Origin of the sequence: Klebsiella sp. 4_1_44FAA (assembly GCF_000238715.1) — a bacterium.
Lineage (GTDB): Bacteria > Pseudomonadota > Gammaproteobacteria > Enterobacterales > Enterobacteriaceae > Klebsiella > Klebsiella pneumoniae.
The window spans coordinates 853,826-963,391 of the sequence record NZ_JH414799.1; the positions used below are offsets into that span (position 1 = coordinate 853,826).

General features: G+C 55.2%; 118 protein-coding genes, 1 tRNA gene and 5 pseudogenes (1 of these 124 running past the window's edge). 72 read left to right on the plus strand and 52 right to left on the minus strand.

Features of this window, described 5'->3' with window-relative positions; translation table 11 throughout:
- Positions 1-624: pseudogene (pyrD, locus tag HMPREF1024_RS16505) on the plus strand (dihydroorotate dehydrogenase (quinone)); the annotation flags it as partial.
- A 169-nt stretch (positions 625-793) separates the two neighbouring features.
- The gene (zapC, locus tag HMPREF1024_RS16500) at positions 794-1,336 is read left to right on the plus strand and encodes a cell division protein ZapC (RefSeq protein WP_002898308.1); all 543 of its coding nucleotides are present in this window, start codon (positions 794-796) and stop codon (positions 1,334-1,336) included.
- Here zapC and HMPREF1024_RS16495 read toward each other — a convergent pair.
- Positions 1,333-2,442 carry a YcbX family protein gene (locus HMPREF1024_RS16495; protein WP_009308296.1) on the minus strand — a complete coding sequence of 370 codons (1,110 nt, stop codon included), beginning with the start codon at positions 2,440-2,442 and terminating at the stop codon, positions 1,333-1,335. The two genes, zapC and HMPREF1024_RS16495, sit on opposite strands and share 4 nt — an antisense overlap.
- A 99-nt stretch (positions 2,443-2,541) precedes the next feature.
- On the opposite strand from HMPREF1024_RS16495, the gene rlmKL reads away from it, so the two are divergent.
- The 6 genes and pseudogenes from rlmKL to rmf all read left to right on the plus strand — a co-directional run bounded on the left by rlmKL (position 2,542) and on the right by rmf (position 10,462).
- Positions 2,542-4,647, plus strand: a complete 2,106-nt coding sequence (rlmKL, locus tag HMPREF1024_RS16490) for a bifunctional 23S rRNA (guanine(2069)-N(7))-methyltransferase RlmK/23S rRNA (guanine(2445)-N(2))-methyltransferase RlmL (protein WP_004191110.1) — start codon at positions 2,542-2,544, stop codon at positions 4,645-4,647.
- A gap of 12 nt (positions 4,648-4,659) precedes the next feature.
- Positions 4,660-6,567, plus strand: a complete 1,908-nt coding sequence (locus tag HMPREF1024_RS16485; RefSeq protein WP_009308297.1) for an ABC transporter ATP-binding protein — start codon at positions 4,660-4,662, stop codon at positions 6,565-6,567.
- 14 nt (positions 6,568-6,581) lie between these two features.
- A pseudogene (gene pqiA / locus HMPREF1024_RS16480) lies at positions 6,582-7,851 on the plus strand (membrane integrity-associated transporter subunit PqiA).
- A complete protein-coding gene (gene pqiB / locus HMPREF1024_RS16475; protein WP_002898390.1) occupies positions 7,841-9,478 on the plus strand; it encodes an intermembrane transport protein PqiB in 1,638 nt (545 codons plus the stop codon). Before pqiA ends, pqiB begins: the two are co-directional and overlap by 11 nt.
- Positions 9,478-10,041 carry a membrane integrity-associated transporter subunit PqiC gene (gene pqiC / locus HMPREF1024_RS16470; protein ID WP_002898392.1) on the plus strand — a complete coding sequence of 188 codons (564 nt, stop codon included), beginning with the start codon at positions 9,478-9,480 and terminating at the stop codon, positions 10,039-10,041. The genes pqiB and pqiC overlap by 1 nt, the downstream gene beginning before the upstream one ends.
- A 253-nt stretch (positions 10,042-10,294) precedes the next feature.
- Positions 10,295-10,462 (plus strand): ribosome modulation factor, encoded by a 168-nt coding sequence (gene rmf / locus HMPREF1024_RS0126190; RefSeq protein WP_002898396.1) that lies wholly within the window; start codon positions 10,295-10,297, stop codon positions 10,460-10,462.
- Between the two features lie 68 nt (positions 10,463-10,530).
- Here rmf and fabA read toward each other — a convergent pair whose 3' ends face one another.
- A complete protein-coding gene (gene fabA, locus HMPREF1024_RS16465; protein ID WP_002898398.1) occupies positions 10,531-11,049 on the minus strand; it encodes a bifunctional 3-hydroxydecanoyl-ACP dehydratase/trans-2-decenoyl-ACP isomerase in 519 nt (172 codons plus the stop codon).
- A gap of 69 nt (positions 11,050-11,118) precedes the next feature.
- Entirely contained in the window at positions 11,119-12,876 is a 1,758-nt protein-coding gene (locus tag HMPREF1024_RS16460; protein ID WP_004147851.1) for a Lon protease family protein, read from the minus strand.
- 185 nt (positions 12,877-13,061) lie between these two features.
- Between HMPREF1024_RS16460 and matP the strand changes: the two genes are divergently transcribed.
- A complete protein-coding gene (matP, locus tag HMPREF1024_RS16455) occupies positions 13,062-13,514 on the plus strand; it encodes a macrodomain Ter protein MatP (protein WP_002898404.1) in 453 nt (150 codons plus the stop codon).
- Between the two features lie 131 nt (positions 13,515-13,645).
- Here the strand turns inward: matP and ompA are convergent, their stop codons facing one another.
- Positions 13,646-14,716 (minus strand): porin OmpA, encoded by a 1,071-nt coding sequence (gene ompA, locus HMPREF1024_RS16450; RefSeq protein ID WP_002898408.1) that lies wholly within the window; start codon positions 14,714-14,716, stop codon positions 13,646-13,648.
- Between the two features lie 352 nt (positions 14,717-15,068).
- Entirely contained in the window at positions 15,069-15,578 is a 510-nt protein-coding gene (gene sulA / locus HMPREF1024_RS16445; RefSeq protein WP_002898418.1) for an SOS-induced cell division inhibitor SulA, read from the minus strand.
- Positions 15,579-15,926: 348 nt separating this feature from the next.
- On the opposite strand from sulA, the gene HMPREF1024_RS16440 reads away from it, so the two are divergent.
- A complete protein-coding gene (locus HMPREF1024_RS16440) occupies positions 15,927-16,523 on the plus strand; it encodes a TfoX/Sxy family DNA transformation protein (RefSeq protein ID WP_004179217.1) in 597 nt (198 codons plus the stop codon).
- A gap of 13 nt (positions 16,524-16,536) precedes the next feature.
- Here HMPREF1024_RS16440 and yccS read toward each other — a convergent pair whose 3' ends face one another.
- Together yccS and HMPREF1024_RS16430 are read right to left on the minus strand one after the other, a co-directional pair.
- Entirely contained in the window at positions 16,537-18,672 is a 2,136-nt protein-coding gene (gene yccS, locus HMPREF1024_RS16435; protein ID WP_009308302.1) for a YccS family putative transporter, read from the minus strand.
- Between the two features lie 17 nt (positions 18,673-18,689).
- Positions 18,690-19,136, minus strand: coding sequence for a YccF domain-containing protein (locus HMPREF1024_RS16430; protein WP_002898425.1), 447 nt, complete (start codon positions 19,134-19,136; stop codon positions 18,690-18,692).
- A gap of 124 nt (positions 19,137-19,260) precedes the next feature.
- Here HMPREF1024_RS16430 and helD point away from each other — a divergent pair, with 124 nt between their 5' ends.
- Positions 19,261-21,315, plus strand: a complete 2,055-nt coding sequence (helD, locus tag HMPREF1024_RS16425) for a DNA helicase IV (protein ID WP_009308304.1) — start codon at positions 19,261-19,263, stop codon at positions 21,313-21,315.
- 11 nt (positions 21,316-21,326) lie between these two features.
- Here the strand turns inward: helD and mgsA are convergent, their stop codons facing one another.
- Positions 21,327-21,785, minus strand: coding sequence for a methylglyoxal synthase (mgsA, locus tag HMPREF1024_RS16420; protein WP_002898432.1), 459 nt, complete (start codon positions 21,783-21,785; stop codon positions 21,327-21,329).
- 154 nt (positions 21,786-21,939) lie between these two features.
- Between mgsA and HMPREF1024_RS16415 the strand changes: the two genes are divergently transcribed.
- On the plus strand, positions 21,940-22,353 hold the full coding sequence (locus tag HMPREF1024_RS16415; protein ID WP_009308306.1) for a CoA-binding protein: 414 nt from the start codon (positions 21,940-21,942) through the stop codon (positions 22,351-22,353).
- 30 nt (positions 22,354-22,383) lie between these two features.
- Here HMPREF1024_RS16415 and hspQ read toward each other — a convergent pair whose 3' ends face one another.
- Both hspQ and rlmI read right to left on the minus strand, forming a co-directional pair.
- Positions 22,384-22,701 (minus strand): heat shock protein HspQ, encoded by a 318-nt coding sequence (gene hspQ / locus HMPREF1024_RS16410; protein WP_002898441.1) that lies wholly within the window; start codon positions 22,699-22,701, stop codon positions 22,384-22,386.
- Between the two features lie 59 nt (positions 22,702-22,760).
- Complete coding sequence (gene rlmI / locus HMPREF1024_RS16405) at positions 22,761-23,963, minus strand: 23S rRNA (cytosine(1962)-C(5))-methyltransferase RlmI (protein WP_004141630.1); 1,203 nt, start codon at positions 23,961-23,963, stop codon at positions 22,761-22,763.
- A 190-nt stretch (positions 23,964-24,153) separates the two neighbouring features.
- Here rlmI and HMPREF1024_RS16400 point away from each other — a divergent pair, with 190 nt between their 5' ends.
- From HMPREF1024_RS16400 to yccX, 3 genes are read left to right on the plus strand one after another with little or no spacing between them, the layout of a single operon-like run.
- The gene (locus HMPREF1024_RS16400) at positions 24,154-24,708 is read left to right on the plus strand and encodes a YbhB/YbcL family Raf kinase inhibitor-like protein (protein ID WP_009308311.1); all 555 of its coding nucleotides are present in this window, start codon (positions 24,154-24,156) and stop codon (positions 24,706-24,708) included.
- 17 nt (positions 24,709-24,725) lie between these two features.
- Entirely contained in the window at positions 24,726-25,514 is a 789-nt protein-coding gene (locus tag HMPREF1024_RS16395; RefSeq protein WP_004176634.1) for an AraC family transcriptional regulator, read from the plus strand.
- Between the two features lie 48 nt (positions 25,515-25,562).
- On the plus strand, positions 25,563-25,844 hold the full coding sequence (gene yccX / locus HMPREF1024_RS16390) for an acylphosphatase (RefSeq protein WP_004150835.1): 282 nt from the start codon (positions 25,563-25,565) through the stop codon (positions 25,842-25,844).
- Here the strand turns inward: yccX and tusE are convergent.
- Entirely contained in the window at positions 25,841-26,170 is a 330-nt protein-coding gene (tusE, locus tag HMPREF1024_RS16385; protein WP_002898457.1) for a sulfurtransferase TusE, read from the minus strand. The two genes, yccX and tusE, sit on opposite strands and share 4 nt — an antisense overlap.
- An 88-nt stretch (positions 26,171-26,258) precedes the next feature.
- The gene (gene yccA / locus HMPREF1024_RS16380) at positions 26,259-26,918 is read right to left on the minus strand and encodes an FtsH protease modulator YccA (protein ID WP_002898458.1); all 660 of its coding nucleotides are present in this window, start codon (positions 26,916-26,918) and stop codon (positions 26,259-26,261) included.
- Between the two features lie 269 nt (positions 26,919-27,187).
- Here yccA and HMPREF1024_RS16375 point away from each other — a divergent pair, with 269 nt between their 5' ends.
- Both HMPREF1024_RS16375 and HMPREF1024_RS16370 read left to right on the plus strand, forming a co-directional pair.
- Positions 27,188-28,840, plus strand: a complete 1,653-nt coding sequence (locus HMPREF1024_RS16375) for an ABC transporter substrate-binding protein (RefSeq protein ID WP_004176629.1) — start codon at positions 27,188-27,190, stop codon at positions 28,838-28,840.
- Between the two features lie 119 nt (positions 28,841-28,959).
- Positions 28,960-29,047, plus strand: a tRNA-Ser gene (locus HMPREF1024_RS16370).
- 68 nt (positions 29,048-29,115) lie between these two features.
- Here the strand turns inward: HMPREF1024_RS16370 and HMPREF1024_RS0126195 are convergent.
- The 8 genes from HMPREF1024_RS0126195 to HMPREF1024_RS16340 all read right to left on the minus strand — a co-directional run bounded on the left by HMPREF1024_RS0126195 (position 29,116) and on the right by HMPREF1024_RS16340 (position 35,320).
- Positions 29,116-30,144, minus strand: coding sequence for a tyrosine-type recombinase/integrase (locus tag HMPREF1024_RS0126195; protein WP_032451346.1), 1,029 nt, complete (start codon positions 30,142-30,144; stop codon positions 29,116-29,118).
- A 3-nt stretch (positions 30,145-30,147) separates the two neighbouring features.
- A complete protein-coding gene (locus HMPREF1024_RS0126200) occupies positions 30,148-30,372 on the minus strand; it encodes a DUF4224 domain-containing protein (RefSeq protein WP_004199480.1) in 225 nt (74 codons plus the stop codon).
- A gap of 209 nt (positions 30,373-30,581) precedes the next feature.
- Positions 30,582-30,767 (minus strand): hypothetical protein, encoded by a 186-nt coding sequence (locus tag HMPREF1024_RS16365; protein WP_004141609.1) that lies wholly within the window; start codon positions 30,765-30,767, stop codon positions 30,582-30,584.
- Between the two features lies 1 nt (position 30,768).
- Positions 30,769-31,335 (minus strand): siphovirus Gp157 family protein, encoded by a 567-nt coding sequence (locus HMPREF1024_RS16360; RefSeq protein WP_009308318.1) that lies wholly within the window; start codon positions 31,333-31,335, stop codon positions 30,769-30,771.
- Entirely contained in the window at positions 31,335-33,464 is a 2,130-nt protein-coding gene (locus tag HMPREF1024_RS16355; protein ID WP_009308320.1) for a hypothetical protein, read from the minus strand. Before HMPREF1024_RS16355 ends, HMPREF1024_RS16360 begins: the two co-directional genes overlap by 1 nt.
- A gap of 29 nt (positions 33,465-33,493) precedes the next feature.
- Positions 33,494-33,739: a hypothetical protein gene (locus HMPREF1024_RS16350; RefSeq protein ID WP_009308322.1), complete on the minus strand. Its 246-nt coding sequence runs from the start codon at positions 33,737-33,739 to the stop codon at positions 33,494-33,496.
- A gap of 7 nt (positions 33,740-33,746) precedes the next feature.
- Entirely contained in the window at positions 33,747-34,070 is a 324-nt protein-coding gene (locus HMPREF1024_RS16345) for a hypothetical protein (protein ID WP_009308324.1), read from the minus strand.
- Positions 34,071-34,876: 806 nt separating this feature from the next.
- The gene (locus HMPREF1024_RS16340; RefSeq protein WP_009308325.1) at positions 34,877-35,320 is read right to left on the minus strand and encodes a helix-turn-helix domain-containing protein; all 444 of its coding nucleotides are present in this window, start codon (positions 35,318-35,320) and stop codon (positions 34,877-34,879) included.
- A gap of 79 nt (positions 35,321-35,399) precedes the next feature.
- Between HMPREF1024_RS16340 and HMPREF1024_RS0126205 the strand changes: the two genes are divergently transcribed.
- The 36 genes and pseudogenes from HMPREF1024_RS0126205 to HMPREF1024_RS16185 all read left to right on the plus strand — a co-directional run bounded on the left by HMPREF1024_RS0126205 (position 35,400) and on the right by HMPREF1024_RS16185 (position 63,691).
- Positions 35,400-35,594, plus strand: a complete 195-nt coding sequence (locus tag HMPREF1024_RS0126205) for a Cro/CI family transcriptional regulator (protein WP_024623103.1) — start codon at positions 35,400-35,402, stop codon at positions 35,592-35,594.
- A gap of 60 nt (positions 35,595-35,654) precedes the next feature.
- A complete protein-coding gene (locus HMPREF1024_RS16335) occupies positions 35,655-36,101 on the plus strand; it encodes a toxin YdaT family protein (protein WP_004199487.1) in 447 nt (148 codons plus the stop codon).
- A 20-nt stretch (positions 36,102-36,121) separates the two neighbouring features.
- Positions 36,122-36,343 (plus strand): hypothetical protein, encoded by a 222-nt coding sequence (locus HMPREF1024_RS16330; protein ID WP_004141593.1) that lies wholly within the window; start codon positions 36,122-36,124, stop codon positions 36,341-36,343.
- A gap of 2 nt (positions 36,344-36,345) precedes the next feature.
- Positions 36,346-37,329, plus strand: coding sequence for a helix-turn-helix domain-containing protein (locus tag HMPREF1024_RS16325; protein WP_032451347.1), 984 nt, complete (start codon positions 36,346-36,348; stop codon positions 37,327-37,329).
- Positions 37,326-38,714 (plus strand): replicative DNA helicase, encoded by a 1,389-nt coding sequence (locus HMPREF1024_RS16320; RefSeq protein WP_009308332.1) that lies wholly within the window; start codon positions 37,326-37,328, stop codon positions 38,712-38,714. The genes HMPREF1024_RS16325 and HMPREF1024_RS16320 overlap by 4 nt, the downstream gene beginning before the upstream one ends.
- Positions 38,715-38,752: 38 nt before the next feature.
- Entirely contained in the window at positions 38,753-39,403 is a 651-nt protein-coding gene (locus HMPREF1024_RS16315; protein ID WP_009308333.1) for a hypothetical protein, read from the plus strand.
- 3 nt (positions 39,404-39,406) lie between these two features.
- On the plus strand, positions 39,407-39,640 hold the full coding sequence (locus HMPREF1024_RS16310) for a hypothetical protein (protein WP_009308334.1): 234 nt from the start codon (positions 39,407-39,409) through the stop codon (positions 39,638-39,640).
- Positions 39,641-39,679: 39 nt separating this feature from the next.
- Complete coding sequence (locus HMPREF1024_RS16305) at positions 39,680-40,465, plus strand: ParB/RepB/Spo0J family partition protein (RefSeq protein WP_009308335.1); 786 nt, start codon at positions 39,680-39,682, stop codon at positions 40,463-40,465.
- The gene (locus HMPREF1024_RS31960) at positions 40,462-40,596 is read left to right on the plus strand and encodes a hypothetical protein (RefSeq protein ID WP_004199522.1); all 135 of its coding nucleotides are present in this window, start codon (positions 40,462-40,464) and stop codon (positions 40,594-40,596) included. The genes HMPREF1024_RS16305 and HMPREF1024_RS31960 overlap by 4 nt, the downstream gene beginning before the upstream one ends.
- A complete protein-coding gene (locus tag HMPREF1024_RS16300; RefSeq protein WP_009308336.1) occupies positions 40,593-41,183 on the plus strand; it encodes an MT-A70 family methyltransferase in 591 nt (196 codons plus the stop codon). Before HMPREF1024_RS31960 ends, HMPREF1024_RS16300 begins: the two co-directional genes overlap by 4 nt.
- 2 nt (positions 41,184-41,185) lie before the next feature.
- Positions 41,186-41,416 carry a hypothetical protein gene (locus HMPREF1024_RS16295; protein ID WP_009308338.1) on the plus strand — a complete coding sequence of 77 codons (231 nt, stop codon included), beginning with the start codon at positions 41,186-41,188 and terminating at the stop codon, positions 41,414-41,416.
- The gene (locus tag HMPREF1024_RS16290; RefSeq protein WP_009308339.1) at positions 41,413-42,030 is read left to right on the plus strand and encodes an HNH endonuclease; all 618 of its coding nucleotides are present in this window, start codon (positions 41,413-41,415) and stop codon (positions 42,028-42,030) included. The genes HMPREF1024_RS16295 and HMPREF1024_RS16290 overlap by 4 nt, the downstream gene beginning before the upstream one ends.
- A gap of 12 nt (positions 42,031-42,042) precedes the next feature.
- Positions 42,043-42,380: pseudogene (locus tag HMPREF1024_RS0126210) on the plus strand (hypothetical protein).
- 440 nt (positions 42,381-42,820) lie between these two features.
- Complete coding sequence (locus tag HMPREF1024_RS16285; RefSeq protein WP_009308341.1) at positions 42,821-43,414, plus strand: DUF1367 family protein; 594 nt, start codon at positions 42,821-42,823, stop codon at positions 43,412-43,414.
- Between the two features lie 10 nt (positions 43,415-43,424).
- A complete protein-coding gene (locus HMPREF1024_RS16280; protein ID WP_009308344.1) occupies positions 43,425-43,727 on the plus strand; it encodes a Ref family recombination enhancement nuclease in 303 nt (100 codons plus the stop codon).
- Positions 43,715-44,062 carry a helix-turn-helix domain-containing protein gene (locus HMPREF1024_RS16275; protein ID WP_004199527.1) on the plus strand — a complete coding sequence of 116 codons (348 nt, stop codon included), beginning with the start codon at positions 43,715-43,717 and terminating at the stop codon, positions 44,060-44,062. The genes HMPREF1024_RS16280 and HMPREF1024_RS16275 overlap by 13 nt, the downstream gene beginning before the upstream one ends.
- Positions 44,063-44,067: 5 nt before the next feature.
- Positions 44,068-44,367: pseudogene (locus tag HMPREF1024_RS16270) on the plus strand (Gp49 family protein); the annotation flags it as partial.
- Between the two features lie 181 nt (positions 44,368-44,548).
- On the plus strand, positions 44,549-45,073 hold the full coding sequence (locus HMPREF1024_RS16265) for a DUF2829 domain-containing protein (RefSeq protein ID WP_009308348.1): 525 nt from the start codon (positions 44,549-44,551) through the stop codon (positions 45,071-45,073).
- Between the two features lie 61 nt (positions 45,074-45,134).
- Positions 45,135-45,368, plus strand: coding sequence for a hypothetical protein (locus HMPREF1024_RS16260; protein ID WP_009308350.1), 234 nt, complete (start codon positions 45,135-45,137; stop codon positions 45,366-45,368).
- Complete coding sequence (locus HMPREF1024_RS16255; RefSeq protein ID WP_009308351.1) at positions 45,352-45,612, plus strand: hypothetical protein; 261 nt, start codon at positions 45,352-45,354, stop codon at positions 45,610-45,612. Before HMPREF1024_RS16260 ends, HMPREF1024_RS16255 begins: the two co-directional genes overlap by 17 nt.
- Positions 45,613-45,618: 6 nt before the next feature.
- Positions 45,619-46,071: a DNA-packaging protein gene (locus tag HMPREF1024_RS16250; protein WP_009308352.1), complete on the plus strand. Its 453-nt coding sequence runs from the start codon at positions 45,619-45,621 to the stop codon at positions 46,069-46,071.
- Positions 46,072-46,155: 84 nt separating this feature from the next.
- Positions 46,156-47,550: a hypothetical protein gene (locus HMPREF1024_RS16245; protein WP_009308353.1), complete on the plus strand. Its 1,395-nt coding sequence runs from the start codon at positions 46,156-46,158 to the stop codon at positions 47,548-47,550.
- Positions 47,550-49,214: a portal protein gene (locus tag HMPREF1024_RS16240; protein ID WP_009308354.1), complete on the plus strand. Its 1,665-nt coding sequence runs from the start codon at positions 47,550-47,552 to the stop codon at positions 49,212-49,214. The genes HMPREF1024_RS16245 and HMPREF1024_RS16240 overlap by 1 nt, the downstream gene beginning before the upstream one ends.
- 2 nt (positions 49,215-49,216) lie before the next feature.
- Positions 49,217-49,540 (plus strand): hypothetical protein, encoded by a 324-nt coding sequence (locus tag HMPREF1024_RS16235; RefSeq protein WP_029503969.1) that lies wholly within the window; start codon positions 49,217-49,219, stop codon positions 49,538-49,540.
- Positions 49,527-50,285, plus strand: coding sequence for a hypothetical protein (locus HMPREF1024_RS16230; RefSeq protein WP_009308355.1), 759 nt, complete (start codon positions 49,527-49,529; stop codon positions 50,283-50,285). The genes HMPREF1024_RS16235 and HMPREF1024_RS16230 overlap by 14 nt, the downstream gene beginning before the upstream one ends.
- 10 nt (positions 50,286-50,295) lie before the next feature.
- Positions 50,296-51,291, plus strand: a complete 996-nt coding sequence (locus HMPREF1024_RS16225) for a major capsid protein (RefSeq protein ID WP_004191051.1) — start codon at positions 50,296-50,298, stop codon at positions 51,289-51,291.
- Between the two features lie 38 nt (positions 51,292-51,329).
- Positions 51,330-51,803, plus strand: a complete 474-nt coding sequence (locus HMPREF1024_RS16220) for a Bbp16 family capsid cement protein (RefSeq protein WP_009308356.1) — start codon at positions 51,330-51,332, stop codon at positions 51,801-51,803.
- Positions 51,804-51,864: 61 nt separating this feature from the next.
- Positions 51,865-52,470 (plus strand): hypothetical protein, encoded by a 606-nt coding sequence (locus HMPREF1024_RS16215; RefSeq protein ID WP_009308357.1) that lies wholly within the window; start codon positions 51,865-51,867, stop codon positions 52,468-52,470.
- Positions 52,470-54,746 (plus strand): hypothetical protein, encoded by a 2,277-nt coding sequence (locus HMPREF1024_RS16210; RefSeq protein ID WP_009308358.1) that lies wholly within the window; start codon positions 52,470-52,472, stop codon positions 54,744-54,746. Before HMPREF1024_RS16215 ends, HMPREF1024_RS16210 begins: the two co-directional genes overlap by 1 nt.
- Positions 54,739-55,140, plus strand: a complete 402-nt coding sequence (locus HMPREF1024_RS16205) for a hypothetical protein (protein WP_009308359.1) — start codon at positions 54,739-54,741, stop codon at positions 55,138-55,140. The genes HMPREF1024_RS16210 and HMPREF1024_RS16205 overlap by 8 nt, the downstream gene beginning before the upstream one ends.
- Before the next feature lie 2 nt (positions 55,141-55,142).
- Positions 55,143-55,424: a hypothetical protein gene (locus HMPREF1024_RS0126220; RefSeq protein WP_016197572.1), complete on the plus strand. Its 282-nt coding sequence runs from the start codon at positions 55,143-55,145 to the stop codon at positions 55,422-55,424.
- Positions 55,424-55,855, plus strand: a complete 432-nt coding sequence (locus HMPREF1024_RS31755; protein ID WP_009308360.1) for a hypothetical protein — start codon at positions 55,424-55,426, stop codon at positions 55,853-55,855. Before HMPREF1024_RS0126220 ends, HMPREF1024_RS31755 begins: the two co-directional genes overlap by 1 nt.
- Before the next feature lie 3 nt (positions 55,856-55,858).
- On the plus strand, positions 55,859-56,353 hold the full coding sequence (locus HMPREF1024_RS16200; protein ID WP_004199489.1) for a hypothetical protein: 495 nt from the start codon (positions 55,859-55,861) through the stop codon (positions 56,351-56,353).
- A 9-nt stretch (positions 56,354-56,362) separates the two neighbouring features.
- Positions 56,363-59,077 carry a lytic transglycosylase domain-containing protein gene (locus tag HMPREF1024_RS16195; RefSeq protein WP_009308361.1) on the plus strand — a complete coding sequence of 905 codons (2,715 nt, stop codon included), beginning with the start codon at positions 56,363-56,365 and terminating at the stop codon, positions 59,075-59,077.
- Positions 59,061-60,767, plus strand: a complete 1,707-nt coding sequence (locus HMPREF1024_RS16190; protein WP_009308362.1) for a hypothetical protein — start codon at positions 59,061-59,063, stop codon at positions 60,765-60,767. Before HMPREF1024_RS16195 ends, HMPREF1024_RS16190 begins: the two co-directional genes overlap by 17 nt.
- Positions 60,767-63,691: a hypothetical protein gene (locus HMPREF1024_RS16185; protein ID WP_009308363.1), complete on the plus strand. Its 2,925-nt coding sequence runs from the start codon at positions 60,767-60,769 to the stop codon at positions 63,689-63,691. Before HMPREF1024_RS16190 ends, HMPREF1024_RS16185 begins: the two co-directional genes overlap by 1 nt.
- Here HMPREF1024_RS16185 and HMPREF1024_RS0126230 read toward each other — a convergent pair whose 3' ends face one another.
- From HMPREF1024_RS0126230 to HMPREF1024_RS31965, 4 genes are all read right to left on the minus strand, one after another.
- Positions 63,692-63,904, minus strand: coding sequence for a hypothetical protein (locus HMPREF1024_RS0126230; RefSeq protein ID WP_032451348.1), 213 nt, complete (start codon positions 63,902-63,904; stop codon positions 63,692-63,694).
- A 63-nt stretch (positions 63,905-63,967) separates the two neighbouring features.
- Positions 63,968-64,621: a hypothetical protein gene (locus HMPREF1024_RS28630; protein ID WP_009308364.1), complete on the minus strand. Its 654-nt coding sequence runs from the start codon at positions 64,619-64,621 to the stop codon at positions 63,968-63,970.
- 144 nt (positions 64,622-64,765) lie between these two features.
- On the minus strand, positions 64,766-64,918 hold the full coding sequence (locus tag HMPREF1024_RS32070; protein ID WP_071595838.1) for a transmembrane anchored protein: 153 nt from the start codon (positions 64,916-64,918) through the stop codon (positions 64,766-64,768).
- 33 nt (positions 64,919-64,951) lie between these two features.
- Positions 64,952-65,083, minus strand: coding sequence for a hypothetical protein (locus tag HMPREF1024_RS31965; protein WP_009308365.1), 132 nt, complete (start codon positions 65,081-65,083; stop codon positions 64,952-64,954).
- Positions 65,084-65,248: 165 nt separating this feature from the next.
- On the opposite strand from HMPREF1024_RS31965, the gene HMPREF1024_RS16180 reads away from it, so the two are divergent.
- From HMPREF1024_RS16180 to HMPREF1024_RS16160, 7 genes are all read left to right on the plus strand, one after another.
- On the plus strand, positions 65,249-65,464 hold the full coding sequence (locus tag HMPREF1024_RS16180; protein ID WP_004199490.1) for a phage holin: 216 nt from the start codon (positions 65,249-65,251) through the stop codon (positions 65,462-65,464).
- Position 65,465: 1 nt separating this feature from the next.
- Positions 65,466-66,005, plus strand: coding sequence for a lysozyme (locus HMPREF1024_RS16175; RefSeq protein ID WP_004199518.1), 540 nt, complete (start codon positions 65,466-65,468; stop codon positions 66,003-66,005).
- Complete coding sequence (locus tag HMPREF1024_RS16170; protein ID WP_009308366.1) at positions 66,002-66,532, plus strand: hypothetical protein; 531 nt, start codon at positions 66,002-66,004, stop codon at positions 66,530-66,532. Before HMPREF1024_RS16175 ends, HMPREF1024_RS16170 begins: the two co-directional genes overlap by 4 nt.
- Positions 66,529-66,681, plus strand: coding sequence for a DUF1378 family protein (locus HMPREF1024_RS28640; RefSeq protein ID WP_009308367.1), 153 nt, complete (start codon positions 66,529-66,531; stop codon positions 66,679-66,681). Before HMPREF1024_RS16170 ends, HMPREF1024_RS28640 begins: the two co-directional genes overlap by 4 nt.
- A gap of 88 nt (positions 66,682-66,769) precedes the next feature.
- Complete coding sequence (locus HMPREF1024_RS16165; RefSeq protein WP_148672054.1) at positions 66,770-67,711, plus strand: hypothetical protein; 942 nt, start codon at positions 66,770-66,772, stop codon at positions 67,709-67,711.
- Complete coding sequence (locus HMPREF1024_RS30555) at positions 67,663-69,327, plus strand: hypothetical protein (protein WP_009308369.1); 1,665 nt, start codon at positions 67,663-67,665, stop codon at positions 69,325-69,327. The genes HMPREF1024_RS16165 and HMPREF1024_RS30555 overlap by 49 nt, the downstream gene beginning before the upstream one ends.
- Before the next feature lies 1 nt (position 69,328).
- On the plus strand, positions 69,329-69,598 hold the full coding sequence (locus HMPREF1024_RS16160; protein ID WP_009308370.1) for a hypothetical protein: 270 nt from the start codon (positions 69,329-69,331) through the stop codon (positions 69,596-69,598).
- A gap of 301 nt (positions 69,599-69,899) precedes the next feature.
- Here HMPREF1024_RS16160 and HMPREF1024_RS16155 read toward each other — a convergent pair whose 3' ends face one another.
- The gene (locus tag HMPREF1024_RS16155) at positions 69,900-71,555 is read right to left on the minus strand and encodes a hypothetical protein (protein WP_148672055.1); all 1,656 of its coding nucleotides are present in this window, start codon (positions 71,553-71,555) and stop codon (positions 69,900-69,902) included.
- A 78-nt stretch (positions 71,556-71,633) separates the two neighbouring features.
- Here HMPREF1024_RS16155 and HMPREF1024_RS16150 point away from each other — a divergent pair, with 78 nt between their 5' ends.
- Positions 71,634-72,203 (plus strand): recombinase family protein, encoded by a 570-nt coding sequence (locus HMPREF1024_RS16150; RefSeq protein ID WP_009308373.1) that lies wholly within the window; start codon positions 71,634-71,636, stop codon positions 72,201-72,203.
- On the opposite strand, the gene HMPREF1024_RS28645 is transcribed toward HMPREF1024_RS16150, so the two are convergent.
- From HMPREF1024_RS28645 to HMPREF1024_RS31765, 3 genes are all read right to left on the minus strand, one after another.
- A complete protein-coding gene (locus HMPREF1024_RS28645) occupies positions 72,177-72,452 on the minus strand; it encodes a hypothetical protein (protein ID WP_004141496.1) in 276 nt (91 codons plus the stop codon). The two genes, HMPREF1024_RS16150 and HMPREF1024_RS28645, sit on opposite strands and share 27 nt — an antisense overlap.
- A 474-nt stretch (positions 72,453-72,926) precedes the next feature.
- The gene (locus HMPREF1024_RS31760) at positions 72,927-73,475 is read right to left on the minus strand and encodes an EAL domain-containing protein (RefSeq protein WP_009308374.1); all 549 of its coding nucleotides are present in this window, start codon (positions 73,473-73,475) and stop codon (positions 72,927-72,929) included.
- The gene (locus HMPREF1024_RS31765; RefSeq protein ID WP_004176625.1) at positions 73,454-73,741 is read right to left on the minus strand and encodes a hypothetical protein; all 288 of its coding nucleotides are present in this window, start codon (positions 73,739-73,741) and stop codon (positions 73,454-73,456) included. The genes HMPREF1024_RS31760 and HMPREF1024_RS31765 overlap by 22 nt, the downstream gene beginning before the upstream one ends.
- A 64-nt stretch (positions 73,742-73,805) precedes the next feature.
- Here HMPREF1024_RS31765 and HMPREF1024_RS16135 point away from each other — a divergent pair, with 64 nt between their 5' ends.
- Complete coding sequence (locus HMPREF1024_RS16135) at positions 73,806-73,994, plus strand: hypothetical protein (RefSeq protein ID WP_002898472.1); 189 nt, start codon at positions 73,806-73,808, stop codon at positions 73,992-73,994.
- A gap of 169 nt (positions 73,995-74,163) precedes the next feature.
- Here HMPREF1024_RS16135 and HMPREF1024_RS16130 read toward each other — a convergent pair whose 3' ends face one another.
- From HMPREF1024_RS16130 to HMPREF1024_RS16110, 5 genes and pseudogenes are all read right to left on the minus strand, one after another.
- Positions 74,164-75,129 carry a PDR/VanB family oxidoreductase gene (locus HMPREF1024_RS16130; RefSeq protein WP_004224047.1) on the minus strand — a complete coding sequence of 322 codons (966 nt, stop codon included), beginning with the start codon at positions 75,127-75,129 and terminating at the stop codon, positions 74,164-74,166.
- A gap of 57 nt (positions 75,130-75,186) precedes the next feature.
- The gene (locus HMPREF1024_RS16125) at positions 75,187-76,635 is read right to left on the minus strand and encodes an NAD-dependent succinate-semialdehyde dehydrogenase (RefSeq protein ID WP_009308375.1); all 1,449 of its coding nucleotides are present in this window, start codon (positions 76,633-76,635) and stop codon (positions 75,187-75,189) included.
- An 18-nt stretch (positions 76,636-76,653) separates the two neighbouring features.
- Positions 76,654-77,778 carry a carnitine monooxygenase, oxygenase subunit YeaW gene (gene yeaW / locus HMPREF1024_RS16120; RefSeq protein WP_002898571.1) on the minus strand — a complete coding sequence of 375 codons (1,125 nt, stop codon included), beginning with the start codon at positions 77,776-77,778 and terminating at the stop codon, positions 76,654-76,656.
- Between the two features lie 36 nt (positions 77,779-77,814).
- Entirely contained in the window at positions 77,815-79,422 is a 1,608-nt protein-coding gene (locus HMPREF1024_RS16115) for a BCCT family transporter (protein ID WP_009308376.1), read from the minus strand.
- Positions 79,423-79,877: 455 nt separating this feature from the next.
- Positions 79,878-80,962: pseudogene (locus HMPREF1024_RS16110) on the minus strand (tartrate dehydrogenase).
- Positions 80,963-81,044: 82 nt separating this feature from the next.
- On the opposite strand from HMPREF1024_RS16110, the gene HMPREF1024_RS16105 reads away from it, so the two are divergent.
- Positions 81,045-82,007: a LysR substrate-binding domain-containing protein gene (locus HMPREF1024_RS16105; protein WP_073972668.1), complete on the plus strand. Its 963-nt coding sequence runs from the start codon at positions 81,045-81,047 to the stop codon at positions 82,005-82,007.
- Here HMPREF1024_RS16105 and HMPREF1024_RS16100 read toward each other — a convergent pair.
- From HMPREF1024_RS16100 to puuD, 4 genes are all read right to left on the minus strand, one after another.
- Positions 82,004-83,284 carry an FAD-binding oxidoreductase gene (locus HMPREF1024_RS16100; RefSeq protein ID WP_002898585.1) on the minus strand — a complete coding sequence of 427 codons (1,281 nt, stop codon included), beginning with the start codon at positions 83,282-83,284 and terminating at the stop codon, positions 82,004-82,006. The genes HMPREF1024_RS16105 and HMPREF1024_RS16100 overlap by 4 nt on opposite strands.
- Before the next feature lie 2 nt (positions 83,285-83,286).
- Positions 83,287-84,774 (minus strand): aldehyde dehydrogenase PuuC, encoded by a 1,488-nt coding sequence (puuC, locus tag HMPREF1024_RS16095; protein ID WP_009308380.1) that lies wholly within the window; start codon positions 84,772-84,774, stop codon positions 83,287-83,289.
- 320 nt (positions 84,775-85,094) lie between these two features.
- Positions 85,095-85,652 carry an HTH-type transcriptional regulator PuuR gene (gene puuR / locus HMPREF1024_RS16090; RefSeq protein ID WP_002898590.1) on the minus strand — a complete coding sequence of 186 codons (558 nt, stop codon included), beginning with the start codon at positions 85,650-85,652 and terminating at the stop codon, positions 85,095-85,097.
- 25 nt (positions 85,653-85,677) lie between these two features.
- The gene (puuD, locus tag HMPREF1024_RS16085; RefSeq protein ID WP_074195906.1) at positions 85,678-86,430 is read right to left on the minus strand and encodes a gamma-glutamyl-gamma-aminobutyrate hydrolase; all 753 of its coding nucleotides are present in this window, start codon (positions 86,428-86,430) and stop codon (positions 85,678-85,680) included.
- Between the two features lie 225 nt (positions 86,431-86,655).
- On the opposite strand from puuD, the gene HMPREF1024_RS16080 reads away from it, so the two are divergent.
- Both HMPREF1024_RS16080 and HMPREF1024_RS16075 read left to right on the plus strand, forming a co-directional pair.
- On the plus strand, positions 86,656-88,077 hold the full coding sequence (locus HMPREF1024_RS16080; protein ID WP_002898595.1) for a glutamine synthetase family protein: 1,422 nt from the start codon (positions 86,656-86,658) through the stop codon (positions 88,075-88,077).
- A 353-nt stretch (positions 88,078-88,430) separates the two neighbouring features.
- Entirely contained in the window at positions 88,431-89,822 is a 1,392-nt protein-coding gene (locus HMPREF1024_RS16075; RefSeq protein ID WP_004141463.1) for an APC family permease, read from the plus strand.
- A gap of 118 nt (positions 89,823-89,940) precedes the next feature.
- Here the strand turns inward: HMPREF1024_RS16075 and HMPREF1024_RS30560 are convergent, their stop codons facing one another.
- Positions 89,941-90,063 (minus strand): small membrane protein, encoded by a 123-nt coding sequence (locus tag HMPREF1024_RS30560; RefSeq protein WP_002898600.1) that lies wholly within the window; start codon positions 90,061-90,063, stop codon positions 89,941-89,943.
- Between the two features lie 256 nt (positions 90,064-90,319).
- On the opposite strand from HMPREF1024_RS30560, the gene HMPREF1024_RS16065 reads away from it, so the two are divergent.
- On the plus strand, positions 90,320-90,541 hold the full coding sequence (locus HMPREF1024_RS16065) for a hypothetical protein (protein WP_002898602.1): 222 nt from the start codon (positions 90,320-90,322) through the stop codon (positions 90,539-90,541).
- Between the two features lie 20 nt (positions 90,542-90,561).
- Here HMPREF1024_RS16065 and HMPREF1024_RS16060 read toward each other — a convergent pair whose 3' ends face one another.
- Together HMPREF1024_RS16060 and HMPREF1024_RS16055 are read right to left on the minus strand one after the other, a co-directional pair.
- Complete coding sequence (locus HMPREF1024_RS16060; RefSeq protein WP_004150831.1) at positions 90,562-91,350, minus strand: SDR family oxidoreductase; 789 nt, start codon at positions 91,348-91,350, stop codon at positions 90,562-90,564.
- Between the two features lie 115 nt (positions 91,351-91,465).
- Entirely contained in the window at positions 91,466-91,915 is a 450-nt protein-coding gene (locus HMPREF1024_RS16055) for a helix-turn-helix domain-containing protein (protein WP_004183617.1), read from the minus strand.
- Positions 91,916-92,067: 152 nt separating this feature from the next.
- Here HMPREF1024_RS16055 and agp point away from each other — a divergent pair, with 152 nt between their 5' ends.
- Complete coding sequence (gene agp, locus HMPREF1024_RS16050; RefSeq protein ID WP_009308382.1) at positions 92,068-93,315, plus strand: bifunctional glucose-1-phosphatase/inositol phosphatase; 1,248 nt, start codon at positions 92,068-92,070, stop codon at positions 93,313-93,315.
- Between the two features lie 68 nt (positions 93,316-93,383).
- Here the strand turns inward: agp and HMPREF1024_RS16045 are convergent, their stop codons facing one another.
- The 3 genes from HMPREF1024_RS16045 to HMPREF1024_RS31245 all read right to left on the minus strand — a co-directional run bounded on the left by HMPREF1024_RS16045 (position 93,384) and on the right by HMPREF1024_RS31245 (position 94,576).
- Entirely contained in the window at positions 93,384-93,611 is a 228-nt protein-coding gene (locus tag HMPREF1024_RS16045; RefSeq protein ID WP_002898701.1) for a YccJ family protein, read from the minus strand.
- A 20-nt stretch (positions 93,612-93,631) separates the two neighbouring features.
- Complete coding sequence (wrbA, locus tag HMPREF1024_RS16040; RefSeq protein ID WP_002898704.1) at positions 93,632-94,228, minus strand: NAD(P)H:quinone oxidoreductase; 597 nt, start codon at positions 94,226-94,228, stop codon at positions 93,632-93,634.
- A 216-nt stretch (positions 94,229-94,444) separates the two neighbouring features.
- Positions 94,445-94,576 (minus strand): hypothetical protein, encoded by a 132-nt coding sequence (locus tag HMPREF1024_RS31245; protein WP_004224058.1) that lies wholly within the window; start codon positions 94,574-94,576, stop codon positions 94,445-94,447.
- An 87-nt stretch (positions 94,577-94,663) separates the two neighbouring features.
- Here HMPREF1024_RS31245 and HMPREF1024_RS0126240 point away from each other — a divergent pair, with 87 nt between their 5' ends.
- Together HMPREF1024_RS0126240 and HMPREF1024_RS16035 are read left to right on the plus strand one after the other, a co-directional pair.
- The gene (locus HMPREF1024_RS0126240) at positions 94,664-94,837 is read left to right on the plus strand and encodes a general stress protein (RefSeq protein ID WP_002898708.1); all 174 of its coding nucleotides are present in this window, start codon (positions 94,664-94,666) and stop codon (positions 94,835-94,837) included.
- Positions 94,838-95,000: 163 nt separating this feature from the next.
- Positions 95,001-95,939, plus strand: a complete 939-nt coding sequence (locus HMPREF1024_RS16035) for a DMT family transporter (protein WP_004183619.1) — start codon at positions 95,001-95,003, stop codon at positions 95,937-95,939.
- Positions 95,940-96,344: 405 nt separating this feature from the next.
- Here HMPREF1024_RS16035 and rutG read toward each other — a convergent pair whose 3' ends face one another.
- Genes rutG through rutA form a run of 7 tightly spaced genes read right to left on the minus strand, consistent with a single transcriptional unit; the run spans position 96,345 to position 101,767 of the window.
- Positions 96,345-97,667: a pyrimidine utilization transport protein G gene (gene rutG / locus HMPREF1024_RS16030; protein WP_004211313.1), complete on the minus strand. Its 1,323-nt coding sequence runs from the start codon at positions 97,665-97,667 to the stop codon at positions 96,345-96,347.
- A gap of 21 nt (positions 97,668-97,688) precedes the next feature.
- Entirely contained in the window at positions 97,689-98,183 is a 495-nt protein-coding gene (rutF, locus tag HMPREF1024_RS16025; protein ID WP_009308384.1) for an NADH-dependent FMN reductase RutF, read from the minus strand.
- 10 nt (positions 98,184-98,193) lie between these two features.
- Positions 98,194-98,784 carry a malonic semialdehyde reductase gene (locus HMPREF1024_RS16020; RefSeq protein WP_002898814.1) on the minus strand — a complete coding sequence of 197 codons (591 nt, stop codon included), beginning with the start codon at positions 98,782-98,784 and terminating at the stop codon, positions 98,194-98,196.
- Complete coding sequence (rutD, locus tag HMPREF1024_RS16015) at positions 98,781-99,584, minus strand: pyrimidine utilization protein D (protein ID WP_009308385.1); 804 nt, start codon at positions 99,582-99,584, stop codon at positions 98,781-98,783. The genes HMPREF1024_RS16020 and rutD overlap by 4 nt, the downstream gene beginning before the upstream one ends.
- A complete protein-coding gene (rutC, locus tag HMPREF1024_RS16010; RefSeq protein WP_002898877.1) occupies positions 99,581-99,973 on the minus strand; it encodes a pyrimidine utilization protein C in 393 nt (130 codons plus the stop codon). Before rutC ends, rutD begins: the two co-directional genes overlap by 4 nt.
- Positions 99,966-100,676 (minus strand): pyrimidine utilization protein B, encoded by a 711-nt coding sequence (gene rutB, locus HMPREF1024_RS16005; RefSeq protein WP_009308386.1) that lies wholly within the window; start codon positions 100,674-100,676, stop codon positions 99,966-99,968. Before rutB ends, rutC begins: the two co-directional genes overlap by 8 nt.
- Positions 100,676-101,767, minus strand: a complete 1,092-nt coding sequence (gene rutA / locus HMPREF1024_RS16000; protein ID WP_004179293.1) for a pyrimidine utilization protein A — start codon at positions 101,765-101,767, stop codon at positions 100,676-100,678. The genes rutB and rutA overlap by 1 nt, the downstream gene beginning before the upstream one ends.
- A 284-nt stretch (positions 101,768-102,051) precedes the next feature.
- On the opposite strand from rutA, the gene rutR reads away from it, so the two are divergent.
- The gene (gene rutR / locus HMPREF1024_RS15995) at positions 102,052-102,690 is read left to right on the plus strand and encodes an HTH-type transcriptional regulator RutR (protein WP_002898883.1); all 639 of its coding nucleotides are present in this window, start codon (positions 102,052-102,054) and stop codon (positions 102,688-102,690) included.
- Here rutR and HMPREF1024_RS15990 read toward each other — a convergent pair.
- Together HMPREF1024_RS15990 and putA are read right to left on the minus strand one after the other, a co-directional pair.
- Positions 102,687-103,082 carry a lysozyme inhibitor LprI family protein gene (locus HMPREF1024_RS15990; protein WP_002898886.1) on the minus strand — a complete coding sequence of 132 codons (396 nt, stop codon included), beginning with the start codon at positions 103,080-103,082 and terminating at the stop codon, positions 102,687-102,689. The genes rutR and HMPREF1024_RS15990 overlap by 4 nt on opposite strands.
- A gap of 185 nt (positions 103,083-103,267) precedes the next feature.
- Entirely contained in the window at positions 103,268-107,230 is a 3,963-nt protein-coding gene (putA, locus tag HMPREF1024_RS15985; protein ID WP_009308387.1) for a trifunctional transcriptional regulator/proline dehydrogenase/L-glutamate gamma-semialdehyde dehydrogenase, read from the minus strand.
- 421 nt (positions 107,231-107,651) lie between these two features.
- Here putA and putP point away from each other — a divergent pair, with 421 nt between their 5' ends.
- Both putP and HMPREF1024_RS15975 read left to right on the plus strand, forming a co-directional pair.
- Positions 107,652-109,160 carry a sodium/proline symporter PutP gene (gene putP, locus HMPREF1024_RS15980; RefSeq protein ID WP_004147889.1) on the plus strand — a complete coding sequence of 503 codons (1,509 nt, stop codon included), beginning with the start codon at positions 107,652-107,654 and terminating at the stop codon, positions 109,158-109,160.
- Between the two features lie 134 nt (positions 109,161-109,294).
- On the plus strand, positions 109,295-109,566 hold the 5' portion of the coding sequence (locus HMPREF1024_RS15975; RefSeq protein WP_009308388.1) for a DUF3574 domain-containing protein. Its footprint extends 163 nt past the window's final position; 272 of the gene's 435 nt are visible here — the first part of the coding sequence; it begins with the start codon at positions 109,295-109,297; its stop codon lies beyond the right edge, outside the window.

A 109,566-nucleotide genomic window follows, 5' to 3' on the forward strand; every position in this document is an offset into this window, starting at 1 on the left:
GCATTTTTGACGGCGTGCTGGGTATCAATATCGGCAAAAAATAAAGATACGCCGGTTGAGCACGGGAAAGATGATTACCTGATTTGTATGGAAAAAGTCTATCCGTACGCCGGGTATATCGCCATTAATATCTCCTCGCCGAATACCCCAGGGCTGCGCACGCTGCAATACGGCGAAGCGCTGGATGATTTACTCTCCGGTATTAAAAATAAGCAGCTCGAGCTGCAGCAGAAGCATCAAAAATATGTCCCGGTCGCCGTAAAGATCGCGCCGGATCTTTTGCCTGAGGAATTGATCCAGGTTGCCGATAGCCTCGTGCGTCATAATATTGATGGCGTGATTGCAACCAATACCACCCTCGATCGTTCCCTGGTTCAGGGAATGAAACATTGCGATGAGACCGGCGGGCTTAGCGGTCGTCCATTACAATTAAAAAGCACTGAAATTATCCGTATGCTCTCCGCTGAGCTGAATGGCCGTTTGCCTATCATCGGCGTGGGCGGCATTGATTCGGTGATTGCCGCGCGGGAAAAGATTGCCGCCGGGGCATCGCTGGTGCAGATCTATTCTGGATTTATTTTTAAAGGTCCGCCGCTGATTAAAGAAATTGTTACCCACATCTAATCTTTTCCTCCTCTGAATCCCTCCCAGGGCTTTATTTCCGGCCCTGGTTGTTTTATATTCCCTCACTGTTGCTTATTTAAACATTTTAGACTTTTCTTAATTTTAGAAAATATTCTGCGGTAAGTCGCAACAACTTTGCAGAGGCGTATGAAAGGGGACAGGGGGAAAAATGCGGATTAAACCTGACGATAACTGGCGTTGGTATTACGATGAAGAGCACGACCGCATGATGCTCGATCTGGCCAATGGCATGTTATTTCGCTCGCGCTTCGCCCGGCGCATGCTGACTCCGGATGCCTTTGCCCCTTCGGGATTTTGCGTTGATGACGCCGCGCTCTATTTCTCTTTTGAAGAAAAATGTCGCGATCTCGAGCTATCGAAAGAGCAGCGGGCGGAATTAGTCCTTAACGCGCTCACCGCCATCCGTTTTCTCAAACCGCAGATGCCGAAAAGCTGGCACTTTATCGCCCATACCCATCACTGGCAGCCGAGCGGCGGCGACGCCGCCTGCGTTTGGCTGAGCGATACCGGCGAGCAGGTGAATTTACTGGTGGTGGAGCCGGGCGATAACGCCGCGCTCTGTCTGTTGGCTCAGCCGGGTCTCACCCTTGCCGGCCGCGTCATGCAGCTGGGCGATGTCATTAAAATCATGAATGACAGACTGCAGCCGGCGCAGAGCGCGGTCAGCTACAGTCTGGGGCAGGCGGTTTAAGGCGCCAGGCGTAGCGCTGTTTTCGGTACACAGCTGCAGGCGAGAATAGTGCCATCCCCGGCAACCGCGTTTTTCTTTAACGGACTCACTTCTCCCTCTTCCAGCCGGATGCGGCAGCTGCCGCAGATCCCCGCCCGACACGAATAGGGTACGCGAATGCCCTGTTGTTCCAGTTGCTCCAGCAGCACCTGCTGGTTATTGCCGGTAAACTGTTGACCCTGCCATTCGATGGCAACCGTAGCCTGCTGCTGCGCCTCGGGAGCCGGGCTATCGTCGCTTTCACCTGCCCCGTAGGCTTTCGCCGGGCCGCGGGTAAGGATTTCCACTTCATCTCCCACCCGGATCACCCCGCTGTTGCGGGCAATCAGGTTCTGGCCAAAATCGACATCGCCATTGTCCAGCGCGGTACGAAAACGCTTTAAGGTTTCCAGCGGCTCCCCGGCGGGATGCTTCTGACCGCGCTCCGGGCTGACGGTGGTAAAAATGCAGCGGCTGCACGGCTTAGCGACGTCAAACACCACCTCGCCGATGCGGATCACTTTCCAGCTATCTTCATCCCAGGCCGCCGCGCCGGTGACCACAAGGTTAGGGCGAAACTGTTCTATGCTTACGCTGGCCGGGCAGCGCTGTTGCAGATCGCGCAGGGAGGCCTCGTTAGCCAGCAGGTAAGGGTAACCGTCGGCGAAGGAGAGCGGCACCGCATCATGGCGCTTTACCCGGCGGGTTAGCTGCGGCCCCAGCCAGCGCAGCTGGACATCGCGCTTGAAAAAGCCGCTGAGCCACTGGTTAACGGCGGCGGGCGCGATGAGGGCGGTAAAATGGTTGCCCCAGACTTCGGTCGGCTCGGCCTGCGTGGCGAAATCGCTAAAACGCACCACGGCGCTGCTGCCGTCCGGTGCGGTCAGGTGAAGGCCATCATGCAGCGGCGCCGGAATAAATTTCACCATTTGCGGAAACTGGCGAGCGGTAATAAAGGTCCCGTCGGTTTCGGTGACCATAAACAGGCGATCGAAGGCCAGGCCGCTGATATCAGCAAAGGCGTGGGTCAGGCCCATGCCGCGCATGGATTTAACAGGATGAATAAAAAGTCGCGATAGCGTTACCATACGCTGCCTCCGGGTTCCAAAAATAAGCCTATAACTTTATGACATAGGGCACATATTGGCTATAATGCGCACCAATTTTCTTTAAGTAAAAGTGACGATATGAATTCTCTGTTTGCCAGTACGGCTCGTGGGCTGGAAGAGCTGTTAAAAACTGAACTGGAAGGGCTTGGCGCGACGGACTGCCAGGTAGTCCAGGGCGGGGTCCATTTTCAGGGGGATACGCGCCTGCTGTATCAAAGCCTGATGTGGAGCCGGCTGGCTTCGCGCATCATGCTGCCGCTGGGCGAATGTCGCGTATACAGCGATCTGGATCTGTACCTCGGCGTACAGGCCATTCCGTGGACGGAGATGTTCAACCCTGGCGCCACCTTCGCGGTGCATTTTAGCGGCCTCAATGACGAGATCCGTAACAGCCAGTACGGCGCGCTGAAGGTTAAAGACGCCATTGTCGACAGCTTCACCCGTAAGAATCTACCGCGCCCGAACGTCGATCGTGAGTCGCCCGATCTGCGGATCAACGTCTGGCTGAACAAAGAGACGGCGCACATCTCGCTGGATCTGAGCGGCGAAGGCCTGCACCTGCGCGGCTATCGCGATGGTACCGGAATGGCGCCGATCAAAGAAAACCTCGCGGCGGCGATCGTCATGCGCTCTGGCTGGGTACCAGGTACGCCGCTGCTCGATCCGATGTGCGGCTCCGGTACCCTGCTGATTGAAGCGGCGATGCTGGCGACCGACCGCGCGCCGGGCCTGCACCGCGGCCACTGGGGCTTTGGCGGCTGGGCGCAGCACGATGACGGCATCTGGAAAGAGGTGAAGGCGGAAGCGCAAACCCGCGCTCGTCAGGGATTGGCAGCGTATGAGTCACGCTTCTACGGCTCAGACGTCGACGCGCGCGTAATCGAGCGCGCGCGCCGCAACGCCCGCCGCGCCGGCATTGGCGAGCTGATCGATTTTGACGTGAAAGACGTCGCCCAACTGAACAACCCGCTGCCGAAAGGCCCGTACGGGACGGTGATCAGTAACCCGCCGTACGGCGAACGTCTGGAAAGCGAGCCAGCGCTGATCGCTCTGCACAGCCTGCTTGGCCGGATAATGAAAAGTCAGTTTGGCGGCTGGAACCTGTCGGTATTCAGCGCTTCGCCGGAGCTGCTGAGTTGCCTGCAGCTGCGTGCCGACAAGCAGTTTAAAGCCAAGAACGGCCCGCTGGACTGCGTGCAGAAGAATTATCACCTGGCGGAGAGCGAAGGCGGCAAGCCGGCAATGCTGGCGGAGGATTTTGCTAACCGTCTGCGTAAAAACCTGAAGAAGTTTGAAAAATGGGCCCGCCAGGAAGGAATCGAATGCTATCGCCTGTACGATGCTGATCTACCGGAATACAACGTGGCCATTGACCGCTATGCCGACTGGGTGGTGGTCCAGGAGTATGCCCCGCCGAAAACCGTCGACGCGCATAAGGCGCGCCAGCGTCTGTTCGACATCATCGCTGCGACTATCGCCGTACTGGACATGGCGCCTAACAAGCTGGTGCTGAAAACCCGTGAACGGCAGAAGGGGAAAAACCAGTATCAGAAGATGGCGGAGAAGGGCGACTTTATTGAGGTACAGGAGTATAACGCCCGCCTGTGGGTCAACCTCACCGACTACCTGGATACCGGTCTGTTCCTCGACCACCGTATCGCCCGTCGCATGCTCGGCCAGATGAGTAAAGGTAAGGACTTCCTGAACCTGTTCTCCTATACCGGCAGCGCCAGCGTCCACGCAGGCCTCGGCGGTGCGCGATCCACCACCACGGTGGATATGTCACGCACCTACCTGGAGTGGGCGGAACGCAACCTGCGTCTCAATGGCCTGACCGGCCGCGCGCATCGCCTGATGCAGGCGGACGTGCTGGGTTGGCTGCGGGAGAGCACCGAGCAGTTCGATCTGATCTTTATCGATCCGCCGACCTTTTCCAACTCCAAACGAATGGAAGATGCGTTTGACGTCCAGCGCGATCACATTCGCCTGATGACCGATCTAAAACGTCTGCTGCGTAAAGGCGGCACCATTATGTTCTCGAATAACAAACGCGGTTTCCGTATGGATCATGACGGGCTGGCGGCGCTTGGCCTGAAGGCGCAAGAGATTTCGCAAAAAACGCTGTCGCAGGATTTTGCCCGCAACCGTCAGATCCACAACTGCTGGCTGATTACCGCAGCCTGAAAGGAATAAATAATGTCACTGATTAGTATGCACGGCGCCTGGCTTTCCTTCAGCGATGCGCCGCTGCTGGATAATGCCGAGCTGCATATTGAAGATAACGAACGCGTCTGCCTCGTCGGACGCAACGGCGCCGGTAAATCTACCCTGATGAAGATCCTCAACCGCGAACAGGGGCTGGATGACGGACGCATCATTTATGAACAGGACCTGATCGTGGCGCGTCTGCAGCAGGATCCGCCGCGTAACGTTGCTGGTACGGTATACGATTTTGTCGCCGAAGGGATCGCCGAGCAGGCGGCTTATCTGAAAGCCTACCATGACGTGTCGCATCAGGTGATGACCGATCCGAGCGACAAAAATTTAAATGAACTGGCGCGCTTGCAGGAGCAGCTCGATAACCTGGGACTATGGCAGCTGGACAGCCGCATTAACGAAGTGATTGAGCAGCTGGGCCTTGACGCCAATGTGCAGCTGGCGTCGCTGTCCGGTGGCTGGCTACGTAAAGCGGCGCTGGGCCGCGCCCTGGTCAGTGGGCCGCGCGTGCTGCTGCTGGATGAGCCCACTAACCACCTCGATATCGAAACCATCGACTGGCTGGAAGGTTTCCTGAAAACCTTTAAAGGCACGATTATCTTTATTTCGCATGACCGTTCCTTTATCCGCAATATGGCGACGCGCATTGTCGACCTCGATCGTGGCAAGCTGGTGACCTATCCGGGAAATTACGATCAGTATCTCCTCGATAAAGAAGAAGCCCTGCGGGTCGAAGAACTGCAGAATGCGGAATTTGACCGCAAGCTGGCCCAGGAAGAGGTGTGGATCCGTCAGGGTATCAAAGCGCGCCGGACCCGTAACGAAGGCCGAGTCCGCGCGCTGAAGGCGATGCGCCGCGAGCGCGGTGAGCGCCGGGAAGTGATGGGCAGCGCGAAGATGCAGGTTGAGGAGGCTTCCCGTTCCGGCAAAATCGTCTTTGAGATGGAAAACGTCAACTATCAGGTTGACGGCAAAGTGCTGGTGAAGGATTTCTCCGCACAGATCCAGCGCGGCGACAAGATCGCCCTGATCGGCCCCAACGGCTGCGGGAAAACCACGTTGCTGAAGCTGATGCTCGGCCAGCTGCAGGCCGACAGCGGGCGGATCCATGTTGGCACCAAGCTGGAGGTCGCCTACTTCGACCAGCACCGCGCGGAGTTGGATCCGGATAAAACGGTGATGGACAACCTGGCGGAAGGCAAACAGGAGGTAATGGTTAACGGTAAACCACGCCATGTGCTGGGTTATCTACAGGACTTCCTGTTCCATCCAAAACGAGCGATGACCCCGGTACGTGCGCTTTCCGGAGGGGAACGTAACCGCCTGCTGCTGGCCCGGCTGTTCCTGAAACCCAGCAATCTGCTGATCCTTGATGAACCGACTAACGACCTCGATGTTGAAACGCTGGAGCTGCTGGAAGAGCTGATCGATGGCTATCAGGGGACCGTGATGCTGGTGAGCCACGATCGTCAGTTTGTCGACAATACCGTGACCGAGTGCTGGATCTTCGAAGGCGGCGGTCGTATTGGCCAGTACGTCGGCGGCTATCACGACGCCCGCGGTCAGCAGGCCCAGTCTTTGGCGCAAAAGCAGACGGTCGTTAAAAAAACGACGGAAGTCGCTCAGCCAAAAGCAGAAACTGTCAAACGCGGCGGGAACAAACTAAGCTATAACCTGCAGCGCGAGCTGGAACAACTGCCGCAGAAGCTGGAGGCTCTCGAGGCCGAACTGCAGACGCTGCAGGATCAGGTTGCCGATCCCGATTTCTTCGGGCAACCGCACGATCGCACGCAGCAGGTGCTGGCGCAGCTGGCCGAAGCGGAGCAGGCGCTGGAAGCGGCCTTTGAACGCTGGGAATATCTCGAAGGATTAAAGAACGGCGCCTGAGCCGAGGAGTTGTCATGTGCGATCATCATCATGCTGCGCGACATATTCTATGTCCCCAATGTGATTTGCTGGTGGCTTTGCCGCAGCTTGAGCATCGCCAGAAAGCCGCCTGCCCGCGCTGCGGTACAACGTTAACCACCACGTGGGACGCGCCTCGCCAGCGTCCCACGGCGTATGCGCTGGTCGCGCTGTTTATGCTGCTGCTGGCCAACCTGTTCCCTTTTATCTATATGAAAGTGGGCGGCATCAGTAGCGAAATAGAGCTGCTGGAAATTCCCAACGTACTGTTTACCGAGGATTACGCCAGTCTCGGGACTTTCTTTTTACTCTTTGTTCAATTAGTGCCGGCGTTTTGCCTGGTCACCATTTTGCTGCTGGTTAATCGGGTCAGAATGCCTGCCGGCCTGAAGACGTTCCTTGCGCGAATTCTCTTTCAACTGAAAACCTGGGGCATGGCGGAGATCTTTCTTGCCGGCGTACTGGTGAGCTTCGTCAAGCTGATGGCCTACGGTGATATCGGCATCGGTCTGAGCTTTGTTCCCTGGTGTATGTTTTGCCTGCTGCAGTTACGTACTTTTCAGTGCGTCGACCGCCGCTGGCTATGGGATGATATTGCCCCCATGCCGGCCATTACCCAGCCGCTGAAGGTCGGGGTGACCGGTATCCGTCAGGGGCTGCGCTCCTGTGCCTGCTGTACGGCGGTGTTGCCGGTCGATCAGACCGTCTGCCCGCGCTGTAACAGTAAAGGAACGGCGCGGCGCAAAAATAGCCTGCAGTGGACGCTGGCGCTGCTGGTGACGTCATTTATCCTTTATCTCCCTGCCAACATTATGCCGATCATGATCACCGATCTGCTGGGCGATAAAATGCCATCGACCATTATGGCCGGGGTGATTTTACTGTGGAGCGAAGGTTCTTATCCGGTGGCGCTGGTGATCTTTATCGCCAGTATTATGGTGCCGACGCTGAAGATGATCGCTATCGCCTGGTTGTGCTGGAACGCCAACGGCAACGGCGCGCGAGATTCGGAGCGCATGCATCTGATCTATGAGGTGGTGGAATTTGTTGGCCGCTGGTCAATGATTGACGTTTTTGTTCATCGCCGTGCTCTCTGCGCTGGTCCGCATGGGAGGGTTAATGAATATCTATCCAGCCATTGGCGCGGTCATGTTTGCGCTGGTGGTGGTGATGACCATGTTTTCAGCCATGACATTTGATCCCCGTTTACTGTGGGATCGTGAGCCAGATTCAAGCCATGAGGAAATACAACAACATGGAAAATAAGAGCGGAGAAGCGAAAGTGCAGAAGGTGAAGAACTGGTCACCGGTGTGGATCTTCCCTATCGTCACTGCGCTGATCGGGGCATGGATCCTGTTTTATCATTACAGCCATCAGGGGCCTGAGGTCACGCTGATCACCACCAATGCGGAAGGGATTGAAGGGGGAAAAACCCGGATCAAGAGCCGCAGCGTAGACGTTGGGGTGGTGGAGAGCGCAACACTGACCGACGATCTCACCCACGTGGAAATCAAAGCCCGCCTCAATTCCGGGATGCAGAAGCTGCTGCACAACGATTCCGTCTTCTGGGTGGTAAAGCCGCAGGTTGGGCGCGAGGGGATCAGCGGTCTTGGGACATTGTTGTCCGGGGCCTATATTGAACTGCAGCCGGGAACGAAAGGTTCGGTGCCAGCGCAGTATCCGCTACTGGATTCTCCGCCGCTGGCCTCGCCGGATGCCAAGGGGATCCGTATTCTGCTGGAAAGCAGCAAGGCGGGCCAGCTGTCGCCGGGCGATCCGGTGTTGTTCCGCGGCTATCGCGTGGGGTCAGTGGAAACCAGCACCTTCGACACGCAGAAACGTCGTATAACTTACCAGCTGTTCATCAATGCGCCGAACGATCGCCTGGTGACCACCAACGTTCGTTTCTGGAAAGACAGCGGGATCGCTGTAGATTTGACCTCGGCGGGGATGCGCGTCGAGATGGGCTCGCTGTCGACGCTGTTTGGCGGCGGGGTGAGCTTCGATATTCCTGAAGGACTGGACCTCGGCGAGCCGGTGGCGAATAAAACGGAATACCATCTGTTTGACGATCAGAAGAGCATCCAGGATTCAGTCTTTACCGAGCATATCGATTACGTCATGTTCTTCAAAGACTCGGTTCGCGGCCTGCAGCCGGGCGCGCCAGTGGAGTTCCGCGGTATCCGTCTGGGCACCGTCGGCAAAGTGCCGTTCTTTATTCCGGGGCTGAAGCAGCGTTTGAACGATGACTATCGTATTCCAGTGGAAGTGCGGGTTGAACCGCAACGGCTGATTAATCAGCTTGGCGGCGATCCGAATATTCGCGCCCACATTGACGATCTGATCAACCGCGGACTGCGCGGCTCGCTGAAAACCGGTAACCTGGTGACCGGCGCGCTGTATATCGATCTCGACTTCTATCCGAAGGCGCCCCCGCGCGGGAAAATACAGGAGTTTAACGGCTATCCGATTATCCCGACCATCAGCGGTGGACTGGCACAGATCCAGCAGCGTCTGATGGATGCGCTGGATAAGATTAATAACCTGCCGATTAATCCGCTGCTGGAGCAGGCGACCAGCACCCTGGCGCAGAGCGAGAAGACGATGCAGCACGTGCAGACCACGCTGGATAATCTGAATAAGATCACCTCCAGCCAGTCAATGCAGCAGCTGCCCGCCGATATGCAGACGACGCTGCGTGAACTGAACCGTAGCATGCAGGGCTTCCAGCCGGGCTCTGCGGCCTACAATAAGATGGTGGCCGATATGCAGCGTTTGGATCAGGTGCTGCGTGAGCTGCAGCCGGTTCTGAAAACGCTAAATGATAAGAGCAATGCGCTGGTATTTGAGGCGAAGGATAAAAAAGATCCACAGCCGAAGGGAGCGAAATAATGAAAAAATGGTTACTGGCGGCAGCCGTATGCGTACTGACGGCGTGCAGTAGCGGCGGGGAAAGCAAGACATACTATCAGCTACCGGTTGTGCAGGGCGGCGCGCAGAGCGCCGCCAGTCAGGGGGCACGTCTGCTGTGGGTAGAGCAGGTCAGCATCCCGGATTATCTGGCGGGTAACGGGGTGGTCTATCAGACCACCGACGTGCAGTATGTGATCGCCAATAATAATCTGTGGGCCAGTCCGCTGGATCAGCAGCTGCGCACTACGCTGGTGGCAAATCTCAGCCAGCAGTTGCCCGGCTGGGTAGTGTCGTCCCAGCCGCTGGGGAGCGAGCAGGATACCCTCAACGTTGCGGTCAATGGCTTTCATGGTCGCTATGACGGGCGGGTTATCGTTAGCGGTGAGTGGCTGCTGAAGCATCAGGGACAGCTGATTAAGCGCCCGTTTAACATCGTCCTCAGGCAGGAACAGGATGGTTATGACGCGATGGTCAAGACCCTGGCGCAGGCGTGGAGCCAGGAGGCGGCTGCCATTGCCAGCGAGCTTAATCGTCTGCCATAAGTAAAATTCATCATAATGACCTGCCGCGCGGTTCACCTGGGCCGCGCGGCATTTTTTTTGCCAGGTCAGTTTGTTACCGGCGGCTACGCCGAGCGAACAAAAAATGAACTCTTATATAGGTCACAAATATGACACTGGCGTGAATTTTGCGCATTGACGTTGCCTTCTTTTCGCGGTATTCGTAACCCGTGGCTGCACAATTTGCGACCACTGTTTTCTTTTCCACCAGATCAAAGAATGAGGGAAACGAGGCATGAAGAGACAAAAACGAGATCGCCTGGAACGGGCACACCAACGCGGATATCAGGCGGGTATCGCGGGAAGATCGAAAGAAATGTGTCCATACCAGAGCCTGAATCAACGCTCATGGTGGCTGGGAGGCTGGCGAGAAGCCATGGAGGACAGGGTACTAACGGCCTGACACTGTCTCTTTAAAAAAGAAGCCTCCGCATAGCGGGGGCTTCGCCTTTTAATCGCTACTGAATGTTATCAGAAAGCGGAAGTATCCTGGAACAGACCCACTTTCAGATCGTTCGCGGTGTAGATCAGACGATCGTCAACCAGCACTTCACCATCCGCAAGTCCCATAATTAGACGACGGTTAACAATGCGCTTGAAGTGGATACGGTAGGTGACTTTTTTCGCGGTCGGCAGAACCTGACCGGTGAATTTCACTTCGCCAACGCCCAGCGCGCGGCCTTTGCCTTCGCCGCCCAGCCAGCCAAGATAGAACCCGACCAGCTGCCACATAGCATCCAGGCCCAGGCAGCCCGGCATCACCGGATCGCCGATAAAGTGGCAACCGAAGAACCACAGGTCAGGATTGATGTCGAGTTCTGCCTCAACATAACCTTTATCGTAGTTACCACCGGTTTCGGTCATTTTGATGACGCGGTCCATCATCAGCATGTTTGGTGCCGGTAACTGCGGGCCTTTCGCGCCGAACAGTTCACCACGACCAGAGGCAAGAAGATCTTCTTTTGTATAGGATTCGCGTTTATCTACCATGTTTTCAGTAAGCCTTATTTTAAGTTCGGGACGCAGGATAGCTAACACGTGTAAGCTGAACAAGTCCGATCAGTTAGAACTTGTCCCACCTAACCAGCGTAGCGGCCACGGAAAACGATGGCGAGTCTCTTGCTGGGTCGCCTGCGCTATCCGCTCCTGAATGGTTTGTCGCAGCGTCTGTCCTTCACCGTCCCACATCAGCTGGGTCAACATCGGCAGCGCTTCGGTAATATCGTCAATGGCCCAGATAGCAAACTGGTTGTCGGCAACGGCCTGACGTAGCTCGTGGCTCAGGCTGAGATGACGAACGTTGGCGGCAGGGATAATCACTCCCTGTTTGCCGGTTAAACCGCGCTGCTGACAGATAGTGAAGAAGCCTTCAATTTTCTCGTTCAGGCCGCCGACCGGCTGCACGCGACCAAACTGGTCGACGGAGCCGGTGATCGCGATGCTCTGATTTATCGGTACGTTGGCCAGGGCGCTGATTAAGGCGCAGAGTTCCGCCATGGAGGCGCTGTCGCCATCCACTTCACTGTAGGACTGCTCAAAGGTCAGCGAAGCAGTGAAGGGAAGCTGCTGCTCCAGCTCCAGCTCGGACATCAGAAAAGCCTGCATGATCATCATGCCTTTCGCATGAATGTTACCGCCCAGCTCGGCTTTACGTTCGACGTCGATAAATTCGCCATCGCCAATGTGCACGACGCAGCTGATGCGTGAAGGTTCACCGAACGCGCGTGGATGACCGGGGAATTCGATCACCGACAGGGCGTTGATCTGCCCGACGCATTCGCCTTCGGTTTCAATCAGGATCTGTTCCTGCAGGATTTCATCCTGCATACGCTCCGCCAGGTAGCCTTCACGCCATACCCGGCGCGCCAGCATGGTCTGCATCGCTTCGCCGGTAATCTCCTCGCCTTCGCAGAAGGCGGCAGCCTCCCGCAGCTGGCGGGTTATCCATAGCGGACTGAGCGGCAGGGTCTCCTGATCGCCGGTATAGCGCGTTCCCTCATCGATCAGCAGAGGCCAGGCATCGGCTGCCGGGCCCGGCAGCTCCAGCTGCTGCGCATTCTGCCATACCCACTGGCACCAGGCCTTTAGCGTGTCGGCGTCAGCAAACTGCAGAGTGTCTTCATACTCGCTATAGATCGCCTGCGCAGCCAGCTCCGGCTCCATTTCCTGGAAATCGGCCAGCGATTCGCGTTCGCCCACCAGGATGATTTTCAGACTCAGCGGCATAGAGGGAATGCTGACCGGCAGCGGACGCGATTCATCCATAGAAAGCCAGTCAAAGCGCTGACGAGTCACCATATTTTTCAGACGCACCCACAGCAGCGGTTGCGCCAGCAGTGTACGTAGCGAAAGCACAAGCACGCCGCCGTTGGCCTGATGGACCAGCCCAGGCTGGAGGGTGATTGCACCGTTAAACTGGCGTACGCAGCCAAACAGCTGTTCCGCTTCTACCCAATCGGCCATCACGACCGGGGCAGTGCTGGCGAAATTATCCTCAGCGCCCTGCGCCGGTGCGAGCGTCACCTGAGCGTCGGTTACCTCATAGCGGACGCCGTAAAGCGGTGCGGCAGGCTCGTGCAGAGTCCGGGTTTCAGCCGCCAGCCATTGCAGATATTCCGGCTCTTCAGGGGCTTTCACCAGCATGAAGGAGGAGACTGCCGGCGTGTACAGCAGCTGCTCAAGCCCATAGAACAAACGCGGCTGCAGATCGCCCGAGAGGGAGGGGGCCGGATGGGAAAGTTCAGCTTGAGCAAACAGCGCCTGGTAAGCTTCCAGATCAGGCGCAAGGTCGGTTCGGGTCAGTTTCGTAATGGTCAAAGTCGCTGTTTTTTAGTTAGATGTAAAGCGCGCAATTATACCTGATGCCGCGACCGAGCACACGGAGGATTATGGTTACCCTGATGATTACCCGGTCGCAGACTTCACGAATAATGATTTATATTCAGCACATCAGAAAAAAACTGATATCCTGAAATGAGTTACACGGTCACATTGAGATCGCAATGAAATATCAACAACTGGAAAATCTTGAAAGCGGCTGGAAATGGAAATATCTGGTAAAGAAGCACCGGGAAGGTGAGCTGATTACCCGCTACATTGAGGCCAGCGCTGCGCAAGCTGCGGTAGATGACTTGCTGACGCTCGAGAATGAACCTGTGCTGGTGCATGCCTGGATTGAGCAGCATATGAATCCGGCGCTGATGAACCGCATGAAGCAGACTATCCGCGCGCGACGGAAACGCCATTTTAACGCTGAGCATCAGCATACGCGTAAGAAGTCTATCGACCTTGAGTTTGTCGTTTGGCAGCGTCTTGCTGGCCTGGCGCAGCGGCGGGGCAAAACCTTGTCTGAAACCATCGTCCAGCTGATTGAAGATGCCGAGCACAAAGAGAAATATGCCAGCAAAATGTCGAGCCTGAAGCACGATCTGCAGGTACTGTTAGGGAAAGAATAGCCAGGTAGGATCGTCGACCCGCCTGCCGGTGGTTTCCCTGGCCGGGGGCTGCTTCACAGCTCTCAGCCGCTGAAGTGGGCGAGAGGGCATAAAAAAAACCCGCCGAAGCGGGTTTTTTTATCGGTTATAACTTAAGCCGCCGGCTGAGTTACAACTTCTTTGTAGCCTTTAACTTCGATCTCTACACGACGATCCGGAGCCAGGCAATCGATCAGGGCAGCGCGAGCTTTCACGTTGTCACAGGTGTTGCCAGTAACCGGGTTGGATTCACCCATGCCGCGAGCGGAGATTTTGCCAGCCGGGATGCCTTTAGCAACCAGGTAGTCAACAACGGACTGAGCACGTTTCTCAGACAGCTGCTGGTTGTAAGCTTCGGAACCGATGCGGTCGGTGTAGCCCAGAACAACAGCGGAACCGTCTTTCGGATCCATGTTGCTCAGCTGAGTGTACAGCTGATCCAGAGCCTGCTGACCTTCCGGTTTCAGGGTAGCTTTGTTGAAGTTGAACAGAACGTCAGACTTCAGGGTGAAGTGCTTGGTAGCCACTTCCGGAGCCGGAGCCGGAGCCGGAGCAACAACCGGTGCAGCATCTTCCTGACCGAAGCGGTAGGAAACGCCCAGGCTCAGCATGCCGTTATCAGGACGGGTACCCACAGTGCCCGCGTCGCCGATGTTGTTAACCCACTGATATTCCAGACGGGTAGCGATGTCACGAGTAACAGCCCACTCTACGCCGCCAGCAAATACTGGGGAAACGCCAGTGTCGTGTTCGCTACGGGAAACGCCGGTAGAAGCGTAGTTGCCTTTGGAGTCAGCGCGCCAAACCATGCCGCCCAGACGGGTGTAGATGTCCAGATCGTCAGTGATCGGGTAACCCAGTTTAGCGGTCAGCTGAACGCCCTGAGCTTTGAAAGCACCGTTGTCAACGCTGCCTTTATATGCCATACGGCCCAGCCAGTCATAACCCATTTCGAAACCGAGGTACGGGTTAACCTGGTAACCACCGAACGCACCAGCACCAAGCTGATCGTTACGGGTCGGACCGTTGTTGTTCTGGAAACCGTTACCGTAGAAACCGGTGTCGTGATACTGGGACCAACCCAGTTTACCACCTGCATACCAGGTGTTATCTTTCGGAGCGGCCTGCGCTACGGTAGCGAAGCCAGCCAGTGCCACTGCAATCGCGATAGCTGTCTTTTTCATTTTTTGCGCCTCATTATCATCCAAAATTCGCCATGAAGTTACAAAAGACCTCACGGTTAAATCCTTCACCGGGGGCGTGACTTGTTGTTAACTATGCTGATACATGCAGCGTAAGCCGATCACCCCTGGCGATGTAAAGTCTACAACTTAGTTCGAAACTTACAAGTGTGAACTCTGTCAGGCATATGAAAAAAAAGGGTTGTGTACACAATATTTAACAAATATGGTTGATTTTCGTACACGAAAAAAAGACAGAAATCCCCGTGTGGCAGGCATTCCGCGAAAAAGACCATAAAAAACGCTGTACCTTTCCCAGCGGTAAAAAAAATTCCAGGAATAATCCTAATTTCACTCAATGATACAAATTTGAGTGAATTTTTAACCCGCTGAGTTGTCTGCCGAGCGTGCCCTGATTTCGCACCGGGCGCATGATGAATCCCATCGCGGACCCTACCTGGGCAGCGTTAACGAGACGTTCGTGTTCGTCAGCGGTTAACTCCTCCGCCAGCCAGCAGATAACCACACTATAATTACCCGTGCGCAGGGCACGGATCATTGAGTCTATGGTATGGCTGGGAGAGAGCTGGCTAATTTGCATGACCTTGGACAGCGGCAGACCGGCGGACTGAACCCATTCGCGGCTGAGCTTTTGTTGCGGCGTGAGCCACAGCTGCCAGCGCGACTGTTGACCCAGCTGCTGTAATAAAGGTAGCAGCAATAACTGCGTCATCATGGGTTGATCTTCACGATAGACAATTTCACTGATCAGCCCATTGGTGTTCTGTTCGCCAGAACGATGAGCGTAGTGGCCTGCCGGAGCAGAAGCCTGTGCTGAACGGTTTGCGTGAGCTGAAGTAAACATAGTCTATCCCGCCTTTAGTTACTGTATGCATATACAGTATCTTCGCCAGGGGAAAAGATCAACCGCAATTTGCCATTTTGCTGCCGGGAATTTAATCGCTTCTCGTGGTTCCTTATCTGTCAAAAGAAGCCCCTGCATTATCCAATCCTTAACGCGCGCTAATGGTTTCATTTCTCCCTGTCGATTGCTGCAACGCTTGCGATTTTCTGAAAGCGTCTCGCAAAACCGCATTCTGGTGAAAAAGTCGGCGAAAATCATCTTGCTGCTGCCCGGGAAGTCCCTTATGTTTTCTCTTAGCGGATCCGTTAACAACTTAAGTTTAATTACATGATTAACAAAGGAATGATCATGAGAAAACTAGTTTGTCCGCGGCTCCCGCAATTTCAGGCCTGCGTCTCACCGCTGGGTCAACTGCATACTCGTCCGCTCTTTGGCGGCTACAGCCTGGCTATTGATGATACGGTGTTTGCGATGGTGGCCGAGGGAAACATTTATCTGAAGGCCTGCGAGCAGAGCGCTGCTTATCGGGTGGAACATCGTAATCCTCTGTTAACGCTGCGCCGACACGGCCGCATAGTGCCGCTGAAGTATTATCAAATTGACGACACTTTATGGCGCGATGAGCAGCAGCTTTTTCGGCTATCGTTACTGTCGTGGCAGAGTGCGCAGCGCGAAAAGAACTGCCGACGGGCGTCGGGCCGCCTGAAGGATTTACCCAATATCAGCTTTCATATGGAATTGCAGCTGATTCACGCGGGCATACCGGACGTTAGGACGTTGCGGGAAGTTGGTGCGCAGGAGGCATGGCTGAGGCTACGCGTAAATAATGCTTCTTTATCGCTGAGCGTATTGCTGGCGCTGGAGGGGGCGATTGCCGGGGTACATGCCGCCGCGCTCCCGACGCCACGGCGTCAGGAGCTTCTCGAATGGGCGGCTACCCGGTAGCGGAAAAGCCTTGTTATTCGGTTTGGGCGTGGACCCGTTGCTGCAGGCGGCAGATTTCAGGCAGCAGCGCCAGCAGCAGGCCAATCTGCTGTAAGACCAAGGGTTCCTTACTGTCCGCGCGCGGTTCCAGATGATGGATCCGGCTTTGCAGGCTGTTCAAAGCCTGTTGCACCCGCTGTTCATCCGCGGGGGTATGGTGCAAGGCGTCATCCACATAACAGACTGCATCATCCAGCAGGGCGAGGATTTCCGGCGTGGACAGTTTTTCCCGATGCGCGCCAAGAGCGGAGATATAGCTGGTGAACGTGTGGTTAAGGCATAGCAGACGAAAGGCGGTTTCTCGCTGGGTGGCATCCGCGCGTGGTTCAGTCGATAAGTTCGAGACGACGGAGGCCAGCTCAGCATCACGGTTGTAGGCGTCACGACGCGCGACACGGTAGGCCAGCCGGTTGTCGCGGCCCTGATGATACTGCTCCAGAATCGCGTCCAGATAGCGGCAGTTCGCGTTCATTGCCCGGTCCAGCACCCGCGGCAGGTTGCGGAATTTCCAGTCCGGCCAGATGAAGCTGACCGCTGCCCAGGCGATGGCGCAGCCGATCAGCGTATCAATGATACGCGGCAGCGCGACTTCAAAGCCCTCGCCAAGCAGGTTAAAGCACAGCAGCACCAGCAGCGTAATAAACATCGTGGCATGGGCGTACTGCACGTTACGGAAGGCAAAAAACAGCACGCCGGTCAGGACGATCAACAGCAGTTGCCCTTCAACAGAGGGAACCAGCAGCAGGACCGGCAGGCCGATCGCCACCCCAACCAGCGTGCCGATAATCCTTAGCGCCAGGCGATGGCGGGTGGCGTTATAGTTCGGCTGACAGACGAACAGGCTGGTTAGCAGGATCCAGTAGCCATGCTGGAGCCCGGTAAACTGGATAAAGGCATAGCCGGCGCAGAGCACCAACGACATACGTACTGCGTGGCGGAAAAGGGCCGACTCTGGCGACATATTGCGCTGCAGGCGCAGCCAGATATCGCTCAGACCGCCAAGTCTGTCGTCGGCCAGCAGCGTCTCGGTATTACTCCCGGCAGGCGCGGTGGTTTGCACTGATTCAATGGTGGCCAGCTGAGCATCGATAGCGCGCAGGTTATTCAGTAAATACCCGAGGGCGTTGAGCTGCTCGTCGGATGCGCCGCCGGCGCGCACGCGCTCAAGTGCCGCATCGAGATGCATGAACGCCCGTTCAAAATGGGCATCATGCTGATAGGGTTCGCGTAACAGAATCGCCCGCGCCAGCTTCTGGCAGGCCTGCGCCTGCATCGAAAGCATTCGCTGGAAACGGAACATCACATCGCTATAGCGAAATTGATCGCGTAGGGTTTGATACTGAATATGCGATGAGCTGGCGCGTTCATGAATATCCTGGGCCACAAAGTAGTACTGCAGGGTGCGGCGGGTTCCGCGCTGGCCCCGATCGCCTCGCAGTCGGGTTAGCAGCGAGACCTTGGTTTGGTTAAGCGTAGCTACCAGCTGGCCATTAGCGAGCGCCAGATCGTACAGCGGCGCCTGGCTCTCATCCTCAAGGTCAGGATCAAACAGCCGGGATTTGAGCTCAAGATAGCGGGCCAGCTGCTCATAGCTACGCGCCAGGTTGTCCTGCAATGGACGAATCGGAAAGATCAGGTGCCCGGACAGCGTCAGCAGGTTGTACCACACTGCCCCCGCCAGCAGGAACAACGGCTGCAGATACCAATGATCGTACAGCGTGACGCCGAGCATGGTGTAGATGGCGATAAGCAGGGCGCCGAAGGCAATGGTCGCATAGCGCTGACCGAGGCCGCCAAGCAAAATAAAGCCGATGGTAGACACGGTTAAACCAAGGGCAAACAGCGGCGGCCACGGAAACAGCAGCTCCACGGAGGCGGAGGCGATAAAAAAGCAAACCAGAGTAATGGCAAGATTACGCAGACGGCCAGCCAGACGGTCGTCAAGGTCGGTCAGAGCCGCAGCCACGACGCCGAGGGTGAGGGGGATGGTCAGTTTGACTTCGCCGATCCACCAGGGTAACAGCGTTGTGCCGCAGAGCGCGATAAAAATTCGTACGTTATAAAGCCAGGCGCTGTTCCAGGTGTAGCGGCGTAGCAGGGGGCTAATCATGTCCGTGTTCCGTTCGGTTACTGAAAGCGACGACGCGCATTGGCTTCACGCGCAGCACGCGCGGTTTCCACAGAAACGACCCGGCGACCCACCGGCCAGAGGGCGATGGCGGCGATTTTGAAATTCGCGATCCCCACCGGGATGCCTATGATAGTCAGGCACTGAGCTATACCGCTGAAAATGTGCATCAGGCAGAGCCACCAGCCGAAAAAAATGAACCACAGAATGTTCAGAACGGTACCGCCGGCGTTCAGTAGACCGTTTTTGCGCCCCGGCTCGAGCTCGTCAACATGAATCGCCTCGTTACCGTAGGGAAATAACGAAAGGCGAGTGATTTCCCAGCAGGAACGAGTCAGCGGCAGCGTGACAATCAGAATGATGCTGACCAGGGTGGCGAGTAGCCAGCCTAGAGTGGTGGCGAAACCGCCAAGGATAAAGTTCAAAATATTCAGAATGGTACGCATAAAGCCTCGGTTTTGCCCGGTGGATAATAAGACCTGATGATTGTAACGTTTTTTTGCGCTGGAGCACCTGGTCCGGGGCGGTTAAACTGAAAAACAATCCACCCTGATTGAAAATCGACATTATATGGAACTTAAAGCGACAACATTGGGCAAACGCATGGCTCAGCACCCTTATGATCGGGTGCAGCTACTGAACGCCGGGGTAAAAGTTTCCGGCGATCGTCATGAGTATCTTATCCCTTTCAATCAGTTATTGTCAGTGCATTGTAAGCGCGGTCTGGTCTGGGGCGAACTGGAGTTTGTGCTACCGGACGGGAAAGTCGTGCGTTTGCACGGTACCGAGTGGAGCGAAACGCAGCGCTTTTATCATCATTTACATACGCTCTGGCAGCAGTGGAGCACGGAGATGAGCGATATCGCCGCCGGCGTGCTGAAGCAGCAGCTGGCGACGATCGAGCACACTCGCGCAGAAGGCAAGTGGCTAACCCGTCAGCAGGTGGCGGATGTTCAGGATAATATACGCCATGCGTTGACTGGTTTGCCGATGCCCACCAGTCGGCTTGATGCCTTTGATAACTGCCGGGAGCTGTGGCGGGAGTGTCAGCGCTGGTTAGGCGATATTGAAGCGACGCGTCTGGCCCATAACCAGGCCTTTACCGAGGCGATGCTGGAGCAATATCGCGAATTTTTTGATAGCGTTGAGTCGTCCCCGCTCAATGCGTCACAAGCGCGTGCGGTAGTGAACGGCGAGCGCTCCCTGCTGGTGCTGGCGGGAGCGGGCAGCGGTAAAACCTCGGTGCTGGTGGCGCGAGCGGGCTGGCTGCTGGCGCGGGGAGAAGCCGCGGCAGATCAAATTTTGCTGCTGGCATTCGGCCGCCAGGCGGCGCAGGAAATGGATGAGCGGATCCGCGAGCGTCTGGCATCAGATGATATTACCGCGCGTACTTTCCATTCGCTGGCGTTGCATATTATTCAGCAGGGCAGCAAAAAAGTGCCCACTATCAGTAAGCTGGAAAGCGATACTGCGGCCCGCCACGCATTGCTGCTGAAAAGCTGGCAAAAGCAGTGCCAGGAGAAAAAAGCGCAGGCGAAAGGTTGGCGCCTGTGGCTGGAAGAAGAGATGGGCTGGCAACTGCCGGAGGGGGACTTCTGGCAGGACAAAAAGGTGCAGCGGCGGATGGCCAGCCGGCTTGACCGCTGGGTGAGCCTGATGCGCATGCACGGCGGCTCCCAGGCGGAGATGATTGCCGGGGCGCCGGAAGCGGTACGCGACCTGTTCAGTAAACGGGTGAAGCTGATGTCGCCTCTGATGAAAGACTGGAAAGCGGCGCTCAAGGCCGAGAATGCGGTCGATTTTTCCGGCCTGATCCATCAGGCGGTCAATATTCTCGATAAAGGCCGCTTCGTCAGCCCATGGAAACACATTCTAGTGGATGAATTTCAAGATATTTCGCCGCAGCGAGCCTCGCTGTTGGCCGCGTTACGCCGGCAGAATAGCCAAACCACGCTCTTTGCCGTCGGGGATGACTGGCAGGCGATCTACCGGTTCAGCGGGGCGCAGCTTTCTCTGACCACCGCATTCAACCACTACTTTGGCGAAGGGGATTGCTGTGCGCTGGATACCACCTATCGCTTTAACGGGCGTATCGGCGAAATAGCCAATGGCTTTATCCAGCAAAATCCGCATCAGTTAAGCAAACCGCTGAACAGCCTTATGGCAGGTGATAAAAAGGCCGTCACGCTGTTAGCCGACGACAAGCTGGACGATCTTCTGGATAAGCTGAGCGGTTACGTTAAGCCCGAGCAGCGCATCCTGCTGCTTGCCCGTTATCACCATCTGAAGCCTGAGGCGCTCAACAAAGCGGCGACGCGCTGGCCGCACCTGCAGCTTGATTTTATGACGATTCATGCCAGCAAAGGTCAGCAGGCTGACTTTGTCATTGTGTTGGGACTGCAGGAGGGGGAGGATGCGTTTCCGGCCCCGGCGCGCGAGTCGATTATGGAGCAGGCGCTCCTGCCGCAGCCGGAAGATTTTCCGGATGCGGAGGAGCGTAGACTGTTGTACGTGGCGCTCACCCGCGCTCGTCACCGGGTATGGCTGTTATTTAACAAGGCGCAACCTTCGCCGTTTGTCGAGATCCTGCAGGCGCTGGATGTGCCCGTGGCCAGGAAGCCGTAATCGCGGCTCGATTATTTCAGGCGCTCGGCAAGATAGCGTGGATAATCCGGGATCAGAATATCGAGCGGTTGACCGAAGTGCGGCGACTGGATAATAAAGTCAGCGGTGGAGACGTTAGTGGCGACCGGAATGTTCCAGACGGTGGCCAGGCGCAGCAACGCTTTGACATCCGGGTCGTGGGGAACGGCGTTCAGCGGATCCCAGAAGAAGATCAGCACGTCGATTTTGCCTTCTGAAATGAGGGCACCCACCTGCTGGTCGCCGCCCATCGGACCGCTCAGCATGGCATTAACCTCCAGGCCGGTAGCCCGGGAGACGAGATTACCGGTAGTGCCGGTAGCATACAAAATATGTTGCGCCAGCAGCGCCTGATGGCGAGCAACCCATTTCATCAGCATATCTTTGCAGTGATCGTGAGCCACCAGCGCGATATGTTTTTGCGCAGGCAGGGTACGTGTTGTCAGTTCCATATTTTCATTCCACATTTTGACCTGCAAACAGATTACTGAATGTGGCTGTCGCTGCAAGCATCGGGGATGAAAATTTTGCTGAATCTGTGGGTTAGGCTGGATGGCCCCCTGCTGCGGATTAGCATACACTTAAGTGAAATAGCAGGAGGAAACCATGAAAGAGAATGATATTGCTGGCATCCTGACCTCGACACGGACGATTGCGCTGGTCGGAGCCAGCGACAAGCCTGACCGTCCGAGCTACCGGGTCATGAAGTATCTGCTGGATCAGGGGTATCACGTTATCCCGGTTTCGCCGAAGGTGGCGGGCAAGACGCTGCTGGGACAACAGGGGTATGCGACGCTCGCCGACGTTCCGGAAAAGGTCGACATGGTTGATGTCTTCCGTAATTCAGAAGCGGCGTGGGGCGTAGCGCAGGAGGCGATAGCCATCGGCGCGAAAACGCTATGGCTGCAGCTGGGGGTGATCAATGAGCAGGCTGCGGTGCTGGCCAGGGAAGCCGGATTGAGCGTAGTGATGGATCGCTGCCCGGCCATTGAACTACCGCGACTAGGGTTGGCGAACTAAAATAAAACCCCGCGTTAGCGGGGTTTTATTTTAGTTGCGAAGGCGCGGAGCCTGCAGCTGCTGACGAATCGTTTTGGCCAGTTCGTCAAGGGACGGCTGTTCCGGGTGTTCGTCGCGGGTTTCGCTGCTCAGTTGCGCTTCTGCCAGATAGGTGTGAATCGGCTGGCCATCATCATCTTCCATCACCACATGGTACCAGGGCGCCGCGCGCAGTTCGTCATTGGCGGCAATTTCATCCTCTTCCGGCTCCGCGAGCGAATACTCGGGATCGACATCGACGATGACGCCCAGGTAGCCCAAGAGCGTATGGCGGACCTGTTGGCCGATACCGAATTTGCTGGCTATCATAGGCACCTCCTGGGAAACATGAATACTCCCTATATGAGGCTCATGTTTCGTTTTTCAAGTTACATGACGCGACAGGCAAACCCCTTCAGATACAGCCCTTCCGGGTAGGTTGCGATCACCGGGTGGTCGGCAGCCTGACGGAACTGTTCTATAAATTGTACATCACGCCCGGCATCAATTGCGGCATCGGCGATGATTTTCTGAAATAAATCGGTGGTCATCAGCCCGGAGCAGGAGAATGTCAGCAGCACGCCGCCGGGGTTCAGCAGCTGGATCGCCAGCATATTGATATCTTTATAGCCGCGGCAGGCGCCCATCAGCTGGCTTTTATTTTCCACGAACTTCGGCGGATCCATCACGATCACGTCGAATTTCTCTCCCTGATCGCGGTATTTACGCAGCAGTTTGAACACGTCGTCGCGCACAAACTCCGCTTTGGACAGATCCAGTCCGTTGATCTCCACGTTCTGGCGGGCAACGTCGAGCGCCTCCTGAGAGGTATCCACGCTGGTGACCTGGCGGCAGCCGCCCATCAGCGCCGACACCGCAAAGCCGCCGGTGTAGGAGAAGCAGTTCAGCACCCGTTTATCCGCGACATAGCGGCGGGTGGCCAGGCGGCTGTCGCGCTGGTCGAGGTAGTAGCCGGTCTTGTGCCCGCCCTGGATATCGACTAACAGCTTCATGCCGTGCTCGGTGATCGGCAGCAGCGCCGGGGGCAGTTCGCCCACCACTGGCCCCTGGGCCAGCTCCAGTCCCTCTTTTTTACGCACGGCGACATCGCTGCGATCGTAAATGGCGCAGTCCGGGAACAGGTTCTGCAGGGCGCTGATGATGGCGGCGCGCTGGTATTCGGCGCCTGCGCTGAGCAGTTGCAGCACGAAAAAGTTGCCAAAGCGGTCGATAGTGACGCCCGGCAGGCCATCGGACTCGCCGGCGATCAGGCGGTAGCTGTCGAGGCCATCGCGCTCGGCCAGCCAGGCACGCCAGGTTTGCGCCTGCTGCAGACGGCGTTCAAAGAAGGCGCTATCGATGGCTTCATTGCGGTCGAAGGTCCACACGCGGGCGCGGATCTGCGACGACGGCGAGTAAGCGCCGCGGGCCAGCCATTTTCCCTGATGGTCAACGATATCGATGGTTTCACCGCTGCGGGCTTTACCTTCCATGCGGGCGACGCCGCCGGAGAATATCCACGGATGGCGACGCAGCAGGGATTTCTCGCGTCCTTTGGCTAACACTAAGCGGGGGAATAGGGAATCTGTCATGGGGCTACCTTTAAGCAACGGGAATGTCGGCACCGAAAAATGGCGCGTAGATTAGCACACCTGGCGCACGCAAGCATCTTTCGCCCGGCAGGCACAGGTGAGCGTTTCGGCACAAAATGCAGGCGCTTCGGCACATTCAGCTGGTGCGGACTCTCATACCCTGTTTTCTCACCCCAACGAGGAGCAGACGATGAAAACAGGTATCCGCATGGCTGTGGCGATGGTAGCGGCTGTGAGCAGCGGCGCGATGGCCGCGCCGTTTAGCGTAAGCAGCAATGATATGCGTGACGGGCAGCCGCTGGCCCAGCAGCACTGGTTTGCCGGTTTCGGCTGTACCGGAGGCAATGTCTCTCCGCAGCTGGCATGGAAAAACGCCCCGGCGGGCACGCGCAGCTTTGCGGTCACCGTCCGGGATCCCGATGCGCCTACCGGCAGCGGCTGGTGGCACTGGACGGTGGTCAATATCGCCAGCAGCGTCTTTTCGCTGCCCGCTGGCGCGGGAGATAAAAACAGCGCTACACTGCCGGGCGGAGCGGTCCAGGGCCGCAACGATTTTGGCTTTGCCGGCTTCGGCGGCGCCTGTCCGCCGGCGGGAGATAAACCGCACCGCTATCGCTTTACGGTATGGGCGCTGGATGTCCCCACGCTGCCGGTGGATGCCGGGGCCAGCGGGGCGCTGGTCGGCTATCTGTTACATAGCCATGCTCTCGCCAGCGCACAGTTGTCGGCGATGGCCGGGCGTTAAAATAAAAGGTTGGTCTGATGGAGAGTATCCACTTTCAGCATAACGCCTTAACCGCGGCGGAGATCACCACCCGACGGCTATGCAGACTGCATCGCGTGCGGCTGTTCTCCCCGGCGCTCTGTCGGGTGAAACGCGGCAGCAAAGTGATTGTGCAAGGGGAGAGCCGGGTGCTGGCGACTCCGCAACAGCTGATTGTTTTGCCAGCTGATGTGGAACTGGAGGTGATTAACCAGCCGGAGAATGGCCTCTTTTGCTCCGATCTGCTATCGCTGACGCCCGAGCTGCTGACGAGGTTTAAGACTCGTTATCTCAGCGAATCACCGCCAGGACGCCTGACCTCGCTCTGCGCACCGGTGACGACAGAGCTGGCGTTTATGTGGCAAAGCGTTCTGCAGGCGGTGCGGGAGGGATTGTCCGTCGCGCTGCAGCAGCACCAGACCATGGGGCTGCTGCTGGCCCTGTATGAGGCTGGCTATGCGGGCCCGCTGCTCGTCGAGCGGCAGCAGGATCTGTCGGCGCAGGTGCGGCAGCTGATTATGCTGTCGCCGGCGCAGGCATGGAGCGTGTCGCGGGTGGCGAAAATGCTCTTTCTCGGCGAGTCCACGCTGCGCCGTCGGCTGCAGCAGGAATCGCAGAGTTTTCGCCAGATCGTCGAGGAGGTGCGGATGGCCCACGCCCTGGGGCAGCTGCAGACCACCTCGCGGCCAATAGGCGAAATTGCGCAGAACAGCGGATATCAGTCGGGATCGCGCTTTACCGCGCGCTTCCGTCAGCATTATGGTTTACTGCCGAAGCATGTACGCTGAGCGAATTTGCTATCCTCAGCGTATAGCGTGAGCGAAAAGGAGATGATTATGGCCAGTATCTGCACAATGGCATGGGTTTACGGTTCGGTTCAGGGCGTGGGATTTCGCTATTCCACGCAGCGGGAAGCGCTGCAGCTGGGGGTGACCGGTTATGCCCGTAATCTGGATGACGGCGGGGTGGAAGTGCTTGCCTGCGGCGAGGCGGAGCAGGTGGAAAAACTCATCGCCTGGCTTAAAGCCGGGGGGCCGCGCAGCGCGCGGGTTGACCGAGTGTTAACCGAGCCCCATCAACCCACCCGCAGCTGGGACAAATTCGCGATCCTCTATTAGATGCACTTCACCGGCTTCGGCAAGCCGGCGATTTTAGTCGCCTGTTTGGCGGGTCCTTTCGGGAACAGGCGATAGAGATAGCGGCTGTTGCCTTTCTCTTCGCCAAACTTGTTGGCCATCGCCTTGACCAGCATACGGATCGCCGGGGAGGTGTTAAATTCAAGGTAAAACTCGCGCACAAAGCGTACTACTTCCCAGTGTTCAACGGCGAGCGTTATCCCTTCCTGCGCGGCAATGACTTCCGCCATCGCCTCGCTCCACTGGGTGGTATCTTTCAGATAGCCTTCGCTATCCGTTTCAATTTCGTTGCCTTCAAAAATAAACATGATTTTTCACATACCGCCTGAAACTGGCCGCAGTGTAGCAAAAAAAAAGGCCCCGCATAAGCGAGGCCTCTGTTAAGCAGGGGAGCGGTTAGTCCCGGCTGGCGAAGCCCAGGATGCTCAGCAGGCTGACAAAAATGTTGTACAGCGAGACATACAGACTGACCGTCGCGCGGATATAGTTGGTTTCACCGCCGCGGATAATGTTGCTGGTCTCGAACAGGATGGCGCCCGAAGAGATCAGGATGAACACCGCGCTAATCGCCAGGTGCAGCGCCGGCAGCTGCAGGAACAGGTTAGCGACCATACCAATCAGGACGACCACCACGCCGGCCATCAGCATCCCGCCAAGGAATGACATGTCTTTACGCGTCGTCAGCACGTAGGCCGAGCAGCAGAAGAAGACCAGCGCCGTGCCGCCCAGCGCCAGGCCGATTAAATCGCCCATGCCGGCAGAAAGATACGCGTTCAGCATCGGCCCAAGGATATAGCCGAGGAACCCGGTGAAGGCGAAGGCGGAAATAATCCCGGTGGGTTTATTCGCCGTTTTGTAGGTCAGGAACATCAGACCGTACATCCCCACGAGGGTCAAAATGAGACCCGGCGAAGGGAGCATCAGCACTGTGCTGGCGGTGGCGGTGATAGCGGAAAACGCCAGCGTCAGGCTGAGCAGGAAGTAGGTGTTACGCAGAACCTTGTGCGTGCTGAGCAGCGAGGAACGGTCACGCGATGATGTAATTATGCGATCCATGAGTCACTCTCTTATGACAGATGTAATTAGGGATAAAGAATAAGAAAAACAAGCGTGAAGCCCTAATGCTTTTACCCATCTTTACTTAGTTTTTACCGCTTTTGCCTGGCATAAAATTCTATATAGATAGGGAAAAGCGATATATTTTCGCTTTTCGCGTCGCTGAGCCGATCGAAATCTTATAGGTCACTGAAAAATATTGCCTTATGGCAGTTCTGCGACTAAGTGTGGAAGAGGGGGATTACCCCGTACGTCAAAGGCAAAGGGAAATGACATTACACAAAAAAAATCACATCACCCGAACACTCCTGGCTGTCAGTATGCTGGCTATGAGCGGCGGGGCGCTGGCGGCGCAGGTGCCGCCGGGCACCCAGCTGGCGGAAAAGCAGGAGCTGGTCAGAAATAACGGCAGTGAACCGGCGTCACTCGATCCGCATAAAGTCGAGAGCGATGTTGAATTCAATATCATTAGCGATCTCTTTGAAGGGCTGGTTAACGTGTCGCCAGCGGGGGCGATCCAGCCGCGACTGGCGGAACGCTGGGAAAACAAAGACAACCTGTTATGGACCTTTCATTTACGCCCCGGTCTGACCTGGTCCGACGGCACTGCCATTACAGCGCAGGATATCGTCTGGAGCTGGCAACGGCTGGTCTCGCCGGCAACAGCCTCCCCCTACGCGAGCTACCCTGGCAATATGCATATCGCCAACGCCCGCGAGATTGCCCTCGGGCAAAAGGGACCCGAGACGTTGGGGGTGAAAGCGCTGAACGACACCACGCTGCAGGTCACTCTGACCCAGCCGAATGCCGCCTTCCTGGCGATGCTGGCGCACCCTTCGCTGGTACCGATCGACAAAGTGCTGGTGGAGCGGTATGCCGATAAATGGACCCGACCAGAGCATATCGTCACCAGCGGCCCGTATAAGCTGTCCCAATGGGTGGTGAATGAGCGGCTGGTGGCTGAACGTAATGCAAAGTACTGGGATAATGCGCATACCGTTATTAATAAAGTGACTTACCTGCCAATCTCTTCGGAGGCCGCCGATGTCAACCGCTACAAAGCAGGGGAGATTGATATTGTCTATACGGTGCCGATCAATCAGTTTGCGCAGTTGCAGAAAACCATGGGCGACCAGCTGGACGTTTCGCCGCAGCTGGCGACCTATTACTACGAATTCAATACTACCCGGCCGCCGTTTAACGACGCCCGTGTGCGTCGCGCGCTGAATATGGCGCTTGATAAAGATATCATTGCCGGAAAAGTGCTTGGCCAGGGCCAGCGCCCGGCCTGGCTGATCGGTCAGCCGGATATCGGCGGCGTGACGCTGCATAACCCGGACTACGCCAGCTGGCCGCGTGAGAAACGGATTGCCGAGGCGAAAAAACTGCTGGCGCAGGCGGGGTATGATGAAAGCCATCCGCTGGTCTTTACCCTGCTCTATAACACCTCTGAGTCGCACCAGCGTATCGCCATTGCCGCCAGCTCTATGTGGAAGAAAAACCTCGGCGTCGAGGCGAAGCTACAGAACCAGGAGTGGAAGACGATGCTGGATACCATGCATACGCATAACTTCGACGCCGTCCGCTACGCGTGGATTGCCGACTACGACGATGCCGCCACCTTCCTCAATACTTTCCGTACCGGTGATAGCGAGAACACCAGTCAGTACAGCAACCCTGCTTACGATGAGGCCCTGCGCAATGCGGCGAAAGCCTCCGACGTGGCGACCCGGGGCAAATACTATCAGCAGGCGGAAGATCTGCTGGCGCAGGATGTTCCCGCCATTCCGGTCTATCACTATGTACGTACTCATCTGGTGAAACCTTGGGTAGGGGGCTTCACGCCGGATAAGCTGGGGTATTACTACACCAAAGACATGTACATTAAAAAACACCCATCCGCCAGCGGCGATGGGCGTTGATTTTCTGTGCAAACTGCCTGAAATTCAGACGAATAACACAAAATTGTTTGTTTTTAAGGCAGTTGATCAAAATGATGCTTTACAGCATCCGCCGAGGTGTTTATAGTGCGCCTCACACCGGAAGTGTGGCCGAGCGGTTGAAGGCACCGGTCTTGAAAACCGGCGACCCGAAAGGGTTCCAGAGTTCGAATCTCTGCGCTTCCGCCATATAAAAGAAGGGGTTACCGAAAGGTAACCCCTTTTTGCTTTGGTGTCTTAGAATAGACTTAGAATATTCACTTAGAATTTTTAGTCTCAATTGGCGGCTTGTCGAGAGTGGGTGACACCTTCGTTTTACGATCATAAATGAGTACCTGGCTTTCTGTTTTATGTCCGCTGAACAGTTGTTTATCCCGGCTGCTTCCTTCGTAATCAGAGATACCTTTCGCCTTCAGATCGTGGAACGTACAGTCGAGAACGTACCCCAGTTTTATAGAAGCCTTATGCCTTGCCTCCTCCCATCGGTGGCTGAATCCTCTTTTACTGAACCCGCTACCATGTGAACCCATCAGGACGAATGCTCCTTGATTGCCGGAATTAGAGAATGTTTTTGCGAGTTCGAAAGCCTGTTTAAGCCGGTCTGTCCACTGCTTGATCTGGCTAACATTGTTTTTACCCTGCTGAATGAAGATGCCTTCCGGTGTTACCTGTCGCCACTGCATGCCGAGTACATCAGCCAGACGGGCAGCGCAAAGATAGGCAATTTCCATTGCTGTACGAACGACATCATCAGCCTCCTTATAGATGGCCTCATATTCCGCATCGGTAATGTACCTCCCGCGGGCGACAGCTTTAAATTTACTGACGCCCTGGCAAGGATTCCCTTTAACCATACCCCGTTCAAAGCCCCATCTGAAAACACGAGACATGCTACTCATTTCATGATTTGCCTGTGTTTTACTTTGCAAGCCTCTCCTATCCATAAACATCCTGATATCTTCAGTTTTAATTTTATCTGCCGTAATCTTCCCAAATACAGCAAGTAGCTTTTTCTGATGTTGCAGATAATCTTTCTGCGTCCTTGGCTTCAATTCAAGATAATATGCGCTCTTAAGAAATAACCCCCATAATTTACTGAATGTCATTACGTTGGCCTGTTCGTCAATTAATGCCTCATATCTTGCCCATAACTGAGACAAGGGCATTGATACGGGGCCAATTGTGATACATTCTTTTGAGGTCGGTTTGTAATAGTAACTGTACTTATTTGAATAAACGCGGGGAGGAAGTTTGTTATCCTCCTGGTTTTTTCTTTTTCTTCCCATAATTTAAATAGCATCAAAGTTTGGTTTTTCTTCTTCGTCAGCAACTATTTTGCGGTCGCCGAATAGTGCTGCATTTACGTGTGTCCATGTCACACGAGGCCTGCCATCGCGGCGTTTAACAAACGAAATACCGGATTTAGCTAAAGCCGAGCACTGCTTAGAAGGAAATCGGTATCCGGTCAATTCTATCAGTTCATCGTCGGTCAGGAGATCGTTTTCTCTGGTCATGGTCTTTCCTCATAAGCCGGGCTATTGCGTTGTCAGCTGTATCACAAGCGATATGGATATCGGACTGGGTCAGAGTCCTTTTTCTAACGCTGGCTGATAGCCTGCCAATTTTGATATCGAATTCAGAAAGTAAAACTACACCTGGTTGCCAACGTAGCATTGTGATCTCCGGTTTATTGGTAGACCACAATGCTAGCGGTAGTGATGGGCTATTTCTGATTATGCTTAATCAGGTTTTGTTTCGGTTGGAATGCACCATCCTCACGCGTTATCTTGATATTGCGGGGGAAGTGCATACCGAGTTCACACCGGGCCAGCGCTTCGATAATTGCGTTAGTCCCATCTGGTAACACGATATGAACCGCATCACCTTTTTTCAGAGATAGTCTCAGCATATCAGCGCACCTGCAGTGAACGTTCGCCAATCTCAAGGTGAGCGCCCGGCACTGGATTTAACAGTTCTCCCGGTATCTCTCCGCCATCAGCAGTAATCTGTGCAGCCGCCGCCTGCGAGGATTCGATAGCCTCTTTGATCGCCTTTTTGTCCGGCGTAACCACTGTCTCAACGGTTACCAAATCATCCGGAAGTAAATCGACATTATCGATCACCACGTTGATTGCACCTTTGCGGGCGGTAAAGGTGTTCTTTGCAGTTTTAACGGTATCCTGCCCCGCGGCCAGCAGGCACTGAAGCACATAATTCTTCAGGTTGGTGATCTTACCTTCGAATGACTTTTTACGGGCGGCCAGGCGTTTGGCTTCTTCGTCGCAGGTTTTCGCCAGACCTTCAAGGTTGCGAACATGGACGAATACCGCGTCGAGTTTGTCGCCGAGCTGCAGCTCGAGCCCCTCCATTGTATCGGCGATCATTTCAGCTGACAGACCAGAACCGTCTTCATTTTCCAGAAGCGCCTGGAGTTTAGACATATCAGCAGCAATAGCGATTGCAGTTGTGGAAGTCATTATGCTTTCTCCTCGGCTTTATTCAGTTCTTTGAGACGACCATCTTTAATGGCAATCAGGCGGCGCAGGCGGCCAGAAAGATAGCGTTCATGTTGCTTGTCGCCGTTGGCCTGTGCGGCCTTAATGTGAACATCAATTTCACGTGCGATAGGGGAGAATACACCGTTTATTTCGTTCACTGTTACGCCATGTGCCAGTGTATTGGCGACGCGGGTTAGTTTGTCATCGAACTCCTGACGCAACCGCGCTGCATCTTCGGCGGTTTCGCTGGCGTTCTTAAGATCAAATTCGGCCTTGTTCTTTTGGCGGTACTCCAGATTGTCGTAAAGCCCCATAAATATATCGCCGCTGAATCCGAGGCCGGATAATGCCTTTTTGGTGGCGTCAGTTAGTGATTTTTTAGTAGCTTCGCCGTCGCAGATAGGGCCGTATTTACTGCCGTAAATGTAAGGGGTACATCCGTAGGCGTATTCTTCACCACGAACACCGTTTACCAGGTACCACAGCCTAATTTTTATCACATGGTGTTTTTCAGTTAGGAAGCCACCATTACCATCAGGGATCAGTTCCCATGTATTATTACCGTCAGCTCCTTTTACTGTACGTGTAATTGGTGCGCCATCATCAAAGCGTTCTTCCAGAATATCGACGCCCCAGCCGCTCCCTTTCAAGCCAAACTCACGTGTTGCTACCATCGTTAGGTACGTGCCATTGATCGAGGTGCCGCCGCCGTTCTGCGTAAAGGCTTTAGTAAACCGTTCATCAGTTTTGAAAACTCGTTTCCATAGTTCCAGATTGTCACGTTCTGTTTCCTGCATTTCGTTAATGCTCTGGACGACTTCGGAAGCTTTCGGCAGGTTCTCTTCTCGGTTAATTCGTTCAACAAGCTGATCAACGTCCTGAACGATAGTTTTTACTTTTTCACTCAACTTCTCTTCTGGCTCTGCTCCTTCACCAGAGGCATATACGCCATAGCCCATATCGTTGAGCGTCTCACGCGCCTGTTTGTCCTGGGTATCGGTTACAATCGGCGGCGGCACTTCCTCTTTTTTGACCACGTTTGAGGCGGTATTTTGCTCCGATGTCGGTTGTCTTTGTGATGAGCCTTCGTCTTCTTCAAAGCGGCCGTTAGCTTCAAGCCATGAAGTAATATGGCGGCGCAGACTTTCCGGAAAATGGTAAGTATCTTTCGCCGGAACGTTCTGCACTACGCCGAAAATGCTGGCACGGTCATATTTGAGTATGTTCGGTGTGACATGCAGTGATGCAGACCAACGATTAAAATCCTCACGATCGTCTGCAATGATTTTCTCCGCGTCGCGAAGGTTGCCTGATAATACTGGCGCGTCGGGAGAGATAGGGAGCAGCGCAACAGCGATCTCCTGATCCAGTGTTGCATAGGTATGTTTATAACCACGCTTTGGCGCGATTTTAACGTTGTTATCAGTGCTGGGGGTATAATTTTGGCCTGGTACCATTTCTTCGCGTTTACCTGGATTTTCAAGCCAGCGTTTTACAAATTGAGAAATAGCCGCTTTACCCGGCATCTGGTTTTCAAAATGGGAGAAGATGCCATGGATCAGATTGTTCAGACCTTCCACGTGCATATGTTTCACTGGTTCGTTATTGTGCAGGGCGCAAAGCACATTGAAATTAAAACGGTCATCCTCTTCTAGGGATTCGTCGTGGTTATCCAGATCATCAAGATAATCTACAACCTGCGAATAGAGCTGGCCGTTTATCTCTAATTTGCTGAAGAGTAATACAGCAGCAAAACGCTCCCTGGGGGATACCGTCATCAGATCGATAACTTCATCGCCTGCCGGCAACTCGGTGGCGCCGTCATCCTCGCTGTTAGCCACCCATTTTTCACCGTCAAAGGTGTTTTTCTGGGCGAACTGCTCATCGAACTGGCCGACTGCCGGCACTGGCTGGCCTTCAATGTGTTCCCACAGCTTAGGTTTGAAATAGTTGTCTCCGTTCGCCGGGTAAGACTCCCAGAGTTTTCCGGTCATAATACTTTCAGCGACTTTCTTGTTAGGTGCTTCGACGGCGATCGCCAGCTGCACGGCGCCGCAGTCCTTAATAGCCGATTTTTTTGGCTCAAATAAGCCGTTGTATATGGTCATTGGTCTTTCCTCTTTGTTGCAGGCGCAGGTCAGGCGCCAGATTTAGCTAGACGGATAGCAACTTTAATCCCGGCTTTTTTCTGTCGAAATGTCGGGAATTTTCCCTTTTCAGCATTAGCGTAAACTGTACCGGTGGTTGGGTAGAACTCTACACGACGAACACCGCCGATAATGGTGATATGCATCGTCCCTGAACCAAAGTCGCTATTATTTTCGTGCTCAAATGCTGATAAGCCAGCATCGATTATTTTTTCGATGAATGGGTTATTTGTCATAAGAACCTCAAAAAGGTACGTCGCTTTCTTCAATCGGAGAGTGGTCGATGCACAGCAGTTGCTGGATCTGGTCTTCAATAACATTTAACTGCATATCGGCTTCAACTGAGATTTGTTCTTTCCTTGCGCGCAGGGCGTTAACCTGCATCCCGATGATGTCGATCGGTTCTAACGGTGGGATGGGGAGATCCAGCGTTTTGGTCGAAACGAGAACGTATATACCGGGAAACTTCTGTGACATGTCACAAGTCGATGCATGGTAAGAGGTTGGTAAAAAAGGATTAGTTGTTGCCAGAACGTAGATTGTTACTGGGATGGTAAGCGCTTCCATAGCGACTCCTTGTTGATGTATACTCAGAGCCGATCAGTGTTGATTCTGTCGGCATTGGTCTTTCCTCGCTACGGGGTTGGTCCCCTGTAGCATTCCGGGCGGTTTGGTCACTGTCCCGGGTAAAATAGCCCACTTCGGTGGGCTTTTTTACGCCTGCTGGTTGCCGGTCTTTCCTGGCAGTCAGGGCTGGTCAGGCCCGTTGGTCATTGGTCTTTCCCCCCGGTCTTTCCCGGCGTCAGAGCTGGTCATGCTCACTGGTCTTTCCTCGCCACTTCCCTCTCTTGGAGGGCTTCAGTTTTCACTGAAGGGTCACAAAACCGTGCTGTTAAAAAAATTGCCCGCCGCAAAGCGGGCAAAGACTACACACAGCAGTTTTCCTCTGGTACCACGCTGGCTACGTGATTCTTTACAACTGGGAGCGCACTCCGCCTTTTGATTTAACAACATCGCCATAACTGATAAAAATGAAGTGCGCTCTCATGTTGTATCCCGGACTCTTCCCGGGAGTCACACCGTACCGCCACGATGGTGAATCGCCTGTCGTGCCTGGACACCTGGCTTGCACATTCCGGCTACCCGCTGGGCCATGTACCAAGGAGCCCCCGGACCGCTTCGACGCATGTGCCATACGCCGGTTGCAGTCTTTCCCGCATGTCATCGTACTGTCGGCGACCCGAAGAATTCGCGCCCGTCTTTCCGGGCTGTCAGAACTGTTTCTGAACAACTGCCGCGTGGTTAGTGCGTCGTTGATGTGATGGAGCTTAACCAAAGGTAAGTTAATGGTCAATGGAATTTACTTAAAAAAGTTAAGAGTGGATTGGGTGGATTTTAACTAAATGAATTTTATGGTTATTTTTTTGTGATTTTTTTCTTGTAGCTAACAGCTCTTCAAATAGCTTGTTAAAGCCTTCGACGCGCGACTCCAGTTCAGTCAAATGTCTGTCTTTTTCAGATTCTGGAAGTGAATCAAAGAGATCCAGTAGCTTCAACTGACGAGCATCAAGCTCTTTCGGTAATTCTTCTGCGGGCAGTGGCGATTGATCTTCATCGCCGTATAAGAGCCAGGTGGGGGAGCACTTCAGAGCTTTACTCAGCTTGAACAGGTTTTGCCCTTTAGGTTCTGTCTCACCATTTTCCCATTTGAAAATGGTGACGTGCGAAACCTTCACAGCATCAGCCAGCTTCTGCTGTGACATATCGAGTTCTGTTCTTCTGCGACGAATACGGTCGTTTAGCTCTGTGTTTTTCATGGGGGTTAATGTAAATTAATTTGACTTAGCTTTTGTTAAGTTATAATTTCCAAACAAACGTTAACGAAGGAGGTGCCCAGTGCTAACCGAAGACGCAGTTAAATATTTTGGCAGCAAGGCCAAATTGGCGAAGGCACTCGATGTCTCGCAACCTGCTGTTTCTCGTTGGGGAGAGATGATCCCAGAGAAAAGAGCAGCCCGTTTGTCACTAATGACTGATGGTGTTCTTGTCTATGACCCAAAGGCATACCAACTGCCTGCCAAAACAGCTTAACAATCAGCGTGATCTAAATCTGATTACGCTTAATCAATTTTCAGCGACAGGAGACGCGAAGTGGAAAACATCGAGGAACTGAAGCGAGAGATATTCAGCTGGGCGGCAGAAAGTGGGCAGGAGCTGGTTGCCATCGAGATAAGCCGTATGTGGTTTCGTCTCGGTGGTAACACCGGCGTGCTGAAACTGCACCAGATTGAAGATGCAGATGGAAAAGCAGACTGGCGGGCCATCAACAATAACCGCCAGCAGATTTTTCGCTGGCTGCGTGGAGAAACTAAAGCGGCCATAACCAAAACCCAAGCGCTGGCCAAGGCAATGGAAGCGGCGCTGCCGGCGGAACGTTACGCACGCCTGGACATGTCTACCCAGTATTTGATCTGCGTCGCCATACGCGAATTTGCGGCGGCCATTATCGCGTTATTGCTCGAGGCCAGAGACGGCCCGCAGCAAGTTGCGAAGGCATTGCAAGCGATGAGAGAAACACAGCGCCTGACCAGCGTTTAACCTGTACCGAGGAAAGACCAATGAGAACACAAGACCGCATCACCTGGCGGAACGGGTTTCGCCGGAACGGGGTGCAAGTCCCGATGGAAGATATCGAATCGATTTTTGAGGAACGTCGCGCTGCTGCGTTGACGATCTGGGAACGCTACGAGCTGCGCAAGGCAGAACTGCAGGAATTAGGTCTGACCCAGAAAGAATATGAAATAGCCTGCCGCCAGTTGGCCGATACGCTGGGGATCTGACTATGAGTATGACACTTATGGCCAAAGCAATGGCCATCAAAACCGGTAACCCGATACGAAAACTAGTGCTGATCAAACTGGCGGATAACGCCAATGATTCCGGCGAATGCTGGCCGTCTTATAAGTATATTGCCGATCACTGCGAATGCAGCAAAAGCGCAGTTCGTGACCATATCGATGCATTAATTTCTATGGGTCTGCTGGTCAAAGAAAACCGCCCGGGGGTAAAAAACGGAAAGGGAAACGCATCGAATCTGTATTGTATGAATCTCGATAACCCTATGCCGCCAAAAAGCATAGCCCCTATGCCGCCAGAAAGCACAGGTATGCCGCCAAAAAGCATAGCCCCTATGCCGTGTGGCGGCACCAGAACCAGTCACTCTTTTGAACCAGTCATAGAACCTACTGATCCCCCTAACCCCCAAACGGGGGAAGGCGAGGAAAGAATTAATTCTAATGCTAAAAAAGCGCTGGAATTTTACAACGAGAAAACGGGCACCCGCTGCCGAGACTTGAAACCGTTTGTGATGATGCTGACTCCTACCACCACTCGGGAAGGGTACACCCTGGACGAACTGCAGTTGGTTATCCGCTGGGTGCTGGCCACATGGCGCCGCCGCGGCGATAGCCTGCCGAAGCCTGCGAACATCTGCCGGATAAACCGCTTTGATGGATATCTTGCCGACGCTGAGGCATGGGCTGTTTTGGAGGCGAATATCGACCCGGAAGCCGTCATGAACGGCTACAACGAAATTTTCGCTGACGTTCTGCCTACTGCTGAACTGGATGCCGACCGCCGCCGGATGATCACCCGCCTGGCTGCTCACATGAAAAATAAAACTACCGGTGCATTCCTGGGGTACTTCGAAAAATTCCGCGCTGATGCTCCTGATTTTTATTTCGGTACAGATGGCGGATGGCGAGCCAGCTTTGACTACCTGATGAAACCAGAAACGTTACGTAATACCCGGGAAGGTTCGTTATGACTCCGCAGGAACTGGAAGCTTGTGTGCTGGCTGGCCTGCTAAATGGCGGCGCCAGTCCGGACGCATTCGACGTGATCGCCTCTACGCCTGAAGAATCTTTCAGCATCGGGTTTCACCGTCGCGCGTTCTCCGAAATTAAAAAACAGGCGCTGGCGAACGGCCTGATCGACATGCTGTTTGTCAGTGAAGCGCTGGGCGGTAGTAGCCTGGCTGATTTATCAGAAATTACACGTATGCCTGCCACGGTACCGAACCTGAAGGGTTACGCCGGCAAAATGGTTAAGGCGTGGCGCAGCCGCCGTATGGCCGAATTACTGCAGCAGGGCGCTGATGGCATCCGGCAGGCAAACAACCAGGAACAGCGCGATCAGGTTGTTGAAACTGCCGTGGCGCAGCTGCTGGACATGACCGGAGACACTGGCGACGTGCAGCCGGTACACATGAGCGAATTATTGCCTGTGTACATGGAAACCATGCAGAAACGCATGGACGGCGAAGAGGGCACCCGAAACCTGAAAACGGGGATCGAGGAACTGGACGATGCGACCGGTGGAATCAACCTGCAAGATTTGATTGTCGTCGCCGGGCGTCCGGGCATGGGAAAAACAGAATTTGCGCTGAAACTTGTCGATGGCGTTACCGCTGCCGGCGGTGGTGCGCTGATATTCAGTATGGAAATGGCTGCTGCGCAAATTGTAGAACGCTCTCTGGCAGGCTCTGGAAACATGTCGGTGTCACGCCTGCGTAATCCTCTCGATATGCACGATGAGGACTGGGCGCGCTTTACAGCGGCCATGGAAACCATGAACGGGCGCGATATCTGGATCGTCGATGCTACCGATCTGACAATTGAGCAAATCCGGGCTGTTGCAGAGACGCATAAGCGCCGCTATCCGCATCTGGCGATGATCGTTGTTGATTACCTTGGCCTGATTAAAAAACCGAAGGCAGAGCGTAACGACCTGGCGATCGCCCATATTTCCCGAAACCTTAAAACTATGGCTATGCGCCTGCATACGCCAACGTTCGCGCTTAGCCAGCTTTCTCGCGCCGTGGATTCCCGTCCGGCGACCCAGCGTCGCCCGGTTATGTCAGACCTCCGCGACTCCGGTTCTATCGAGCAGGACGCCGACAGCATCATGTTCCTGTACCGCGATGAAGTCTACAACCCTGAAAGCCCGGCGGCGGGGATCGCCGAAATCATCCTGGGGAAAAGTCGATTCAGTGCTGCTGGTGCCGTTATCTATCAGGAGTTCAAAAACGGTCACTTCCTGCACGTTGATCAGCATGTCGGCAAAGAGAAAACACGCATTCAGCTGGAGGCAACAAAACCACGAAAACAACCGCGTAGATATTCAGAGAAGTACAACACCGATGCATTTTAACTGCGCCTGACCAGCGCAATAAAACCGAGGAAAGACCTATGACCACGAATTTAAATTACCCAAAACCTGTAAATCCAGATGATGGCTGTAACTGGATCCCCGTTATTCTGTGGCGCATGAACGCCGGCGCCCGTGCGCGTAGCCGTTCTGTATTCGTCGCTGCTCCGCGGCCAGAACCAGTTCCGGGGATCACCCCGAAAAAGCCGGTAAAACGTGAAACTGCTACGGCCGCGGTATCCGGCCGCCGTCGTAAAACACATGTCGGCACCGTGATTTATTACAAGGGTGAAAAAACTGTACGGCTCAGCGAGGGTGCTACCGTTTGGTCTGCTGGGCCTAATGAGCATTTTGATAAAAAAACTGGCCAGCGTGTCGGCAGCATTGGCCGGCATCGCCTGCTGCTGGAGAGTATTAAACCCCTGAATAGCACCATTGACGAAGTTTCTGCCCAGCAGTTGGTTGCGCTGATGAAGGGTAAAACACTGTCTTATCAGAACATTCTTTCAGCCATCAAAAAACATCATCCTGATGCTGAGATCACCTTGCGTGATCTGCAAAAACGTATCTCGACGATGCTCGCATCGAATCACGTCGGAATTATTCGGCATGACGACATGCCAGTGCCGCATTTCACACTGACCAGCGTGGATCCCCGCTATTACGCCAACTCTGAAAAAACGAGGGCATGAGGCATGGCCGGGCAATCAGATTATCTGCCGCCCGGCTTACCGCTCAATCGCGCCAAATGGCCGCAGGAGTGCCAGATCAAAGAGCACTACGACATGCGGGCTGCGGCACTCATACGTCAGCTGTTCGAGAAGAAAGTTACTCGTCAGTTCATCGTTGAGTCGATTGCAGCGACGCCGGAAAGCTACCGGGAATTTTTCAAAGCGAGATTAAATTTTTGGCGGGAGAAGAGAGCATGAAACAGTTTCTAAACATCGGTTTGATGGGAGTTAAAAAAAATGGCTAAAAACTCGATCGACGCGTATGGCGCCAGCGGCAAAACCAACGTTCTGATGTTCGAGCCGGAAAAGCTGCATCTGGTTACCGACAAAACCCATCTTCTCTACGATGAACGTATTAACCTGCCGATCGACGAAGGGATGGTTCTGAACATCAAGGAGCTGGGTGTACTGGAGCCGATTATCGTCTGGAAAGACCCTGAAACTGGGCTCACCTGCGTGGTTGTTGGCCGTCAGCGCGTTAAACATACTCTGGAGGCAAATAAGCTTCTTTTGAAAGAGGGCAAAGACCCACTGCTTGTTCCTGGAGTCGTTAAACGCGGTTCCGCAAATCAGATGGCTAAATACATGGTCAGCGAAAACGAAATTCGCCGACCTGATACACCGCTTGGCCGGGCAAAAAAAATGTCAGACGCGCTCGACCGCGGGCTCGATGAGGACGACATTGCTGTGTTGTTTGGCTGCAGCGTTCAGACCGTCCGCGCAACGCTCTCCCTCCTCGATGCTACTCAGGCCGTCAGGGACGCGGTGGAATCTGGCACAGTCACCGTTACCCAGGCACGTCAGCTGGCATCGCTTAAACCAGAAGAGCAGCGGGAGAAGGTTTCTGAAATCGAAGCGGCAACTGCTGGCACAACCGGCCATGAAAAAGCCCGGCGTCAGCGCGCTGTGCTTGGCGAAACTAAGCCACGTCTCAAATCACGCAAAGAAATCACAAAAGCCCTCGAAGGTGCCAGCGGTGAATACGCTGAAGCACTGCGCTGGGTGCTTGGGGAGGCTCAATGAACTTTGAACCTGAAAATTATAGCCGGCGCGCTCTGCTCTGGTTCGCAGCTGTGATCGACATTGCCGGTTGGGTCGCTGTTATCGTCGTGACCTGGGGGATCTGCAAACTGATTGAGTGGTGGACGGCATGAACGAAAAATACACCCTGATTTATGCAGATCCGCCCTGGACCTACCGCGACAAAGCCAAAGATGGAGAACGTGGCGCAGGGCATAAATACCAGACAATGACTGTGCTCGATATCTGCCGTCTCCCGGTCTGGGAGCTGGCCGCTGAAAACTGCCTGCTGGCTATGTGGTGGGTTCCGACTCAGCCGTTGGAGGCGTTGCGGGTAGTCGAGGCGTGGGGATTCCGCCTGATGACCATGAAAGGCTTTACGTGGAACAAATGCTACAGCCGGCAGACCAACAAAATGGCCCTGGGAATGGGCCATTTAACCAGGGCTAACAGCGAGGATTGTCTTTTCGCTGTGCAAGGGAAATTACCCGCCCGGTTGGATGCAGGGATCGTTCAGTCATTCACGGCCCCGCGTCTGGAGCATTCGCGCAAACCGGATATCGTGCGGGAAAAGCTGGTGCAGCTGCTGGGCGATGTACCGCGTATTGAGTTATTCGCCCGCCAGTCATCGCATGGTTTCGATGTGTGGGGCAATCAGTGTGAATCGCCAGCGGTGGCGCTGCTGCCGGGCATTGCAGAATATATCGGAGAGGTTGCTTAGCCATGAAAAACACAATTCAGGACTTAATGAATCACCAGTTCGCAATGCTGGAAACCGTCACCGATCCCAACATCAAAGGCGAACTGCTTCAGGAAGAGTTATCGAGGGCTAAAGCGGTAGTGGAAATCGTTGGGGTGATGGTGGGCACTTATCGCGTCGCCCTCGATGCTCAGAAGGCTATTTATGACGGCACAGCGGGGAATGTGCCTAAGATTATGGGGATCGAAAAATGATAGAAAAATACTCTCCAGCCCAAGAATTGTTTATAAAGCGGCATATTAAAAGTTCTACTGCGCGTGAATTAACTGAAATGTTTAACGCTCAATTTTGTACTAATAAGAGCGTTGGGGCTATCCGTATTTGGTGTAAATCGCATGGGCTAGGAAAGCAGTTTTTGATTGAGCCGCGCTATACCGATGAGCAGCTAACTTTCATTTATGCCAATAGGAATCTAACGAATGCTGAACTTACAGAACGGTTCAACAGACGATTTGGTACCGATAAAAAGCCTGACAATATCAAGGATGTAAAGATAGCTCGCGGATGGACTCGCGAGCCTAAAGGCCGGAAACGTATTCTTCCCCAGTACATCACTGTTAATAAAGAAAAAATCAGACTCGATGTATACGTATATGAATGCGTACATGGAAAGTTACCTCCCGGTTATTCGGTTATTCATCTGGATAATGATTTAAATAATAACAATATCGATAATCTGCGCGCGGCACCGAAAGAAATACGTAGACTGTTCTCTGGCGCAGGCTACTCGAAAATGCCACAGGTGCTTGCCCCAGCGTTGTATGCACAGGTAATGCTCCGCCATGCGATCAAACGATTGTCCAGCTAACTGGGGTGGTTAATGGCTAAATCATCCGCAGAACGTAAAGCCGCGCAGAGGGCGCGGCAATCTGCCGCCGGCAACCGGAAAATTGAGCTGGTTCTCGATGCGCAGGAACTGGACATGCTGGCGCGTAACTGCGCCGCCCGGCGACCTGGTCGTGATCCGTACGAAATGGCGGAGTACAAGCGCTACTGATCCGCCAGGATGATGCTCGGCTTAGTGGCCACATCAAATCGATCAGTAAACGCCTGTGTGGAAAGTGCGGTGAGTCGCTGCCGATCACCTCGTGCCCGTGCGTTGGTGATTCGCAATGCTGGGTAACGCGAGGTTGGCACGAAACCAAACTGTCAGCATAGCGAACAACCATACCAGATAAAACAGAACCGTCAGAAATGGCGGTTTTCTTTTTAATTCAATCGGATATTTTGAGGTTTATTGTTGATTTTTAACGATTAGTGCTCTTAAAAATTTGCGCACACTGTCAGTTGGTAGTATATATACTGTAATTTTATACAGTATTTGTTGAGGGAGAGGTAGTGGTTGATAAGAAAGACGCAGGAGACCTTCTCCCCGACGATGGCGATGTACTGATAACGTGTGAAAATGGGAAGATCAAGAAGACCAGAATAGTCCACTCTGATGAGCATGTGGCGACACTTAACGCGTTGTTTGAGTTAGCTAAATTGACTGGTTACACTATTATCAAACCAGACGGTACTATGCTATAATTACCCTGTTGGCCTGAACACCCAACACAATGTAATTCTGAACAATTGCTGCGCTAAAGGGGAACCCAATGGCGCAGTATTCATTTATCAAATCAGCAGGCGATGTATTAATCCCTGCATCTCCAGACGCCCGCGAGTTTGTGAAGAAAATTCGCCTGGGGGCAGTCCTTTACTCTGATTTTAAGCAGGCAAGAAACCCGGCATTTCACCGCAAATTTTTTGCCCTCCTGAATCTGGGATTTGATTACTGGCAACCTTCCGGCGGTGCAATATCGCCAGCCGATAAAAAACTGGTTCGTGGTTACGTGCAGCTGGTGGCCCACTATGCCGGGCACGGCGACACATTGCAGGAACTGGCGGATCAATATCTTCGCGATGAGGCGGAAAAACGCGCCGGGAATATCAGCGCTGTTAAATCATTCGAGGCGTTTCGTGCCTGGGTAACCATCGAAGCTGGTTTTTATAACGAATATCAGATGCCTGATGGCACCATCCGCAAAGAGCCAAAGTCCATATCGTTCGCCAAAATGGACGACCTTGAATTCTCCCAGCTTTATAAGTCAGTCCTCGACGTTCTCTGGAACTTCATTCTGTTCCGCGCCTTCCCAACGCAGCAGGCAGCAGAAAACGCAGCCTCTCAGCTTTTCAGTTATGCGGCCTGAGGTCACCACCATGACTAAAGATGATAAAGACTGGCTGTCAGACGTAGCCGAACTGGGTTGCATTGTCTGTCGCAATCTCGGTTTCGGTTCCACTCCGGCAGAAATTCACCACATCCGAACCGGGCAGGGCGCTGGCCAGCGCGCAAATCACAAAAGAACCTTGCCCCTTTGCCCTGCACATCACCGCACTGGCGGTTTTGGCGTGGCAATTCATGCCGGACAAAAGACATGGGAGGGCAAATACGGTACCGAACTGGAGTTGCTCGATCAGGTGACGACTGAAGTGAAGGTATTGCGCCTATGTCGGGTTTAACCAGAAAAAAAATTGCGGTGCTTGAGCTTATTCGCACCTGTTCGGAAGGGGTAACGTCTGCCGAAGTGATGTATTCGCTCGGTATGTCACGCAGCACTGTATTTTTTATTTTGGACAGTCTGCTTAAAGACAATCTTATATTCCGCGCCCACAACGAAACAGGACGAAATTCACGTCGCATTTATTTCCCAACGGCAGAGCTGGCGGAGAAGTTTTCCGGAAACAAAATCCCTATGAGCAAACGTGAAAGCTTTTTCGACTCCTGCCGGCGCCACAGCAAAAACTACATGATCACTCTGCTGCTGCGGAGTGCACGACAACCACCAAAAGAGTAAACACCATGAGCGACAAAGATATCGAGCAGCAAATCAAATCCAAAGGTTTAACCGCGGCCCGCGTTATGCTGGATGATTTTAAAGAAAACATCGTCAATACAGAGATCGTTAAACACGTTTCCGTATCAGGTCAGGTACTCCGTTGGGCCGTACTGACCACGAAAAATGGTTTTGCTGTGACTGGCAGACCCTCATGCTCAGCCTCTTCAGAAAACGATGACGCTGAAATTGGTGAGCAGATAGCCATCGAAAATGCAGAAAACGAGCTGTGGCCGCTTATGGGTTACGCCCTGAAACAGCGCCTGCATGACTCTGGCGGTCATACCGAAGAGGAAAACTTCGAACACTTCCTTTCCTATTCTGGATTCCACAGCGAAAGCGATGAAGTGATCGAGAAGCTGCGTAAAGCCTTTTCTGATGGCGGCTACGCACTGCAGTGGAAATAAGCAGTAAACACTCTCACACCCAACCAATGAGGAAAGACCAATGACTAAACATATTGGCGTCAAATTAATTAATGCGTTCCCTATGACCCGCCACGAGTATAACGCTTTCCGCGGCTGGCAGCTTCCTGCCGACGAGAACGGCGCGGATGAAGGCTATCTGGTTGAGTATCTGGATGGCGGAAAACCTAACACCGATCGCTTTGATGGCTACGTTAGCTGGAGTCCGAAAGATGTATTCGAAAAGGCTTACCGTCCGGTATCAGGGCTAAGTTTCGGCCTTGCCATTGAAGCGCTCAAGAAGGGTAAAAAAGTTGCCCGCGCTGGCTGGAACGGTAAGGGGATGTGGTTGGCATATGTTAAGCCGCACAGTGAAGCCGTTCACACTGGCAACACTCCTTGCTTTTGCAGTCGCGTCTTTGAGTTGCCGGAGGGGACGCAGGGAGACCCGAAACGCGCACCGGAACAACTGCCGTATATTGCCATGAAAACAGCGGACGATAAATTAGTGCCGTGGCTGGCTAGTCAGACTGATGTCCTAGCCGAAGACTGGAACATCGTTGAGTAATTTCCGCAAAGGCCATCTCCCCTGGTGGCCTTGACAGAAAACACCAGAAACGGAGTAACAAATGATCACCCTTAATGACGAAGAAGCCGAAAAACTGCTGGAGCTGATGAAAGCCCGCTTCCTTAAAGCGCACCTCAATACAGCCATGTACGGCGCAGCTGCGTACGCGAACGGCAATTCTGACCGTGTGATTTTACGCGCAGTAAAAAACGGCGACGCCCCTGAACTGAAAATTATGATGGCCGCTATGGCTCTCATCCCTGAAGAGGAAGACAACAGTGAAAAAACTGCATGAGTTAGACACCAGTATTCAGGTGGAGATCGTCAAAAGTGCTGGCGCTGTTCTGGCTAAAAATTTTGGCTGGCCCGGCGGTTCGGATGGAACGCAGGCAGCTAAAGACATTGTCACATCTGTCGTGGATGCATTCCTGTCGCTTTACCCGGAAGAAAAACCACACGATGAAAAAATTGAAGAGCCAAAAAGCGATCCCGAAGAAATTCAGCAGAAGCGGAAATACACCCGTCGTAACACGGAGTAATGAGATATGGCAGCGCCAAAGGGCAATAAATTCTGGCTGGCACGCAGCAAGCACGGGAGAAACCCAAAGTTCTCTGATCCTGAAAAGCTGTGGGATGCCTGCTGTGAATATTTCGACTGGGTGGAAAAACATCCTCTGTGGGAAACCAAAGCATTCAGTTTTCAGGGACAAATCACTAAAGCCAGACTCCCGAAAATGCGTGCTATGACGCTTAGCGGCTTGTTTCTGTTCCTCGATATAGACCGGAAGACGTGGGAAGCATACGCAAAGAATAAAGATTTACTCCCGATCACTACGCGAGTGGAAGACCTCATCTATGAGCAGAAATTTTCCGGAGCTGCCGCTGATCTGCTTAACGCCAACATCATTGCCCGCGAGCTTGGGCTGGTGGAGAAAAAATCTGTTGAGGGTGATCTGGAAATGACTGTCAAGGTAAAGCACTTCAACGAAAAAGAATAGCCAGGCGTTTCAATTGCCTGGTTAATCGATTGAATGAGAAAAAACACGGCATTTTATCCAGTAGAGTGAATAGGAAGTGAATAAATGGCAGAAATTATTCTCCCGGCGAACAACTGGACTCCACGCCCACATCAGCGAAGGGCATGGGCTGAAATTCAGGGTGGAAAAAAAAGAGCGGCGCTTTGCTGGCCTCGCCGTTACGGGAAAGACGATTTCAGCCTGCACATGACAGCATGTAAGGCATTCGAGCGTGTCGGGAACTATGCCCACTGCCTGCCGCAGGCGAACCAGGTAAGAAAGGCTATCTGGAAGGCAGTTAACCCGAGAACTGGGCGTCTGCGTATCGATGAGGCTTTTCCTCATGAACTGAGAAGAAAAACGCTCGATAACGAGATGATGATCGAATTCATCAACGGTTCCACCTGGCAGGCAGTCGGCAGCGACAACTATGGCGCGCTAATTGGTTCCGGTCATGTCGGGATTGTGTTCTCAGAATGGGCGCTAAGTAACCCCTCTGCGTGGGCATTTTTGCGACCGATACTGGCTGATAACGGCGGCTGGGCTTTTTTTGTCTCCACGCCACGCGGGAAAAACCACTTCTACAAAATGTTCCAGGGTGGGTTAAAGGATCCTGACAACTGGTTTTGTGATCATTTAAGCGCCGATATTACGCTGCACATCCCACCGGAAACACTCGCTCAGGAGTTGCGCGAGATGCAGGCAGAGCGCGGGGAGGAAGAGGGGCAAGCTCTGTTCAATCAGGAATACATGTGTGACTGGAACGCTGCAATACCCGGCGCCTATTACTCATCGATTTTGGTTGGTCTGGAGAAGGCCGGGCAAATAGGGAATGTGCCGTGGGATCCCCAGTATGAGGTTTACACGTCATGGGACCTGGGCATTGGCGACGCAACGGCTATCTGGTTTTATCAGTTTATCGGCAAAGAGGTACGCGTCATTGATTATTACGAATCGTCCGGCGTTGGCCTGGAGCACTACGTAAAAATATTGCGCGAGAAACCGTATACCTATGCTGAGCGTCATTTCTTCCCGCACGATGTCCGCGCCCGAGAACTGAGCACCGGAGCATCACGCGAAGAGACGCTGGGCAAGCTGGGGATACGCTGCAAGGTACTGCCGGCCACATCGGTTGATGATGGTATCAGCGAGGTGCGTATGATGCTGCGATCCTGTTGGTTCGACAAAACCAAATGCGAAAAAGGCCTGGAGGCTCTGGGACAGTATCAAAAAGAGTGGGACGACACTCGAAAAATGTATAAGCCAACCCCTCTGCATAACTGGACGTCTCACGGCGCAGACTCATTCCGTTATGGTGCAGTAGGCAGTAAGTCTTTGCGTAGCGGCAACCGCCACACAACCCAGCAATTTGCCCAGTCCAATTACGATCCTTATAACCCTCCTGGACATAGCCAGCAGTTTTACGCTGATTCCGACTGGGATCTGTATGGGGACAACTGATGTCAGACCAAAAAACACAAGAAAATGAATCAGAGCGTATCGGCCGGATACTGCGTGAGCAAAAAAGCATGGAAACCGATCGTTCCGTATTCGAGCAGCACTGGCAGGAAATAGCAGAGCGCATTCTACCACGCAGTGCCGAGTTCAAAGGGACCAGGCAGAAGGGCGGTAAACGTACCGAGAAAGCGATAGATGCTACCGGCGCGCTGGCGTTGCAAAAATTCGGAGCGGCCATCGAATCAGTTATCACCCCGAGAACACAGAAATGGCACACTCTCAGCAATGAGCGATTCGCTAATGATGAAGAGGTACAGCGTTATTTCCAGGAGGTTCGCGATATTCTCTTCCGCCTCCGTTATGCACCGTGGGCTAATTTCGCCTCGCAATCTCATGAGCATTATATTTCCTCGGGTGCATTTGGGACCGGCTGCACGTTCGTTGATAACGTGATCGGAAAAGGCCCGCGTTATTGCACTTATCACCTGCGAGAAATTTATTTCACTGAGAATTTCCAGGGGATGATCGATGTTGTCCACCGTAAATATTGCATGACCGCCCGTCAGGCTATTCAGCAATTTGGCGAAGAAAATCTCCCTCAACAGGTAAGAACGACCGCGAAGAGCGACCCGTCAAAGCAATTTAACTTCCTACACCGCGTCGAACCTAATGATAAACGTGACATGTCACGGCAGGACAAAGAGGGCATGCCATTCCGGTCTGTGCATATTTGCATGGAGGGAAGCAAGATTGTGCAGGAGGGCGGCTACTGGTCACAGCCCTATGCAATCAGCCGCTATTACACCGCGCCGGGTGAGGTATATGGACGCTCACCTGCAATGGTTGTTCTACCGGATATTAAGCTGCTGAACGAAATCAACCGCGCCATTATCGAGGGTGCGCAAATGGCCGTGCGCCCGCCGATGCTGTTACCGGAAGACGGCATTCTGCAACCGTTCAAAATGATGCCTGGCGCGCTGAACTTCGGCGGAATGAACCGGGACGGTAAACCACTTGCCTTACCTCTGAATACTGCTACTGATTTTAGCGTGGCGATGACGCTGGCAGAGCAGAAACGACAGACCATCAACGACGGTTTTTTTATCACGCTCTTCCAGATCCTCGTTGATAACCCGCAAATGACTGCAACAGAAGCGATGCTGCGTGCTCAGGAAAAAGGTCAGCTGCTGGCGCCGACTGCCGGGCGTATTCAGGCCGAGTTTCTGGGGACTCTTATCCTGCGGGAAATTGACATTGCTTATCAGAACGGACTGCTGCCCGAACCGCCCGAACAACTGAAAGAAATTGGTGGCGAATACGATATCGAATACACCAGCCCGCTGGTGCGCCTGCAGATGAGTGAAGAAGCGAGCGGGATTATGAACGTCGTTAATGCTGCCGGCACTATCGGACAATTTGATCAGAATATCGCCCGCACCCTGAATGGCGATGCCGCATTGCGCTTTATTGCTAAAGCCAGTGGTGCACCGCTGCAGGTGGTTAAAACCGAAGATGAAATGGCTGCGCAGGATGCTGCAGATCAGCAGCAGCTGCAACTACAGCAGTTGCTTGCCGCAGCGCCGGTGGCTGCAACCGCAGCTAAAGATTTCGCCCAGGCCAATCAGATTGCGCAGACACCTGCGCCGTCGCCAGCGTTACAGGGATAATGATGAACCGTATAAAAAGTCTGTGGCTCACGCTGAACCGTGCGCGGGCTTTCCAGTCAGTCTTTGGCACCCCGGGGAACATGACGCCGGAACAGAAAGTTGTTATCCGACTCTTGGCAAAACTTTGTCACGTCAATTCTTCCAGTGTCGCTATTTCCCCAACGACCCAGCAAACCGACCCATACGCCGTATTTGTTTCGGAGGGCCGCAGGGAAGTTTTCCTGCACATAAACCACTATCTCGGCCTGTCGCAATCTGATATTGCCGCAATGATCGCCGAAGAGATGAACGAACTTAACGAGGACGACAACAATGAATCTGTTTGAACGCTTAATCCTGCGCCGTCTGATGAATGCAACCATTGAAGGCGGGGAAGGTGGTGGCGCTGCCGCTGCCGCAGGTGTTGATTCTGCCGCCCAGCAGCAGAATAGCGATGCGGCCCAGCAACAAAACCTTTTAAATCCAGGCGCTCAGCAACAGCAGGGGGGAGAGGGACAGCAACAGCAGCAGCAAGCCGCCCAACAGCAGTCGCAGACCACCGCGCCGTTCCTCGAAAAACTCCCAGAAGATAGCGACGAAAAAGGCTGGCAGGAACTTTACGAGAAGTTGGGGCGCCCGGAAAAAGTTGAAGACTACGGTATTAAGCCACCGGAAGGCAGCGATGGGACATTTTTAAATACGGCCTTGAGCTGGATGCATGAAAGCGGGCTCAATAAAAAGCAGGCTGAAACCGTAATTACTAAATTCAACGAATATGCAGCCGAACAACAAAAAAGTGCCCAGGAAAATATTGCTAATCAAAATGCTGCTAACCGGGAAAAGGTTATCAAGTCCTGGGGAAGTGAAGTTGAGGCAAATACAGCGATCCTCCAGAACGCCGTGCAGCGATTTTTCCCCGATGCTGTGATTGAAAAATTCAACACTGCGGGATTACTCAATGACCCAGACCTTGTGAATGCAGTCCTGGCGATCGGTAAAGCGCTAGGTGAAGACAAAACAGTTACAGCCGCAGCGACGGGTAATGCAGCAGAAAAAGACATTGCCCACCGCATGTGGCCGAACATGCAATAAGGAGTTTTAAATGCCAACACTTACCGGCTTACCGACTCTCTGGGACGCAGCGAAATTGCTTGATCCTGATGGCACTTCTGCGAATGTCGCGGAGGTTCTGGATCAGGACAACGAAATGCTCTGGGATTGCCCGTTTTATGAAGGCAACCTGCCGACCGGAACGCGCATCACAACCCGTACTGGTTTACCTGCTGTGTACTGGCGCAAGCTGAACAAAGGTATTCCGGAAAGCAAGGCAACTACCGCGCAGGTAGATGAGACTACCGGTCTTCTTGAAGCCCGCTCTCAGGTTGATGTTCGGGTTGCTGCGCTGAATGGTAATACGGCAGGTTTTCGCTTCAACCAGTCTAAACCATTCATGGAAGCGATGAACCAGAAGGCTCAATTCCAGATGCTTAACGGTACGCTTGTTGGGCAACCGGAGGCATTCCTGGGCATTGCTCCACGCTTCAGCGATTTGTCTGCGCCTAATGCCGACAACATCATCGACGCCGGCGGTACTGGTGCGAATCTCACCTCGATTTATCTCATCGGATGGGCGCCTGACAAGGTCTACGGAATTTTCCCGAAAGGTTCAAAAGCCGGTCTGACTCATCGTGATTTGGGCGAGGGCGACGCCTTTGATGATGATGGCAACCGCTTCCGGGCGCTGATGGACCTCTATACCTGGGATCTCGGTATTGCGCTGCACGACTGGCGCTACGTCGTACGCATCGCCAACATTGATGTTACCGCTCTGCGTACTAACGCTAATGCGGGTGCAAACCTCATCAAACTGATGGCTATCGCGGAAGAGCGTATCCAGTCACTGGTTGGTGTAAGCCCGGCTTATTACATGAACCGCACACTGCGCGCGATGCTGCGTCTGCAGCTGGTTGATGCCGTGAAAAACTCAACCCTGACAATGGAAATGGCTGGCGGACGTCGTGTGATGTTCTTTGGCGAAGTTCCGGTGCGCCGGGTTGACCAGTTAAAAATCGGGGAAGCTCAGGTCGTCGCCTCTTAACGGGGCGATTTTCCGGTTTACTTTTTCAGGAGATAACCATGTTTGTTGATGCCCAGCTTGAATTTTCTGACTCTCAGGCGATCACCGCCTCAGCGGCCAGCACGAACATCATCGATTTTAACCCAGCATTCGATTACAACACTGTGATCGATGCTGGCGCTGGCGAGCCGACTTTTCTGGTTGTGACTCCGTCGGTGACATTCACGGCCGCAGGGGCGGCTACGCTTGCGATTGAGTTACGCGCTTATGCCAATGAGGACAAAAGCGATACACCAACCGTTATTTTTTCTACTCCAGCGAAAGCGCTGGGCAGTCTCGTCGCAGGTAAACCGGTTGTCGTGGTGGCGCTGCCTTCGGCCAATTATAAACGCTTTTTAAGCCTGCAATATACGGTCGCTACAGGCCCGTTCACCGCTGGCGCATTAGATGCCTTCATAACGAAAGATGCACAGACTTGGCGCTCTTACGCTAATAACGTTGAGTTCGCCGCGCTTAATCTCAGCATTGCTTAATTTGGGTGGAGTGAGTGCGTTTTCAGGGGCTGCGGCCCCTGCTTTTTTATGAGGTATTATGATGACCGGTCAGACAGATATCATGAATCTGGCGCTGGTTTCCTTCCTGGGATCCGACCATCTCATGGATCGTGATGAGCAGGATAAAAACACGCGCGTGATGAACCTGATTTACAACCCTCTCCTCGAAAAACTACAGCGCGAATATGCCTGGAATTTTTGCGCCCGCAGCGCCCAGCTTACCCCGTTAAACAAAACGCCTGTCATCGACTATCAATACGCTTACCAGCTGCCCGTTGATTTAATGGTACTGGTATCGGTGGGGGACAGATATTACGGGCGTGATTTCTCTGAATACGATCCCCGCCTGGTCACGGCTGAATATCGCATCGAGGGGCGGGAATTGCTGACGGATCTACAGCCACCGCTTAGCTTGCGCTATCGGGCCAGAGTAACCGATGCATCACAATTCGACTCCACCTTTGTTGATGCGCTGGCTTGTATGCTGGCAGTTCGCTCCTGTAAAGCGGTGACCGGCAAGGATACGCTGGTTGAATCGCTGTTGCAGCAGTTCCAGATGATCATCGCAGGAGCCATTCGCGTAAACGCAATAGAAAAGCCCAGTGAGAAATTCCCACCTTCAACCTGGATGGAGGCTCGTTTGTAATGGCAAAAATCCGCCCTATAAAGCGCAGCTTTAATGCTGGAATACTTTCGCCTGTGATGTATGGGCAAGTAGATTTTGATAAGTGGGCCAGCGCCGTCAAGTACATGAAAAATTTCATACCGCTACCGCAGGGGCCCGCGCGTCGCCGCGGCGGGACGCAATACGCCGGTTCAGTAAAAAACAGCAGCGACCGAGTCTGGTTAGCATCATTTCAGTTTAGTACGACGGAGGCTTTTATCCTGGAGTTTGGCCCTGGATACATCCGGTTCTGGTACAACCATGCGCAACTGCTGGATGGCGATAACAACATTCTTGAAATTGATACGCCATGGGGAGCTGATGATCTGACCCGTAACGGGAAATTTGGCCTGTCTCTGCAGCAGTCAGCAGACGTGATTTACATAACCTGCACAAATGGAAATTACCCTGTTTATAAGCTGACGCGCAACACTAATACCAACTGGAGCCTGGCAGAGGCCAGTTTTTCCGGTGGCCCATTCGCTGATATTAATTCTGACAAATCCAGCGTCGTTTATACCGACCAGTTCAGGATCTGGTCTGAGGATGGAAACGATTTGCCTGATGGCACCCCAACCACTACAAGCCTGTGTAACATCACTGCCAACACAGATATTTTTCAGACTGCGCATGTAGGGTGTCTTTTTTACATCGAAGCCAGCACTGATGCAGTGGATGATGATACCGGTCATAGCGGTTACATACCCGCCTGGGCTGCTGGCACATCAGAAACTTTCTCCGCCGGTGTTTTCTGCCGTTCAGATGGGAAATATTACGAAGACATGGACGGCACCAAGACCGGTAATACGCAGCCTACATGGACAGCTGGCTCCCACAGGGATGGAAGCGGTGGTGATGCGTCGCTCTGGCGATATTCAGGCGGTGGCTGGGGGATCATTGAGATAACAGCGGTCAATAGCGCCACATCCGCAACCGGTAAGATCGTCACTGAACTACCACCCAGCGTCAGAAACACAGTTGGGAAAACGTATAAATACGCTTTCGGTGACTGGTCTGATGTTCTCCGCTACCCCCAGTTTGCGGCATTTTTCCGGGGACGCCTGGTCTTCGCTGGCCGACAAAAAATATGGTCCAGTGTCGCTGGTGATCTGCAGAACTTCAGCCCAATGACAAATGGCTATGAGGCAGAAAGCGATGATTCGATTAATGATCGCATTGATGATACTCAGGACACCATGCAATGGCTGGTCGCCTCCGCAGGGAAAATATTTATCGGCACTGCCGGGTATGAATTCTCCTATGGCGAGCAAAGCCTGACTTCCGTTTTTGGCGCGGGTAATACAAAGGTTGAGCTGAACAGTACGATCGGTAGCAACGAAGTGCAGGCAGAGCGCCTTTTTGATCGAGTTGCGTTTGTGCAGCGTGCTGGGCGCAAGGTGATGATTGCCGCCTATGATTCGGGCAGTGACTCGTTTTCAGCAACCAATTCCTGCATTCTGGCCCCCCATCTTTTTACGTCTGAAATAATTGCTCTGGCGTATCAGCAGGAGCCCAACCGGATCCTTTGGGTGTTGCTGGAAGAAGGCAAACTGCTGGGACTGACCTATGACGCAGAGCAAAACATCACCGGCTGGCATGAGCATGCTACCGGCGGTGCGGTGGAAAGTATTAAGGTCATTCCGGATATCGATGGCGGACGCGATGAGCTGTGGATGGTTGTTAGACGAACCATAAACGGCGCAACGGTGCGCTATCTGGAATATATGCTGCAGGAATATGACAGCGCGTTTATCACCCAGGAATGGGCGCGAGTGCTGGATTGTATGGCGACATACAACGGTGTTGCGACAACGGTCATTTCCGGGCTGGGGTTTCTGGAAGGGCAGACGGTGGCAGTCGTGACCGACGGCGCCACGCACGCATCGCGAACGGTAAGCGGAGGCAGCATCACGCTGGACTGGCCATCATCTGTTGTTCACGTCGGAATCAATAATGCGGCTGAAATTATCACCTTGCCTCTGGAAGGGGGTATTAAACGCTTTGCCAAAGCACGACTGCGTTTTATCGATACGCTAGGCGGTAAGTTCGGCGATGAGGGTGGAAAATATCTGGATAAGCTTCGCGCGCGAGACTACTCAGACAATATGGATGAGGCGCCGCCTCTGTTTAATGGCGTAGTTACCGTTCCGTGGCCTGGCGAGTTTAATGAGAATGGAAGCATCCGTATCGTGCAGGACCTGCCGCAGCCCATGACCATCGTCAGCATCGATCCAGTAGGAGAAATGGAAGATGACTGAGCCTGTAATCGTCCATCTTGAGGAGTTCCACCTTAATGAAATATTCCCGGACTCATTACCGCCGGAGGCTGTTGCGTCGCTGGTATCTTTCCCATCGTTTGCGATGGAATACGGGGAAAAAACACTTGCCGCTGGTGGCGCCATTCAGTTAGCCCCGGGCAGGGTCAGACTCTGGTTACATACCGTACCAGGTGCAGAACAGTTCCCAGTTCATATTTTCCGTGCTGCACTGCGATTTACCGAAATAGCGTTATCCGAAAATTATCGAGTGGAATGTATCTGCGCCGATAACCTGTCTGCCCGCGTTGCAAAAATGCTTAGTTACCAGCAGGACGCTATTATCCGAAATTATAAGCCTGGCTGTGACGCCAGGTTATTTTCAATCGTGAGGTGATCATGCTGTTTAAACGCAAATTCACACTGGAAACTGACCCGGCATCATGGGCTGCTGGTGCCGCTGTTCTGTCGGCTGGTGCAGGAACTTATTCAGCTATCTCCAGCGCAAATAAAAAAGGAAGCGTCATAAAGCCATCGGCGCAGGTTACGCAGGATGCTTCAGTTGCTGAATCCGATGACCTGCTGCGCCGCCGGCAGCGGCAGGGGAATCAAAGCAACGTTACTGGAGCTTCGGGAACCGCCGCTAATACTTCAGGCCAGAAGACGTTGCTGGGTGGCTGATGGTCGTTCCGTTTGAGCCCTGGCACCTGGTAGCCATTACGCCGCAACCACATCAGGTCGGCAGTATCAGGACTGAACAGCACGCCGTGAACATCGCTAGTGTCGGCGCGTTTACCTGTCTGCACAATGACCAGCCTGTGGCTATAGGCGGCATCGTACCCGCGGAAAAGTACGGACTGGTATTTGACTCCGGCATAGGGTACGCCTGGATGATGATTTCGGCCGGGATTACTCACCTCTGGCCGGAGATATTCAGGGCAACGCGCCGGGAATTACACCGGGCGCTGGCGAACTATCACCGCATCGAGGCCAGCACCACATTCCCGGAAGGCGAAAGAATGCTGGCGATGCTGGGTATGCGATGTGAGGGGCATCTGAAGAAATTTAACCACAGGGGAGAGGATTCTTCCCTGTGGGCGATAACGAGGTGATCTATGGATTCTGTAAACTGGCAGACGGTCGGCGACAGTTTCAAAAATAATGCAGTACCAATAGCGCAAACCTCAAGCTCTGCGTTAAATGCATTCTCATCATTAAGTAGCACGCGTCAGCAATCCAGTAACCTGAACACCAACGCGCAGCTGCTCGACCAGCAAGCAAACCAGACTATTTTAAACACAGGCCAGCAGTCGGCGCTCATTCGCCGTCGTGGCGCCCAGTTCCAGGGAGAGCAGGATGCGCGTATTGCTGCGAGCGGTACCGGCTTTGGCGGCACTAATGCGCTGCTGCGCCGGCAGACCGCGCTTAACATCCAGGAGGATGCGAACGCGGTAGCTAACGAGGGCATTCTCCAGTCTGATGCACTGAAGAATGAGGCTGGTGCCATGCGTCAGCAGTCTAAAGCTGCTCGACCGGGTTTGCTGGGGTTCTTGGGCGCGGGCGCGCAGATTGGTAGCACGTTCCTTGGCGCAAAATACGGACAGAAATAGGACGCAAAAATGCCTAACTTACCTTTTTACGATCGTCAGGTGACGACACAAGGGATTGGCGCCGGGCCGGTAGACTTACCCAATAACACAACCGATCAGCAAATGCTGAATGCTGGTGCGGATGCCGCCGCCAGGGCAACAGCGTCTATTACGCGACAGGTTTCAGACACGGCTTTACAGGACGGCGCACTGAAACTGGACACCATCAAATACAACCTTTTTAACCAGGTTCGCCAGAAGCAAGGACAAAATGCTATTGGCTCTTCTGATGATGCCCTACAGCAATTTGATCAGGCCGCCGGCACACTGGGGCAGACCATACCAGAAGGCAGGAGAGATGACTGGAACAGGCAGGTAGCGGCAACACGCCTGCAGCTGCAGAGTTCTGCCGATTCGCATGAATATCAGCAATTTCAGGACTACAGCCGCGGGCAACTGGATGGACGTCTACAGATGGCTGTGAATGATGCCGAAACTTATCGCAGCGACCCGGGAAACTATGCCGTTACCAGAGCAAAGGCAATTGATGCTATCCGGACCTACGGTGCCGCAAACGGACAATCTGATGATGAAGTAAACGGCCGGATAGCCAGACTTGATCAGCAGATGTCTCAGAACGCCACGCAGGCATATATTGCAGACTGGCGGACAAAACAACTTACCTCTCCAACGACTTTTACCCCTGGCGACCTTTCATCTGACAAAGTTTTCTCAGCGATGATTCCAGCGGAATCTGGCGGCCGGCAGTTTAATGGCAATGGTCAGACGCTTACCTCGCCGGCTGGCGCCATGGGGATAGCGCAGGTCCTCCCAGCAACAGCTGAAGAAACGGCCAAAAAACATGGCATGCAGTGGGACCCACAACGCTTTATGTCTGACGCCAGTTACAACATGCAGATAGGTCAGCTATATCACCAGGATCTTACCAAAAAATACGGGGGTAACCAGGCACTCGCGGTAGCTGCATATAACGCCGGGCCTGGTGCGGTAGATGACTGGATTAACGGTACGAATAAAACCGGAAAAAATCCGGCACTCCTTCGTTTAGGGGATCCCAATAAAGGGGATATTTCCAGCGATCAGTTTATTGCCGGGATACCTTTTAGCGAAACCCGTAATTACACCATGAATGTTTTAAGCCGTGCTCAGTCTTTGCCGCCGGAAGCAGAGATATCGCAGATCCAGAAAATGCCCTGGTATCAGAATGCGAGTCCGGAGCAGAAGAGCCAGTTTTTAGGTCTGGTATCCGCGGAAGTAAACCGGCAGCGCGCATACGGCATGCAGAACCTGCAGGACACCATGCAAAATAATATGGCTCAGATGCAGAACGGGATCATGCCCACACGTGACGTCACTCGCCAGGAATATCTCTCATATCTGCCGCAGGGAGCAACAGCGCCGCAGCTTGAACAATACAACCGCCAGTATGATGAGTATGAAGCGACAAAAGCGCTGGTGCCGACATATAACACGATAATGACCCAACCCGTCGCGATGGCGCAGCAGAGCGTTCAGGCGCTTTACCCGCAACCTAACGACCCTGACTTTGATCGCAAGTTGTCTTTATACCAGAAAGCTACCGCCCAGTTGCAGCAGGTAACTCAACAGCGCAAAAGTGATCCCGGCGCATGGTTTATGAAAAACTCGCCACTTGTGCAGCAGGCATATAACTCATGGCAACAAAACCCCGCCGATCCTGCTATGGCACAGTCATTTATTGCTTCGGTGCAGTCAGAGAAAAGTCGATTCGGTATCAGCAGTCAGAAGGTGCTTCCTGACTCGATAGCGCAGGCTATGGCTGAAGGATTTAACAACAACAAAGAAACAACGGTTGAATCCATCAGGCAGCAGCTGAACGCGTTTGGGCCATATTCGCAGGCGGTCGGCCGACAGATTATGGGGCAAAATAAAAATGGTCCTCTGGTTGGTGCATTATCAGCTGGAAATCCGCGGGCAAGTGTACCGCTGTGGCAGGAAAGAAACACGCCAACATCAGCCCTGAAAGAGTCAGTCGTTGCAAAAAATGGAAAGGGGTCAGACACCTCCGTTATGCAAGAATGGGCCGATGCGTCTGCAGATTTCCGTCAGACGATGCTTGTGCAGCCCGGCGGTGCAGGAAGCTGGTCAACGCTTGACGAACAGGGGCAGCGGCTGACGATGATCAACGTATTACGTGGAATGGATGCAGGCGCTGCGGCAAAGCAGGCTGCTGCCGATATGTTCACCAGTCAATACACTGTCAACGATACATATCGCGTTCCAACTTATCTTGGCTATCAACCAGATTACATCGCCCGCGGTGCTAGCCTGTTTAAAGATAAGCTGACAACAGATCAGCTTCAGCCTCTTAATTTCGGGAGTAAAACGCCCGACGAATTCACCAAATCACAAACGCTTTATGAGGTGAAAAATAACGCCCACTGGGTAAATAACTCGGATGATACCGGTCTGGTGCTGTATCTGGGCAATAACGTACAGAATGACGCCAGTGGAAATCCGATTACCGTTAGCTTTGCGGATCTCGACAAAATGGCGAAAGCTGACCCATCCTGGTGGCAGAGCGTTAAAAAATTCGCATCCCGGGAGACGACGTATACTCCAGGGACTGAAAGAGATGCGCGAGCGCAGAATCTTCAGGGATTACGTGAAACGTACGGCGGCCAGTCGCAAAGCGGCCCATCCTTTACTGAAGGAATGAGGGACACCAATGCCAATATTCGTTGATGATGGTGACGCAGGTTCAGGCCTGCAGCAGCCAGGTAGTAACTTTGAAAGCGGATTTGGTCAGGCTTTGGGGGCTGCTTTTTCTGAAGGAATGCGCTCAGGACCAGCCAACGCTGGAAGTCGGTTTTTTGAATCCGAGGCCTATGCTAATGATCCTACATCTCCTTTAGTAGATCAGCAGACGGCTCAGCAAAAGTTTGACTCTCTGGGCATCAAAAATATCAAAGTACCCGAACAGGGTGTAACACAAGCGTATCTGGACCATGTAACCGAGACAAGCCGGGCGACACAGGAGCGGCGAGCAATATTGCAGTCCGCGCCTTCCGGCGTAGCAACACCTCTTATTTTTACCGCGGGGCTGGCTGGCGCAATGACGGACCCAGGTAACCTTGCTCTGGGGTTTGTTCCAGGTCTTGGGGAGGTGAGAGCGGCCAGCGTTGCAGGTCGATTTGCACAGCGATTTGTACAGGGTGCCAGCGCCGGTGCCGTCCAGTCTCTGGTTGCTGAACCTATTAATACCCTGGCATCAGCGTCTGAAGGTGATGATTACACCCTCGGCCAGGCAGTGGAAAATTTCTTCATGAACACGATAGCCGGCGGTGGATTGCATGCCTTTGGCGGTGCCATTCGTGATTCAATAGCCGCCAGGCGTCAGCAGCGTTTACAGCAGGATAACCCGCAGGCGGTTTCTGACGCTGCGCCAGCAGGGCAGGCGGATATCGTTAATGCCGCTGGGCTCACCCCGGACAACACCCCTGTATTGCGTGACAGTTTTGCCGACGCACAGACTGACCTGGCCCGAACCATTAACACTGGCCTTGATGATTATGCCTGGCAGCGTGCATGGAACGAAACTATTCAGCCCTATCGTGATTCTCTCTCCGGGCAGCTTGACGGACAGTCGCCCCGCATTGCCGACATCAACCGGCAGATTGCCGAAAATGAAGTCTCATTGCAGCAGTCAGATCAGCAATTCCGTGACCTGGCAAAACAGTATCAGGGCCAGCGCATGAGCCGAAAACAGGCGGAAGCCCGTGCGCGAAAAGATATTGAGCAAATCCGCCAGAACACTGAGGAATCGACATCACGGTTACGCGAAGAAATTTCTGCCAACCGGGACGCAGAAATCTCACGCGGCAAATTACGCCAGCTTGAGCGTGGGGAGATTCCGGATGATCTTGCAAGTCTGATTGAAGCTAGGGCCGGGCAAATCAAACAAGGGTTGCAGGTTTCTCCGCTGGCTGGCGGTGTAAGAACCGCGTCTGAGCGTTTCAGCGATGCGAATATCTTTGTTCGCCAGAATGCACTGAGGTCTGCGATTCGCCAGGCAGTAGACGGTTACAATCCTGATATTGAGGATTTTTTCCGTCTTGCAGATCCGGCAGAACGTAGCGCTGCACTGAATCGCCTGAAGATGCAGGCTGATAACCAGCGGCATTCTGATGCGGCCGCACGTGCAGCCAGCACAGATGCAGAACAAACCATCCAGCAGCGCGGAGACGACGAACTGCGGGCAGCGCAGGAAGACCTGCAGTCTGAAATGGAACTGGCCCAGGCGCATTTTAATGGGCTGGAAAATCAGGCAGAAATAAACGCCCACCTTGCCGAAATTCAGGCTGGGGCCGGGGATATGAGTTTTGCTCAGGCTGCACGCGCATTTGCTGCCTGTATGTTGAGGAGAGCCATCTAATGGCACAGGGTGAATTTCTGACAGCCTGCGAGCAGGCAGTAAACACGGCGGCCGGGCGCCAGCTCGGTGAGGATGAGATGCTGGATCTGGTTACCCGTATGGAATCTACTGTCGCGCGTATACGGGCAGAAAATCAGGGGTTATCCTTGGAGGAAGCCGCTCTCCGTGCTGCTGATGAAGTGGCGCGTGATGATGCGCTGGCGAAGCACATCGAAGCGCGAAACCGGGTTATCAATCTGCGCCTGATGCATGAGAACCTTCAGCGTATTGATGCCTTCGGTGGACGCCCTGATCTCGCCTTGTCCGCTATCATGGTGGGGCGCAATGAGGCTGTGGCCGGTTCCCGCGACAGCGCGTTTAATAACATGCGACAACTGCGCGATCACTACATTTCCGGTCTTGCCAATGATCTGGAAGCGCAGGGCGTTTTACCTGTTTTTGCTAATGGCTCACTGGATCAGAATATTGCTGATGCTATGTGGCGGTTGGGTAACAACCTTGATGTGGGGCATATCCCGGAAGACGCAATCAAAATTGCCCGCGTGCTGGAGAAGTGGCAGGAAAAAGCCCGCATCGATGCAAACCGTGCTGGCGCGTCGATAGGCAAATTGCCCGGCTATATTGCCCGCCAGTCTCACGATATCCATAAAATTCGAACCGCAGGCTTTGAGGCCTGGCGTGATGCTATCCTTCCGGAGCTTGACCCTCGGACTTTCGAAGGTCTGGACGTTAATGGTCAAAACGGCGTGACCGTTCGAAAAGCGACGGTGATGACGGAAGACCAGATTTACGGACGTGCCCGCCCGGCCAAACCACTGAAACCTGAAAACGTGGGAGCGCTGGCGCAGCGTGCTGATGGACGTTTTTATATCAAAGGTATTGTCAGCGAAAATGTCGATCTCATGCGCGGTAACGGGCAGGTGGTGCGGGCGAATTTCCGCAATGGTGATTTGCTGGCTAACGGGCAGGATATCGATCTCGGTGATATCGTTGGTTTCCGGAATGACGGCGGCGAGTGGGTGAGCGTCGCTGGGCGGATCCCGCGTTTTGATCCGGCGGCGCCGGGCGGACTGTCGCCATCACAGGCGGTCATCGACGATTTTTTGCATAACGTTTACGTGGGGCTGTCTTCCGGCGTCCATTTACGTACTGACCGCCCGGACTGGATGACGGGTTTTAAAGGCGGTAGCACCAACGTTGCGCGCCGGGCGAGCCAGGAACGCGTATTGCATTTCAAAGACGGTCTGTCGTGGTACCGCTACAACGATAAATTTGGCGTGGGTAACTTGCGTGAAGCCGTGGGGAGCGGTCTTATTCATTCAGCTGAAACTACCGGACTGATGCGGCGTATGGGTACCAATCCGGAAAACATGTTTAATGAGCTTGCCGACCGGATCGAACAGCGCTACAAAGCCGCGAAAGATGATAATGCGTTGAATAAATTCCGCCAGAAACGAAACACATCTTTGACCAGTCAGTTGAAGGAAATCACCGGGCAAACCAACATTCCCGGTAATGCCGCGCTCGCCAGGGTCGCAGCAACAACCCGCGCGATAGAAACCATGATGAAGCTCGGCGGCTCAATGATTTCATCATTCAATGATATCGCTACCCAAGCTATGGAGATGCGGTATCAGGGACGAAATATGTTGGGCTCTGTTTGGGAAGCTACGGCCAATAAAGTCCAGTTAACGCGCTGGAAAAATGCGGAGCGTCAGCAGGTGCTTAAATCGATCGGGTTACATGCTGATGCGATGAAAGATGAGCTAATCTATCGCTTCAGTGCTGACAATTCGATGCCCGGTAGAGTTAACAGAGCAATGCGAAATTATTTCCGGCTGAACCTGCAAAGCTGGTGGACTAACAGCAGCCGCTACAGTACAGGCATGATGGTTTCTGAGTGGATGGGGGCGCATGCCGGAAAATCTTTCCGTGATGTTCCGGAAGAACTGCGCCGGGTTCTATCGATGCATGGCATTGAAGAAAACGAATGGGCAGCGCTCAGCAAAATGAAACTGCACGCAGCGGACGGTAACGCCTACATGACTCCTGACGGAGTAGCAGATATACCTCGAACAGATATAGAGAATTACCTCACCAACCGCGGGATAAAAATCAATGATCGTTCAGTAGAATACGCTCGCGAGCTTCTCTCCGATAAGGTGCGCGGTTATATACTCGATCGCGTTGGCGTAGCTCTGAACGAACCGGATGCACGCACAATGTCGATCATGAAGCAGGGTATGCAGCGAGGCACTGCCTATGGCGAAATGCTGCGATTTGCATGGCAGTTTAAATCTTTTACAGCCAGCTTTATGCAGAACGCGATCGGTCGAGAGCTCTACGGGCGTGGTTATGATTTTGGTTCACTAAGCCAGAATAATACCTTTCGCAATAACGCTCTGATCCGGGCGATGCGTAATGGAAACGGTGAGCTGATGGGCATTGCTCAGCTTTTCCTGTGGGCGACGGCGTTCGGTTATCTCTCCATGCAGACGAAGCTGATGCTTAGGGGCCAGACCCCGCGCCCTGCCGACAATGTCAGTACATGGACAGCAGCCATGGCGCAGGGCGGTGGGCTGGGTATTCTGGGGGATTTCCTATTTGGGGAGTACAACCGGTTCGGAAATACCCCGGCGACGTCGCTGGCTGGTCCGTTTGCATCAGATGCAGCACAACTGGTTAATCTTTTTGGACTGACGAAACAGGGGGATGCGAAAGCCGCTGATTACTTCAACTTTGCGATAAACCACACGCCGTACATGAACCTGCATGTGGTGCGCCCGGTGATGGACTTCCTGATCCTGAACCAGATGCGGGAATGGATGTCACCTGGCTCTTTGCAACGCTACCAGCAGCGCGTGAAGGAAGAGCAGGGAAACGACTTTATTATCCCGCCTTCGCAGTTTATGTTGGGACGATAATCAGTAATCCCTGAACCCAAATTTTTGCAGGATTTTATTGATGCCGATAGTGGAATACCAAGCGATACATAATCCTGCAACAGTTCCGATTACTGCAAAAGGGCCACACAAAATGTTCAGCAGTGAAAACCCATCATTCAGAACGGTAACAAAGCTGATTGCTATAGCAATACCGATCGCGAGATATATTACCTGGCTGTACTCACGGTTCATTATTATTCACCATTACAGAAGTATCTTTTTAATATAACAGATAATCAGCCCACTTAGGTGGGCTTAACTTCTTCCTCGATAAGAATCCCAGCAACTTTTACACCATGACATCAATCCGTCCGCATTGTTAGCATTCTTATAGTAACTGGTTCGTTTGCGGCGGATCTCGCAAATTGGACACCATTTGGTGTGCCTAGTGTTTTTGGGGCCATCAAGACAATGGGCGCACCATGTGGTGTAACCATCATGATGGGACTTGCTCGACTTTCTGAACTTATCCATCGGTAGATTGCGACTGCATCTGGTACACACTTTTCTGTGTTCCACCGGCGCAGATTCGGTTTTAGGTGTGATTTGTTTCTGCTCAACTCTTGGCAATGGGTTGACTATCTTCTCCACAGGTCTGCTTGATGCAACAGGCTGTGTTTGGTTTTGCCTTAGAGACTCAATAGCTTTTTGCTTAGCTAGTTGTTTGTAGTAATCAGATATCACCGCGTTGTCATAATCCGGCTGTGCGACGTTCACTGTATTTGGTTTAGTGTATTGGGTTGATACACTGTCTATAACCTGTCGTTCACGAATGCTGATTTCGCCGTCATCCGTTTTTATCTTGCGATCTCTGGTTATCTCAGTTCTGTTTGTCACTCTGGTTTTGTTCTGGTTGATGAGGTACAAAATCACAACCACAACGCCCACCACAACCCAAAAAATTTCCATATGGTAATGCTCTTAAAAATTCGTGATAGGTAGAAACATAATCTGACATTTGACAAGAGAAAACCCTGATATTTAAACAGTGGTGAGCTGCGTGGTGAAATGTACTGCGGCATAAATAAGCCCACCGCATGGTGGGCTTTATCATTACTGCCCGCCCGGGCGAGAGTCAGCCGAACGACCACCACAACGTGAACCGTCAGCAGCGGTATCGTCAGGATGCTGGCAGTTTCCAGCATAGGCCTGCGTCACAGACCCCAGAGAGAGCAGAACAAATAACACCGTGAATAATTTTTTCATGCTTTTTGCCTTGTGTGTAGTTTTTAAATCCTATCAGGAACAGGTACCGCCTTTATGATGAGAACCAGTGCCGCCATGTGGGTGGGTGCCTTTCGGGCAAGCCATCGCCGACACTGACATCACACCAAATACTGCAACCAGTAACAGAGCGATTATTTTTTTCATTCGTCATTCCTTAATCATTGCCATAGGGATAATCCCAAAACCACTATAGCACCTGTTTCATTTCATGAATCCTGATAAATGATCAGCTTTTGCCCAGTGTGATAGGCCCTATCAAAATCTTCCTTGCCACTTAAATCAGCCATCCCGGCCGGGAGGTAAGGAACGATGAAAATGACACACAGAGTTTCCGAGGTCATCACCTACGGGACGTCAACAGTCAGCGCTACGTATTGGTTTTCGCAGCTGCTTGATTCATACACCCCCGGCCAGTGGGCAGCTATTGGCGTCATTGGCAGCTTGGTGTTCACCGCTTTGACCTTTCTCGTAAATATTTACTTCAAATGGCTCGCGTATCGCCGCGGCAAGTTCTCGGAAGAATAATATGGCTTCGACCAAAGCAAAGCTCAGTGCAGCCATGCTGGCGCTAATTGCCGCCGGTGCATCCGCGCCAACGCTCATGGATCAGTTCCTGAACGAGAAAGAGGGCAACAGTCTAACTGCATACCTTGACGGGTCTGGTGTCTGGACTATTTGTCGGGGGGCAACCCGCATTGACGGCAAGCCAGTAACGAAGGGGATGAAGTTGACGCAGGCCAAATGCGACCAGGTGAACGCTATTGAACGTAACAAGGCCCTGGCATGGGTTGACCAGAACATCAGAGTCCCGCTGACGGCACCACAGAAAGTTGGTATCGCCAGCTTCTGCCCGTACAACATCGGGCCGGGGAAATGTTTCCCCAGCACGTTCTACCGCAAGCTGAATGCGGGCGACCGTAAAGGGGCGTGCTCTGAAATTCGTCGTTGGATCTTTGATGGTGGCCGTGACTGCCGCCTCACCAAAGGCCAGAAGAAAGGTTGCTACGGTCAGGTTGAGCGACGTGACCAGGAAAGCGCCTTGACGTGTTGGGGGATCGATAAGTGAAACCAGAATCCATCGCCGCGGCAGTTATTATGCTTCTTCTTATCATCGGGCTCACAATCGCCGCAGGGCTGGGCTATCGATATAGCTCGGCATCCAGCAGAGCTGAAACGGCTGAAAGTCAGGTGACGCTGCAGGCAAGGGTTATCCAAATACAGGCGGATAATATCGCTGCTTTTCAAACTATAAGCGGCGATGTCCAGGAAAAAAACAGGGCAGTAGATGCCGGTACAGAGGAAAAAACCATTGAATATCGAACGATTCTCAAGCGCGAAAAAACGTGTGATATGCCTGTTCCTGCTGACGTTTCTGGTGGGTTGCTCGAATACACGAACAGTTTACGTTCCAGCGCAGTGCACGCCTATACCGACGGATCTGACAAGCCCAGTACTGGCACCATTACCGCCGGCGAACTGACATATTGCCAGGCTGTTTTATGGATAACCCCATTACTTGCTGCCATTGAAAAAGCAAATAACCAGCTGGCTGGTATTCGCCAGATTGAACAGAAAAGACAGGAGACAAAATGACGAACGTGCAAATGGGCTTACTTTACTTCAGCGTAGTGGTATCGGCTCTATATCTGGTAGCGGGCGGTTACAGGTCAATCCGGGCCTACTTCCAGAAAAAATTTGATGATGCTGTCGCAGCCAAAGCATCGGAAACCACCGAGAAATAACCCCTCAGGGCCGCATATTGCGGCCTTACTTTTGCCCAGCTTCAAAACGATTCTGACAATGCCACCATGTCGAACTGTTTTGGAGTAGATGATGGTCGAGAACGACACTTCATCGGTTGAGTATCAGCTATCAACCAGCACTGGCCCTTTTAGCATCCCTTTCTACTTCATTGAAAACGGGCATATTGTCGCGGAACTGTATACACAGAACGGTGACGACTTTAACAAAACTACGCTGACTATTGATGTTGATTATTATCTGAACGGCGCCGGCGATAAGAATGGCGGTCAGCTGACTTTGCTCTCCGCACACAGTGGCGCTACGCTACTGATTTATCGTGATCCCGATGCGACCCAGTTAACCAGTTATCTTGCGACCGGTAAGTTTCCTGCGACAAGCCATGAACGCGCGCTTGATAAGCTGACTATGCTTATCCAAAAATTCGGTTGGTGGTGGGACTCTTTGGCTCTGAAAAAGCCAAATATCTTCGCTAACTATTATGACGCGCTCAATAACCGTATTCGTAACCTGCGTGATCCTTCACTGGCGCAGGATGCCGCAACAAAAAGCTACGTCGATAGTAGTGATATCGATCTGCAGCAGCAGATAACCAGCAACTTTAATCGTTCACTGCGTGTCCCTGACTCCTATATAAGCCAGCTACCATCGGCCCAAGATCGCGCCTGGAAGGGGCTGGGTTTTGACGGTGCTGGTCAGCCTAAATTGCAGGACCCTGCAGGGACGGGGCTATGGGGATACGTTCCGGCCATAGGTTCGTTTGAGCAGGGATCGCTACTCACTCAACGTTTTGAGGTTCTTCTGTGGGAATCCACGGACGAATACTGGCGCTGGGATGGCGTAATGCCTAAGGTCGTTTTACCTGGTAGCACGCCGGCGACGGCTGGCGGTACAGGAAAGGGTAAGTGGATCGACGTTACCGATGCGACTCTTCGCTCAAACCTGGGTTCAGGCGAAGAGGGGTGGGGGATGCGTTACTTGCTGTCAAACAACCATACACAGGGGCTGTAGCCAGGACTCAGCACGACAAAAACTGGGACAGTATTAACCTTCTGGATTTTGTGTACGCCACGGACGTTGTAGATGGTTTTGTTGATTATGGTCTTGGGCTTAACCGCGCCATTGCCGCTATGAGTTCTTTAGGTTCAACCAGCGTAGAGCATATTCCCAGACGCAGAATCAATCTCCCCGCAGGTCTGCTGCACATCAAAACGAAAGTCGAACTTTCTTTTGGCCCCTTCGCAATGTGCGGCGAGGGGATATTCCAGACCATCTTTGCTATACATCCCAGCGCAGCTTCAGATGATGATTATCTGTTTGACTTCAGCTCCGCCGGCTGGGATGCAACCGGAAGGGTCAGGATATCCGAGCTTTATCTGAGTAACTTCTCAGTGCTTGGGGAAACTGCGAGCTGGATTCGTAAAAGAATCTTTAAATTCTACGGCGTCGGCTGGGATTTTGCGATAGAGAACGTGCAGGTCTGGTCGCCTCCACTTTCGTCATTCGATATGACGGATGTCATGGACGGGGTATTTAATCAGGTGAGGATAAACTCCGGAGGCCGGTTCCTCACTGCAGGTTCAGAAGTAACGCATCAGATTAACATGCTGAATCAGTATGATAACTGTAATGCAATAAGATACATGAGCTGCCATTTTGAAAACAACTATTCAGGCGTCTCTTATATTCGTGGTGGGTCAAACAACATTCTCTTTGGCGGAATGTGTAAATTTGAAAATAACAGCAGAAACAACCTTGTTCCTGTTAACCAGATTTACGGGTCCACCTCAGATAGTGTCAAATTTGAAAATATCTTCGTAAGCCACCCGGCCCATATCACAGTTTACTGGCTGGACAGCAATGGCCGACATGTGTCAATTCGCGGAGGTTCATTTATGAGCCCGTCGGAAGTGGGGGGGTATACCGGTCTGAGGTGGTTCCGCATCCACCGTACAAACTGGGCGAGTGCGACTGCGTGCGTTCAGCTGGTCGCTGATATTGACATGATGCATGTGGACGGGTACGGATATAACGGGGCGAATCAGCTCTCACCGTTTGATTTTGAGGGTGAGGTTGTTTTCCGTGCTAAGGCTATTCGCCTGGCGCGGCCAAATGCCTTCATGTACATCAACTGGAACTGCAAAATTGATATTGAAAACCTGACGTTATTAGGGGCGGTTACCAGCGATTATCAGACCTCACTGTTTAATGTTGCTGCCTCATCGGTAAAGGCAGACGTAAACGTTGATAAATATAACGGCAGCGTTGTTGGAACTGTTTATGTCAATCCAGCAATGACCACCGCATCGCGCCGGCAGTCAATAATCAATGTGAGAGGCAAATCACTTCAGTCTTCAGCACTGACGCTCTCTGAGGGTACAGACCCTCTTGGCTATGATGAGTCCTGGACGTGGAATGCCTCGGGAAATGTAGCCAACATCGGATACTGCCATACAGGGAAGCGAATGGTTGTCAGATGTGCAGACACATCAAATTGCCTGATTGCCGGCGGTAATATTTTCCTTCCGGGTGGTGCGGTAACGGCTGCATGTACGATAACCCTGATGGCGATGAACACATCGTTCCGTCAGGGCTGGGTCGAAGTTTCACGGGTAGCAGGAGTCTAAAATGTCATTTACCCTCACGCAAAATTTGAAGTCGTTTCGTACCATCCCATACCTTAATCTCGTTGAGCCGCTTAGTGCCGCGCCTGTAGCTGTGACATATACCGCAAAAGGGGTCGACAGTATCAACGGGACTACTGCAACGGTGCTGTTTGATACGCAGGCTGAGGGGCTGGAGGCTACAGGCCAGCTCTACTACTCTTTCGAATTTACTGACCTTGCAACAATTTTTGAGGATGCAGAAACGGCACTAAAAAAAGAGATTTCAGAGTAAAATTCACCGCCAGTGTTAAGCTGGCGGATTTTTAATGAACAATAACTCGCGTTGTGATATTTAAACACCATTAGCACTTATGTAATCTGAACGCCAGGAGAATCGAAGTAATCAAAACTACAATCCATGCTTCGGAAGCAAAAACCTGATGCATTACAGTGCCCCAACTAAATATTACGTATGGATAGATAAAATTACCCCACTTCCAGGTAACCATTTTTCGCCTCATGATTTTTTTCATAATTAATTCCTTATGTGTAGAGGAAAAATTCCGCGACATCTTAATATTTTAATAAATAGTTCAATCGATAGCTTCTATTTCAATGGATACAGGATACTCGTCATTAATAACGTTTGGTTGTGTGCCATCCAGATGAATATCGAATCCCTGCTTATTTGTTTTGCTAAATGTATTATCAGGAAGATTTCCAGCATTAGTAATAAATACTGGCTCGAAGTTTTTATTCTTCGCCGTTGAGTTTGATACACTTGTTGCGGTGGTGCCGCTTATTGTCGTGGCGGTGCTGGTAGTGACAGAAGGAACTGAATCCGTGCGGGTGGTGATGCCACCGTTAGCTCCATTTGGAATGTTAACAATATATTGCTGCTGAGCGGTACTCGACAATCCGCAGCGCGTAGTAACCTTGTATCGATGGAATGGAGGCAACCCAACAACAGATACTACAGAGTTCTGCCCCTTAAACAGGGTACCTTCCAGCTTACACTTCAATCCGACTGTAGAGATTATTGACTCACCAGGGAGAGTTGGATGCGGCGTAGCCACACCAGCAACTGCCTCTGCAAGCGCCAGCCACGGACGGATCGTTAATTGCGTAACTCCAGAAGTTAATCCAAGACCAGCCTGGTGCTTGTAATTTTTACAATTCAGCTTAATGTAGCCTGTCAGACCAGCCTTCCTCACAAGACGGCATGGTTGAGAGCTTGATGTAATTGGGCTTGCGGCAAAACCGTCGTATCGGAAGTTGGCAAAACCATCAACGCGCGCTTTATCAGCTGCATAAAGTGCCGTGCTGTTACCGCCGACCTCCCACCATCCCATCATGTCGATATCGCAGTTATACAAATTATCTGCGCGTGAGCCGTCACCGACATAGATGCCATATGACGCCGCAGTGATTCCGTGCTGGAAGCCAAAGTTGGAAATGCTGGCGCCATAAAACGAAAGCGTTTGATCGTCAGTAGATGCAGGGTTTGAGTGGAACCAGATCCCACGCTGTGACGTCCTGACGACGACATTATCTACCCTGATAACTTCAGTCCATCCTTTGTCGTTGTATACATCTATTGCTGTTCCAGTAGTGTAATCTCGAATTACGGAGTCAAATACTGAACCGCCATAAAAATCAGAAAACCTGACAAGAGCAGTAGCGAGAGCATTCCCAACTACTGTGAAATTCTTAAGAATGACCGCATTAAAAAGGCTCTGAGCCTGCGTAGTACGCTTAAACGTCAGGGCGACGTTTGCGCCGGTATGGGTAATTACTGGAATGTTGCCCTTCGTTCCCATGCCAGGGCCTTCAATGATAAGCCCGTTTGTTGAGTTAATGAACTCCAGCCCACCAACTAACGTATACCCGGCAGGCCCCAGTGACGGGGTTGAGAAGTAACCAATGGAGTTCTTAATGCAATAGTTAATTGCACTGGTCCAGATGTCGTCAAGAGCAGCACCATCATAAAGACCGAACTCTGTCGCGCAGACTTTGCCGGGGTTTTTTGGGATGCGTTGCCAGTAGTACTCGGATTGACCTGTCGGCACGCATATATAACCACCATCATCCTCAGCTGAGCCTCGCCTTGAAATAAATTCTCCGCCACCAACGGGACCGTGAGACATTGCGGCCCAACCGACAGGATGGGCGCGCAATAAAATACTTTGACCTTCATATGAAGGAACAACAGAGCGCAGAGCAGTAAATGATGATACCTGCCCCACCAAAGCAAAGCCTTCGCCTGAACCCAGGTTTACGCGAACAATATCGGCAATTTACAATCTGCCTTTTCAAAGGGTTGCATAATGTTGATTGGCTACGCGCGGGTGTCTACCGGCGATCAAAACCTCGATTTGCAGAAAAACGCGCTGGTTCGCGCAGAATGTGAGCAGATTTTCGAGGACACAGCGAGCGGGAAAAACGCCAGACGCCCTGGGCTTAGGCGTGCTATTCGTCGTTTAAAACCAGGTGATTCTCTCGTGGTCTGGAAGCTGGATCGCCTTGGGCGTAGTGTTCGTGACCTTATAAGTCTGGTCTCAGAGCTGCAGGATAAAGGTATTCACTTTCGCAGTCTTACTGACAGCATCGACACCTCGACGCCTGCGGGACGTTTCTTCTTCCACGTCATGAGCGCCCTGGCGGAAATGGAACGCGAGTTGATAGTGGAGCGTACCAGAGCCGGTTTAGCCGCAGCGAGGGAACAGGGAAGGGTCGGAGGCCGCCGCAGAGTTATGACCAGGGAGGTAGTGGAACGCTGCCGCCAGATGCTGGCGAACGGCGCCAGCCGGCAGCAGGTTTCTGCGGTGATTGGTGTCGATGTGAAAACCATCTATCGCTATTGCCCCGCATCAGAGGTCATCGTCGATAAGAAATAGTGAGGGCGAATCCATCCCGGCATCCAGATAATCGATCGCTCTCTGGAGTTGATGGAGCAAGGCTTCCGCTCTATCCCTGGAGATACAACAAAACAGGTCAGGAAACTCTTTCAGTGGCCAATGAGGTACTGACGCCATATTGTCAGTAAAAGTAGCATTGAGGAACACCTGACGGGTTAAAGCCGAATGGCTGACATTAAAGCCAGTCAGTTCTGGAATGCTCGATGCGTTGGATTCTCTGTTGATCATTTTTAGTTACCGGTACTGTTTTTATGTACAGTATTTTTACTCTTGAAACTGTGAGGGAGTCAAGGGAGATCCCTTAAAAGATGAAAGAATAAAGCTAATGCATTAACTGTAACTGATTGATTTATAGCTGTGTTAAAAAACGACTTTATTCTATGAATGATCAATAACATACTGATTATAAAGCCATTTGATTTGGTCTTGAAAACCGGCGACCCGAAAGGGTTCCAGAGTTCGAATCTCTGCGCTTCCGCCATATAAAAGAAGGGGTTACCGAAAGGTAACCCCTTCTTGCTTTGTCCGGTCGGTCGTGCATGACCCGGACAGCGACCGACGACGTTTTCATTCCCACAGCGCTGACGGATACATAGCCCGTCGCATGGCAGGACTTTTCACAACGCCCGCTTATTCTTCGACAATCCGCGCCTTCGGTTTGCTCAGCAGGAGCATGACCAGCGCGACGTAGGGCATCGGCTTTCAGAAATAGTAGCCCTGCAGCAGATGAATATTCTGGCGATTAAGATAATCCCGTTGGGCCTCGGTTTCGACGCCCTCGGCAATGATGCGCAGTGACAGCGTCCGCGCCATCTCTATCACGCAGTCCAGCAGCTTGATTGTCGGCGCCTCCCCGGTTACCCGGCCGACAAAACTCTGATCGATTTTGATATAGTCGAAAACCAGCTCGTGGCGACAGGAAAGCCCGGAATAGCCGGTGCCAAAGTTGTCCAGCGCGATGGAAAACCCGCGGGAGTGTAACGTATTGAGCTTGTCCACAACCGCCCCGTTGAGCAACAGCGGCTCCTGCTCCGTGATCTCCAGCATCAGCTTCACCGCTTTACCCTCAAAGCCGCGCTGATAGTGCAGGCAGTCATCGATAAACGTCGGCGCGTTAATATGTGACACGCTGATATTCAGGCCAATATGAAACCCATCCGGTAGTTTACTAAAGAGTGGTCTCATCTGCGCGTTGACCTGCGCCGTCAGGCTGCGGGTTAGGGGAATAATTAAGCCGGTACGTTCGGCCAACGGAATAAATTCCGCGGGCGAGCGCGCTGGCGTCGTGCTGTTTTGCCAGCGGGCGAGGTAAATACCTCCTGGTGTGGGTCCGCAGCCAGCGGCTTAACATCGCCATATCTGGCAATCATTTGGTTCTGCACCCAGAGTGCCAGCCCGTTGTCATCGGTATCGCTATATAGCGCATCGCGCAGATGGATGTCGCTGATCGTGACAATCACCCTGATCGGCGCTAAGCGCGTCTGATAGATCAGCACCGGCCGCTTATTGACCATCATTCTGGCCGGGAGCAGTAACAGAGGGTCATCAGGCAAAGACTCAGGGCTAAGTGTCAGGACCCGGTTGCCAGTTAATGACGAACACGCCAGCAAGAAATACCATCAGCGCCAGGGAAAAGGCAATCACTCGCAGCCGGTGGATGAAGAGACGGCGTTGTTTCTTGGCGATCGCACCGTCAGCCAGGCCGCGTGGCAGCCCGGCGCGATGGTGCGACTGACGGTCAGCGGCAAGGCGCGGGTATTTAGCGGCTAAACCCTGAGCAGGCGGCGCCGGCTATCGCCGGTGCCGCACAGAAAGCTAATCAGGCGGAGGATGAAGCCGATAGTATCCGCGCCACTGACCTCGTCGCCATGGAGTGGTAGTACGTTGGAACAATTCCGCGGGGTCAGTCCATCTCACCGCCGTTTTGCCGGTGTGCGCTTTACAAATCCAGCACTAACCGGCCGCCTTTAGCGCGCGAGCAGCAGATCAGCATACTCTGCTGGCTGGCTTTCTCTTCCTCGCTGTAATACTGATCGCGGTGGTCGGCTTCCCCCTCCAGAATCATCGTTTCGCAGGTGCCGCACACCCCTTCTCGGCACAGGCATTCGACCTTCGCCGCTTTGTTATTCTCGATCACCTGCAAAATGGTCATATCCTGCGGCACGGTAAATTCGCGTCCGGAACGCGCCAGCACCAGAGTAAATGCCTCTCCGCTTTTATCCTCAAGGATAAACTGCTCAAAGTGCAGCTGGCTGGCGGGCACCTGATGGCGTTCTGCGGCGGCTTTCACCGCCTCGTTAAGCGCCGCTGGGCCGCAGGTATACACGTGGGTTCCTGGCTCGAGGTCGGCGAACAGGCGCGGTAGGTCGAGACGGCTGCCGAGCGCTGATACATGAACATTGACCCGATCGCGCCATGGCGCAGCGCGTAGCGTATCGACGAAAGCATTACTGTCGGCGTCGTGAAAACAGTAATGCAGCTGCCAGTCGGCCTGCCGCTGTTCCAGTTCCGGAATATGCGATAAGAATGGCGTAATGCCGATGCCGCCGGCGATCAGCAGATGTTTTCGCGCCTGTGGTTCGATGGCGAACAGATTGTTGGGCGTGGACACCGTCAGGGTATCGCCCGGGCGCACCCGCTGGTGCATAAAACGCGAGCCGCCTTTGGAAGGCGACTCAAGACGCACCGCAATCTGCCAGCTGGTGGTATCCAGCGGCGAGCTCATCAGCGAATAGGCGTTACTGTAGCGCTGCTCGCCATCCTGCATCTGGACGATAATATGGCTGCCGCCGCTGAATGCCGGCAGCGGGGCGCCGGTCGGCGACACCAGCGTAAAACGCTTCACAAGAGGGGTGATCTGTTCAACATCGCGAACGACCGCCTCAAACATTTGATAATCAGACATCGCTGAACTCCATCAAAAAATCCCGGCGTGGCTAGCGCCATCGCCGGGAGAGCACATTTACAACCCCTGGCAGAGATACTTCATCTCCAGGTAATCTTCGATTCCGTGTTCCGACCCTTCGCGGCCAAGACCGGACTGCTTTACCCCGCCAAACGGTGCGACTTCGTTGGAAATTAGCCCGGTATTGATACCGACCATGCCGTATTCCAGCTGCTCGGAGACGCGCCAGATACGGGCGGCATCGTTACTGTAAAAATAGGAGGCGAGGCCGTAGATGGTGTTATTCGCCTGCTCGATGACCTGCTGCTCATCGTCAAATTTCACCAAAGCGGCCACCGGGCCGAAGATCTCTTCCTGCAGCAGCAGTGACCCCGGCTGTACGTCGCCGATCACCGTAGGGGTGAAGAAATTACCGCCCAGCGGATGCGCTTTACCGCCAGTTAACAGCGTGGCGCCGCGGCTCAGGGCGTCGTCGAGCAGGGACTGCACTTTGCGCCCGGCGTCGGCGTTGATCAGCGGGCCAATCTGTACATCGGACTCGCTGCCATCGCCCACTTTCAGGGCGGCGACGCGAGCGACGAATTTATCGCAGAATTGGTCGTAGATGGCGCGATGAATATAGAAGCGGTTGACGCAGACGCAGGTTTGCCCGGCGTTACGGAACTTGGCGATCAGCGCGCCCTCGACCGCTTTATCGATATCGGCGTCGTCAAAGACGATAAACGGCGCGTTACCGCCGAGCTCTAAAGAGAGCTTTTTGATGGATTCCGCGCACTGGCGCATCAGCACGCGGCCAACTTCGGTCGAACCGGTAAAGGAGAGCTTACGCACCCGCTCATCGCCGGTGAACACCGCGCCAATCTCTCGCGACTGGCCGGTAACGACGTTAATGACGCCCTGCGGGATCCCGGCCTGATTCGCCAGCTCAGCCATCGCCAGCGCGGTAAACGGCGTTTCGTTAGCCGGCTTAATCACCATCGTACAACCCGCGGCCAGCGCCGGGCCGGCCTTCCGGGTGATCATCGCCGCCGGGAAGTTCCACGGGGTGATCGCCGCGCAGACGCCTACCCCCTGGCGGATCACCATCAGGCGTTTATCGGCGCCGGGGGAGGGGATTATCTCGCCGTTGGCGCGTTTCCCTTGTTCGGCAAACCACTCGATAAACGAGGCGGCATAGGCGATTTCGCCTTCCGCTTCCGCCAGCGGCTTGCCCTGCTCGGCGGTCATGATCTGCGCCAGCGCGGTCTTGTTTTCGAGGATCAGGCGGTGCCAGTTTTTCAATAGCGCGGCGCGCTGGGCGGCGGTGAACGCGCGCCAGCCCGGCAGCGCGGCCGCGGCGGCATCCACTGCCTGTTGCGCTTCCGCACGCCCCATATTGGGGATCTGGCCGAGCGTCGCGCCGGTGGAAGGATTGCTGACGGCAAGCGTCGTGCCGTCGGCGGCGTCGCGCCAGCTTCCGGCAATCAGCGCCTGCTGGCGAAACAGATCTGAGTGAAACACAGACATAGCAAGCTCCTTCAACGATTACGGCTGGAACACCTGGGCGACCAGATTGTGGAAATGCGCGATCCCGTGCTCGGAGATACCGCTGCCGCTGTTATCCGCCATAATGCGCCCCTGGCCGCGATAGCCGCGGGACTTCAGCCCCTTCTGTACGCTTTCCACCAGGCGTAAATCTTCCGGGCGGAACACGTCGCGATACCACTCAATCAGCGCTTTCTGATCGTCAGTCAGCTCTTCGTTGGTGAAATAGATGTCGTAATTCTGCAGAGTGGTCTCTTCATCCACCGGGAATTCATAGATAACGGTCATCATGCCCTTGATCGGCGTGACGTTGAACATGGTGCACGGCCACAGCCAGAAACCGTGAAACGCGGCGTCGGTACCCTCTTCGAATTTAAACGACTGCTCGGACGGTTTGGCGAAGCCATACTGCAGCGTCCATTTGCCGTGCATGGTGTGCCAGTAGCGGTCAACCTGGACGGAATCCGAGAAGCCCGGGTGCGCCGGACCGCAGTGGTAACATTCCAGATAGTTATCGACGATATTTTTCCAGTTCGCCGGGGTGAGGGTGGTAAAGCGCGCCGCCAGTTTCAGATCATGCACGTCCGGACAGGCTTCCAGCACTTTGTCCTGCAGCCCCGGTAGCTGCGTTTCCACACTCTCCGCTTCCGGATTCATATTGATAAACACAAAGCCGGCATACTCTTCCAGGCGAACCGGCACCAGCGTTGCCTTTTCGCTATCGAAATTCGCCACGTTTTCGCAGTTGCGGGCGTGGGCGAGATTGCCGTCCAGCTTGAAGGCCCAGGCGTGATAGGGGCAGGTAATCACGTTTTTGGCTTTGCCCTCGCCGCTCAGTAGCTGGTGGCCGCGGTGCGGGCAGACGTTATAGAAGGCGCGCAGAATGTTGTCGCGGCCGCGGACGATAACGATATTTTCGCCGATGATCTCCCGGGTAATGTAATCGTTCGGCCGGGCGACCTCGCTGCCGTGGGCGACGCAAATCCAGCTATTGGCGAAGATGCGCTCTTTCTCGTGCTCAAACGCCTGGCTGTCGGTATAAAAACGGGCCGGAATGGTCCAGGCATCCTGCGGATTAGCGCAAAAGTTAATCGGCAGGGTGAAGTCAGGGCTCAAATTGCTCATGTAGGGTCTCCTTGTGATTATTGTCAGTAAGAGGTTTTACAGCGACTGGCCGTCGCCTTTGAGTACCGCGCCAACCGGCAGCGTCTCGGCTTTAATAATGGGCTCGGGGGTATGGGTTTCTATCTGATGGACCGGAACGTGGGCGTAGTCCTGTTTTAACCAGCGCACGAAGCCGCCGGTTTTAATCAGTAAAATGGCCAGGAACGGTAGGGCGGTCAGCACCACGGTGGTTTTCATGGTCTCAAGCGAAGCGCCGGTAAACAGAATCGACAGCGGGATGAGGGTGATCACCACGCACCAGAACAGGCGCATGCCGCGATCCGGATCCTCGCCTTCGCGCAGGTTGCGGGTACTGGTCGCCGCCATGGTGTAGGCCACCGCATCCATGTGCGAGGCGAGGAATACAATCATCACGAACAGATAGGCGGCGAGGAACAGCTTACCTGCCGGCAGCGACATCAGGACCTGCTGGACGGCGGTTTCGCCGCCGAGAGTCTGCATCACCTGTGGTACGTTAATCACGCCGTTAACGAACTGGTGCATGGCGTAGCTTTCCATCACCCCGAAGAAAAACCAGCAGCCGGCGGTGCTACCGAGGAGCAGTCCCCAGATCACCTCTTTGATTTTGCGCCCGCGGGAGACGCGGGTGACGAACATCGCCACGCCTGGGGTGTAGGAGATCCACCACAGCCAGTAGAAGACGGTCCAGTTGCGGGTAAAGGCGCCGTCGCCGAGCGGGTCGGTAAACAGGCTCATCTGCAGGAAGTTTTGGGTCGTCAGGCCGACGGCGTTAATGATGTTATTGGTGATGAATTCGGTCGGGCCAACCAGTAATACCACCAACGGCAGCAGAAACGCCCCCCAGCCGACCATTTTGCTCAGGCGCTGCAGGCCGTTGTTGATGCCAATCCACGAACTCATGCAGAAAATACCGCCGGAGAGCAGGATCACAAATGCCTGCATGGTGAAGTTATCCGGCAGTCCGGTCAGCGCTGACAGGCCGCGGGTGAAGGTGGCGGCGGTGACTACCAGCGAAATGGTTAACGCGCCGACGGTAGCGATCAGGAACATCAGATCGACCAGACGGCCCCAGAAACCTTGCGGATTAACGCCGGTGATCGCTGAAACGATCCCGGAGAGGCTGAGGCCTTTATTTTTCCGCACGTGGAAGTGATAGGCCATGATCAGCGAGGCGAGGGTATAGGTTGCCCAGGCGCTTACGCCCCAGTGGAAGAAAGAGTAAGGGATGCTGTATTCCAGCGCTTTCGGCGATTGCGGGGCAATGTTCAGGCCCGGGGTCTGGTAGTAATAAGCCCATTCGGCAACGCCCCAGTACAGCGTGGAGGAGCCGAGACCGGCGCAGATAAACATAAACAGCCATGAGAGGGTACTGTATTCGACTTTACCTTCGCCGAGACGGATATTGCCGTATTTGCTGGTGGCCAGATACAACACCAGTCCCAGCGCCAGCAGCACCAGTACCTGTACCGTGGAACCCAGCAGGCGGGTCACGCCGTTAAAAATCGAATCAGCCGCCTGCGCGGTTTGCTGGGGGAAGAGACTTAATGTAGCGGCGATGAAAACAATGGCCGCCAGGCTGATGGCAATCAGCGGCACATCTTTTTTCTTTACGTTGCTCAACATGAGTGATCTCCTGGGCATGATTGCCCGTCGGTGGCTTTAGCCTGTCGTTGTTATCACGCTGTAGGGTCAGGGTTCGTAGCAAGATGCTATTAACAATTGGATTATTTCTTCGTTACATGAATTAAACAATTGGCCGTTTCGTGAAGCAATAAAACACGAAACGGAAATAATAAAAGGTGAATTGGCGCAGGTTCTGTCCTTTCAGGAATTAATAAAGTTCACCGCTGTGATGCGGTTCACTTGTCAATCGTGGGGGATTCTGCATAGCGAAAAGAGAGGGGAGTTGGCGGACCAGGCGCGCGGGTTTTCCCGGGTAGCGGCTGCGCCTTACCCGGGCTACTTGCTGTGCCGTTTTTTTTGCCGGGTGGCGGCTGTGCCTTACCCGGCCTACACACTACATTATCGCGCGATTGTAGCCCCGGTAAGCGCAGCGCCACCGGGGAGCGGCGGAGTAATTACGCCAAAATGGCCTTGCAGATAGCCTCGCTAACCTGCTGCATTGAGGCACTGCCTTTCATGTCCGGAGTTTTCGGTCCGCAGGCGATCGTCTGCTCAATCGCCGCCAGAATGCCATCGTGAGCGGCGTGGTAGCGCTCATCGCCGTTGCCGAGGAAATCGAGCATCATCGCCCGGCCCAAACGGTGGCGATCGGGTTGGCGATATTTTTACCGTAAATATCCGGCGCCGACCCGTGAACCGGTTCGAACAGCGACGGGAAATTGCGCTCCGGATTGAGATTGGCCGACGGCGCAATGCCGATAGTGCCGGTACAGGCCGGGCCGAGATCGGAGAGAATATCGCCGAACAGGTTGGAGCCGACCACCACGTCGAAACGCTCCGGCTGCAGCACGAAACGGGCACACAGGATATCGATATGCTGCTTGTCCCAGCGAATTTCGGGATAGTTTTTGGCCATCTCTTCCACCCGCTCATCCCAATAGGGCATGCTGATGGCCAGGCCATTGGATTTGGTTGCGGAGGTCAGCGTTTTGCGTGGGCGGCTTTGCGCCAGTTCGAAGGCGTAGCGCAGGATCCGGTCCACGCCGCGGCGGGTGAAGACCGACTCCTGAATCACCACTTCATGCTCGGTGCCTTCATTGGCGCGGCCGCCCAGGGCGGAATATTCGCCTTCGGTATTTTCGCGCACCACGTAAAAATCGATATCGCCGGCCTTTTTACCCGCCAGCGGGCAGGGGACGCCGGGGAACAGGCGCACCGGGCGCAGGTTGACGTATTGGTCAAACTCGCGGCGGAACTTCAGCAGCGACCCCCACAGCGAAATGTGGTCGGGAACGGTATCCGGCCAGCCGACGGCGCCGAAGTAGATAGCATCGAAGCCCTGCAGCTGCTCGCGCCAGTCGTCCGGCATCATCTTGCCATGATGGGCGTAATATTCGCAGCTTGCCCACTCCATCTGCTCGAAGCTCAGCGACAGATCCCAACGCTGTGCGGCGGCTTGCAGCACGCGAATCCCTTCAGGCAGAACTTCTTTGCCAATTCCGTCACCCGGGATGGCGGCAATACGACAGGTTTTTTTCATTCCGGTTCTCACTTTTTAACGATGATGTTTGACCACCTGCCTATCCTATAATTGACTGGTTCATAATTAATCACGCTAACTGGTGAAACATAAAACACAGATCATGAATAATCTGCCGCTGCTAAATGATTTACGCGTCTTTATGCTGGTCGCTCGCCGGGCCGGGTTCGCCGCCGCCGCCGAGGAGCTTGGCGTATCGCCGGCGTTCGTCAGCAAGCGGGTTTCGCTGCTGGAGCAAACCCTGAATGTGATGTTACTGCACCGGACCACCCGCCGGGTCACCATTACCGAAGAGGGGGAGCGGATCTATGAATGGGCGCAGCGCATTTTGCAGGATGTCGATGAGATGATGGATGAGCTTTCCGACGTGCGCCAGGTACCGCAGGGAACGCTGCGTATTATCAGTAGCTTCGGCTTTGGCCGTCGGGTTGTCGCCCCGGCGCTGTCGGCGCTGGCTCTCCAGTACCCGCAGCTGGAGCTGCGTTTCGATGTCCAGGACCGGCTGGTGGATTTAGTCAATGAAGGGGTGGATCTCGATATTCGCGTCGGCGACGATATCGCGCCGAATCTGATCGCCCGCAAGCTGGCGACCAACCACCGTATTCTCTGCGCGTCGCCGCAGTTTCTTGCCCGCCATCCGCAGCCGAAGCAGCTAAGTGACCTGGCAGCCTTACCCTGCCTGGTGATTAAAGAGCGCGACCATCCGTTTGGCGTCTGGCAATTGCACAGCAAAGAGGGCCAGCACGCGATCAAGGTGACCGGGCCGCTCTCCTCCAACCATGGAGAGATTGTGCATCAGTGGTGTCTGGACGGGCAGGGGATTGCGCTCCGTTCGTGGTGGGACGTCCGGGAGAATATCGCCAGCGGACATCTGGTGCAGGTGCTGCCGGACTACTGGCAGCCGGCCAACGTCTGGGCGGTTTACGTCTCCCGGCTGGCGACGTCGGCCAAAATCCGCACCACCGTGGAGTTTCTGCGCCACTACTTTCAGCTGCACTATCCGCAGCATGAGCCGACGGCCAGCGCCGTCGGCAGAGGCGATTAAACCCCAAGGCGGTCGCGCAGGCTGTAGTAGGCGGCGCCCATGGCGGTAAAAGGAATGCGCAGGCTGCGGCCGCCCGGGAACGGGTAGTGCGGCAGTTTGGCGAAGGCGTCGAAACGCTCGGCGTCGCCGCGCAGCAGTTCTGAAATCAAGCGTCCGGCAAGGTGGGTACAGGTCACGCCGTGGCCGCTGTAGCCCTGCATGTAGTAAATATTGTTATCGAGACGCCCGAACTGCGGCATCCGCGACAGGGTTAGCAGGAAGTTGCCCGTCCAGCGGTAGTCAATCTTCACCCCCTGCAGCTGCGGGAAGGTTTTCAGCAGTTTCGGCATAATCAGCCGCTCCACGTCGTCCGGATCGCGCGCGCCGTAGACCACGCCGCCGCCGTACAGCAGACGGTTGTCGCCGGTCAGACGGTAGTAGTCCAGCAGGTAGTTACAGTCTTCCACACAGTAGTTTTTCGGGATCAGCGAGCGGGCGACCTCTTCCGACAGCGGAGCGGTAGTGACCACCTGGGTGCCGCACGGCATGCTGCGTTTCGCCAGCTCCGGCTCCAGTTTATCGCCGAGATAGGCGTTGCCGGCGACGATCACGTAGCGCGCGGTGACCTGGCCGCGCGCGGTGCTGACCACCGCCGGGCTGGTGTGCTGGATGCGGGTGACCGGCGACTGCTCATACACCCGGCCGCCGTTCAGGCGAATGGCATCCGCTTCGCCGATGGCAAGGTTCAGCGGGTGAATATGGCCGCCGCTGTGGTCGAGCAGGGCGCCGACGTAGCGGTCGCTGTCCACTTCGCGACGAATGGCCTCTCTGTCCAGCAGCTCCAGCTGGGTGTTGCCGTAGCGCTCCCAGTTGGCTTTCTGCTCTTCCAGGGTTTCCAGCTGTTTATGGTTCATCGCCACGAACAGGCCGCCCGGGCGGTAATCGCACTGGATCTGATACCGCTGGATGCGTTCGCGGATGATATCGCCGCCTTCGAACATCATGCTGCCGAGCATTTTTGCCGCATCCGGGCCGTAGTTCTTTTCAATGACGTCGATATCGCGGCTATAGGAGTTGACCAGCTGACCGCCGTTGCGGCCGCTGGCGCCGAAGCCGATGCGCGCCCCTTCCAGCACCACCACGTCGTAGCCCATTTCGGCCAGATGCAGGGCAGACGAGAGGCCGGTGTAGCCGCCGCCGACGACGCAGACGTCACAGTTGATGGATCCCTCCAGCGTCGGGAACGGTTCATACTTGTTGGCGCTGGCGGCATAGTAGCTAGTGGTATGTTCAGTCATGATCAAGACTCCAGGGCAATCCAGATGGTTTTCAGTTCGGTGAATTTTTCCAGTGCGTGCAGCGATTTATCGCGCCCGTTGCCGCTCTGCTTGTAGCCGCCGAACGGAACGGTCATATCACCATCGTTATAGTTGTTGACGAAGACCGAGCCGGCCTTCAGGCGGCGGCTCATGCGGTGGGCGCGGGAGAGATCGCGGGTCCACACCGCGGCGCCCAAGCCGTAGTCGCTGTCATTGGCGAGCTTTAGCGCCTCTTCTTCGCTTTTGAAGCGGGTCACCACCAGCACCGGGCCGAAGATCTCTTCCCGGCTGAGGGTTGATGCCGGGTCGACGTCAACGAAAATGGTCGGGCCAACGGCGGCAGGCCACGGGTTTTTCCGTCCGTCGAGGAACAGGGTGCTTTGGCTTTCGCCGCCGCGAATAAAACTATGCACGTTGTCGGCATGGGTATTGTCAATCAGCATGCCCATGGTGGTGTCCGGATCGAGCGGGTTGCCCGGCTGCCAGTGTTGCGCCTCAGCTTTCAGCCGCGCCAGGAACTCGTCAGCGATGCTCTCCTCGAGCAGCAGACGGGTCCCGGCGATGCACACCTGTCCCTGGTTGTAGAAGATGCCGCCGGCGGTGGCGCTGACCGCTTGTTGCAGATCCGGGCAATCGGCGAAGACAATGTTGGCGCTCTTGCCGCCCGCTTCCAGCCACACGCGCTTCATATTGCTGTCGCCGGCGTCTTTCAGCAGCTGCTTGCCGGTGCGGGTGGAGCCGGTGAAGGTGATGACTTCAACATCAGGATGCAGGGCCAGCGCCTGCCCGGCCTCGTGGCCAAAGCCGCTGACCACGTTCAACACGCCGTCCGGCAGGCCGGCCTCTTTCGCCAGCCCGGCCAGACGCAGGGCGGTGAGCGGCGATTTTTCCGAGGGTTTGAGGATTACGCTATTGCCCGCCGCCAGCGCCGGGCCGAGTTTCCAGCAGGCCAGCAGCAGCGGGAAGTTCCACGGCACCACCGCGGCGATCACGCCAATTGGTTCGCGAACGATCATCGCCAGCTCGTTGCTGCCGGTGGGGGCCACTTCGCCATAGACTTTATCCAGCGCTTCGGCATACCAGCGAATGGCGCGGGCGGCGCCGGGAATATCGTCGCGCAGGCTGTGGCGAATCGGTTTGCCGGTATCCAGCGTTTCCAGCAGCGCCAGCTCTTCACGATGGGCCTCCATCAGATCAGCAAAGTGAGTGAGAACCGCTTTACGCCGGGTCGGAGAGGCCTGCGACCAGTCGCCGTTATCAAAAGCCTGGCGCGCGGCCTTCACCGCCCGTTCGACGTCGGCTTTTTTACCGCGGGCGACCTGGGCTAATGTCTGCTGCGCGGCAGGGTCGATCGTTTCAAAGGTGGTATTATCGGCCGCGGCGCAATATTCGCCGTTAATAAATAAGCGTGTTTCAATGGCCAGGTTTTTCGCTTTTTCCTGCCAGTAAGCCAGGTGCTGAAAATTCATCATGACTCCTTAAAAACATTATCGGCAAAATAATCAGTGCGGCGTTTTCAGGCTGCACGGGGGCACTGCGCCGGGCGCAGGGCATAGCGTATCCCCGGAGTTGAATACCGTTTTATTCTCCTGAGTTTTGACAGGTTGTTTGCAACCCGAATTATTCAGGAGCGAGTCGCCATTCACTGGCGTTAATTATTTCAGGGCCAACAGGAAATAATATTCCGTACGGCGCAGACGTTATTACTACGAGTTCTTCGCCGCGACGAAAATAGATTTTCCGTCGCGACAGGCCTGAAGTAAGCCTGAACCTCGTTCAGGCGAAATAATCAGAATGTGGTGGGGGTGTGGGCACTGATGATGCGGCAGATGCCTGCCGAGGTGTTGCTGAAGCTGTGCGGAATGCCGGTATTAATGGCATAGCTCTGTCCAGCCACCAGGTGGTACGACTGACCGTTAATGGTCAGCACGATCTCACCTTCCAGTATGGTGCCTATCTCCTCACCCTGATGCTTAATCCTCTCCCCGGTCGTGGTTCCAGGCTGGTAAGTTTCAAAAATCATCGCCAGCGTACGGTTCGGATTTCCGTTATGAACCAGCTTCATGGAAACGCCCTGACTTCCCATCTCAATCAGGTCATCCTGATTAATGACCACCTGGGGTTCGTCCGGCTTTTCGGGTTCAGAAAAGAATTCCGAGAGCGACAGCCCATAGACTTTCAGCAGCTTTTGCAGCGTACTGATGGCAGGACTGACTTTATCCTGCTCTATGGTGCTGATGGCACTATGTGTTAACCCAGACAGTTCGGCGGCACGACGCTGTGAGAGACCCAGCTGCTGGCGGATCTCTGACAGACGTTTCCCTGGCGCCAGTCCGTCATCGCTCATATTTGCATTTCCTTAACGGTAGTGGTCAGCGCCGCCGCTTTTCAGCATGATGGCCCTGACAGGCGGTGATAAAACCATCAAACAACATACGCGACAGGGCGTATTCGCTACTGTTCCATTCTGGATGCCACTGTACGCCCAGCGCGAAAGGATGATCGTTCACGCTGACCGCTTCCACCAGTCCATCCGGCGCTCGCGCCTCCACGCGCAGCTGCGGACTGAGGGTTTTTGCCCCTTGCCCATGTAGCGAGTTTACCCAAAACGTGTTGCAGCCCGGTATCAATTGCGACAGCAATCCTCCTTCCTGAACCTCAACCTGATGGGACGGCGCATACTGCTGCTCGACGGGCAGTTCAGGATCTTCGCGATGTTCAAGGAGCTCAGGCAGCTCGAACAGACGACGATACAGAGTCCCGCCGGTGGCGACAACCAGTTCCTGCAGTCCACGACAGATGGCGAAAATGGGGATGCGCCTTTCGAGCGCGGCGTTAATCAGCGCCATGCTCAGAAGATCACGCCCGGGGTCGGCGTCAGGCTCATCGCCGTTTTCACCATAAAGGTGCGGCTGCACATTGCTGGGGCTGCCTGGCAGGTAGATCCCGTCCAGTTTATCAACGACCGCGTTCAGTAGCTCCGGCTCCGCCAGCGCATGCGGCAGGGCAATCGGCAGTCCGCCGGCGTTCACAATTGCATTCAGGTACTTTTCTTGCAAGGTCTGGGTCTGGTGACCCTTAAGCCTGTTTCTACACATCACGACGCCAATAACTGGCTTGTACATTATATTTTCCATGATCGCCCTCACAAAGTGGACTAAATTATGACCGCTATAGCGGGTTTAACGGCCATATCGTTCAATATTTTCTCAATCTAGCAGTGGAAATAGCCCTTTGCAAACTTAATTTAACATTTGACAAACAATTTATTTGCATACACAGTCGATGGGGTGGGCATTATATTTAACGGTCTGAGTGCAGGACCGAAACCCAACCAACGGCGGTGAATCATGGAAACCAATATCGTAGAAGTTGAGAATTTTGTTCAGCAAACGGAAGAGAGACGGGTTAGCGCGTTCGCGAAAGAAGTGAAGCGCTACCTCGAAACCTACCCTGATACCCAGTATGTCGATGTCCTCCTCACTGACCTGAACGGCTGCTTCCGCGGCAAGCGCATCCCGGTTGCCGGCCTGAGCAAACTGGAGAAAGGCTGTTATTTCCCGGCCTCGGTGTTTGCGATGGATATTCTCGGCAATGTGGTGGAAGAGGCCGGTCTGGGCCAGGAGATGGGCGAGCCGGATCGCAGCTGCATCCCGGTACCCGGCACCTTAACCCCTTCGGCGGCTGACCCACAATCGATAGCCCAGGTACAGCTAACCATGGTTGATGAAGATGGCGCTCCCTTTGACGTTGAGCCGCGGAACGTACTCAACCGCCTCTGGCAGCAGTTGCGCCAGCGCGGGCTGTTCCCCGTGGTAGCGGTAGAGCTGGAGTTCTATTTACTGGACCGCAAACGCGATGCCGAAGGCTACCTGCAGCCGCCGTGTGCGCCGGGCACTGACGATCGCAACACCCAAAGCCAGGTCTACTCGGTCGATAACCTTAACCACTTCGCCGACGTGCTCAACGACATCGACGAGCTGGCCAAACTGCAGCTGATCCCCGCCGATGGCGCGGTGGCGGAAGCCTCGCCGGGCCAGTTTGAAATCAACCTTCACCATACCGATAACGTGCTGGACGCCTGCGATGATGCGCTGGCGTTAAAACGTCTCGTGCGTTTGATGGCGGAGAAGCATAAGATGCACGCCACTTTTATGGCGAAGCCTTATGAAGAGCATGCCGGCAGTGGGATGCATATCCACATCAGCATGCTGAACAATAAAGGGGAAAACGTGCTGGTGGACGGCGATGGGGAAGACTCTGCGCTGCTCAAACGCGCGCTGGCCGGGATGATCGATCTGATGCCGGCCTCGATGGCGCTGCTGGCGCCGAACGTGAACTCGTATCGCCGCTTCCAGCCGGGGATGTACGTCCCGACGCAGGCTTCGTGGGGGCATAACAACCGCACCGTCGCGCTGCGTATTCCGTGCGGCGAGCGGCAGAACCACCGCGTGGAGTATCGCGTCGCGGGGGCGGACGCCAACCCGTATCTGGTGATGGCGGCGATTTTCGCCGGCATTCTGCACGGGCTGGATAACCCCCAGCTGCCTTTACAGGAAGAGGTGGAAGGTAACGGTCTGGAACAAGAGGGCCTGCCGTTCCCGATCCGCCAGAGCGATGCGCTGTGGGAGTTTATGCAGAACGATCATTTGCGTGAGCGCCTCGGCGAGCGTTTCTGCCATGTTTTCCATGCCTGTAAGCATGATGAATTACTGCAGTTTGAGCGTCTTATCACAGAAACCGAAATTGAGTGGATGTTGAAAAACGCCTGATGGTCGCCCCGCGAGGGGCCCATAAGTTTGGTAATCAGTAGCATCATACGGCCTGAGCGGAGCCTGGCCGACGTTTTTGCTGGGAGCCCAGCCATTTCCCGGATGTCGCGTTAAGGAGCGCAGGCGGCAACGGGGCTTCAGTTAACGACACAGTGTGTGACGAGGAAATGAGATGATGCAGATATTCAAATATCCGCAGGGAGAGGGAGGCCGCTCAGGCCGCATTGGATGCCAGCCAGCTACCGCTTACCGGTCCGTCTTACCCTTTTATCTATGCCTTACCCCTTTGCTAAGCAGGTTTGTCACGCGGACGTTGGGCCCGCAAACTGTTAACAGCAAGGGGGGTATGGGCGATGGCTATTAATCCTCCGGCGCATAACGCCGCTCAGGCGGGCAGACCGCGTCTGCGTAAATCCCTCAAACTCTGGCAAGTGGTGATGATGGGGCTGGCCTATCTGACGCCAATGACGGTGTTTGATACCTTCGGCATCGTCTCGGGCATCAGCAATGGCCACGTTCCGGCGTCTTATCTGCTGGCGCTGGCTGGCGTGCTGTTCACCGCCATCAGCTACGGCAAACTGGTGCGTCAGTTTCCGGAAGCCGGTTCCGCCTATACCTACGCGCAAAAATCCATCAGTCCGCACGTCGGCTTTATGGTTGGCTGGTCGTCGCTGCTGGATTATCTGTTTCTGCCGATGATCAACGTCCTGCTGGCGAAGATCTATCTCTCGGCCTTGTTCCCCGAAGTGCCGCCGTGGGTGTGGGTAGTGACCTTTGTCGCTATTCTGACCGCCGCGAACCTGAAAAGCGTTAACCTGGTGGCCAACTTCAATACCCTGTTCGTGCTGGTGCAGATTTCGATCATGGTGGTGTTTGTCATTCTGGTGGTGCAGGGGCTGCATAAAGGCGAGGGGGTGGGTACCGTCTGGTCGCTGCAGCCGTTTATCAGCCAGAATGCGCATCTGATCCCGATTATTACCGGCGCGACCATTGTCTGCTTCTCGTTTCTCGGCTTCGACGCGGTGACCACCCTGTCGGAAGAGACCCCTGACGCCGCGCGGGTGATCCCGAAGGCAATTTTTCTCACCGCGATGTACGGCGGCATTATCTTTATCGTCGCGTCGTTCTTTATGCAGCTGTTCTTCCCGGATATTCATCGCTTTAAAGACCCCGATGCCGCGCTGCCGGAGATTGCGCTGTACGTGGGCGGCAAGCTGTTCCAGTCGATTTTCCTGTGCACCACCTTTGTTAACACCCTGGCGTCCGGCCTGGCCTCCCATGCCAGCGTCTCCCGTCTGCTGTACGTGATGGGCCGCGACAACGTCTTCCCGGAGCGCATTTTTGGCTATGTGCATCCGAAATGGCGTACCCCGGCGCTGAACGTGATTATGGTGGGCATCGTTGCGCTGTCGGCGCTGTTCTTCGACCTGGTGACCGCCACCGCGTTGATTAATTTCGGCGCGCTGGTGGCCTTCACCTTCGTTAACCTGTCGGTGTTCAACCACTTCTGGCGGCGCAAGGGGTACAACAAAACCTGGAAGGATCGACTGCATTATCTGCTGCTGCCGATGGTCGGGGCGTTGACGGTCGGGGTATTGTGGATCAATCTCGAGGCCACCTCCCTGACGCTCGGCCTGGTGTGGGCGGCGCTTGGTCTGCTGTACCTGACTTATCTGACCCGACGCTTCCGCAAACCGCCGCCGCAGTTTGATGCCGCTAAAGCGGAGCAGGCCTGGGAGTCATAGGTTCTGAGGCATAAACTGAACGAAAGCAGGCCCGCAGGCCTGCCTTCGTTTTGGCTTCGGTAAGGGACAGTACAGGACGGTAAAGAAATCAGCAGAAAACGGTGGGGAACGGAAGGTATTATTTCTTCTTTTTATGGACAGGTAACTGACTGGCGCGCCGCTCTTTGAGGTACGACACCAGGCTGTAGATGGCGACGCCCAGCAGCGCCACCGCGACGATAAAGAGAATAAGACCCGACATAGACCAACCTAATATTCTGTTTGGAAAGGGAAAAAGATACAGGGCTCTGTGTGAAGATAACATCGGGATATGTCTGAAAGATGACGCCTCATCGCGAGAATATCCGGCGGCGGGGTTGTGATAAAATATTTCCCGCAGGGATGTGACCGCCTGGGTTTCACCTGAAATGGCGTAACACTCCGTTAAGTGATTTTACAGAAGTGCGGCCTACAGCGAGTTACGCTGACCGCGAATAAGAACGATCTGAGAGTCAGTCATGTATAAGAAAACCCTCAGCCTGCTGGGCGTAGCGTTGGCGCTGTCTGCCTTCGCCAGTCAGGCTGAAAGTGAACGTCAGGCGAGCCGCGAGCGGATCGTGGAGCAGGTCCTCAAGCCGTGTGAAGGCAAAAAGGCGGGCGATAAGGTGGTGATTACCGATCGCCGCGGCGGCGAGCACGAGGCGATCTGTACCCTGACGGCGGTTCCGCTACCGGAGTAGCGCCCGCCGCACGGTGCCGCTTATCGATACCGCGGCGCAGGCTGTCCGGTTCGCGCGCTGGTAAACAGCGCCAGTCTGGACTGCTCAAAAGTCTCCCACAGTCCCAGGTCATGAACCGGTGGTAAGGTGACCTGTTCACCCATCTCCAGCCCCCTGAGAGCGGCGTCAACCAGATCCTCGGTGGTCATTACCGTGCCGCTGGGCAGAGCGTCCAGCGCCACGCCGGAGGTCGGCCACAGATCGGTAGCGGTCGCCGCCGGCAATACCGCCTGAATACGCACGCCGCTGTCGGCAAACTCCTCCTGCAGGCCGCGGGTGAAGCTCAACACCCAGGCTTTGCTGGCGCTGTAGACTGCGCTGCCCGGCAGCGTATGCAGCGCGAGGATAGAGGCAATATTGATCAGCGTCCCCCGGCGTCGTGGGGTGAAAGCGGCCAGCGCGGCATAGCTCAGACGCAGCAGCGCGGTGGTGTTGAGCGTATGAATCGCCTGGTGCTCGCGTGGCGTACTGGCGAGAAAACCCGCCAATTTCGCGGTGCCGGCGTTGTTAATGAACAGGTCGATGGCGGGATCCTGCTGCAGACGCTGCTCTACGGCGGCAATCCCGTGCTCTTCGCTAAGATCGGCTTTGAGGATGCTTGCCTGGATGGCGTAGCGCGCCTGCAGCTGGTCGGCGAGCGCCTGCAGACGGTCTTCACGACGGGCGGCGAGGATCAGGTTGTAGCCGCGGGCGGCGAGTCGTTCGGCATAGATCGCGCCGATACCTGAGGACGCGCCGGTGATAAAAGCTGTGTGCGATGGTTGGGTCATGAGAAATGCCTCGTAAAAGGTTGCATTATTAAACCAAATTCAGCATGAGATATTAGGTTTAATAATGCAACCATTTTGCCAGGACTTTTTCATTTTTGCCTGTCGCGGGCAGCGTTTAGTCGTTCAGCGGGATAGCGATGGTGATGTCCGCCGGGGCCAGCTCACGGCCATCTGCCGCCTGCAGGACCAGCTTACGCAGGGGCTGGCGCTGCTGGCGGTCAATGAGCCGGGTCGCCGGTTCGTCAGGATCGAACAGATGGTCGTCTGCCCACTGGGAGAGGGCGACCAGCACCGTCTGCAGGGCACGGCCCTTATCGGTCAGGACATACTCCTGCCAGGCGCTGCCGTCGGAGGCCGGCTGCAGGCGCAGGATGCCTTCATCCACCAGCATTTTCAGCCGCCCGGCGAGCATGTTTTTGGCGATACCGAGGTTTTTCTGGAATTCGCTAAAACGGCGCACCCCGCGCAGAGCATCGCGGACGATCAGCAGCGACCACCAGTCGCCGATAACGTCGAGGGAGCGGGCGATAGGGCAACAGCTGTTTTCCAGACGGGTACGTTTCACGAAAGCCTCCAGGTTAATTGTTTCATTATAAAACTCTTTGCCCGGCAGGGGAAATTTTCGGCTACGGTCTAAGTTTGCGAGCGATTACCAGGAAAAATGTCATAAATCCGGCACAATTAACGCGATGATAATAAATGACTAAGGATGAAGGGATGAAAAAACGTCTACTTGCCGCCGCCGTTGCCGGCGCGGTGATGTTATCCGCTGGCGCTCAGGCGCAGGACACGGCCGCCCCGGAGGGGTATCAGCTGCAGCAGGTGCTGATCATGAGTCGTCACAACCTGCGTGCGCCGTTGGCCAATAACGGCAGCGTGCTGGAGCAGTCCACCGCCAAGGCCTGGCCGCAGTGGGATGTGCCGGGCGGCCAGCTGACCACCAAAGGCGGTGTGCTGGAGGTGTATATGGGCCACTATATGCGCGAATGGCTGGCGCAGCAGAAGCTGGTGACCAGCGGCGAGTGCCCGCCGGAAAACGCGGTTTATGCCTACGCTAACAGCCTGCAGCGCACCGTCGCCACCGCGCAGTTCTTTATCACCGGCGCGTTCCCGGGCTGCGGCATCCCGGTGCATCACCAGCCTCAGATGGGCACCATGGACCCGACCTTCAACCCGGTTATTACCGACGACTCCCCGGCGTTTCGCGAGAAAGCGCTGCAGGCGATGGAAAAAGAGCGCCAGGGAATGCAGTTGACCGAGAGCTACAAGCTGCTGGAGACGATGATCGATTACCGCAACTCACCCTCCTGCAAAGAGAAGAAGGTCTGTTCCCTGAGCGAGGGTAAAGATACCTTTAGCGCCGGTTATCAGCAGGAGCCGGGAGTGTCCGGACCGTTGAAGGTTGGCAACTCGCTGGTAGACGCCTTCACCCTGCAATATTATGAAGGCTTCCCGAAAGATCAGGTGGCGTGGGGGGAGATCGCCAGCGATAAGCAGTGGCAAGTGCTGTCGAAGCTGAAAAATGGCTATCAGGATAGTCTGTTTACCTCGGTGGCGGTGGCGCAAAACGTCGCCAAACCGCTGGTTAAATATATCGATAACGCGCTGGTGGGCGAGGGAGCCAGCAAGGCGAAAGTCACGCTGCTGGTGGGACACGACTCGAATATCGCTTCGCTGCTCACCGCCCTGGACTTTAAGCCCTATCAACTGCCCGGCCAGTATGAGCGCACTCCTATCGGCGGCAAACTGCTGTTTCAGCGCTGGCATGACAGCGCCGGTAATCGCGATCTGATGAAGATTGAGTATGTCTATCAAAGTACCGAGCAACTGCGTAACGCCGACGCGTTAACCCTGCAGACCCCGCCGCAGCGGGTCACTCTGGCGCTTAACGGCTGTCCGGTTGATGACCAGGGATTCTGCCCGCTGGAGACCTTTAAAAAGGTGATCAACGAGGCGGCGAAATAACGAAAAAAACCCGGAGCACTCCGGGTTTTTTTAGCAGGTTAGGGTGAGCCCAGGTGGGGATAAACCTCCTAGACGTTTTTACGCTCAATCGTCTGTTCGCCCCAGAACAGGCTGTCTTTATCGGTTTTGGCAAAGGCCAGCGCCAGCACTTCGTCGCTGCCTTCCTCCCAGATTTGCTCCGCCAGTTTCTCATCGTAGTGGGCGACTTCGAAAATCGCCTCGGCAATTTCCGGTGAGGTGTTACGTAAACTTGCCCATTCGCCGACGCGATGTGCTTTTGCTTCTTGAGTTGGCATAGTGCTCCTCCTGCAGAAGATTAGCCGTGCAGTTTAACGGCCAGTTTGGCGACATGTTCACCCTGATAGCGGGCGATGGCTAACTCTTCCTCGCTCGGCTGCCGCGAGCCGTCGCCGCCGGCGATGGTGGTTGCGCCATAAGGGGTACCGCCGCGTACCTGGGAGATATCGAATAGCTCCTGGGCGCCATAGCCGATCGGGACGATGATCATGCCGTGGTGGGCCAGCGTCGTCCAGGTCGAGGTAATGGTTTGTTCCTGGCCGCCGCCGGTACCGGTTGAGCTAAATACGCTGGCGATTTTGCCATACAGAGCGCCGGACGCCCACAGACCGCCGGTTTGATCGAGGAAAGTACGCATCTGACCGGACATGTTGCCGAAGCGCGTCGGGGTACCAAAGATGATGGCGTCATACTCTGCCAGCTCCTGCGGCGTGGCGACGGGCGCGTTTTGCGTTTTCCCGCCTGCTTTGGCGAATGCTTCAGCCTGCATGGTTTCCGGCACGCGCTTCACAACCACCTCAACGCCGTCCACCCGGTTCGCCCCATCGGCGACGGCGTGAGCCATGGTTTCAATGTGTCCATACATGGAATAATAAAGCACCAGAATTTTAGCCATTTCCATCACTCCTCGGTTGCATTATAAGCCAGCAAAATAGCTGGTACCTTTAAAGATAAAGCCTCCGCCGGAGAGTGCAAATCCAACGGGCATTTGTTTGATTTATAACAAAATGACAAAGCGTTATTTACTTTTCCTTGCACCGCGCGGCCTGAAAGGAAGTGAAGGAGGAAGCGTTGCGCCTGCTATTTTGGCCGCTGCGGCGAGGATGTAGCATCAGGATACATTTTTGCTGACTATTTTTTCTTCGCCAGCAGAGTCGGTTAGGAGCTGTTCGCGGCGCGAGGAAGCTTTTTTCGCCCGGCTTTGTTTCTGGATATTACATTCGCCGCCGTCAGCCGCAGTCATTCACTAACCTTATAGATACGCGGCAGGACAGCGGCGTCGCCGCTCCCGCGTAATGCACTATGATGTCTAACCTAATGGAGGTCAGTAATGGCAAACCATCGTGGCGGTTCCGGCAACTTTGCCGAAGACCGTGAAAGAGCATCAGAAGCAGGACGTAAAGGTGGCCAGCATAGCGGGGGGAATTTTAAAAATGACCCTCAGCGCGCCTCAGAGGCTGGCAAAAAAGGGGGTAAAAACAGTCATGGTAGTCGTGAAAGTTAACGCGCGACTCGCACTGTTCTCTTTGATGCGGTGTTAATCTCCCCCGACCCAACCGCATCGCCCTCGCCGCCGGCATCTGCCGGCGGTTTTTTTATCTGTCGGTGGTTGCGCTCCCGCCGGGCGGATTGCACACTGGTCGCCCGTTAATCGTCATGGCTGTCTTATGTCTTCGTTAAAATTCTCCGTTAGCCGCCAGGAAGCGCTCCTTATCATGATCACCATGTTCTGGGGAGGGACGTTCCTTGCCGTACAGTACGCGGTGAGCCTCAGCGGGCCGCTGTTTTTTGTCGGTTTGCGTTTTGCGACCGCCGCGCTGGCGGTGGGCCTGCTTTCGCTGCGCACTCTGCGCGGTCTGACGTGGCTGGAGGTGAAGGCCGGGGTAGCGATTGGCGTGGCGATTGCGCTGGGGTATGGCCTGCAGACCTGGGGACTACAGACCATCTCCAGCAGTAAATCTGCCTTTATCACCGCGATGTATGTGCCGCTGGTGCCGCTGCTGCAGTGGCTGTGCCTGGGACGTATGCCGGGGGTGATGTCCTGCGTGGGGATTGTGCTGGCCTTTATTGGTTTAATTCTGCTGGCCGGGCCGGAAAATAATCTGCTGGCGCTTGGCGTGGGGGAGATGATCACTCTGGCAAGCGCGGTGGCGATCGCGGCGGAGATTATCCTTATCAGCGCCTGGGCCGGGAAAGTCGATGTCCGCCGGGTGACGGTGGTGCAGCTGGCGACCGCGTCGCTGGTGGCTTTCGCCGCCATGAAGCCGGCGGGTGAATCGGTGCCGTCGTTGACGCCGGCCCTGCTCGGCGTCGCGCTGGGGCTGGGGATTTTCAGCGCGATCATTCAGGTGACCATGAACTGGGCGCAGCGCAGCGTCTCGCCGACGCGGGCCACCCTTATTTATACCGGTGAACCGGTATGGGCCGGTATTTTTGGCCGGCTGGCCGGTGAGCGTCTGCCGCTGCTGGCCCTGCTCGGCTGCGTTTTGATCCTCGCGGGGGTGCTGGTGAGCGAGCTGAAGTGGAAGCGCAAGTCGCCGCCGCAGGTTTCCACAAACGACGATGCGCAGCCGCTCACGGACCTGGCCGATCGCCGCGAGCCATAATGTTTTCCTTCTGACCCGACAGCGGCGCTTATCCTGGCTGGTATTCGTTCGGCTCTGATTGTCTCCAGGCCCGTGCCAGCGCAGCTCCGCCGGGCGATGACTGCGGGAACGGAGCCGCTTTTATGCCGGGTGGCGGCTGCGCCTTACCCGGCCTACGTTCGTACGACCTGCTGTTAATTTATTCACCATTGTTGCTGAAACTGCCGGTGCTGACGGCCTCAAAATCGCTGAGACATTCCCGGAAGGCCGTGGCAGTCTCCAGGCCCGGCAAGCGCAGCGCCGCCGGGCGGTCAGGTTCCGTGCCCGTGGTGGTGCCGGATGGCGGCATAAATCCCTTATCCGGCCTACAGGATCACACCACCCAGGCCCACACCGCTCCCTGCGCCAACGCCGCGCTAATGTGGCTTACACCGGCGTTACCCTGGCCTCCTTCGCCTCGCGCGTCCCGCGATGAAGCAGCGCGTGCAGCAGGATCGCCCCGAAGGTGGCCGTGCCAATCCCGCCCAGCGTAAAGCCGCCCAGCGACAGCGCGAAATCGCCGGCGCCCAGCACCAGGGTCACCGACACCATGATCAAATTGCTGTTTTGACTCAGATCCACCCGGTTTTGCACCCAGATCCGCGCCCCGGCGACGGCAATTAAGCCAAAGACCACGATCGAGGCGCCGCCGATTACCGGCCCGGGAATGGTGTGGATTAATGCGCCGAACTTCGGCGAGAAACCCAACAGCATGGCAATCAGCGCCGCGGCGACAAACACCAGCGTTGAGTAGACCTTGGTCACCGCCATGACGCCGATGTTCTCCGCATAGGTGGTGACCCCGCTGCCGCCCACCGAACCGGAGAGCATGGTCGCCAGCCCGTCGCCGACGAAGGCGCGCCCCATGTACGGGTCCATATTGCGCCCGGTCATCCCGGCGACGGCCTTCAGGTGCCCGAGGTTCTCGGCCACCAGGATCACCGCGACCGGCGCAATCAACATCATCGCCTGGCCGTTAAAGGATGGGGTGGTAAAGTGCGGCAGCCCGAACCACGCCGCCTGGGCGAGGGGGGAGAAGTCCAGCGGTTTGCCAAGGCCCAGGCCGTTAGCCAGCAGGGCGTACAGCGCGCAGGCGACGATCAGGCCGACCAGGATCAGCAGTCGCTGCAGCATCCCGCGGGTAAATACCGCCACTATGCCGATGCAGAGCACAGTTAACACCGCCATCCAGCTGTCGAAGGCGCTGGCGGAGACGCTGCGCACGGCAATCGGCGCCAGGTTCAGGCCGATAGCCATCACCACCGCGCCGGTCACCACCGGCGGCATCAGGCGCTCGATCCAGCGGGTGCCGATCTTCATCACCACCAGACCAATCAGGGTGTAGACCAGCCCGCAGGCGATGATCCCGCCAAGGGCGACGCTCAGATGAGGGTTCAGCCCCTGGCCGTTAAAGCCGGTAATGGCGATCACCACCCCGACAAAAGCGGCGCTGGAGCCGAGATAGCTCGGCACCCGTCCGCCGGTGACGACAAAGAACAGCAGGGTGCCGACGCCCGACATCAGAATAGACAGGTTCGGGTCGAGCCCCATCAACAACGGCATCAGCACCGTCGCGCCGAACATCGCAACGGCGTGCTGCACGCCCATCACCAGCGTTTGCCCGGCCGACAAGCGTTCATCGGGGGCGACAACGCCGGATTCGGCGGCGGGAGAGGTCAGCTTCCAGCGAGGAAAATCGAAGAGTGCCATGATGATATCCCGGGTTAAAGGTTAACAAGCGGGTCGCATAAGCGTGTGATAGCCGCGGTCAAACCACATCAGTCCCCGGGGCTCCGGGTGACGGGTAATGGCCACGACGTGACAAAACAGAATGTCGTGCGTCCCGACGCTGACGCGCTGGTCGATGCGGCAGTCAAAGCTGACCAGAGCCGCCACCAGCCGCGGACAGCCGGTGGCGCCGGTCTGCCAGTCGGCGGCGGCAAAACGCTCGTCCATTGCCGTTTTACCGCCAAACAGCGTCGACAGGGCCTCCTGTCCGGCCGCCAGGGTATTGACGCACAGCGTGTGGTGTTCGCTGAACACCGGCCACACCGAGGCCGAGCGGTTCAGGCAGACCAGCAGGGTCGGCGGCGTGTCGGTAACGCTGCAGACCGCGCTGGCGGTGAACCCCGCCCGGCCCGCCGGGCCATCGGTGGTAATAATGTTAACCGCGGCGCCGACGTGGGCCATGGCGTCACGGAAACTCGCTTTGTCCGTTAACTCCATCGTAAACTCCTTATGCCAGCAGGCAGGCTTCATCAAAGGACAGGCGCGGCAGGCGGCCGTACAGCTTGCCGGGGTCGCCATAGCCGATATTCACCAGTAGATTGCTTTTCCAGCCGTTGTCGGCAAAAAATGCCGCGTCGACTTTTTCCCGGTCAAAACCGGACATTGGCCCGGTGTCGAGGCCCAGCGCCCGGCAGGCAAAAATCAGATACGCCGCCTGCAGGGAGCTGTTGCGAAACGCGGTCTCTTCCGCCAGCTGCGGGCTGGAGGTAAACCAGCTGCGGGCGTCACCGTGGGGAAACAGGGTCGGCAGCCGGTCGTAGAAGGCGCTATCCCACGCCACGATGGCGGTCACCGGCGCCTGCATGGTTTTCTGCAGATTGCCGCTGGAGAGCGTCGGGCGAAGTTTCTCTTTGCCTTCCGCGCTGCGCACGAACACGATGCGCGCTGGCGAACAGTTGGCGGAAGTCGGCCCCATTTTCATCAGGTCCCAGACGGCCTGCAGCTGCGCATCGCTCACTGGCTTATCCAGCCAGCCGTTGTGGGTCCGGGCCTGGGTAAACAGCGTCTCGCAGGCCGTGTGGTTTATCGCGTCGTTCATCGGGTCTCCCTGGCGACCGGCAGCATAGCGGCCAGCCCGTCGCGTAAAATGGTATTAAAGGTATCGGCGTCGGTGACGTTACAGGCATGGCCGCCCCACGGCATTTCCACGAGCTGGCTGCCGGGGATCGCCGTCTGCAGCACGCGGGAGCAGGAGGCGGGGACCAGCAGGTCGTCAGCGGCGCTGATAATCAGCGTCGGGCAGGCGATGGCCGACGCACGGCGTGAAAAATCAGCCTGCTTCAGGGCCTGTAGCCGCTTCAGCAGATTCTCTTTGCCCTGAAAATGGCTGATGGCAAGCGCATCTTCCGCTTCGAGGCGCGGCAGGCGCGCGGCCATCCATTCCGCCGGGTAGAGAAATAGCGGCTGCGCTTCGACCCACGCCTGCGCGCCGCCGGCATGCAGCAGACGCTCGCGCACCTGGAAGCAGCGGCGGGTATGCGGCGACAGCGACAGCCAGCCGTTGACCAGCGCCAGGGCGCTCACCGCCTCGGGGCGATCGAGCGCCAGCTGCAGGCCAATCAGCGCCCCCAGGGCGTGGCCCACCAGCGCGAAGCGGGCGATCCCCGCCGCTTGCAGAGCGCTGAACAGCTCCCCGGCCATCGTCGCCAGGCTGTAGTCGGCGGGCAGCGGACCGGCGTTCTCCCCGGTCCCGTTATGGTCATAACTCACCAGCTGATACTGTTCCTCCAGCGCCGCGCGCTGCGCCAGCCAGTAGCCGCCGCCCCCGCCCAGACCGGCGCTGAGGACCACCACCGGCGCGCCGGGCCACGGAGCCGGAGCAATATTGAGCCTCATCATGTCGGGGTACCGATATGGGCGACGCTGGCGATTTCCACCAGCGCATCGGGCTTCACCAGTCCGCACTGAATGCAGAAGCGCGCCGGTTTATCGCCGGGGAAGAACTCGGCGTAGACCTCGTTAATCGCGGCGTAATTTGTCCAGTCGGTGATAAAGATGCTGTTGAAAGTCACATCCGCCATACTCCCGCCCGCCGTTTCGATAACGCTCCTGATGGTCTCCAGCACGTGGCGGGTTTGCGCCTTTGGGTCGCCGATGTGCACCACATTGTTTTGCTTATCAAACGGCAGGGTGCCCGAGACGTAGACCACCCCGTCGGCGAGCGTCCCCGGAACAAAGGGGGCAATCGGCGCGGTGGTGCCTGGCGGAATAATCACCTGTTTAGGCATAACGTTTCTCCTTGGCTAAAGCCAGCGGGGCGGCGGGGGACAGCGCGTGGCAGAAGCTCTCAACGTCGCTGACCCAGCCGAAAAAGGTTTCAATATTGAACAGCGCCGCCTGCTGGGCGAAGGCCGGGCCGGCCTGATGGGTGGCATCCTCCAGCACGATGCCGAAGTATTCGAGAAAGAAGCCATCGCGCAGCGTCGATTCGACGCAGACGTTGGTGGCGATCCCGGTGAACACCAGGTGGCGTATGCCGCGGCTGCGCAAAATGCTGTCGAGCGGGGTGTTAAAGAAGCCGCTGTAGCGCGGTTTCGGCAACACGATATCGCCTTCCTGCGGCGTCAGCTCGTCCACCAGCTGATAATCCCAGCCGCCTTTCGCCAGCAGCTTGCCCTGCAGCTCCGGACGCTGACGCATCGTTTTCAGCGCGTTGGATTTGTGATAGTTCGGCGAGCCCGGGCCGCCAGCTTCAACATACTGATCATCCCAGCCATTCTGGAACCAGATAATCAACATACCCGCGGCGCGAGCGGCGGCGACGGCGGTATTAATATTGTCGATAACCGGCCGGGTAGCGGAGACGTCAAAGCCGGCGAGATCCAGATAACCGCCCTGGCTGGCGTAGGCGTTCTGCATATCGACCACAATCAGCGCGCTCTGCTGCGGCGCGAAGGACAGGGATTCCGGGCGAGCGGGAAGGGTAATCATCAGGCCACCTCACGGGTAACAGAAGCAATGTGGTTCCGGCAGCGCATCAGCGGCTGAATGCGTTCGCCAAAGGCGTCAATGCCGGCAAGAAAATCATCAAAGGTCAGCAGCACGCCGTCGGTGCCGGGCACGCTCGCTACTTCATCAAGCATACGGGCGACGCTGGCATACGATCCGACCAGGGTGCCCATGTTAATGTTGACCGCCGAGGTGGGGTCGGCCATCTGGCGCACGTTGGTATCGCTGCCGGAGCGGGTATCTTTCTGACTCTGCTCGGTGAGCCACGCCAGCGCTTCTTCATCGGCGCCCGCTTTGTAATGTTCCCATTTGGCGCGCGCCGCCTCGTCGGTTTCGTCGGCGATCACCATGAACAGCACATAGGACCCCACGTCGCGGCCGGTTTTTTCCGCCGCCTGCATCATGCGTGCGGCGGTCGGGGCAAAGGCCGTTGGCGTGTTGACCCCTTTGCCAAAGCAAAAGTTGTAGTCCGCATGCTGGGCGGAGAAGGCCATCCCGGCATCGCTCTGCCCGGCGCAGATCACCTTCATCGGCTGCGACGGGCGCGGGCTGACCCGGCAGTCGTTCATGGTGAAGTAGTCACCTTTGAAATCGCTGCGCCCGGTGCCCCACAGGTCACGGAGCACCTGGACGTATTCGGTGAGATAGTCATAGCGGCTGGCGAAATAGTCATCTCCCGGCCACATGCCCATCTGGTCATATTCCGGTTTTTGCCAGCCGGTCACCAGATTGACGCCAAACCGGCCGCCGGAGATGGAGTCGATAGTGGAGGCCATCCGGGCGACAATCGCCGGCGGCAGCGTCAGGGTGGCGGCGGTGGCGTAGATCTGGATCTTCGAGGTCACCGCGGCCAGGCCGGCCATCAGGGTGAAGGACTCCAGGTTGTGATCCCAGAATTCAGTTTTCCCGCCGAAGCCGCGCAGTTTGATCATGGAGAGCGCGAAGTCGAAATGGTAGTGCTCGGCCTTCTGCACGATGGCCTTATTCAGTTCAAAGGTCGGCATATACTGCGGGGCATGGGTGGAGATCAGCCAGCCGTTGTTGCCAATGGGAACGAAAACACCAATTTTCATACCTACCTCTCTGCAGTCATGGAAGATGGGTTGCGATGGTGCGGCATCCTGCCTCTCCCTGGACCACCTCGCAGAAAAGGTAAAGCAAAGGCGATGCCAGTTTTATAAATGCTAATGTTATTAATGTGTTACTTTTGAGTTGCTAAAAAGGACGATAAAAAAGTGGACTGGATGGTCAAAATCAGTGCACGAAAAAACGGCAGTCATGCGCAATCAGGGTGCATGGGGTCGTGTCGGCGCAGGGCTTTTGCTATGCTGGTGGCGTCAACTGAAGGAGAGGATGTATGGCACAGGGCGCGGTGAAGAAAAGCGGCAAACGTTCACAAGCGGTCAGCGCCAAAAAGGAGGCCATCCTGGCCGCCGCGCTGGAGGCATTTTCGCAATTTGGTATTCACGGTACGCGGCTGGAGCAGGTGGCTGAGCGCGCCGGGGTATCGAAAACCAATCTGCTCTATTACTACCCTTCGAAAGAGGCGCTGTATGTGGCAGTCCTGCAGCAGATCCTCGCCATCTGGCTGGCGCCGCTGAAGGCCTTTCGTGAGGATATCAGCCCGCTAGTGGCGATCCGCGAATATATTCGCCTGAAGCTGGAGGTGTCCCGCGATCACCCCCAGGCCTCGAAGCTCTTCTGCCTCGAGATGCTGCAGGGGGCGCCGCTGCTGATGGGCGAACTGACCGGGGATCTGAAAGCGCTGGTCGACGAAAAATCGGCGATAGTCTCCGGCTGGATCGACCGCGGCAAGCTGGCGCCGGTCGATCCACAGCATTTAATCTTTATGATCTGGGCTACCACCCAGCATTACGCCGACTTCGCCACCCAGGTGGAGGCGGTCACCGGCGCCACGCTGCAGGATGCGGCCTTTTTTGAACAAACGGTCGATAATGTCCAGCGGATGATTATCGAAGGCATTCGCGTCCGTTAATTGGCGGGCGGCAGCGGGCAGCTTTGATCGCCATCCTCGCACTGTAGCAGCGAGGCGAGGAAAGACTCCCGCTCCACGCTCTTATCGGTCATGCACTGGCTGACCAGCATTGGCTGCATGCTGCCGCCTTCGGCGCCGGACGCGAGAAAGGCGCAGTCGGCGTCGCGTAAGGCGATCCATGCCTGCTGCGCCTGCTTCAGTAATGTTTGTTGTTTACCCACCGCCCGCTGCAGGGCCTGCTGCCAGGTGTCGTTCAGTTTTTTATCGGCCGCCTGATACTGCGCGGCCGCGCACTGATTCATTTCGGTCTGGGTGTTGGCGCTGCTGCACTCGTCCGCCAGCGCCGCGCCGCTGGCCAGCAGGGCCATCACGGCAAATAACGTGCGTTTCATTGTTCTGCTCCCATAAAAAAGGCTCCCGTCCGGGAGCCTTAATTAAACACAGCTGACGTCGGCTGTCATTAGCTGATCGCAGCGCAGACTGATTGCCCGGATGGCGGCGCACAGCGCCTTATCCGGGCTACCCTTTGGCGGTGGTAGGTAGCCCCGGTAAGCGCAGCGCCACCGGGGAGCCCGTTTTAGCCGATGGTCATCAGGCTGGCGTTACCGCCTGCCGCCGCGGTGTTAACGCTCAGCGAACGCTCGATATACAGCCGCTCCAGCAGCAGATTGGTTTCGCCGCGGGCGAAACCCTGCACGGAGACAATCGCCCCATCGCGCGCCGCCACCTGCTCGCACAGCTCGCGCAGCTGGTCGGAATCGCCGTGGTAGATAACCGCGTCGAAGGCCTGGCCAGGCAACTGCTCCGCTTTGGCAAAGCGAATGCGCTCACTGACCTCCCGCGGCAGTTTCTTCGCCAGATCGCGCTGCAGGGCGCTGTCCGGCCACAGTACTTCACAACCCACCGCCAGCACAGCCGCCAGCTGGATCAGCGTATCCTGTTCGTTATCCGCTACGCACAGCACGCGCTCGCGCGGCATCAGCGTCAGGGTGTTGCGCTCGCCGGTTGGCCCCGGCAGCAGGCGTTGAGTGCCGCTTTGCGCCTGCTCGCTGTACTGCTGGCACAGCGCCTGCAGCTCAGGACGGCCCGCGGCCCACTGCTGCAGCGCCTGCAGCGGTTTTTCCAGCAGCGTTTTCAGCTGGGCGTCCAGCGGACGCTCCGCATCCTGGCGGGCGAAGGTTACGCCAACCGCGTCCTGTGGACGGCTGGAGAGCAGACGGTACAGATACAGCGGACCGCCGGCTTTCGGACCGGTACCGGACAACCCTTCGCCGCCGAACGGCTGAACGCCGACCACCGCGCCAACCATATTGCGGTTGACGTACAGGTTGCCCACCTTCGCGCTGCCGGTGACCTGGGCGATGGTTTCGTCGATACGGGTATGCACGCCGAGGGTCAGGCCGTAGCCAGAGGCGTTAATCTGCTCGACCAGTTTGTCCAGCTCGTTACGGTTGTAGCGCACCACGTGCAGTACCGGGCCGAAGACCTCTTTTTTCAGCTCGTCGAAGCTGTCGAGTTCGATAAGCGTCGGCGGCACGAAGGTCCCGTGACGCCATTCGCGGGCGTCTTCGCTATTCTCGCGCACCGCCTGGTAGACGGTGCGGCCTTTGGCGCGCATCGCCTGAATATGGCGTTCGATATTCTCTTTCGCTTCCGCATCGATAACCGGACCGATATCGGTGGTCAGGCGCCCCGGATTGCCCATCCGGCACTCGCTCATGGCGCCGCGCAGCATGGTTAAGGTGTGATCGGCGACCTCTTCCTGCAGGCATAGCACGCGCAGGGCGGAGCAGCGCTGGCCGGCGCTGTCGAACGCGGAAGCCAGCACGTCGATCACTACCTGCTCGGTGAGCGCCGACGAATCGACGATCATCGCGTTCATCCCGCCGGTTTCGGCGATCAGCGGCGTCGGGCGGCCCTGGGGATCGAGGCGGCTGGCGATATTGCGCTGCAGCAGGGTGGCCACTTCGGTGGAGCCGGTGAACATCACGCCGCGTACGCGCTCATCGGAGGTTAGCGCGGCGCCCACGGTCTCCCCGCGACCCGGCAGCAGTTGAATAACGCCCGGCGGCACGCCGGCTTCCAGTAGAATCGCCACGCCCTGGGCGGCGATAAGCGGCGTCTGCTCGGCAGGTTTCGCCAGCACGCTGTTGCCGGCCGCCAGCGCGGCGGCAATCTGGCCGGTGAAGATCGCCAGCGGGAAGTTCCACGGGCTGATACAGACCACCGGACCCAGCGGGCGGTGAGTTTCATTATCGAAATCGTCGCGCACCTGGCCGGCGTAATAGTGTAGGAAGTCAACGGCTTCGCGCACTTCAGCGATGGCGTTGCTGAAGGTTTTACCCGCCTCGCGCACCAGGATCCCCATCAGGGTCGGCATTTGGCTTTCCATCAGCACCGCGGCGCGCTCAAGAATGGCAGCGCGCTCCTGCGGCGGAGTGGCGAACCAGATCGGCGCATTGTTGATAGCGCTGGTCAGCGCCTGCTGCACTTCAGCGTCGCTGGCTTCGCGGACGTAGCCGACGATATCTTTCGGCTCTGCCGGGTTAACCACCGGCTGCATTTCGCCTTCGGCCACCGGCTGCTCCAGCATCGGCAATGCCTGCCATTTATGCAGCGCGCTGTTGAGCAGGGAAGAGGAGAGGGAGGCCAGACGGTGCTCGTTCGCCAGATCGAGACCGGCGGAGTTGCTCCGGCCGCTGCCGTAGAGATCGCGCGGCAGCGGGATTTTCGGATGCGGCAGGCCGGCCTGGCCTTCCTGCTGCGCCAGTTTTTCTACCGCGCTGACCGGGTCGGCTACCAGCTCGTCCAGCGGCAGGGTATTGTCCGCGATACGGTTGACGAAAGAGGTATTGGCGCCGTTCTCCAGCAGACGACGCACCAGATACGCCAGCAGCGTCTCGTGGGTGCCCACCGGGGCGTAGATGCGGCACGGCCGATTCAGTTTGCCGTCGGCGACCTTGCCCACCACCTGCTCGTAAAGCGGTTCGCCCATGCCGTGCAGGCACTGGAACTCATACTGGCCCGGGTAGTAGTTCTGGCCTGCCAGCTGGTAGATAGCCGCCAGAGTATGGGCGTTATGGGTGGCAAACTGCGGGTAAATCAGGTTCGGCACCGCCAGCAGCTTCTTCGCGCAGGCGAGGTAGGAGACGTCGGTGTAAACCTTGCGGGTGTATACCGGATAGCCTTCGAGACCTTCCATCTGCGCGCGTTTAATTTCGCTATCCCAGTAGGCGCCTTTCACCAGACGGATCATCAGGCGACGGCGGCTGCGGGTGGCGAGGTCAATCAGGTAATCAATGACAAACGGACAGCGCTTCTGGTAGGCCTGAATCACGAAGCCAATCCCGTTCCAGCCGGCCAGTTCCGGCTCGAAGCACAGTTTTTCCAGCAGGTCGAGGGAGATCTCCAAACGGTCGGCCTCTTCGGCGTCAATATTGATGCCGATGTCATACTGGCGCGCCAGCAGGGTCAGCGATTTCAGCCGCGGGTAAAGCTCTTCCATCACCCGGTCATACTGCGCGCGGCTGTAGCGCGGGTGCAGCGCGGAGAGCTTAATGGAGATACCCGGACCTTCATAAATGCCGCGGCCGTTGGAGGCTTTGCCGATGGCATGAATCGCCTGCTGATAAGAAACCATATAGGCCTGGGCGTCAGCGGCGGTCAGGGCGGCTTCGCCGAGCATATCGTAGGAGTAGCGGAACCCTTTTTCTTCCAGCTTGCGGGCGTTGGCCAGCGCTTCGGCGATGGTTTCCCCGGTGACGAACTGCTCGCCCATCAGGCGCATCGCCATATCCACGCCTTTGCGGATCAGCGGTTCGCCGCTCTTGCCGATGATGCGGTTCAGGGAGCGGGAGAGGCTGGTCTCGTTATGGGTCGACACCAGTTTTCCGGTGAACAGCAGCCCCCAGGTGGCGGCGTTGACGAACAGCGACGGGCTGCGGCCGATGTGCGACTGCCAGTTGCCGTTGCTGATTTTGTCGCGGATCAGCGCATCGCGGGTGGCTTTATCCGGAATACGCAGCAGGGCTTCCGCCAGGCACATCAGCGCCACCCCTTCCTGTGAAGAGAGGGAGAACTCCTGCAGCAGGCTCTGCACCATGCCGGCGCGGCCGCTGGCGGTTTTCTGGTTGCGCAGTTTTTCCGCCAGCTGATACGCCAGCTTGTGCGCCTGTTCGCCCAGCGGCTGCGGCAGACGGGCCTGCTCCAGCAGCATCGGTACCGCGTCGGTTTCCGGACGTCGCCAGGCGGCGGTGATCGCCGCGCGGCTCACCGACTGCGGCAGGATCTGCTCGGCGAATTCGAGGAACGGCTGATAGGGCTCTTCCGTTGGTTCGCTGGCGTCATCGCTTTCGTTGGCGGCCCCGGAGAGCAGGGCCGGCAGCTCAGGCAGCGTCTCGTCGTTCTCCAGTTTTTCCAGATAATTAAAGATGGCCTGCTTAATCAGCCAGTGCGGCGTGCGGTCAATACGGCTCGCGGCGGATTTAATGCGCTCGCGGGTTGCGTCGTCAAGCTTAACACCCATGGTGGTGGTGCCCATGCTCAAAACTCCTGTCATTTATCGTTAGGCTTATGCGGTTGCATGGAAATATCCACTATGTTGCAACTTTGTGCAACCTTGTTAATTATGGCTTGTGACGGAAGCCGTGAAATGGCTAATTTGTTAAAAATAACCCCTAAAATAGCAGAAATTTAACCCCGGGCTCATAGGGTATTTGTATGCGTGAGTTAACACTTTTGTTTGGTGCAACCTTTAAAAACGTGAGAGAGTGCAACCTCTAACAAATTGACGTTTTGCGCCGTCGGTTTTTCGTGTAAATGCTGTGTTAAATCGTTTGTGAAAAACCGAAGCTTCCGTCAGGATACGGTCGCCCAATTAAACAATGCGCCATTACCCCGTTCCGGTAGTGGAAAAAAACGACGAAGTTGGACGCTGTCGATAAAAATTCTGGAGACTTTGCATGGCTATTAGCACACCGATGCTGGTGACATTTATTGTTTATATTTTTGGTATGGTATTGATAGGGTTTATTGCCTGGCGTTCGACCAAAAACTTCGATGATTATATTCTCGGGGGAAGGAGTCTGGGGCCATTTGTGACCGCGCTTTCCGCAGGGGCGTCGGATATGAGCGGCTGGCTGCTGATGGGCCTGCCAGGGGCGATTTTCCTCTCCGGGATTTCCGAAAGCTGGATCGCCATTGGCTTAACGCTGGGGGCGTGGATTAACTGGAAGCTGGTGGCCGGTCGCCTGCGCGTGCATACCGAGGTGAATAATAACGCCCTGACGCTGCCCGATTATTTTACCGGCCGTTTTGAAGATAAAAGCCGGGTGCTGAGAATTATTTCGGCGCTGGTTATTCTGCTGTTCTTTACCATCTATTGCGCTTCAGGAATTGTCGCGGGGGCGCGTCTGTTTGAAAGCACCTTCGGCATGAGTTATGAAACCGCACTGTGGGCCGGGGCGGCGGCGACGATTATCTATACCTTCGTCGGCGGCTTCCTCGCGGTTAGCTGGACCGATACCGTGCAGGCCAGCCTGATGATTTTCGCGCTGATCCTCACCCCGGTGATCGTGATTATTTCCGTCGGCGGCTTTGGCGATTCGCTGGAAGTGATTAAGCAGAAGAGCATCGAAAATATCGACATGCTGAAAGGGCTGAACTTCGTGGCGATTATCTCGCTGATGGGCTGGGGGCTGGGTTATTTCGGTCAGCCGCATATTCTGGCGCGCTTTATGGCGGCGGATTCGCACCACAGTATCGTTCACGCACGTCGCATTAGTATGACCTGGATGATCCTGTGCCTCGGCGGGGCGGTGGCCGTCGGCTTCTTTGGCATCGCCTACTTCAATAACAACCCGAGCCTGGCGGGCGCGGTTAACCAGAACGCCGAGCGCGTGTTTATCGAACTGGCGCAAATCCTGTTTAACCCGTGGATTGCCGGGATCCTGCTGTCGGCGATTCTGGCGGCGGTGATGTCCACTCTGAGCTGTCAGCTGCTGGTCTGCTCGAGCGCAATTACCGAAGACCTGTATAAAGCCTTCCTGCGGAAAAACGCCGGTCAGAAAGAGCTGGTGTGGGTGGGCCGTATGATGGTGCTGGTGGTTGCCCTGGTGGCCATTGCCCTGGCGGCCAATCCGGAAAACCGCGTGCTGGGTCTGGTGAGCTACGCCTGGGCTGGCTTCGGCGCCGCCTTTGGCCCGGTGGTCCTGTTCTCGGTAATGTGGTCGCGCATGACCCGTAACGGCGCGCTGGCCGGGATGGTGATTGGCGCCCTGACCGTGATCGTCTGGAAGCAGTTTGGCTGGCTGGGCCTGTATGAAATCATTCCGGGCTTTGTCTTCGGCAGCATCGGGATTGTGGTCTTTAGCCTGCTGGATAAAGCGCCCTCGGCCAGCATGCAGCAGCGCTTTGCCGAAGCGGATGCCCACTACCATACGCCGCCGCCGGTACGCGCCACGGCTGAGTAAGATCATCTAATGCTCACGAGCCCGCCGTTGGCGGGCTTTTTATTGCCTGGTGCCGTGCCGGAATATTATAACCCTTGCTAATTATCTGAAAATCCGCTGATATTTCCTGACTAATAACAATGAGGATAGCAAAGATGACGTTCAGACAGGGTGCAATGGCGCTGGTGCTGGCAGGGTTACTCAGCGGCTGCGTGGCGGGTGGAAGTTCATCGACCAGCGCGCCGAAGCCCGGCGTCTGCCCGGCGGATAAGTCCATGGTGCAAACCACGCTTTACTTCGGTCTGAGCCGCCCGGCGGGGAAAGACATCACCGCTGAAGAGTGGCAACAGTTTGTCGACCGTGACGTCACGCCGCGCTTTCGCGACGGGCTGACGGTGTTTGATGCCCACGGCCAGTGGCTTGGCCA

What these genes read in the sequence shown, in the direction of transcription:
- zapC (WP_002898308.1), top strand. Translation starts at nt 794, where the DNA reads ATGCGGATTAAACCTGACGATAACTGGCGTTGGTATTACGATGAAGAG.
- HMPREF1024_RS16495 (WP_009308296.1), bottom strand. Translation starts at nt 2,442, where the DNA reads ATGGTAACGCTATCGCGACTTTTTATTCATCCTGTTAAATCCATGCGC.
- rlmKL (WP_004191110.1), top strand. Translation starts at nt 2,542, where the DNA reads ATGAATTCTCTGTTTGCCAGTACGGCTCGTGGGCTGGAAGAGCTGTTA.
- HMPREF1024_RS16485 (WP_009308297.1), top strand. Translation starts at nt 4,660, where the DNA reads ATGTCACTGATTAGTATGCACGGCGCCTGGCTTTCCTTCAGCGATGCG.
- pqiB (WP_002898390.1), top strand. Translation starts at nt 7,841, where the DNA reads ATGGAAAATAAGAGCGGAGAAGCGAAAGTGCAGAAGGTGAAGAACTGG.
- pqiC (WP_002898392.1), top strand. Translation starts at nt 9,478, where the DNA reads ATGAAAAAATGGTTACTGGCGGCAGCCGTATGCGTACTGACGGCGTGC.
- rmf (WP_002898396.1), top strand. Translation starts at nt 10,295, where the DNA reads ATGAAGAGACAAAAACGAGATCGCCTGGAACGGGCACACCAACGCGGA.
- fabA (WP_002898398.1), bottom strand. Translation starts at nt 11,049, where the DNA reads ATGGTAGATAAACGCGAATCCTATACAAAAGAAGATCTTCTTGCCTCT.
- matP (WP_002898404.1), top strand. Translation starts at nt 13,062, where the DNA reads ATGAAATATCAACAACTGGAAAATCTTGAAAGCGGCTGGAAATGGAAA.
- ompA (WP_002898408.1), bottom strand. Translation starts at nt 14,716, where the DNA reads ATGAAAAAGACAGCTATCGCGATTGCAGTGGCACTGGCTGGCTTCGCT.
- sulA (WP_002898418.1), bottom strand. Translation starts at nt 15,578, where the DNA reads ATGTTTACTTCAGCTCACGCAAACCGTTCAGCACAGGCTTCTGCTCCG.
- HMPREF1024_RS16440 (WP_004179217.1), top strand. Translation starts at nt 15,927, where the DNA reads ATGAGAAAACTAGTTTGTCCGCGGCTCCCGCAATTTCAGGCCTGCGTC.
- yccS (WP_009308302.1), bottom strand. Translation starts at nt 18,672, where the DNA reads ATGATTAGCCCCCTGCTACGCCGCTACACCTGGAACAGCGCCTGGCTT.
- HMPREF1024_RS16430 (WP_002898425.1), bottom strand. Translation starts at nt 19,136, where the DNA reads ATGCGTACCATTCTGAATATTTTGAACTTTATCCTTGGCGGTTTCGCC.
- helD (WP_009308304.1), top strand. Translation starts at nt 19,261, where the DNA reads ATGGAACTTAAAGCGACAACATTGGGCAAACGCATGGCTCAGCACCCT.
- mgsA (WP_002898432.1), bottom strand. Translation starts at nt 21,785, where the DNA reads ATGGAACTGACAACACGTACCCTGCCTGCGCAAAAACATATCGCGCTG.
- HMPREF1024_RS16415 (WP_009308306.1), top strand. Translation starts at nt 21,940, where the DNA reads ATGAAAGAGAATGATATTGCTGGCATCCTGACCTCGACACGGACGATT.
- hspQ (WP_002898441.1), bottom strand. Translation starts at nt 22,701, where the DNA reads ATGATAGCCAGCAAATTCGGTATCGGCCAACAGGTCCGCCATACGCTC.
- rlmI (WP_004141630.1), bottom strand. Translation starts at nt 23,963, where the DNA reads ATGACAGATTCCCTATTCCCCCGCTTAGTGTTAGCCAAAGGACGCGAG.
- HMPREF1024_RS16400 (WP_009308311.1), top strand. Translation starts at nt 24,154, where the DNA reads ATGAAAACAGGTATCCGCATGGCTGTGGCGATGGTAGCGGCTGTGAGC.
- HMPREF1024_RS16395 (WP_004176634.1), top strand. Translation starts at nt 24,726, where the DNA reads ATGGAGAGTATCCACTTTCAGCATAACGCCTTAACCGCGGCGGAGATC.
- yccX (WP_004150835.1), top strand. Translation starts at nt 25,563, where the DNA reads ATGGCCAGTATCTGCACAATGGCATGGGTTTACGGTTCGGTTCAGGGC.
- tusE (WP_002898457.1), bottom strand. Translation starts at nt 26,170, where the DNA reads ATGTTTATTTTTGAAGGCAACGAAATTGAAACGGATAGCGAAGGCTAT.
- yccA (WP_002898458.1), bottom strand. Translation starts at nt 26,918, where the DNA reads ATGGATCGCATAATTACATCATCGCGTGACCGTTCCTCGCTGCTCAGC.
- HMPREF1024_RS16375 (WP_004176629.1), top strand. Translation starts at nt 27,188, where the DNA reads ATGACATTACACAAAAAAAATCACATCACCCGAACACTCCTGGCTGTC.
- HMPREF1024_RS0126195 (WP_032451346.1), bottom strand. Translation starts at nt 30,144, where the DNA reads ATGGGAAGAAAAAGAAAAAACCAGGAGGATAACAAACTTCCTCCCCGC.
- HMPREF1024_RS0126200 (WP_004199480.1), bottom strand. Translation starts at nt 30,372, where the DNA reads ATGACCAGAGAAAACGATCTCCTGACCGACGATGAACTGATAGAATTG.
- HMPREF1024_RS16365 (WP_004141609.1), bottom strand. Translation starts at nt 30,767, where the DNA reads ATGCTGAGACTATCTCTGAAAAAAGGTGATGCGGTTCATATCGTGTTA.
- HMPREF1024_RS16360 (WP_009308318.1), bottom strand. Translation starts at nt 31,335, where the DNA reads ATGACTTCCACAACTGCAATCGCTATTGCTGCTGATATGTCTAAACTC.
- HMPREF1024_RS16355 (WP_009308320.1), bottom strand. Translation starts at nt 33,464, where the DNA reads ATGACCATATACAACGGCTTATTTGAGCCAAAAAAATCGGCTATTAAG.
- HMPREF1024_RS16350 (WP_009308322.1), bottom strand. Translation starts at nt 33,739, where the DNA reads ATGACAAATAACCCATTCATCGAAAAAATAATCGATGCTGGCTTATCA.
- HMPREF1024_RS16345 (WP_009308324.1), bottom strand. Translation starts at nt 34,070, where the DNA reads ATGGAAGCGCTTACCATCCCAGTAACAATCTACGTTCTGGCAACAACT.
- HMPREF1024_RS16340 (WP_009308325.1), bottom strand. Translation starts at nt 35,320, where the DNA reads ATGAAAAACACAGAGCTAAACGACCGTATTCGTCGCAGAAGAACAGAA.
- HMPREF1024_RS16330 (WP_004141593.1), top strand. Translation starts at nt 36,122, where the DNA reads ATGAGAACACAAGACCGCATCACCTGGCGGAACGGGTTTCGCCGGAAC.
- HMPREF1024_RS16325 (WP_032451347.1), top strand. Translation starts at nt 36,346, where the DNA reads ATGAGTATGACACTTATGGCCAAAGCAATGGCCATCAAAACCGGTAAC.
- HMPREF1024_RS16320 (WP_009308332.1), top strand. Translation starts at nt 37,326, where the DNA reads ATGACTCCGCAGGAACTGGAAGCTTGTGTGCTGGCTGGCCTGCTAAAT.
- HMPREF1024_RS16315 (WP_009308333.1), top strand. Translation starts at nt 38,753, where the DNA reads ATGACCACGAATTTAAATTACCCAAAACCTGTAAATCCAGATGATGGC.
- HMPREF1024_RS16310 (WP_009308334.1), top strand. Translation starts at nt 39,407, where the DNA reads ATGGCCGGGCAATCAGATTATCTGCCGCCCGGCTTACCGCTCAATCGC.
- HMPREF1024_RS16305 (WP_009308335.1), top strand. Translation starts at nt 39,680, where the DNA reads ATGGCTAAAAACTCGATCGACGCGTATGGCGCCAGCGGCAAAACCAAC.
- HMPREF1024_RS31960 (WP_004199522.1), top strand. Translation starts at nt 40,462, where the DNA reads ATGAACTTTGAACCTGAAAATTATAGCCGGCGCGCTCTGCTCTGGTTC.
- HMPREF1024_RS16300 (WP_009308336.1), top strand. Translation starts at nt 40,593, where the DNA reads ATGAACGAAAAATACACCCTGATTTATGCAGATCCGCCCTGGACCTAC.
- HMPREF1024_RS16295 (WP_009308338.1), top strand. Translation starts at nt 41,186, where the DNA reads ATGAAAAACACAATTCAGGACTTAATGAATCACCAGTTCGCAATGCTG.
- HMPREF1024_RS16290 (WP_009308339.1), top strand. Translation starts at nt 41,413, where the DNA reads ATGATAGAAAAATACTCTCCAGCCCAAGAATTGTTTATAAAGCGGCAT.
- HMPREF1024_RS16285 (WP_009308341.1), top strand. Translation starts at nt 42,821, where the DNA reads ATGGCGCAGTATTCATTTATCAAATCAGCAGGCGATGTATTAATCCCT.
- HMPREF1024_RS16280 (WP_009308344.1), top strand. Translation starts at nt 43,425, where the DNA reads ATGACTAAAGATGATAAAGACTGGCTGTCAGACGTAGCCGAACTGGGT.
- HMPREF1024_RS16275 (WP_004199527.1), top strand. Translation starts at nt 43,715, where the DNA reads ATGTCGGGTTTAACCAGAAAAAAAATTGCGGTGCTTGAGCTTATTCGC.
- HMPREF1024_RS16265 (WP_009308348.1), top strand. Translation starts at nt 44,549, where the DNA reads ATGACTAAACATATTGGCGTCAAATTAATTAATGCGTTCCCTATGACC.
- HMPREF1024_RS16260 (WP_009308350.1), top strand. Translation starts at nt 45,135, where the DNA reads ATGATCACCCTTAATGACGAAGAAGCCGAAAAACTGCTGGAGCTGATG.
- HMPREF1024_RS16250 (WP_009308352.1), top strand. Translation starts at nt 45,619, where the DNA reads ATGGCAGCGCCAAAGGGCAATAAATTCTGGCTGGCACGCAGCAAGCAC.
- HMPREF1024_RS16245 (WP_009308353.1), top strand. Translation starts at nt 46,156, where the DNA reads ATGGCAGAAATTATTCTCCCGGCGAACAACTGGACTCCACGCCCACAT.
- HMPREF1024_RS16240 (WP_009308354.1), top strand. Translation starts at nt 47,550, where the DNA reads ATGTCAGACCAAAAAACACAAGAAAATGAATCAGAGCGTATCGGCCGG.
- HMPREF1024_RS16235 (WP_029503969.1), top strand. Translation starts at nt 49,217, where the DNA reads ATGAACCGTATAAAAAGTCTGTGGCTCACGCTGAACCGTGCGCGGGCT.
- HMPREF1024_RS16230 (WP_009308355.1), top strand. Translation starts at nt 49,527, where the DNA reads ATGAATCTGTTTGAACGCTTAATCCTGCGCCGTCTGATGAATGCAACC.
- HMPREF1024_RS16225 (WP_004191051.1), top strand. Translation starts at nt 50,296, where the DNA reads ATGCCAACACTTACCGGCTTACCGACTCTCTGGGACGCAGCGAAATTG.
- HMPREF1024_RS16220 (WP_009308356.1), top strand. Translation starts at nt 51,330, where the DNA reads ATGTTTGTTGATGCCCAGCTTGAATTTTCTGACTCTCAGGCGATCACC.
- HMPREF1024_RS16215 (WP_009308357.1), top strand. Translation starts at nt 51,865, where the DNA reads ATGACCGGTCAGACAGATATCATGAATCTGGCGCTGGTTTCCTTCCTG.
- HMPREF1024_RS16210 (WP_009308358.1), top strand. Translation starts at nt 52,470, where the DNA reads ATGGCAAAAATCCGCCCTATAAAGCGCAGCTTTAATGCTGGAATACTT.
- HMPREF1024_RS16205 (WP_009308359.1), top strand. Translation starts at nt 54,739, where the DNA reads ATGACTGAGCCTGTAATCGTCCATCTTGAGGAGTTCCACCTTAATGAA.
- HMPREF1024_RS0126220 (WP_016197572.1), top strand. Translation starts at nt 55,143, where the DNA reads ATGCTGTTTAAACGCAAATTCACACTGGAAACTGACCCGGCATCATGG.
- HMPREF1024_RS31755 (WP_009308360.1), top strand. Translation starts at nt 55,424, where the DNA reads ATGGTCGTTCCGTTTGAGCCCTGGCACCTGGTAGCCATTACGCCGCAA.
- HMPREF1024_RS16200 (WP_004199489.1), top strand. Translation starts at nt 55,859, where the DNA reads ATGGATTCTGTAAACTGGCAGACGGTCGGCGACAGTTTCAAAAATAAT.
- HMPREF1024_RS16195 (WP_009308361.1), top strand. Translation starts at nt 56,363, where the DNA reads ATGCCTAACTTACCTTTTTACGATCGTCAGGTGACGACACAAGGGATT.
- HMPREF1024_RS16190 (WP_009308362.1), top strand. Translation starts at nt 59,061, where the DNA reads ATGCCAATATTCGTTGATGATGGTGACGCAGGTTCAGGCCTGCAGCAG.
- HMPREF1024_RS16185 (WP_009308363.1), top strand. Translation starts at nt 60,767, where the DNA reads ATGGCACAGGGTGAATTTCTGACAGCCTGCGAGCAGGCAGTAAACACG.
- HMPREF1024_RS0126230 (WP_032451348.1), bottom strand. Translation starts at nt 63,904, where the DNA reads ATGAACCGTGAGTACAGCCAGGTAATATATCTCGCGATCGGTATTGCT.
- HMPREF1024_RS28630 (WP_009308364.1), bottom strand. Translation starts at nt 64,621, where the DNA reads ATGGAAATTTTTTGGGTTGTGGTGGGCGTTGTGGTTGTGATTTTGTAC.
- HMPREF1024_RS32070 (WP_071595838.1), bottom strand. Translation starts at nt 64,918, where the DNA reads ATGAAAAAATTATTCACGGTGTTATTTGTTCTGCTCTCTCTGGGGTCT.
- HMPREF1024_RS31965 (WP_009308365.1), bottom strand. Translation starts at nt 65,083, where the DNA reads ATGAAAAAAATAATCGCTCTGTTACTGGTTGCAGTATTTGGTGTGATG.
- HMPREF1024_RS16180 (WP_004199490.1), top strand. Translation starts at nt 65,249, where the DNA reads ATGAAAATGACACACAGAGTTTCCGAGGTCATCACCTACGGGACGTCA.
- HMPREF1024_RS16175 (WP_004199518.1), top strand. Translation starts at nt 65,466, where the DNA reads ATGGCTTCGACCAAAGCAAAGCTCAGTGCAGCCATGCTGGCGCTAATT.
- HMPREF1024_RS28640 (WP_009308367.1), top strand. Translation starts at nt 66,529, where the DNA reads ATGACGAACGTGCAAATGGGCTTACTTTACTTCAGCGTAGTGGTATCG.
- HMPREF1024_RS16165 (WP_148672054.1), top strand. Translation starts at nt 66,770, where the DNA reads ATGATGGTCGAGAACGACACTTCATCGGTTGAGTATCAGCTATCAACC.
- HMPREF1024_RS16160 (WP_009308370.1), top strand. Translation starts at nt 69,329, where the DNA reads ATGTCATTTACCCTCACGCAAAATTTGAAGTCGTTTCGTACCATCCCA.
- HMPREF1024_RS16150 (WP_009308373.1), top strand. Translation starts at nt 71,634, where the DNA reads ATGTTGATTGGCTACGCGCGGGTGTCTACCGGCGATCAAAACCTCGAT.
- HMPREF1024_RS28645 (WP_004141496.1), bottom strand. Translation starts at nt 72,452, where the DNA reads ATGATCAACAGAGAATCCAACGCATCGAGCATTCCAGAACTGACTGGC.
- HMPREF1024_RS31765 (WP_004176625.1), bottom strand. Translation starts at nt 73,741, where the DNA reads ATGATGGTCAATAAGCGGCCGGTGCTGATCTATCAGACGCGCTTAGCG.
- HMPREF1024_RS16130 (WP_004224047.1), bottom strand. Translation starts at nt 75,129, where the DNA reads ATGTCTGATTATCAAATGTTTGAGGCGGTCGTTCGCGATGTTGAACAG.
- HMPREF1024_RS16125 (WP_009308375.1), bottom strand. Translation starts at nt 76,635, where the DNA reads ATGTCTGTGTTTCACTCAGATCTGTTTCGCCAGCAGGCGCTGATTGCC.
- yeaW (WP_002898571.1), bottom strand. Translation starts at nt 77,778, where the DNA reads ATGAGCAATTTGAGCCCTGACTTCACCCTGCCGATTAACTTTTGCGCT.
- HMPREF1024_RS16115 (WP_009308376.1), bottom strand. Translation starts at nt 79,422, where the DNA reads ATGTTGAGCAACGTAAAGAAAAAAGATGTGCCGCTGATTGCCATCAGC.
- HMPREF1024_RS16100 (WP_002898585.1), bottom strand. Translation starts at nt 83,284, where the DNA reads ATGACTGAACATACCACTAGCTACTATGCCGCCAGCGCCAACAAGTAT.
- puuC (WP_009308380.1), bottom strand. Translation starts at nt 84,774, where the DNA reads ATGAATTTTCAGCACCTGGCTTACTGGCAGGAAAAAGCGAAAAACCTG.
- puuR (WP_002898590.1), bottom strand. Translation starts at nt 85,652, where the DNA reads ATGAGCGATGACGGACTGGCGCCAGGGAAACGTCTGTCAGAGATCCGC.
- puuD (WP_074195906.1), bottom strand. Translation starts at nt 86,430, where the DNA reads ATGTACAAGCCAGTTATTGGCGTCGTGATGTGTAGAAACAGGCTTAAG.
- HMPREF1024_RS16080 (WP_002898595.1), top strand. Translation starts at nt 86,656, where the DNA reads ATGGAAACCAATATCGTAGAAGTTGAGAATTTTGTTCAGCAAACGGAA.
- HMPREF1024_RS16075 (WP_004141463.1), top strand. Translation starts at nt 88,431, where the DNA reads ATGGCTATTAATCCTCCGGCGCATAACGCCGCTCAGGCGGGCAGACCG.
- HMPREF1024_RS30560 (WP_002898600.1), bottom strand. Translation starts at nt 90,063, where the DNA reads ATGTCGGGTCTTATTCTCTTTATCGTCGCGGTGGCGCTGCTGGGCGTC.
- HMPREF1024_RS16065 (WP_002898602.1), top strand. Translation starts at nt 90,320, where the DNA reads ATGTATAAGAAAACCCTCAGCCTGCTGGGCGTAGCGTTGGCGCTGTCT.
- HMPREF1024_RS16060 (WP_004150831.1), bottom strand. Translation starts at nt 91,350, where the DNA reads ATGACCCAACCATCGCACACAGCTTTTATCACCGGCGCGTCCTCAGGT.
- agp (WP_009308382.1), top strand. Translation starts at nt 92,068, where the DNA reads ATGAAAAAACGTCTACTTGCCGCCGCCGTTGCCGGCGCGGTGATGTTA.
- HMPREF1024_RS16045 (WP_002898701.1), bottom strand. Translation starts at nt 93,611, where the DNA reads ATGCCAACTCAAGAAGCAAAAGCACATCGCGTCGGCGAATGGGCAAGT.
- wrbA (WP_002898704.1), bottom strand. Translation starts at nt 94,228, where the DNA reads ATGGCTAAAATTCTGGTGCTTTATTATTCCATGTATGGACACATTGAA.
- HMPREF1024_RS31245 (WP_004224058.1), bottom strand. Translation starts at nt 94,576, where the DNA reads ATGACTGCGGCTGACGGCGGCGAATGTAATATCCAGAAACAAAGCCGG.
- HMPREF1024_RS0126240 (WP_002898708.1), top strand. Translation starts at nt 94,664, where the DNA reads ATGGCAAACCATCGTGGCGGTTCCGGCAACTTTGCCGAAGACCGTGAA.
- HMPREF1024_RS16035 (WP_004183619.1), top strand. Translation starts at nt 95,001, where the DNA reads ATGTCTTCGTTAAAATTCTCCGTTAGCCGCCAGGAAGCGCTCCTTATC.
- rutG (WP_004211313.1), bottom strand. Translation starts at nt 97,667, where the DNA reads ATGGCACTCTTCGATTTTCCTCGCTGGAAGCTGACCTCTCCCGCCGCC.
- rutF (WP_009308384.1), bottom strand. Translation starts at nt 98,183, where the DNA reads ATGGAGTTAACGGACAAAGCGAGTTTCCGTGACGCCATGGCCCACGTC.
- HMPREF1024_RS16020 (WP_002898814.1), bottom strand. Translation starts at nt 98,784, where the DNA reads ATGAACGACGCGATAAACCACACGGCCTGCGAGACGCTGTTTACCCAG.
- rutD (WP_009308385.1), bottom strand. Translation starts at nt 99,584, where the DNA reads ATGATGAGGCTCAATATTGCTCCGGCTCCGTGGCCCGGCGCGCCGGTG.
- rutC (WP_002898877.1), bottom strand. Translation starts at nt 99,973, where the DNA reads ATGCCTAAACAGGTGATTATTCCGCCAGGCACCACCGCGCCGATTGCC.
- rutB (WP_009308386.1), bottom strand. Translation starts at nt 100,676, where the DNA reads ATGATTACCCTTCCCGCTCGCCCGGAATCCCTGTCCTTCGCGCCGCAG.
- rutA (WP_004179293.1), bottom strand. Translation starts at nt 101,767, where the DNA reads ATGAAAATTGGTGTTTTCGTTCCCATTGGCAACAACGGCTGGCTGATC.
- rutR (WP_002898883.1), top strand. Translation starts at nt 102,052, where the DNA reads ATGGCACAGGGCGCGGTGAAGAAAAGCGGCAAACGTTCACAAGCGGTC.
- HMPREF1024_RS15990 (WP_002898886.1), bottom strand. Translation starts at nt 103,082, where the DNA reads ATGAAACGCACGTTATTTGCCGTGATGGCCCTGCTGGCCAGCGGCGCG.
- putA (WP_009308387.1), bottom strand. Translation starts at nt 107,230, where the DNA reads ATGGGCACCACCACCATGGGTGTTAAGCTTGACGACGCAACCCGCGAG.
- putP (WP_004147889.1), top strand. Translation starts at nt 107,652, where the DNA reads ATGGCTATTAGCACACCGATGCTGGTGACATTTATTGTTTATATTTTT.